93 protein-coding genes and 5 pseudogenes (1 of these 98 running past the window's edge) are annotated in these 104,325 nt (G+C 69.8%); 46 read left to right on the top strand and 52 right to left on the bottom strand.

Annotation, left to right across the window (positions count from 1 at the left end; all coding sequences use genetic code 11):
* Positions 1 to 705: 705 nt before the first annotated feature.
* The 5 genes from ACZ56V_RS32595 to ACZ56V_RS32575 all read right to left on the bottom strand — a co-directional run bounded on the left by ACZ56V_RS32595 (position 706) and on the right by ACZ56V_RS32575 (position 6,692).
* Positions 706 to 1,014 carry an SCO5918 family protein gene (locus ACZ56V_RS32595; RefSeq protein WP_468947250.1) on the bottom strand — a complete coding sequence of 103 codons (309 nt, stop codon included), beginning with the start codon at positions 1,012 to 1,014 and terminating at the stop codon, positions 706 to 708.
* Positions 1,015 to 1,063: 49 nt separating this feature from the next.
* A complete protein-coding gene (locus ACZ56V_RS32590; RefSeq protein ID WP_398909148.1) occupies positions 1,064 to 1,435 on the bottom strand; it encodes a CBS domain-containing protein in 372 nt (123 codons plus the stop codon).
* 76 nt (positions 1,436 to 1,511) lie between these two features.
* Positions 1,512 to 3,008: a DEAD/DEAH box helicase gene (locus tag ACZ56V_RS32585; protein ID WP_468947248.1), complete on the bottom strand. Its 1,497-nt coding sequence runs from the start codon at positions 3,006 to 3,008 to the stop codon at positions 1,512 to 1,514.
* A gap of 363 nt (positions 3,009 to 3,371) precedes the next feature.
* Complete coding sequence (locus tag ACZ56V_RS32580; protein ID WP_356361075.1) at positions 3,372 to 3,575, bottom strand: cold-shock protein; 204 nt, start codon at positions 3,573 to 3,575, stop codon at positions 3,372 to 3,374.
* A 450-nt stretch (positions 3,576 to 4,025) separates the two neighbouring features.
* A complete protein-coding gene (locus tag ACZ56V_RS32575; RefSeq protein ID WP_468947246.1) occupies positions 4,026 to 6,692 on the bottom strand; it encodes a cellulosome protein in 2,667 nt (888 codons plus the stop codon).
* A gap of 435 nt (positions 6,693 to 7,127) precedes the next feature.
* Here ACZ56V_RS32575 and ACZ56V_RS32570 point away from each other — a divergent pair, with 435 nt between their 5' ends.
* The 5 genes from ACZ56V_RS32570 to ACZ56V_RS32550 all read left to right on the top strand — a co-directional run bounded on the left by ACZ56V_RS32570 (position 7,128) and on the right by ACZ56V_RS32550 (position 13,256).
* On the top strand, positions 7,128 to 8,180 hold the full coding sequence (locus tag ACZ56V_RS32570; RefSeq protein ID WP_356361079.1) for a LacI family DNA-binding transcriptional regulator: 1,053 nt from the start codon (positions 7,128 to 7,130) through the stop codon (positions 8,178 to 8,180).
* Positions 8,181 to 8,315: 135 nt separating this feature from the next.
* Positions 8,316 to 9,557 carry a sugar ABC transporter substrate-binding protein gene (locus tag ACZ56V_RS32565; protein ID WP_468947244.1) on the top strand — a complete coding sequence of 414 codons (1,242 nt, stop codon included), beginning with the start codon at positions 8,316 to 8,318 and terminating at the stop codon, positions 9,555 to 9,557.
* Positions 9,558 to 9,578: 21 nt separating this feature from the next.
* A complete protein-coding gene (locus ACZ56V_RS32560) occupies positions 9,579 to 10,562 on the top strand; it encodes a carbohydrate ABC transporter permease (protein ID WP_398909157.1) in 984 nt (327 codons plus the stop codon).
* Entirely contained in the window at positions 10,559 to 11,404 is an 846-nt protein-coding gene (locus ACZ56V_RS32555; RefSeq protein ID WP_468947242.1) for a carbohydrate ABC transporter permease, read from the top strand. Before ACZ56V_RS32560 ends, ACZ56V_RS32555 begins: the two co-directional genes overlap by 4 nt.
* Positions 11,405 to 11,498: 94 nt before the next feature.
* Positions 11,499 to 13,256 carry an amylo-alpha-1,6-glucosidase gene (locus ACZ56V_RS32550; RefSeq protein WP_468947240.1) on the top strand — a complete coding sequence of 586 codons (1,758 nt, stop codon included), beginning with the start codon at positions 11,499 to 11,501 and terminating at the stop codon, positions 13,254 to 13,256.
* On the opposite strand, the gene ACZ56V_RS32545 is transcribed toward ACZ56V_RS32550, so the two are convergent.
* Genes ACZ56V_RS32545 through ACZ56V_RS32535 form a run of 3 tightly spaced genes read right to left on the bottom strand, consistent with a single transcriptional unit; the run spans position 13,211 to position 14,456 of the window.
* Entirely contained in the window at positions 13,211 to 13,546 is a 336-nt protein-coding gene (locus tag ACZ56V_RS32545; protein WP_468947238.1) for a DUF6328 family protein, read from the bottom strand. The two genes, ACZ56V_RS32550 and ACZ56V_RS32545, sit on opposite strands and share 46 nt — an antisense overlap.
* Positions 13,547 to 13,605: 59 nt before the next feature.
* Entirely contained in the window at positions 13,606 to 13,824 is a 219-nt protein-coding gene (locus tag ACZ56V_RS32540) for a hypothetical protein (protein ID WP_468947236.1), read from the bottom strand.
* Complete coding sequence (locus ACZ56V_RS32535) at positions 13,821 to 14,456, bottom strand: NAD(P)H-binding protein (RefSeq protein ID WP_468947234.1); 636 nt, start codon at positions 14,454 to 14,456, stop codon at positions 13,821 to 13,823. The genes ACZ56V_RS32540 and ACZ56V_RS32535 overlap by 4 nt, the downstream gene beginning before the upstream one ends.
* A 240-nt stretch (positions 14,457 to 14,696) precedes the next feature.
* Here ACZ56V_RS32535 and ACZ56V_RS32530 point away from each other — a divergent pair.
* Positions 14,697 to 15,779: pseudogene (locus tag ACZ56V_RS32530) on the top strand (silent information regulator protein Sir2); the annotation flags it as partial.
* A 573-nt stretch (positions 15,780 to 16,352) separates the two neighbouring features.
* On the opposite strand, the gene ACZ56V_RS32525 reads toward ACZ56V_RS32530, so the two are convergent.
* Complete coding sequence (locus tag ACZ56V_RS32525; RefSeq protein ID WP_468947232.1) at positions 16,353 to 16,979, bottom strand: ATP-binding protein; 627 nt, start codon at positions 16,977 to 16,979, stop codon at positions 16,353 to 16,355.
* A gap of 172 nt (positions 16,980 to 17,151) precedes the next feature.
* Here ACZ56V_RS32525 and ACZ56V_RS32520 point away from each other — a divergent pair, with 172 nt between their 5' ends.
* Positions 17,152 to 18,114, top strand: coding sequence for a hypothetical protein (locus ACZ56V_RS32520; protein ID WP_468947230.1), 963 nt, complete (start codon positions 17,152 to 17,154; stop codon positions 18,112 to 18,114).
* 102 nt (positions 18,115 to 18,216) lie between these two features.
* Here ACZ56V_RS32520 and ACZ56V_RS32515 read toward each other — a convergent pair whose 3' ends face one another.
* The 3 genes from ACZ56V_RS32515 to ACZ56V_RS32505 all read right to left on the bottom strand — a co-directional run bounded on the left by ACZ56V_RS32515 (position 18,217) and on the right by ACZ56V_RS32505 (position 21,723).
* Positions 18,217 to 19,248, bottom strand: coding sequence for a pentapeptide repeat-containing protein (locus tag ACZ56V_RS32515; protein WP_468947228.1), 1,032 nt, complete (start codon positions 19,246 to 19,248; stop codon positions 18,217 to 18,219).
* Between the two features lie 378 nt (positions 19,249 to 19,626).
* Complete coding sequence (locus ACZ56V_RS32510) at positions 19,627 to 20,184, bottom strand: hypothetical protein (protein ID WP_468947227.1); 558 nt, start codon at positions 20,182 to 20,184, stop codon at positions 19,627 to 19,629.
* Positions 20,185 to 20,460: 276 nt separating this feature from the next.
* Entirely contained in the window at positions 20,461 to 21,723 is a 1,263-nt protein-coding gene (locus tag ACZ56V_RS32505; RefSeq protein ID WP_468947225.1) for an FAD-dependent monooxygenase, read from the bottom strand.
* 436 nt (positions 21,724 to 22,159) lie between these two features.
* Between ACZ56V_RS32505 and ACZ56V_RS32500 the strand changes: the two genes are divergently transcribed.
* On the top strand, positions 22,160 to 23,731 hold the full coding sequence (locus tag ACZ56V_RS32500; protein ID WP_468947224.1) for an amidohydrolase family protein: 1,572 nt from the start codon (positions 22,160 to 22,162) through the stop codon (positions 23,729 to 23,731).
* Between the two features lie 313 nt (positions 23,732 to 24,044).
* Here ACZ56V_RS32500 and ACZ56V_RS32495 read toward each other — a convergent pair whose 3' ends face one another.
* The gene (locus tag ACZ56V_RS32495; RefSeq protein ID WP_468947222.1) at positions 24,045 to 25,379 is read right to left on the bottom strand and encodes an MFS transporter; all 1,335 of its coding nucleotides are present in this window, start codon (positions 25,377 to 25,379) and stop codon (positions 24,045 to 24,047) included.
* Between the two features lie 50 nt (positions 25,380 to 25,429).
* Here ACZ56V_RS32495 and ACZ56V_RS32490 point away from each other — a divergent pair, with 50 nt between their 5' ends.
* Positions 25,430 to 25,987 (top strand): TetR/AcrR family transcriptional regulator, encoded by a 558-nt coding sequence (locus ACZ56V_RS32490; RefSeq protein WP_398909174.1) that lies wholly within the window; start codon positions 25,430 to 25,432, stop codon positions 25,985 to 25,987.
* Between the two features lie 105 nt (positions 25,988 to 26,092).
* On the opposite strand, the gene ACZ56V_RS32485 is transcribed toward ACZ56V_RS32490, so the two are convergent.
* Positions 26,093 to 26,791, bottom strand: a complete 699-nt coding sequence (locus ACZ56V_RS32485; protein WP_398909411.1) for an alpha/beta hydrolase — start codon at positions 26,789 to 26,791, stop codon at positions 26,093 to 26,095.
* 80 nt (positions 26,792 to 26,871) lie between these two features.
* On the opposite strand from ACZ56V_RS32485, the gene ACZ56V_RS32480 reads away from it, so the two are divergent.
* The 6 genes from ACZ56V_RS32480 (at position 26,872) to ACZ56V_RS32455 (ending at position 32,899) form a co-directional block, all read left to right on the top strand.
* Complete coding sequence (locus ACZ56V_RS32480) at positions 26,872 to 27,480, top strand: TetR/AcrR family transcriptional regulator (protein ID WP_398909176.1); 609 nt, start codon at positions 26,872 to 26,874, stop codon at positions 27,478 to 27,480.
* A gap of 490 nt (positions 27,481 to 27,970) precedes the next feature.
* Positions 27,971 to 29,119, top strand: a complete 1,149-nt coding sequence (locus ACZ56V_RS32475; RefSeq protein WP_398909177.1) for a serine hydrolase domain-containing protein — start codon at positions 27,971 to 27,973, stop codon at positions 29,117 to 29,119.
* Between the two features lie 400 nt (positions 29,120 to 29,519).
* Complete coding sequence (locus ACZ56V_RS32470) at positions 29,520 to 30,806, top strand: MFS transporter (RefSeq protein WP_398909179.1); 1,287 nt, start codon at positions 29,520 to 29,522, stop codon at positions 30,804 to 30,806.
* 114 nt (positions 30,807 to 30,920) lie between these two features.
* Positions 30,921 to 31,427: a DinB family protein gene (locus tag ACZ56V_RS32465; RefSeq protein WP_398909181.1), complete on the top strand. Its 507-nt coding sequence runs from the start codon at positions 30,921 to 30,923 to the stop codon at positions 31,425 to 31,427.
* Between the two features lie 166 nt (positions 31,428 to 31,593).
* Positions 31,594 to 32,448, top strand: a complete 855-nt coding sequence (locus tag ACZ56V_RS32460; RefSeq protein WP_398909183.1) for an oxygenase MpaB family protein — start codon at positions 31,594 to 31,596, stop codon at positions 32,446 to 32,448.
* 262 nt (positions 32,449 to 32,710) lie between these two features.
* Positions 32,711 to 32,899, top strand: coding sequence for a hypothetical protein (locus tag ACZ56V_RS32455; RefSeq protein WP_398909185.1), 189 nt, complete (start codon positions 32,711 to 32,713; stop codon positions 32,897 to 32,899).
* Between the two features lie 277 nt (positions 32,900 to 33,176).
* Here ACZ56V_RS32455 and ACZ56V_RS32450 read toward each other — a convergent pair whose 3' ends face one another.
* From ACZ56V_RS32450 to ACZ56V_RS32420, 7 genes are all read right to left on the bottom strand, one after another.
* The gene (locus tag ACZ56V_RS32450) at positions 33,177 to 34,175 is read right to left on the bottom strand and encodes a nuclear transport factor 2 family protein (protein ID WP_468947218.1); all 999 of its coding nucleotides are present in this window, start codon (positions 34,173 to 34,175) and stop codon (positions 33,177 to 33,179) included.
* 82 nt (positions 34,176 to 34,257) lie between these two features.
* Positions 34,258 to 35,604, bottom strand: a complete 1,347-nt coding sequence (locus tag ACZ56V_RS32445; protein WP_467383799.1) for an MFS transporter — start codon at positions 35,602 to 35,604, stop codon at positions 34,258 to 34,260.
* A 97-nt stretch (positions 35,605 to 35,701) separates the two neighbouring features.
* A complete protein-coding gene (locus ACZ56V_RS32440; protein WP_468947217.1) occupies positions 35,702 to 36,511 on the bottom strand; it encodes an HpcH/HpaI aldolase family protein in 810 nt (269 codons plus the stop codon).
* Complete coding sequence (locus tag ACZ56V_RS32435) at positions 36,508 to 37,281, bottom strand: SDR family NAD(P)-dependent oxidoreductase (protein ID WP_467383797.1); 774 nt, start codon at positions 37,279 to 37,281, stop codon at positions 36,508 to 36,510. Before ACZ56V_RS32435 ends, ACZ56V_RS32440 begins: the two co-directional genes overlap by 4 nt.
* Complete coding sequence (gene hisD / locus ACZ56V_RS32430) at positions 37,278 to 38,588, bottom strand: histidinol dehydrogenase (RefSeq protein WP_398909194.1); 1,311 nt, start codon at positions 38,586 to 38,588, stop codon at positions 37,278 to 37,280. The genes ACZ56V_RS32435 and hisD (ACZ56V_RS32430) overlap by 4 nt, the downstream gene beginning before the upstream one ends.
* A gap of 57 nt (positions 38,589 to 38,645) precedes the next feature.
* Complete coding sequence (locus ACZ56V_RS32425; RefSeq protein ID WP_468947215.1) at positions 38,646 to 39,395, bottom strand: alpha/beta fold hydrolase; 750 nt, start codon at positions 39,393 to 39,395, stop codon at positions 38,646 to 38,648.
* Positions 39,395 to 40,531, bottom strand: a complete 1,137-nt coding sequence (locus tag ACZ56V_RS32420; protein WP_398909199.1) for a cupin domain-containing protein — start codon at positions 40,529 to 40,531, stop codon at positions 39,395 to 39,397. The genes ACZ56V_RS32425 and ACZ56V_RS32420 overlap by 1 nt, the downstream gene beginning before the upstream one ends.
* A gap of 225 nt (positions 40,532 to 40,756) precedes the next feature.
* On the opposite strand from ACZ56V_RS32420, the gene ACZ56V_RS32415 reads away from it, so the two are divergent.
* Positions 40,757 to 41,758: a LacI family DNA-binding transcriptional regulator gene (locus tag ACZ56V_RS32415; protein ID WP_468947213.1), complete on the top strand. Its 1,002-nt coding sequence runs from the start codon at positions 40,757 to 40,759 to the stop codon at positions 41,756 to 41,758.
* A 4-nt stretch (positions 41,759 to 41,762) separates the two neighbouring features.
* Here the strand turns inward: ACZ56V_RS32415 and ACZ56V_RS32410 are convergent, their stop codons facing one another.
* The 3 genes from ACZ56V_RS32410 to ACZ56V_RS32400 all read right to left on the bottom strand — a co-directional run bounded on the left by ACZ56V_RS32410 (position 41,763) and on the right by ACZ56V_RS32400 (position 45,720).
* The gene (locus ACZ56V_RS32410; protein ID WP_468947211.1) at positions 41,763 to 43,205 is read right to left on the bottom strand and encodes an amino acid permease; all 1,443 of its coding nucleotides are present in this window, start codon (positions 43,203 to 43,205) and stop codon (positions 41,763 to 41,765) included.
* 151 nt (positions 43,206 to 43,356) lie between these two features.
* Positions 43,357 to 44,718, bottom strand: coding sequence for a histidinol dehydrogenase (gene hisD, locus ACZ56V_RS32405; RefSeq protein WP_468947209.1), 1,362 nt, complete (start codon positions 44,716 to 44,718; stop codon positions 43,357 to 43,359).
* A gap of 90 nt (positions 44,719 to 44,808) precedes the next feature.
* A complete protein-coding gene (locus ACZ56V_RS32400) occupies positions 44,809 to 45,720 on the bottom strand; it encodes a LysR family transcriptional regulator (RefSeq protein WP_398909207.1) in 912 nt (303 codons plus the stop codon).
* Between the two features lie 226 nt (positions 45,721 to 45,946).
* Here ACZ56V_RS32400 and ACZ56V_RS32395 point away from each other — a divergent pair, with 226 nt between their 5' ends.
* Positions 45,947 to 46,825: a carbon-nitrogen hydrolase family protein gene (locus tag ACZ56V_RS32395; RefSeq protein ID WP_398909210.1), complete on the top strand. Its 879-nt coding sequence runs from the start codon at positions 45,947 to 45,949 to the stop codon at positions 46,823 to 46,825.
* Between the two features lie 54 nt (positions 46,826 to 46,879).
* Here ACZ56V_RS32395 and ACZ56V_RS32390 read toward each other — a convergent pair whose 3' ends face one another.
* Both ACZ56V_RS32390 and ACZ56V_RS32385 read right to left on the bottom strand, forming a co-directional pair.
* A complete protein-coding gene (locus ACZ56V_RS32390) occupies positions 46,880 to 48,097 on the bottom strand; it encodes a CoA transferase (protein WP_468947261.1) in 1,218 nt (405 codons plus the stop codon).
* Positions 48,098 to 48,400: 303 nt separating this feature from the next.
* Positions 48,401 to 49,093, bottom strand: a complete 693-nt coding sequence (locus ACZ56V_RS32385) for a helix-turn-helix domain-containing protein (RefSeq protein WP_468947207.1) — start codon at positions 49,091 to 49,093, stop codon at positions 48,401 to 48,403.
* Between the two features lie 155 nt (positions 49,094 to 49,248).
* On the opposite strand from ACZ56V_RS32385, the gene ACZ56V_RS32380 reads away from it, so the two are divergent.
* From ACZ56V_RS32380 to ACZ56V_RS32355, 6 genes are all read left to right on the top strand, one after another.
* A complete protein-coding gene (locus tag ACZ56V_RS32380; RefSeq protein WP_468947205.1) occupies positions 49,249 to 49,809 on the top strand; it encodes a Rossmann-fold NAD(P)-binding domain-containing protein in 561 nt (186 codons plus the stop codon).
* Between the two features lie 608 nt (positions 49,810 to 50,417).
* Positions 50,418 to 50,810, top strand: coding sequence for a hypothetical protein (locus tag ACZ56V_RS32375; RefSeq protein WP_468947204.1), 393 nt, complete (start codon positions 50,418 to 50,420; stop codon positions 50,808 to 50,810).
* 84 nt (positions 50,811 to 50,894) lie between these two features.
* Complete coding sequence (locus ACZ56V_RS32370) at positions 50,895 to 51,788, top strand: terpene synthase family protein (protein WP_468947202.1); 894 nt, start codon at positions 50,895 to 50,897, stop codon at positions 51,786 to 51,788.
* Between the two features lie 159 nt (positions 51,789 to 51,947).
* On the top strand, positions 51,948 to 53,474 hold the full coding sequence (locus tag ACZ56V_RS32365; protein WP_468947200.1) for a prenyltransferase/squalene oxidase repeat-containing protein: 1,527 nt from the start codon (positions 51,948 to 51,950) through the stop codon (positions 53,472 to 53,474).
* 357 nt (positions 53,475 to 53,831) lie between these two features.
* Positions 53,832 to 55,421 (top strand): wax ester/triacylglycerol synthase domain-containing protein, encoded by a 1,590-nt coding sequence (locus ACZ56V_RS32360; RefSeq protein WP_468947198.1) that lies wholly within the window; start codon positions 53,832 to 53,834, stop codon positions 55,419 to 55,421.
* Positions 55,422 to 55,572: 151 nt separating this feature from the next.
* Positions 55,573 to 56,610, top strand: a complete 1,038-nt coding sequence (locus tag ACZ56V_RS32355) for a beta-ketoacyl-ACP synthase III (RefSeq protein WP_468947197.1) — start codon at positions 55,573 to 55,575, stop codon at positions 56,608 to 56,610.
* Between the two features lie 61 nt (positions 56,611 to 56,671).
* Here ACZ56V_RS32355 and ACZ56V_RS32350 read toward each other — a convergent pair whose 3' ends face one another.
* The 5 genes from ACZ56V_RS32350 to ACZ56V_RS32330 all read right to left on the bottom strand — a co-directional run bounded on the left by ACZ56V_RS32350 (position 56,672) and on the right by ACZ56V_RS32330 (position 61,577).
* Positions 56,672 to 57,550 carry an alpha/beta fold hydrolase gene (locus ACZ56V_RS32350; RefSeq protein WP_467383777.1) on the bottom strand — a complete coding sequence of 293 codons (879 nt, stop codon included), beginning with the start codon at positions 57,548 to 57,550 and terminating at the stop codon, positions 56,672 to 56,674.
* Positions 57,551 to 57,721: 171 nt separating this feature from the next.
* Positions 57,722 to 58,300: a TetR/AcrR family transcriptional regulator gene (locus tag ACZ56V_RS32345; RefSeq protein ID WP_468947195.1), complete on the bottom strand. Its 579-nt coding sequence runs from the start codon at positions 58,298 to 58,300 to the stop codon at positions 57,722 to 57,724.
* Between the two features lie 98 nt (positions 58,301 to 58,398).
* The gene (locus ACZ56V_RS32340; protein ID WP_468947193.1) at positions 58,399 to 59,304 is read right to left on the bottom strand and encodes an SCO6745 family protein; all 906 of its coding nucleotides are present in this window, start codon (positions 59,302 to 59,304) and stop codon (positions 58,399 to 58,401) included.
* 58 nt (positions 59,305 to 59,362) lie between these two features.
* Positions 59,363 to 60,253 carry a fumarylacetoacetate hydrolase family protein gene (locus ACZ56V_RS32335; protein ID WP_468947192.1) on the bottom strand — a complete coding sequence of 297 codons (891 nt, stop codon included), beginning with the start codon at positions 60,251 to 60,253 and terminating at the stop codon, positions 59,363 to 59,365.
* Between the two features lie 214 nt (positions 60,254 to 60,467).
* Positions 60,468 to 61,577, bottom strand: coding sequence for an epoxide hydrolase family protein (locus tag ACZ56V_RS32330; RefSeq protein WP_468947190.1), 1,110 nt, complete (start codon positions 61,575 to 61,577; stop codon positions 60,468 to 60,470).
* 118 nt (positions 61,578 to 61,695) lie between these two features.
* On the opposite strand from ACZ56V_RS32330, the gene ACZ56V_RS32325 reads away from it, so the two are divergent.
* A complete protein-coding gene (locus tag ACZ56V_RS32325; protein WP_467383771.1) occupies positions 61,696 to 62,598 on the top strand; it encodes a LysR family transcriptional regulator in 903 nt (300 codons plus the stop codon).
* A 557-nt stretch (positions 62,599 to 63,155) separates the two neighbouring features.
* Here ACZ56V_RS32325 and ACZ56V_RS32320 read toward each other — a convergent pair.
* Positions 63,156 to 64,058 (bottom strand): alpha/beta hydrolase, encoded by a 903-nt coding sequence (locus ACZ56V_RS32320; RefSeq protein ID WP_467383767.1) that lies wholly within the window; start codon positions 64,056 to 64,058, stop codon positions 63,156 to 63,158.
* Between the two features lie 41 nt (positions 64,059 to 64,099).
* Here ACZ56V_RS32320 and ACZ56V_RS32315 point away from each other — a divergent pair, with 41 nt between their 5' ends.
* Entirely contained in the window at positions 64,100 to 64,573 is a 474-nt protein-coding gene (locus ACZ56V_RS32315; protein ID WP_467383764.1) for a MarR family winged helix-turn-helix transcriptional regulator, read from the top strand.
* 408 nt (positions 64,574 to 64,981) lie between these two features.
* Here the strand turns inward: ACZ56V_RS32315 and ACZ56V_RS32310 are convergent, their stop codons facing one another.
* The gene (locus ACZ56V_RS32310; protein ID WP_467383762.1) at positions 64,982 to 65,794 is read right to left on the bottom strand and encodes an HD domain-containing protein; all 813 of its coding nucleotides are present in this window, start codon (positions 65,792 to 65,794) and stop codon (positions 64,982 to 64,984) included.
* A 260-nt stretch (positions 65,795 to 66,054) separates the two neighbouring features.
* Positions 66,055 to 66,831 (bottom strand): alpha/beta fold hydrolase, encoded by a 777-nt coding sequence (locus tag ACZ56V_RS32305; RefSeq protein ID WP_468947187.1) that lies wholly within the window; start codon positions 66,829 to 66,831, stop codon positions 66,055 to 66,057.
* A 111-nt stretch (positions 66,832 to 66,942) separates the two neighbouring features.
* Between ACZ56V_RS32305 and ACZ56V_RS32300 the strand changes: the two genes are divergently transcribed.
* Positions 66,943 to 67,770 carry a helix-turn-helix domain-containing protein gene (locus ACZ56V_RS32300; RefSeq protein ID WP_398909242.1) on the top strand — a complete coding sequence of 276 codons (828 nt, stop codon included), beginning with the start codon at positions 66,943 to 66,945 and terminating at the stop codon, positions 67,768 to 67,770.
* 503 nt (positions 67,771 to 68,273) lie between these two features.
* Complete coding sequence (locus ACZ56V_RS32295; protein ID WP_468947185.1) at positions 68,274 to 68,423, top strand: hypothetical protein; 150 nt, start codon at positions 68,274 to 68,276, stop codon at positions 68,421 to 68,423.
* Between the two features lie 63 nt (positions 68,424 to 68,486).
* On the opposite strand, the gene ACZ56V_RS32290 is transcribed toward ACZ56V_RS32295, so the two are convergent.
* Positions 68,487 to 69,200, bottom strand: a complete 714-nt coding sequence (locus tag ACZ56V_RS32290) for a GntR family transcriptional regulator (protein ID WP_398909246.1) — start codon at positions 69,198 to 69,200, stop codon at positions 68,487 to 68,489.
* A gap of 90 nt (positions 69,201 to 69,290) precedes the next feature.
* Here ACZ56V_RS32290 and manD point away from each other — a divergent pair, with 90 nt between their 5' ends.
* From manD to ACZ56V_RS32265, 5 genes and pseudogenes are all read left to right on the top strand, one after another.
* Positions 69,291 to 70,499: a D-mannonate dehydratase ManD gene (gene manD / locus ACZ56V_RS32285; RefSeq protein WP_467383755.1), complete on the top strand. Its 1,209-nt coding sequence runs from the start codon at positions 69,291 to 69,293 to the stop codon at positions 70,497 to 70,499.
* A complete protein-coding gene (locus ACZ56V_RS32280) occupies positions 70,496 to 71,953 on the top strand; it encodes a mannitol dehydrogenase family protein (protein ID WP_468947183.1) in 1,458 nt (485 codons plus the stop codon). Before manD ends, ACZ56V_RS32280 begins: the two co-directional genes overlap by 4 nt.
* 91 nt (positions 71,954 to 72,044) lie before the next feature.
* Positions 72,045 to 73,439, top strand: a complete 1,395-nt coding sequence (locus ACZ56V_RS32275) for an MFS transporter (protein WP_468947181.1) — start codon at positions 72,045 to 72,047, stop codon at positions 73,437 to 73,439.
* On the top strand, positions 73,436 to 74,536 hold the full coding sequence (locus ACZ56V_RS32270; protein WP_468947180.1) for an L-idonate 5-dehydrogenase: 1,101 nt from the start codon (positions 73,436 to 73,438) through the stop codon (positions 74,534 to 74,536). Before ACZ56V_RS32275 ends, ACZ56V_RS32270 begins: the two co-directional genes overlap by 4 nt.
* A gap of 178 nt (positions 74,537 to 74,714) precedes the next feature.
* A pseudogene (locus ACZ56V_RS32265) lies at positions 74,715 to 74,957 on the top strand (IS630 family transposase); the annotation flags it as partial.
* A gap of 1 nt (position 74,958) precedes the next feature.
* Here ACZ56V_RS32265 and ACZ56V_RS32260 read toward each other — a convergent pair.
* Complete coding sequence (locus ACZ56V_RS32260) at positions 74,959 to 75,321, bottom strand: VOC family protein (RefSeq protein ID WP_467383830.1); 363 nt, start codon at positions 75,319 to 75,321, stop codon at positions 74,959 to 74,961.
* A 99-nt stretch (positions 75,322 to 75,420) separates the two neighbouring features.
* Between ACZ56V_RS32260 and ACZ56V_RS32255 the strand changes: the two are divergent.
* A pseudogene (locus ACZ56V_RS32255) lies at positions 75,421 to 75,691 on the top strand (IS5/IS1182 family transposase); the annotation flags it as partial.
* Positions 75,692 to 75,792: 101 nt separating this feature from the next.
* Here the strand turns inward: ACZ56V_RS32255 and ACZ56V_RS32250 are convergent.
* Positions 75,793 to 76,473 carry a nitroreductase gene (locus tag ACZ56V_RS32250; RefSeq protein ID WP_398909416.1) on the bottom strand — a complete coding sequence of 227 codons (681 nt, stop codon included), beginning with the start codon at positions 76,471 to 76,473 and terminating at the stop codon, positions 75,793 to 75,795.
* Positions 76,474 to 76,634: 161 nt separating this feature from the next.
* Between ACZ56V_RS32250 and ACZ56V_RS32245 the strand changes: the two genes are divergently transcribed.
* Positions 76,635 to 77,228 carry a TetR/AcrR family transcriptional regulator gene (locus ACZ56V_RS32245; protein ID WP_467383748.1) on the top strand — a complete coding sequence of 198 codons (594 nt, stop codon included), beginning with the start codon at positions 76,635 to 76,637 and terminating at the stop codon, positions 77,226 to 77,228.
* Between the two features lie 91 nt (positions 77,229 to 77,319).
* On the opposite strand, the gene ACZ56V_RS32240 is transcribed toward ACZ56V_RS32245, so the two are convergent.
* Positions 77,320 to 78,519, bottom strand: a complete 1,200-nt coding sequence (locus tag ACZ56V_RS32240) for a serine hydrolase domain-containing protein (protein ID WP_467383746.1) — start codon at positions 78,517 to 78,519, stop codon at positions 77,320 to 77,322.
* 277 nt (positions 78,520 to 78,796) lie between these two features.
* Here ACZ56V_RS32240 and ACZ56V_RS32235 point away from each other — a divergent pair.
* A pseudogene (locus ACZ56V_RS32235) lies at positions 78,797 to 78,913 on the top strand (IS5/IS1182 family transposase); the annotation flags it as partial.
* 6 nt (positions 78,914 to 78,919) lie between these two features.
* Positions 78,920 to 79,537 carry a hypothetical protein gene (locus ACZ56V_RS32230; protein WP_468947179.1) on the top strand — a complete coding sequence of 206 codons (618 nt, stop codon included), beginning with the start codon at positions 78,920 to 78,922 and terminating at the stop codon, positions 79,535 to 79,537.
* A 2-nt stretch (positions 79,538 to 79,539) separates the two neighbouring features.
* On the opposite strand, the gene ACZ56V_RS32225 is transcribed toward ACZ56V_RS32230, so the two are convergent.
* On the bottom strand, positions 79,540 to 80,463 hold the full coding sequence (locus ACZ56V_RS32225; protein ID WP_468947178.1) for an SDR family NAD(P)-dependent oxidoreductase: 924 nt from the start codon (positions 80,461 to 80,463) through the stop codon (positions 79,540 to 79,542).
* Positions 80,464 to 80,629: 166 nt separating this feature from the next.
* On the opposite strand from ACZ56V_RS32225, the gene ACZ56V_RS32220 reads away from it, so the two are divergent.
* Positions 80,630 to 81,496 (top strand): helix-turn-helix transcriptional regulator, encoded by an 867-nt coding sequence (locus ACZ56V_RS32220; RefSeq protein WP_468947177.1) that lies wholly within the window; start codon positions 80,630 to 80,632, stop codon positions 81,494 to 81,496.
* Positions 81,497 to 81,593: 97 nt separating this feature from the next.
* Here the strand turns inward: ACZ56V_RS32220 and ACZ56V_RS32215 are convergent, their stop codons facing one another.
* The 4 genes from ACZ56V_RS32215 to ACZ56V_RS32200 form a co-directional block, all read right to left on the bottom strand.
* Positions 81,594 to 81,893, bottom strand: a complete 300-nt coding sequence (locus ACZ56V_RS32215) for a DUF2461 family protein (protein ID WP_467383826.1) — start codon at positions 81,891 to 81,893, stop codon at positions 81,594 to 81,596.
* A 101-nt stretch (positions 81,894 to 81,994) separates the two neighbouring features.
* Positions 81,995 to 83,923: a pentapeptide repeat-containing protein gene (locus ACZ56V_RS32210; protein WP_468947176.1), complete on the bottom strand. Its 1,929-nt coding sequence runs from the start codon at positions 83,921 to 83,923 to the stop codon at positions 81,995 to 81,997.
* A gap of 13 nt (positions 83,924 to 83,936) precedes the next feature.
* Positions 83,937 to 85,319: an esterase/lipase family protein gene (locus ACZ56V_RS32205; protein ID WP_398909275.1), complete on the bottom strand. Its 1,383-nt coding sequence runs from the start codon at positions 85,317 to 85,319 to the stop codon at positions 83,937 to 83,939.
* Positions 85,316 to 89,833, bottom strand: a complete 4,518-nt coding sequence (locus tag ACZ56V_RS32200; RefSeq protein WP_468947173.1) for a peptidase C14 caspase catalytic subunit p20 — start codon at positions 89,831 to 89,833, stop codon at positions 85,316 to 85,318. The genes ACZ56V_RS32205 and ACZ56V_RS32200 overlap by 4 nt, the downstream gene beginning before the upstream one ends.
* 59 nt (positions 89,834 to 89,892) lie before the next feature.
* Between ACZ56V_RS32200 and ACZ56V_RS32195 the strand changes: the two genes are divergently transcribed.
* A complete protein-coding gene (locus ACZ56V_RS32195; protein ID WP_352176248.1) occupies positions 89,893 to 90,882 on the top strand; it encodes a translation initiation factor 2 in 990 nt (329 codons plus the stop codon).
* 225 nt (positions 90,883 to 91,107) lie between these two features.
* Here ACZ56V_RS32195 and ACZ56V_RS32190 read toward each other — a convergent pair.
* From ACZ56V_RS32190 to ACZ56V_RS32175, 4 genes and pseudogenes are all read right to left on the bottom strand, one after another.
* Positions 91,108 to 91,386 (bottom strand): annotated as a pseudogene (locus ACZ56V_RS32190) (SDR family NAD(P)-dependent oxidoreductase); the annotation flags it as partial.
* A gap of 10 nt (positions 91,387 to 91,396) precedes the next feature.
* The gene (locus ACZ56V_RS32185) at positions 91,397 to 91,618 is read right to left on the bottom strand and encodes an SDR family NAD(P)-dependent oxidoreductase (RefSeq protein WP_467383733.1); all 222 of its coding nucleotides are present in this window, start codon (positions 91,616 to 91,618) and stop codon (positions 91,397 to 91,399) included.
* On the bottom strand, positions 91,615 to 91,917 hold the full coding sequence (locus tag ACZ56V_RS32180) for a hypothetical protein (RefSeq protein WP_467383731.1): 303 nt from the start codon (positions 91,915 to 91,917) through the stop codon (positions 91,615 to 91,617). Before ACZ56V_RS32180 ends, ACZ56V_RS32185 begins: the two co-directional genes overlap by 4 nt.
* A gap of 244 nt (positions 91,918 to 92,161) precedes the next feature.
* Positions 92,162 to 92,389 (bottom strand): hypothetical protein, encoded by a 228-nt coding sequence (locus ACZ56V_RS32175; RefSeq protein WP_467383729.1) that lies wholly within the window; start codon positions 92,387 to 92,389, stop codon positions 92,162 to 92,164.
* A 306-nt stretch (positions 92,390 to 92,695) separates the two neighbouring features.
* Here ACZ56V_RS32175 and ACZ56V_RS32170 point away from each other — a divergent pair, with 306 nt between their 5' ends.
* Positions 92,696 to 93,577: an SCO2400 family protein gene (locus ACZ56V_RS32170; protein ID WP_468947259.1), complete on the top strand. Its 882-nt coding sequence runs from the start codon at positions 92,696 to 92,698 to the stop codon at positions 93,575 to 93,577.
* Positions 93,578 to 93,589: 12 nt separating this feature from the next.
* Here ACZ56V_RS32170 and ACZ56V_RS32165 read toward each other — a convergent pair whose 3' ends face one another.
* On the bottom strand, positions 93,590 to 94,567 hold the full coding sequence (locus ACZ56V_RS32165) for a helix-turn-helix domain-containing protein (protein WP_468947171.1): 978 nt from the start codon (positions 94,565 to 94,567) through the stop codon (positions 93,590 to 93,592).
* A gap of 140 nt (positions 94,568 to 94,707) precedes the next feature.
* On the opposite strand from ACZ56V_RS32165, the gene ACZ56V_RS32160 reads away from it, so the two are divergent.
* On the top strand, positions 94,708 to 95,433 hold the full coding sequence (locus tag ACZ56V_RS32160) for an SDR family NAD(P)-dependent oxidoreductase (protein WP_467383725.1): 726 nt from the start codon (positions 94,708 to 94,710) through the stop codon (positions 95,431 to 95,433).
* 196 nt (positions 95,434 to 95,629) lie between these two features.
* Here the strand turns inward: ACZ56V_RS32160 and ACZ56V_RS32155 are convergent, their stop codons facing one another.
* The gene (locus ACZ56V_RS32155) at positions 95,630 to 96,598 is read right to left on the bottom strand and encodes an AraC-like ligand-binding domain-containing protein (RefSeq protein WP_467383724.1); all 969 of its coding nucleotides are present in this window, start codon (positions 96,596 to 96,598) and stop codon (positions 95,630 to 95,632) included.
* Positions 96,599 to 97,086: 488 nt separating this feature from the next.
* Here ACZ56V_RS32155 and ACZ56V_RS32150 point away from each other — a divergent pair, with 488 nt between their 5' ends.
* Positions 97,087 to 97,851 carry a hypothetical protein gene (locus tag ACZ56V_RS32150; protein WP_468947169.1) on the top strand — a complete coding sequence of 255 codons (765 nt, stop codon included), beginning with the start codon at positions 97,087 to 97,089 and terminating at the stop codon, positions 97,849 to 97,851.
* Between the two features lie 78 nt (positions 97,852 to 97,929).
* Positions 97,930 to 98,373, top strand: a complete 444-nt coding sequence (locus ACZ56V_RS32145) for a peptidase inhibitor family I36 protein (RefSeq protein ID WP_467383721.1) — start codon at positions 97,930 to 97,932, stop codon at positions 98,371 to 98,373.
* 438 nt (positions 98,374 to 98,811) lie between these two features.
* Here ACZ56V_RS32145 and ACZ56V_RS32140 read toward each other — a convergent pair whose 3' ends face one another.
* Positions 98,812 to 99,195, bottom strand: a complete 384-nt coding sequence (locus tag ACZ56V_RS32140; RefSeq protein ID WP_467383719.1) for a winged helix-turn-helix transcriptional regulator — start codon at positions 99,193 to 99,195, stop codon at positions 98,812 to 98,814.
* 101 nt (positions 99,196 to 99,296) lie between these two features.
* Here ACZ56V_RS32140 and ACZ56V_RS32135 point away from each other — a divergent pair, with 101 nt between their 5' ends.
* From ACZ56V_RS32135 to ACZ56V_RS32125, 3 genes are all read left to right on the top strand, one after another.
* The gene (locus tag ACZ56V_RS32135) at positions 99,297 to 99,698 is read left to right on the top strand and encodes a RidA family protein (protein ID WP_468947167.1); all 402 of its coding nucleotides are present in this window, start codon (positions 99,297 to 99,299) and stop codon (positions 99,696 to 99,698) included.
* A 222-nt stretch (positions 99,699 to 99,920) separates the two neighbouring features.
* Complete coding sequence (locus ACZ56V_RS32130) at positions 99,921 to 100,346, top strand: MarR family winged helix-turn-helix transcriptional regulator (RefSeq protein WP_398909294.1); 426 nt, start codon at positions 99,921 to 99,923, stop codon at positions 100,344 to 100,346.
* Positions 100,347 to 100,444: 98 nt separating this feature from the next.
* Positions 100,445 to 101,335 carry an NmrA/HSCARG family protein gene (locus tag ACZ56V_RS32125; protein ID WP_468947165.1) on the top strand — a complete coding sequence of 297 codons (891 nt, stop codon included), beginning with the start codon at positions 100,445 to 100,447 and terminating at the stop codon, positions 101,333 to 101,335.
* Between the two features lie 635 nt (positions 101,336 to 101,970).
* On the opposite strand, the gene ACZ56V_RS32120 is transcribed toward ACZ56V_RS32125, so the two are convergent.
* Together ACZ56V_RS32120 and ACZ56V_RS32115 are read right to left on the bottom strand one after the other, a co-directional pair.
* Positions 101,971 to 102,510 carry an AAA family ATPase gene (locus tag ACZ56V_RS32120; RefSeq protein WP_468947258.1) on the bottom strand — a complete coding sequence of 180 codons (540 nt, stop codon included), beginning with the start codon at positions 102,508 to 102,510 and terminating at the stop codon, positions 101,971 to 101,973.
* Positions 102,511 to 102,899: 389 nt separating this feature from the next.
* Positions 102,900 to 103,997, bottom strand: coding sequence for a LacI family DNA-binding transcriptional regulator (locus ACZ56V_RS32115; protein WP_468947163.1), 1,098 nt, complete (start codon positions 103,995 to 103,997; stop codon positions 102,900 to 102,902).
* A gap of 232 nt (positions 103,998 to 104,229) precedes the next feature.
* On the opposite strand from ACZ56V_RS32115, the gene ACZ56V_RS32110 reads away from it, so the two are divergent.
* On the top strand, positions 104,230 to 104,325 hold the 5' portion of the coding sequence (locus tag ACZ56V_RS32110) for a sugar ABC transporter substrate-binding protein (RefSeq protein ID WP_467383709.1). It continues 1,206 nt past the right edge of the window; 96 of the gene's 1,302 nt are visible here — the first part of the coding sequence; the start codon lies at positions 104,230 to 104,232; the stop codon falls past the right edge of the window.

Below are 104,325 nucleotides of genomic sequence, written 5' to 3'. Positions count from 1 at the left end.
GGGGGCACGGAGGGGGGGGGGAGCTCTTTTTTTTGGGGGGGGTCGGGGAGGGCCCCGGCCCCCGCCCGCCCCCCGGGCCCCGAGCTTTCAACACCATCTGCCGACTGACATCAGCCGGCCTTCTTTGTCCGCTGCGATCCGCCTGGGAGGGCGGGGCTGCGGGGATCGCGGATGCGTGACCGGGGACCACCTTCCAATCCGGGGCCTGCGGTACCCGGGCGCTCTTACCCGGCCCGGGCGATCCTGATGGCGTTCGGCTCCTAACCTGTTTCGGTTGATCCGTCTTTACTGCGGTTGTGCGGTACTGCTGCGCGACCCCTGGGGTCGCTCGGCCCGGCAGCCAGTGGAGGAACCCACCATTTCCGGCTCCGCCACTCCGCTGCCGTGCCGCTCCTTCGACCTCTTGCACGGCAGTTCGTCTCTGCCGTGCCCATCGACTTCTGGGCTACGACGAGAACACTAGCCTCTGCCGACAGCAATGTCTACAGCGGTCACGACAGATTTACTCCATCTGCAGGGCCTGGAACTGTGTCTCCCTTATGCCTGGAAGAGGGCGACCGACCAGGCAGGGTGCTTTGGGGATAAGCGACCCAGGCGGACGGAGTGCCCGAGCGGAGAGTGCGGTCACGCAGTGAGGGCCCGACCGGCGCGCGCCGGTCGGGCCCTCACTGCTGTTCTGGTGTCAGCGCGCGCCTGTCGCGTCGGTCAGAGAGACAGGGGGGCGCCGAGCATCGTGGAAGCCCGCTGCAACGGACTGTCGATGGGGGCGGGTGCCGTCTCGGGCCAGGTGCGGCAGGTGAAGCCGAGCCCGGCCATGGCCCTCATGACCTCGCCGGCGCTGAAATCGCGGCGATCCTGACGGGTGATGACCTGGCCGACCTGCTTGACGGGGTAGTGGCGTCGTCCGATGATCACGGACTCGCCGGTGACCGGTTCGGGCTTGACGCCCTTCATCGATTCCAGCACGCCGCTCTTGGTCAGATCGAACGGGAAGCGGGCAATGACACAGCGCATGATGCCTCACAGGCAGGAGAGGAAACGGGACCGACCACCGTCCGGCGGTTCAGCGGGAGAGCGCGAGGACGCCCGGGACACCGCCGTGTTCGCCGACCACGGGCACGGGCCCGAGCCGCCCGAAGGACATGACGTCCCCGGCTTCGGCCCTCGTGGCCAAGGGTGAGACGAGCGGCTCGCTGCCGCTGCTGTCACCCAGACGGATCCGGTCGGTGTATCCGGAGCCGTTCCTCACGGCGGCCAGCCGGGCCCGGGTGACCAGGCCGACGCACCGGCCGTCCTCATCGCAGACGATCAGCCGCTCCGCACGCGCGGCGGCCATGACGGACAGCGCCACCTCGACGGTCATGTCGTACCAGAGGTGCGGCGCGGCTGCGTCCATGGCGTCGGCCACCGGGCTGTGCGCGGAACGAGCGCTCATGGAGCGAGTCTGCAACTGGACCATTGCCAAAGGGTGCCTCCTGGGAAGACGGGACGAATTCCTGACCACGACTGCTCTACGCGGCCGCACCTGCGGGGGACTGCGGTGCGGGGGAACGCCGGGGAGCCGAGGCGGGGCGGCGTCGGCCGCGTGAGGTGCCACCGCGCTTCTTGGGGCGCTCGGCCACCGGGGCGGTGATGACGACCGGGATGCCGGTCGGGGTCTGGGCTCCGGTGATCCGGCTGAGGGATTCGTCGCCCGAGCTGACCTGGGTGGTCTGCGGCATGATCCCGGCGTCCGACATGAGGCGGACCATGCCGCGTCGCTGGCTCGGTGTGACGAGCGTGACGACGCTGCCGGACTCACCGGCGCGGGCCGTGCGCCCGCCCCGGTGGAGGTAGTCCTTGTGGTCGGTCGGCGGGTCGACGTTGACGACGAGGTCGAGGTTGTCGACGTGGATGCCGCGGGCCGCGACGTTGGTGGCCACCAGCACGGTGACGTGTCCGGTCTTGAACTGCGCCAGGGTGCGGGTGCGCTGCGGCTGGGACTTGCCGCCGTGCAGGGCGGCGGCCCGCACTCCGCTGTTGAGCAGGTCCTGGGTCAGCCTGTCGACGGCGTGCTTGGTGTCCAGGAACATGATCACGCGGCCGTCGCGTGCGGCGATCTCGGTGGTGGCCGCGTGCTTGTCGGCGGCGTGGACGTGGAGTACGTGGTGCTCCATCGTCGTGACGGCGCCGGCCGAGGGGTCGACGGAGTGCACGACCGGATCGGTCAGGTAGCGCCGCACGAGCAGGTCGACGTTGCGGTCGAGGGTGGCGGAGAACAGCATGCGCTGGCCCTCGGGGCGGACCTGGTCGAGCAGCGCGGTGACCTGCGGCATGAAGCCCATGTCGGCCATCTGGTCGGCCTCGTCGAGGACGGTGATGGAGACCTGGTTCAACCGGCAGTCGCCGCGGTCGATGAGGTCCTTGAGGCGTCCCGGAGTGGCGACGACGACCTCGGCTCCACCGCGCAGCGCGCTCGCCTGCCTGCCGATCGACATCCCGCCCACCACCGTGGCCAGTCGCAGCTTGAGAGAGCGGGCGTACGGGGTGAGAGCGTCGGTGACCTGCTGCGCCAGTTCACGCGTCGGTACGAGGATCAGCCCCAGCGGCTGCCGGGGCTCGGCGCGCTGCCCGGCCGTACGACCGAGCAGGGCCAGGCCGAAGGCGAGCGTCTTGCCGGAACCGGTGCGCCCGCGGCCGAGGACATCGCGGCCGGCGAGGGAGTTCGGGAGGGTCGCGGCCTGGATCGGGAACGGTACGGTGACGCCGGCCGAGCCGAGCGCGGCCAGCAGCTCACCGGGCATGTCGAGATCGGCGAAGCCCTCCACGGCGGGCAGCGCGGGGGTGATCGTCCGAGGGGGAGCGAACTCTCCCTGGACGGCGGCGGGCCGACGGCCGTAACCGCCTGAACGGCTCGGACCGGCCGGTCGGCGCGCGGCCGACGAGCCGAAGCGGCTGCCACCCTTTCCGGAGTCGACACTGCCGTTACGGCTGCGGGCATAGCGGTCGTTCGTGCGTGTGCGGTTCATGCGGAACCTTCCTCGATACGGCACATATCAAGGAATTCCCGCACTATGAGCGGCACGGAGAATTGCAAGAAAGGGCCGGTGGGGTGGCGGCTTGCGATTGCGCGGATTTATCCGTCATCAGATTCGCAAGCACTTAAATAAGCTGAAATAGGTAGCGCGGCGCATGGGCTCAATACTTGAAGTATCCACTGCGCTGTGGCTGTGAAGGGGTGCGACTGCCCCCTGAAGAACGATCCGTGTGCGGTGCGGCCTACGGATTTCCTGCTTGTCTGCCGCAGGTGAAATCACTGCGGGAAACGCTTGTAGCTGGGGCCCGCACCCCGAGGGATGCGGGCCCCAGCTACAAGTACGCGATGCGCGGCGTCAGGCGAGAACGATGTTCTCGGCCGTCGGGCCCTTCTGGCCCTGCGCGATGTCGAAGTTCACCTTCTGGCCCTCCAGCAGTTCGCGGAAGCCCTGGGCGGCGATGTTCGAGTAGTGGGCGAACACGTCAGCGCCGCCACCCTCCTGCTCGATGAAGCCGAAGCCCTTTTCCGCGTTGAACCACTTCACGGTACCAGCAGCCATGTCATTTCTCCCTTGGGGCAGTGCGTCGGAGCCCGCACCGTGCGGACGCCGAGTCGCCGCGATGATCACCCCACCCGGAAAAGACCGGATATACACAAGCGTTTCCAGTGGGACAACGTCCGACCGGACAGCACTTGAATTTTCGGGAACCACAACTGCAACTGAGACCGACAGTAGCACGCCGCAGCGGCCGACGTGCGGTGGAAAATCCCTCTCTACTCATTTCGGCAAAGAATCTGCCAGCCTGTTCCGCTGAAATCTCAGCTCGCCGACGCAGATATTGGCATACCCGCGCGACGTCATACCAGTCGGCCCAGGGGCGTGCGTGCCGAGGTGGCGCTCGTACATTTCGTCATACATCGAGCCGGCCGGCCACCGCGCCGGCGAGTGAAGCCGAGGCGAGGCACCGTGGGACGTCTGTGCCTCGCCTCGGCCGCTATGGGGAGGGCGTTACCCGGCGGCCAGCGGTGTGACGGCGATCTGGTCGATCACCGGTGCGTACGGGGACCGTTGGTCGTACTGGTTGTAGGTGTCGCCGTCGAAGTCCGGCAGCTCTTCCGCCATGAAGGTCAGGCGGTTCCTGCCCTTGTCGAGGGTGACCGGGACGGTCAGTTCCCAGAAGTTGTTGAAGTGGAAGGTCGTCGGGAACAGAACACGGCGGGCCGGTCCGCCGTTGACGGAGAGGTCGGCGTGGCGGGCGACCGGGTCGGGGTTGTAGTGGGTGGCGGGTGCCTGTTCCGCGTTGGAGTAGCGGATGGTCAGCGCGTGCCGTCCGGCCTGGGCGGCGGTCACGTCGATGCTGAGGGCGTTGGCCTTTCCGGCGCCGATGTCTGTGACGGCCTTGCCGTTCGCCGCGAAGCTGTAGGCGGCGGTTGACTTGGCGGCACCGGTGAGGGTGCCGTCCTCGGCCTGGTGGACGGTCGGCTTGAGGGTTCCCCGCGACGGCATGACCCGCAGCCGGTCGAGGTTCAGCCGGCCAGACACACCGGTCAGGGTGATCTTGTTGATGCCGCCGGAGAGGAACAGCTTGACCGTGTCCGTGCCCTTCCTGGCGCCCCCGACCGGATGCGCGGGGAGCTTCTCACCGTTCAGCGCCAGGCTCGCCGACCCTCCGCCCAGATGGTCGACGGCGACGGTGGATTCACCGTCGGTGGGGGAGTGGACCCAGAAGGTCGTGGAGGCACCGTCGGCCAGGGGTACCGTGCCGGGGCCGGAGGTGCCGGAGCGGCTGTAAACGGGCCGGGTGCCGTCGAGCGCGGCGTACTCGGCCTCGTAGACGGCCGGCTGGGTGACGTTGCCGTCGCGCAGCCCGAGGTCGATCTTGTCGATGATCGCGTCGCCCTTGGTGACGCCGAGCTCGGGGTCCTGTGCGGCGAGGGTGATCCGGTGCTTGCCGGCGGTCAGCTTCACCGTCGTGTCGGTGTGCCCCCACACCACCCACTTGTAACCCAGCGGCAGCCGCAGCTCCTGCGAGTCCTTGCCGTCGACGCGCAGGAAGACGTTGGTCGGGCCCTGCTCCTTCACCAGGTCGTACTGGTTGAACGAGTTGGCGAAGACGCTCAGGTCGTACGTGCCGTCCTGCGGAACCTCGACGTCGAAGGCGAGGACGCCGTCGGAGCCGGTGCGCAGCCCGCCCACGTTGTAGGCGCCGGACGTGGCGAACTTGCCCACGTTCGAGGGCGTGCCCTCCGGGCCGTTCCTGGAGTAGCCCGCGCCGGTGTAGGTGGCGTTCTCCGCCTCGTACGTCTTGCGCCAGCTCACCGAGGGCGCGGCCGGCGCTCCGCCGCTGCCGCCGGGGGAGAGGATGACCTGGTACGCCGACATCTCGTTCATGTCCCGCATCGGCAGGGTCACCGTGCCGTCCGCGCCGACCTCGACCTTCCGGTCGGCCAGCCGCAGCGGCTGCGCGGAGTCGCCGACCTGTCCGGTCCAGGGGATCTCCTGCACGGTGGCGCGCACGGTCGTGCCGAACAGCCCGGGGTCGATGTTGCGGAAGACGACGTCCGCGTCGCCGCTCTTGCCTCCGAAGAGGGCCCGCGACTGCTTCTTGCCCTCGTCGAGCGTGGCCACGCCCTGGAGGGTGTACTGCGCGTTGGGGTGCGGGGCGGTCACCTGCACCGTGTGCCCGGACATCTGGCCGTAGGCGTTGAACAGCCACCACTGGCCATTGCCCTTGTTGGCCTCCACGGCCGAGTCGTTGAGATTGCCGTCGATGTTCCAGTACGCCAGGTCGGCGTCGATCTTCGACTCCTCGATGGCGGAGACCCACTGGACGACCTGGCCGGGCACCGACAGGTGGTAGTTGTGGCCGTACTCGTTGACGTTGATCGGCAGCGGGTCGACCCCGACCTCCTTCTCCCACCCCCGGTACCTGGCCACACTGGTGCGGACCGCGGCGGGCGAGGACAGCTCGTGCCAGGTCATCACGTCCGGCACGACGTCGTTGTCCTTCGCGTACTGGAGGAAGCCCTTGACCTGGCCGAAGAGCTGGGAGGTGTTGGGGCCCGCGATCCGCGCGTCCGGGTCGAGGCTCTTGATCAGGTGATGGACCTCCTTCCACGCGGCGAAGAACTGCCGGGGTTCGTCCAGCCAGGAGACCTTGTCGTAGCTCCAGTCGCCCGTGCCGAACATGTTCCCCTCGGGTTCGTTGAAGGGGACGTAGACGACGTGGTCCTTGTAGTCGCCCATGGTCATGACCTGGCGGACCTGCTTCTTGATCTTCTCCTTGAAGTCCGCGAGGCGCGCGGGACCGTCGGCGCCCGGCCACTGGTAGGGGAAGCCTCGGTAGATGTCCGTCATGTAGATGTAGACGTCCTTGCCGCCCGACTCCACGAAGGGCGGCAGTATCTCCAGCGCGTCGGCTCCCGGATGCTGCGGACCGTCCTGCGCCTTCGTGGAGACCGTGCGCAGACGCATGCCCTCGATGAGGTTGCGGCTCGGCACGCCGTCGCCGTAGACACCGTAGAGGGAGCCGGAGGCCCCGCCGTGGAAGGCGCCGGTGTCGGTGGCGAGGTCGATGACGAGCTGTTCCGGTGCCGCCGCCCGGGCCGTCCCGGTCGCGGGGCCGGCGAGCAGGGCGGCAAGGACCGCCACCGCCGCGGTAACGGCTTCCGTCATTCTTCTTCTTCGCACTGAGGTCTCCAGGAGGTCCGCGTGCTGGGTGGAGGGAAAGCGAATCGGTTCGACATGTCGACGGCCCACGAGAAGGCGCGCCTGTGGCCCGTAAGGGGGGCCCAGGGGTGTGTCGGGAGTGACGTCCGCTCGGCGCGGCACGGTGGGGGCACACGGGCTGCGAACCGGTTCGGGGGAAGCTAGCACCGGCTCGATCCGTCGGCAATGCCTCTGACACAGGGAACTGTGCGGCGGACAAAGGGCTATGGAAAGCACGAGATGTTCTGCGTGAAGCATTGACAGCGATGGGTGTGCTCCCTACCTTCCATTCAGCGAACCGGTTCGACAACCGGTCGTGATCACCATCCAGCCCCAGACCTTCGGACGACCGGTGGGTGCGCTCACCTCTTCCGTGCGAACCGGTTCGACAGAGGAGTTGCCGTGAACATCGGTGAAATCGCCAAGCGGGCCGGTGTCTCCCGGAGCACCGTGTCCTACGCGCTCAGTGGCAAGCGCGCCGTGTCCGAAGAGACCCGTCGGAAGATCCAGCGGGTCATCGACGAGCTGGGGTACCGGCCCAACGCGAGTGCCCGGGCCCTGGCCAACGGCCGCACCAGCACGATCGGCCTGGTGTTCCCGCCGGCCGGCAATCACTACACCGGGATGCAGCTCGATTTCATCGGCAGTGTGGTGGAGGCCGCCGCGGCGCACGACTACGACGTGCTGATGTCACCGAGCGGCGTGGACAGCGACCGCTCGTTCCAGCGCCTGCTGGGGGAGCGGCGGGTGGACGGCGCCATCCTGATGGAGATCAGGCTGGAGGACGACCGCGTCGATCACATGGTCGAGTTGGACTTCCCCTGCGTCGCCATCGGTCGTACGGCGCATCCGGAGGACGGCTGGTGGGTCGGCCTGGACCACACCAGGCTGGCGGAGGCGTGCGTCCATCATCTGGCGGACCTGGGCCACCGCACGATCGCTTTCGTCAACCGGCCGGAACAACTGCTGCGCACCGGATACGAGTCCGCGCACCGGGGGCTGGAAGGGTTCACCAAGGCCGCCGCCGAGCGCGGGCTCACCGTGCGGACGTACTGCTGCGGGGACGACGCGGCCTCCGGTCAGGCGTGCCTGGAGCGCATCCTGCACGACGACCCGGCCACCACGGCGCTGGTCACCCTCAACGAGGCGGCTCTCGGAGGCATCTACCGGGGTCTCGCCCGGGCGGGTCGCCATGTGCCGCGCGACTTCTCCGTCACCGGGGTGGTGGCCGGCCGATGGGCGGAGACGGTGACCCCGCAGCTCACCGCGGCGGACGTGCCGGCGGAGGAGATGGGCCGACGCGCCGTCGAACTGCTCATGGAACGCCTCGACCATCCTGGCGCGGCACCACGGCACCACCTCCTTGTGCCGCCGATCTCCCTGCGCTCCAGCACCGGACCCGCGGCCGGAGCGGTCCCGGCCGACGCCTCGGCCGGCCTCTCTCCGCGGTCCTGAAGAACGACACCGCTCCACGGACCACCTCCTCCTCCCGCAGCGTCCCGAACCGTTCCCCTCCGGCCGTGCGGACATGGCCTCGCACGCCCACACGGCGTCCCGAGCACACCTGTGCCAAGAACTAAGGAATCCGCAATGCGTAGAATCCCCAGGCGTCGCCTCACCGCGACAGTGGCCCTGTCGACCGTCGTCGCCGTCACCGGCACCGCCTGCTCCTCCGGCTCGGGCAGCACGAGCGCCGAGGGCGACAGCGGAACGTACACCGTCTGGGACCCCTACCCGCAGTTCGGCAAGGGGTCGGCCTGGGCGAAGCTGCTGGATGCCTGCGGCACCAAGGCCGGCGTGAAGATCAAGCGGACGGCCTTCGACACGAGCGACCTCTCCAACAAGGCGCTGCTGGCGGCGCAGCAGGACAACTCCGCGGACCTCCTCATCGTCGACAACCCGGTGGTGTCGACCCTGGCCGAAGCCGGCGTGCTCACCACGACCGACGAGAACAAGCTGGACACCTCCACGGTAGACGCCAACCTGCTCGCCGCCGGCCAGTCGGGCGGCAAGACGTACGGCACGCCGATCGGCGCCAACACCCTTGCCCTGTACTACAACAAGGACGTGCTGCAAAACGCCGGGGTGGACATCACCTCGGTCAAGGACTGGAAGTCGCTGACGGCGGCTCTCGAGAAGGTCGAGGCAGCCGGCAAGAAGGGCATCACCTTCTCGGCCATCGGCACCGAAGAGGGCAGCTTCCAGTTCCTGCCGTGGTTCTGGGGCTCCGGGGCGACACTGACCGAACTCGACTCCGAGCAGGCGGCCGACGCGCTGTCCCTGTGGAAGGACTGGCTGGAGAAGGGGTACGCGCCCAACTCGGTCATCAACAACACCCAGACGACCAGCTGGCAGGAGTTCGCGAGCGGCGACTACGCCTTCGCGGAGAACGGCACCTGGCAGCTCGCCAACGTCCAGAAGGCCGGCTTCGACTACGGCGTCCTGCCCATCCCCGCGTCCGCGGGAGGCAACGCCGCGGCCCCGACGGGCGGCGAGTTCGTCACCGTCCCGGCCCAGGGCGACACCGGCCGCTACACCACGTCGCGGAAGCTGGTCTCCTGCCTGACCAGCGCCGAGAACCTCAACACCACCGACGCGACCCTGTCGTACGTGGCACCGACGGGCGAAGTGCAGGACAAGCAGGTCGCGGCGAACGCCGAGCTGAAGCCCTGGGTCGACGCGGTGAAGGCGGCCAAGGGACGCACCAGCGACGACCTGGGCACGAAGTACCCGCGGATCTCCGAGCAGTTGTGGAAGGCCGTGCAGTCCGCCCTCAGCGGTGCGCAGTCACCGAAGGACGCGCTGGCCAAGGCCCAGTCCGCCGTCAAGTAGCCACGAAACCCCGGTCAGCAGATGACTCACACGACCCAGTTGCCGGACCGCCGGTCCGCGCGCGTCCGGAAGGGGGCGGCCGGCGTCACCCCGTCACCGGCTCCCGCGCGAACACGGCGTCGTCCGACGTCCCAGCAGTGGGCCGCCTGGGCCTTCCTGGCCCCGGTGACGCTCTACCTCGTCCTGTTCTACGCCTACCCGCTGTACCGCAACATCGACCTGAGCCTGCGCAACTACACGGTCCGTTCCTTCGTCCAGGGCAACGCGCCGTTCACGGGCCTGGAGAACTACCTCACCGTCTTCGACGACCCCGCCTTCACGCCGGCTCTGCTGCACACCGCGGTGTTCACCGTCGTGTGCCTGGTCTTCCAGTACGCCTTCGGACTGGCCCTCGCGATCTTCTTCAAGCAACACTTCCCCCTGTCGGCGACCCTGCGTGCCCTGTTCCTGGTGCCGTGGCTGCTGCCGCTCATCGTGTCGGCCTCCACCTGGTCGTGGATGCTCAACAGCGACTCCGGCATCGTCAACGCCGTCCTGCACGCCGTCGGCATCAACCCGGTGAACTGGCTCACCTCGCCCTCGTGGTCACTCACCTCGGTGATCATCGCCAACATCTGGATCGGCGTGCCGTTCAACCTCGTCGTCCTCTACAGCGGCCTCCAGTCGATCCCGGATTCGCTCTACGAGGCGGCCGCCCTGGACGGGGCGAACGCCTGGCAGCGCTTCTGGCACCTCACCTTGCCCCTGCTGCGACCGGTGTCCGCCATCACGCTGCTCCTCGGCCTGGTCTACACACTCAAGGTCTTCGACATCATCTGGATCATGACCAAGGGCGGGCCGGCGGATGCCTCCACCACCTTCGCCACCTGGTCCTACCAGCTCGGATTCGGCAACGCCCTGCCCGCCTTCGGGCCAGGGGCGGCGGTCGGAAACCTCCTCGTCGTGGCCGCCCTGGTGTTCGGCCTGATCTACCTGAAGGTCCAGCGAAAGCAGCACGTCTCATGACTACCGCGACCACACTCCGCCCGCGCGGGAGCCGGAGCCACTGGTGGAAGACGGCCACGGGCACCCTGCTCACGGCGGTCATGCTCTTCCCGGTCTACTGGATGCTCAACGTCTCCTTCACCCGGGACGAGGACATGCGCAAGAGCCCGCCCGGCCTGTTTCCCGTGCGGGGCACACTCGACGGCTACCGCAGGGTCCTCGACGAACAGCTGCCCTACCTCGCCACCAGCCTCGTCATCGGCCTGGGTACCGTCGTCCTGACCGTGGCCCTGGCCGCACCCGCCGGATACGCGCTGGCCAAGCTCCGCCCCCGCGGCGGCGGCATCCTCAACTTCGTCCTGCTGGCCGCCCAGATGATCCCCGGCATCATCATGGCGATGGGCTTCTACGCCATCTACCTCAACCTCGGCCTGCTCCAGTCCGTCCCCGGCCTGATCCTCGCGGACTCCACCCTGGCCGTCCCCTTCGCCGTGCTCATCTTCACGGCGTTCATGTCCGGCATCCCCGGCGAGCTGATCCAGGCCGCCACGATGGACGGCGCCGGAGCCCTGCGCACCTTCTGGTCCGTCGTCCTGCCGATGAGCCGCAACTCCGTCGTCACGGTGTCCCTGTTCGCCTTCCTGTGGTCCTGGTCCGACTTCGTCTTCGCCGGCACCCTCGTCAACGGCGGCGCCCACGAGCCCATCACCCTCGGCATCTACCACTACATCGGCAACAACAACCAGGAATGGAACGCCATCATGGCCACCGCCGTCGTGGCCTCACTGCCGGCCGCCGTCATCCTCGTCCTGGCACAGCGGTACGTCGCGGCCGGTGTCACCGCAGGAGCCGTCAAGGACTGACCTCCGCGGCAGCCCGTCCCTTTTCCTCGTCACGGCTCCACCGTCCCCTTGCCGGACGGCCGTTGCCTCCCGCCCGAGAATCGAGTCGCCCCTCATGACCGCCGCCCTCTCCGGCCCGGCTTTCTCCGTCCACGACATCCCGTTCAGCACCCGCGGATCCTGGTTCGGCATCTCGCCCGTGGTGGCGGAGAAAACGTACGCCGAGGACCTCCACCTCGTCTCCCACCAAACCGGCATGCACGCCGTCCTGAGCCTGACCCCCGTGAGCCCGGGGACGGGAACCCGCGCCGCAACACGCGTCGAGGCGACCCCGGACCTGCTCAGCTGGATCGGCCGGACGGGCCGCGTCGACCTCGCCTACGAGTCACCGGACACCCTTCGCCTGCGGGGAAACGGTCTGGGCATCCGCGTCTGCGCGGCGGCGCGGGCACTGACCCCGTTCAGCGGCACCTACTTCTACCAGGAGCCCCACGCCACCGCGTACGTGTTCACCTCGTACGAGACGGGGCGGCGCTACCGGATCACCGTCCTGTCCGGCGCAGTGGCCGGTACCACCGGCGCGCAGGCACTGGGCAGTGCCGACCGCGGTGTCACGATCGCGGCCGACGGCGGCGGGACCTGGGAGATCGCGGTCGAGGAGTACGAGACCGCACGCACCCCTTACAGCTCCTCGGTTGCCTTCGACCGGATCGTCGAGGCCGCACGCACCGCCTTCACGGACTTCACCGATGCCATCGCGCCGTGGCGTTCGCCCTCCACCCCCGCCGCGGAGCTCGCCGCCTATGTGCTGTGGTCCGCGACCGTCCGGCCGAGGGGCTTCGTCACCAGGCCCGCGGTGCTGATGTCCAAGCACTGGATGGACAAGGTGTGGAGCTGGGACCACTGCTTCAACGCTCTCGCCCTGGCCCCCGGACAACCGGAACTGGCCTGGGACCAGTTCTTCCTGCCCTTCGACCACCAGGACGAGAGCGGCGCCCTGCCGGACTCGGTCACCCATTCCGAAGTACTGCACAACTTCGTCAAGCCCCCCATCCACGGCTGGGCCTTCGGACATCTGCGCCGACGACTCCCCGCGCCACTCGAGAGGACGCGACTGACCGCGGCGTACGACCGCATCGCCCGCTGGACGGACTTCTGGCTCACGGCACGACGCGCCCCCGGTGCCGCCCTGCCCCACTACCAGCACGGCAACGACAGCGGCTGGGACAACGCCACCACCTTCGACGCCGAGCGCGTCGTCGTGACCGCCGACCTGGCCGCCTTCCTCGTCCTGCAGATGCGTGAACTGGCGCGAATTGCCGAAGAATTGGAGCTTACGGGTGACGCCCGGCGGTGGATGCGAACGGCCGACACGACGCAGGCGGCGATGTTCGGGGAACTGTGGACCGACGGCCGCTTCATCGCCCGTTCGCTCGCGGACGGCCGCCCTTTGGCCGGCACCAGCCTTCTGGACCTGATGCCCATCACGCTGGGCGAGTACTTGCCCGGGGACGTCGCAGCCGAACTCGCCGCAGGTCTCGGGGCGCACCTGACGCCACACGGCCTGGCCACCGAACAGCCCACCTCACCGCACTACGTCTCCGACGGCTACTGGCGTGGACCGATCTGGGCCCCGTCCACCGTGCTCGTCGAGGATGGCCTGCGCCGTGCCGGTCACCACCGTCTCGCGGACGAGGCCAGCGCACGATTCCGCGCCCTGTGCGAAACCTCCGGCTTTGCGGAGAACTTCGACGCCGTCACCGGCACGGGGCTGCGCGACCGGGCCTACACCTGGACCGCAAGCGGCTACCTGCTTCTCGCCGAAGCCTACGAACTCCGACGCACCGAGCCGTCGCAGGCGGTCACCGCCTGACGGACCACGCCGGCACCCGTTCGGCTGATGTGCCGGGCCTGGCCAGGGCTGCGGTCGGGGCTACGCTCGCGGACCGCGCGGCGCGCGGGACGACGGCGAAGCCACAGGGGGAGCACGTGCCACACCAGTGCGAACCAGACCATCACGCCGCCGACGAGCAGCTTCGCCATGAGGTCCGAAACCACGCCATGCAGGATCAGAAGCAGTGTGCACCCGACGGTCACGGCCATCAGGAGCATGCCGCCCATCATCATCCGGTGCGCCACCTGCACCCTTCGCGGACCATTCATCTGCCCGTTGAAGCTGTCCCCACGCCGGAGACACGGACGATGACCACGGGGAGCGGCGGTCAGCCGAGGTAGAAGTCCTTGCGGACGGCGACGAACTCCTCGACGGTCAGGGGTCGTTTCCCGGTGATGCGCTCGACATCGGTGGTCGCCCTGTCGTAGCGGTTCGCGCGGTGCAGCCGCGCCATGGTCGCGATGTGCTGCTCGGTGTGCCGCGGGAGGCCCGCGTTCGTGAGTACCTCTGTGCGCCACCGTCGCAGGGGGACGTTCAGGTAGGTCACTGTGCGGCCGAGTGCCTGGAGAACGCCTGGGCCACTGCGGTCATGTCGAGCGCCCGCGGTCCGGTCAGCTCGTACACCTTCCCGGTGTGCTCCCCGGGATCGCGCAGGATGGTCGCGACCACCTGGGCGACGTCGTAGGCGGCGACTGGTGAGGTACGCCCGGTCCCGAACGGCAATGCCGGCGTGCCGTTCTCGCGGATCGAGCGCGCCGCGAGGGTGGTGAACAGCAGATTGTCGAGGAACGTCGTCGGGCGCACATGCACCACGGGCAGGCCCGACCAGTCCAGCACCTGCTCCGCCAGCCAGTGCTGCCGCTGCTGGTGGGATTCCGCGGTGCTGGTGGCCGTCATCTGCGACACCGTCATCTGCGACATGTCCACCAGCAGGTCGAGTTCGCCGTGCGCCTTCGCGACCGTGGCCATGACGGTCGCCGCCAGCAGGTGGTCCGGGGACACGCTGAGTCCGAAGTACGTCCGGCGGACGCCGTCGAGCGCGGCCGCCACCGTTTCGGGGCGGGTCAGGTCCCCGGTGACGACCTCGGCGCCCAGGGCCCGCACCTCGGCCGCGCGGTCGTCCTCGCGGCGGACCAGCTTCGGTAAATGTTCATGTGGGTGACCGGTGGGCACGTACATGACTCTTGACTCACTCGGGACGTGCTCTCTACTCTCCCGATAGAGAGCGCTTTCTGTCTGTTGCTCCGAGGTGTTCCCCTCCGCGTAACAGTTCATGTCCGTACCCGTTCATCGCCCCCCACGTTTGGAGATCGAACGATGGAACTGAGACCTCTCGTTGCCTCTTTCGGCCTGCTCGCCGGCACTCTGGCCGCGGTGGCCTCCGGCACGACCGCGCAGGCGGCGGCGCAGGCCGCGACGACCGTCTACGTCGCACCGTCCGGGACCGCGGGCGCCGCCGGCACCCTGGCCGACCCGACGACGCTGGCCTCGGCGATCAGCCGGGTCGCCGCGGGTGGCACGATCTACCTGCGCGGCGGAACGTACGCGTACAGCCAGACCGTCACCGTGCCCCAAGGGCAGAACGGCACCGCATCCGCGCGTACCACCATCACCGCCTACGGGAGCGAGAAGCCGGTGCTCAACTTCGCCGCGCAGAGCGAGAGTTCGGCGAACCGCGGGCTGCAGGTGAACGGCTCGTACTGGCACGTCAAGGGCATCGTCGTCGAGCGCGCCGGGGACAACGGCATCTACGTCGGCGGCAGCAACAACGTCATCGAGCGCACCGTCACGCGCTTCAACCGCGACACCGGTCTGCAGCTCGGCCGGATCTCCTCCAGCACGCCCATGAGTCAGTGGCCATCGAACAACCTGATCGTGAGCGCCGAGTCGCACGACAACGCCGACTCCGACGGCGAGGACGCGGACGGGTTCGCCGCCAAACTCACCACGGGCACGGGCAACGTCTTCCGCTACGCCGTCTCCCACCACAACATCGACGACGGCTGGGACCTCTACACCAAGACCGACACCGGAGCGATCGGCCCGGTCACCATCGAGGACTCTCTCGCGTACAGCAACGGCACGCTCAGCGACGGCACCGTGAACACCAACGGCGACCGCAACGGCTACAAGCTGGGCGGCGACGACATCGCCGTCAACCACGTCGTACGCCGCAGCATCGCCTTCAAGAACGGCCACCACGGGTTCACGTACAACAGCAACCCGGGCTCCATGGCGATCTCCAGCAACTTGAGCGTCGACAACGCGGAGCGCAACTACTCGTTCGACAAGGGCACGTCGGTGTTCCGCTCCAACACTTCGTGCCGCTTCTCGGTGTCCGGCTCGAACGACAAGACCGTCGGGAGCGCGGACAGCTCCAACCAGTTCTGGACGGGCTCGAACGGCAGCCGCTGCTCCTCCTACAGCGGAGCCCTCGGCTGGTCGTTCGCCACGGACGGCAAGCTCGTCGTCACCCTCGGCGGCAAGGCCGTGACGCTGTAAGGCGCCCAACGGGCGGGCGTGCCCGGCGAACGGGGACCGCTGCGCACGCCACTGCCCCAGACGCATCACGGTGAGCTCCGCCGGGCGGGGCACCACGACCTCCGCCCGGCCGAGCAGCAGACCGTGACCGCCCGAAAACTCACCCAAGACACGATCTACGACGACCCAGCAACAGCAGGACCAGGACGATCGGAACTGTGCCTGCGTCCCTCCGGGCAGTGCCCACGCTCACGACACAGCCGGATGTCGTCTCGAAATGGGGGAGCCCTGGCCAGGAAGGTTCACGGCGAGCGTGACGGTGCCCGGGCACTGATCGAGGTCCTGCTGCTACGCCGGCACATTCCGCACAAGCACCTGGTCGCCGGGCTCGCGACCGCTCTTCGGCTGGCGCCGTGACTTCGGAGCGCTCGCCCTGGAGGTACGCAAGGCCGCACAAAGCGAGGACGAGCCTCCAGCCCCGCCTGCCCTGCCGCCTGAACCGGCCTGCGCGAACATGACGTTCCTGCACGAGTGGACGCGTGCGCACCTGCCTCCGGGCACCCGGCCGTTGCCCTCACACGAGACGTCGTCGCTCTACGTTCCGCGACGGTCCTCAATTTGGATGGAGAGGTGCTGCCATGACTGCACGCATCGCTCCAGGTTGTCGAGCATCGTGCTGTCGGCCTTTCGAAAGGGTTCGTCGGGGAGGAAGTGGACGGTGGTCCCGGTCGTGGAGTCATCCACGACCGGTTGCAGGTCAGTGGTGGGCACGCCGTGTTCGTATCGCTGCGTCCAGGAGCCGTTGATGCGGCGGTTGGTATGGACGAGCCAGGTGCTGAGAGCAGCGACGACGGACATGCCCCTGCGCGCGTGGGCGTCGGGGAGGGATGGGGCATCGGGGTGGTCGAAGAACCGGAGGTCCTTCGTTGCCATGACAGGCTTCTTCACGATGTGCCTGTGCTCGTCGCGGCGTGTGTCGGTGCCCCGTCCGTCGTCGGCAACGGCCACGGAGCCGTCTGGGAAGAGGGTGATCCAGCAGCGTCCGCCCTGGCCAGATGCGGCCTCGTCCGCCGCATAGGCGACAACTTCCAGGATCAGATGCAGTGTGCCGCCAGGAGCGAATGCGGCTGAATCCTGGCGGATGTGCGCAAGATGGTCGAGATCAACGGTGCTTGCCCAGTCGTGCGTGGTGTTGCGCCAGGAAGTCCTCGGTGTGTCCATCCATGAAGTATGCGGGGCATGGTAGGGACTGCCCGAGCAGCGCGGAATCCTCGCAATGACTTCATTTCTCACTTCCCACCTGGGCACGGTCGGTGATGGGCTACTGCGCGAACCCGTCACTGGGTTACGTGTGGGTGGGTGGCCGCTGTGGAAACGGGGGGAAGAGACGGGCATGAGCTCCGGAGAGACAGACGGTTTACACGAGGGGGAGCAGCGCCAGGATCCGCAGGAGTGGGCAAGCGGCAGCTCGGTGCCGCCGCGGTCGAGCGGACAAACGGGCGATGGCGGCGGTCAGGGTTCTACACGGGTGCAGGGCGATGCCGATGCGGGGGAGAACGGCCCCCAGCAAGAAGGCGGGTTTTGGCACAGGCAGAACAGGGCGCTCGAGATCGTCGGCACCGTTGTCACAGTGGCCGCTGGGTTGGCCGGACTGATCTTCCTCTTCTGGCCCGATGCACAGCCCACGCCTGACCCCGAGCCGCCGCCAGCGGTCGAACTGGTCGACTCGGACGTCGACCGGGAGCAGAACGTCGCTGCCGATGTGGTCTTCGACGGACAAGTCACCGAGCGGATTCGGGTACCTGCGTCCGTTGTCAGTGCAACGCTGAGGAACAGCGCGGACAATCCCGTTCTGATCACCCGCGCTGAAGTGAACCTTGCTTCCGCTACTGAGGTGTTCTGCCGCTACGGTGCCGGGCCGACTGACATCACAGCGCAGTACGACAACAAGATCCCGGCTGAAGCACAGGCGGGTGCCGTAGTCCCCCGGAAGATGAAGTACACCCTCCCGCCGCATGCCCAGGAGCGGGTTGCGTTCACGGTGGGGCCCGAGCGCTACGGAGAGGGGTCGATGCCCTGGATCTATACCTTCACGATTTCCCTGCACATGGACGACGGCTCCACGGTCACGGTGCCCGAGGTTACTTACCTGGCCCCGACCGACAAGGCCACGGCATTTCTCGCCATGGCAGAACAGGCCACGAATCCACAACAGCCCGGTGGTCCAGGGCTGATGGACCCTTCATGCATCTCCGACCAGGCCCGCTCTGTAGCGCGGCTGGTCAAATCCGCGCCACGCCCGTCGCCGGAACTACGGGAATTCAGCGCAGACCTGGCCCGCTCAGCCGCTCAGTGAGAGGAGCGCACCACGATGGGGTGGCAGGCACCCCCGGCAGGGCGGCTTGCTTGCGGGTTGCCGTTCTTGGCCGATGTCGGATTTCTGCCCGGACTGTGCGTCTTACGCAGTTGGCAGGGACCATCCTTCGGGCAGCATCAGGCCCGGGGGGAGCGGTTGTCCGTCGGCCGGAAGCAGGTGAATCGGCGCTCTTCCTGTGGCTCGTCGTAGATCGACCTGTCCACCGGTGAACTGTGCGTGCTGGAAGTCAACCCGGCCGTCGGTGAACTGAGCCTTGTGGAAGGTGATCTCGGCACCAGTGAACTGCGCGCCCCTGAAGTCGACCTGGCCGTCGGAGAACCGTGCGCCGTCGAAAAAGAGCTGTCCGCCAGAGAACTGCGTGGCGAGGAAGGAGACACTCGCGCCGGAGACCTGCGCGTCGATGAACGTGATTAGGCCGCCGGAAAAGGTCGAACTGGTGAAACTAACACCTCCACCGATGAACTGAGTATTGGTGAAGGACACACGGGCGCCGGAGAACCGCGTGTTGGCGAATGAGAAGTGGCCGTTGAAGACGGCGCCGGTGAAGGAAACCCAGCCACCGGTGAATTGCGCACCGTTCAAGGTCCCGCCGTCGAAGACGGCGTTGGTGAAGTCGAGGTCATGGCCTTGCCAGCAGCGGGAGTCGTCGGCAGGCAGGCTTAGATGATCTCCGATGAGGCGGATGATGGTGTGACGGACTTCTCGCAGAGACAGATAATCGTGGCGCAGCGCCGGGTCGTCGGAGTCGGGGCCGGGACCGGGCATGTAGGGAAGCCGAAGGTAGGCACAGAGGACGTCGATGCAGGTCTGGCGGAGTTCCTTGGTAGGGGCATCGTCAGCGAGTCCGGCCAGTGCGTGAACTCCACCTAGGCGGACGGCGGCTGAGGTGTCGCCGAGCTGGGAGACCGCGGCGGTGAACCGTTCAGTGTGCAGGCGTGTGGCTTCCCGCAGCGCGCCGTCCTCGTCGACGCGCTGTCGGCGGTAGGCGACTACCAGAGCTACGAGTGCGCCCGAGCCGGCGACCACTCCGAAGGAGAGTTTCACGAGGTCGACCAGAGTTTGTGAGGTCAGCTGAGTTTCGGCCTCTAGTTGGTGGACTCCCAGGAGTTCCACCAAGCTCCACAACACTCCGCCCGCCACAACGACAGCAGCCAGGAAAACCAGGGAAAGAACGCGTCCGACCGGCCACAACGGCAGCCCTCGCCGCCGTCGGGTACCCCTATCTGCCATAGCCGCGACTGTACGGAGCCCTGCCCCGTCTTTCCAGGTGCAGTGGAAGGGCTCGTTGCGCGAAGTCCGCGACGAGTCAAAGGGCGGCGTGGCTGGTCACCGGTTTTGCACCCGTCAGACTAGGGCCGCGGCGCCGGCAGTCCCGAGCGCCGTGCAAGCGCCCCGCACATACGAGGACGGAGGCACACGGACGTGTACGAGATCCGGCCGGGCGGCCCGATTTGCCATCGAAGTTGGACCCTTGAGGCGGATGCGGAAGGGCTATCCGGAGAGTTCAGTCCGCCACGTCCGTGGCCAGTTGCCGGACGGCGGCGGATCTCCCGCGATGCCGAGGTCACGCCGCGCGCTCTCGTAAAAGGCATCGCGTGCCACACTCGCGAGCCGATGGGCCTTGGTCCACATCTCGGCGTCGACAGGCCCCTCCCGTACGAGCAGCTCTATGGTCCAGATCATCTCGTGCCACTTCCGTGCCGCCGCGATCGTCGCCGCGTCCCCGACGAGCAGGACAGACTCCCACTCAGTAGCACGATGGGACTCCGCGTCGGCAAGCAAAGGCAGACCCTCGGCCGGCTGCAACGGATCGACCACATCCGCGAACCCGAGACCTGCACCGATGCGCTGGGCGACACGAAGCTGCGCCTTGAGGGCATTGGCATAACGACCGTACGTCTCGAAGCGCTTCTCGTCCCACCGCTCGTCCCACCGCTCGTCCCGCTGCCGCTTCCACTGTCGACGCTCGGTCAAGCTCTGCACGGCATACGAGCCGAGCGAACCGACCACGACGCCTATCAGAGCGGGCAACTGAGCCAAGAGAACCACAGTTTCTCCCTCGACCCGTTCCTTGATGCGGCACGCTCGTCGCTCCGCATCCAAGAGGCCGTACCCACCCAGGGGCCCGTCCCCACCTTCGTCAGGGGCATCTCTGGTCGGCGGTCCCTCGCGACCGAACTTCAATGGCACACGGTCGAAGTTCGGTGGCACAGAGCGGGTGGGTGAACGGAGACAGCAGGTGCGCGGCCGAGCGTTGTCAGCTTCCCGAGGTCGTCCGGCGATGCCCTGCCGAACCGTGGTCCCTCTCGACACGCTGGGTGACACCTACGGCTTGGCTGACGAGGTGATCGGCGATCCGGCCGGGGCTACGGAGTCCGGCACCTCCACGTAGTCGGGCAGCTCGATGCCGTTGATCGCGCGCCCGACCAGCTCGGCGAACCATTCGCTCGCGAAATCGGGGCGCGGCTCGGCATCCGGCCCGGGGACCTCGCGGCTGCGGGCGTTCAGTCGGCCGATCTCCTGGTTGGCCTCGACGAACGAGCGCATCCGCGCCTCGTAGCGGGCGAACCCGGTGTCGGGGTCCCACTCGGCGGCGGCCAGCTCTCCGGCCAGCAGGTACGCGCCGACCAGCGCCAGCCCGGTGCCCTGCCCGGACATCGGTGACGAGCTGAACGCCGCGTCCCCGAGCAGCCCCACCCGTCCGCTCGACCAGCGGTCCATCACCACCTGGGCGACCTGGTCGAGGTAGAAGTCCGGGGTGTCGTCCAGGTGCGCGAGGATGTCCGGGGCCAGCCAGCCCAGGCCCGCCATCCGCTCACGCAGCAGGCGCTTCTGGGCCGCGACGTCACGGTAGTCGACGTCGAGGTCAGCAGAGGCGGAGTAGAACATGGCCATCGCCCGAGTGGCGTCCTGGATGGGACGCAGGAGGGCTGAGCGCCCGGACTCCTGGTCCTGGTACTCGAGCAGCCAGCGGTCCAGCCCGAACTCGTTGGGCACACTGTAGAAGGCCAGCACGTGCCCGAGGTGGCGGAGGAACCGCTCATGCGGCCCGAAGACCATGGCTCGCAGCTCCGAGTGCAGCCCGTCGGCCCCGATCACCAGGTCGAAGCGCCGCCGGTCGCCGCCCGCGAAGACCACGTCGACCCCGTCCGCGTCCTGGGCGAGCTCGGCGATGCGGTCGCCGAAGATGTACTCGACGCCGTCGCGGGTGTGGTCGTAGAGCACCTGGGACAGGTCCCCGCGCAGGATCTCGATGTCCGCGATGAACCCGTCGCCACCGCCGTCGTCCGCGCGGAAGGTCTCCAGCACGTGCCCGTCCGCGTCCACGGTGTGCGCGCCGGCGGTGTCGGTGCACGCCGCCCGGACCGCCGCGTCCAGCCCCATGCGCCCGATGACCTCCTTGGCGACTCCGCGCGCGTCCACCGCCTGCCCGCCGGGACGCAGCTCGGGAGCCCGCTCCACCACGGTCACCTCGGCCCCCCGCCGGCACAGCCAGTGGGCCACGGCGGGCCCCGCGATGCTCGCCCCCGCCACCAACACCCTGGGACCGCTCACCCGCGTCCTCTGCTCGGAGTCGTCGACGCCCATCACTGCCTCCCTGTCCTTCCTCCTGTGCTGGAACGTTCCCAGCACAGGCCCACCGCTGTCGGTGAATCCGGGGTATGGACTACGGATCCGCACGAGACTCATCGGTACGGCCGAAACCGCATCCACGCTCCGGCGAACCCCCTGAACTCGGCATGCGCGCCCGTCGGGCATGATCATGAGCCCCGACCTCGGCAGACATCGATGAGAAACGCCAATTCCCAAGGTCAATCACGGGTGGGCGCGAGGCGGCGTGATCACTCCTTGGCTGGCACCGGTCCACGTCCGGAGCAGCCCCAGCGCCGGGGATGCCGCCGGTGGTCCCAGCAACACCCCCACATAGACCGTCTGGCCGCACTGTCCTATCGCCCCGTGTCCGCCAGAGTCGTGGGGGTCGGCGGACACGGCCGGCGGATTCGCAAGCAGGAGGGGAAACAGCATGTCCGAAGCGACAGTTGGGGCACAGCGCGGCATGGCCCGGCGAGGGTTCCTGGCCGGGACCGCGGCCGTGACGGGTACGGCACTGACGGGCACGGCGCGCGCGGCCGGGACGAGTGCCCAAAGCGGCGCCGGCACCGGCCCGTTGGCGCTCGCCCACGTCACCGTGATCGACGGATCGGGAGCACCCCCGGCCCCTGACATGACGGTCGTCGTCGAGAAGGGCCGCATCACCGGACTCGCCCCGAGCGCACGCACCCGGCTCCGCCCGGGCACCCGAACGGTCGACCTGACCGGCAAGTACCTGATCCCGGGACTGATCGAGGCGCACACCCACAGCGACGGCCCGGAGACAGTGGTCCCGGCGCTGTACGCCCTCACCGGCGTCACCACGGTCCGGGAGATGCGGGGCCAGCCGGTCCACCACGAGTGGCGGGAGAAGATCCGCAGCGGTGCGCTGCTCGGTCCCCGCTGGGTGGTCGGCAGCCCCATCGTGGACGGCACGCCCTCGCTGTGGGCGGCCGACGTGGGGCCAACCATCGAGGTCCGCGACGCGGCCGAGGCCCGGCGTGCCGTACGGCGGGTCAAGCGCGAGGGCGCGGACTTCGTCAAGGTGTACTCCCGCCTGTCCCGCGAGGCCTACTTCGCCATCGCGGACGAGGCCCGGCGCCAGGGCATCCCCCACCTCGGGCACTGCCCCGACACCGTAGGGATCGCGGAGGCGAGCGCCATCGGCCACCGCACCATCGAGCATCTGCACGCGCTGCTCCTGGCGACCTCACGGCACGAGAAGGAGATACGACGCCGCCTGGCCGCCGTACGGATCGACCCGCGCGACCCCAGCAGCCTGTCCCGCTACCACAGCTGGTTCCAGCAGGTGCATCCCCTTGAATGGCGGGCGGTGCAGGGCTACGACCGGGACCGGGCGGACGCTCTCTTCCGGAGTCTGGCGGCTGACGGGACAGCAGTCGTCCCCACGCTCAGCGTGCACCGCACGCTGGAGCTGCCCGACGAGGTTCCGTCCCGGGCCGACGAGTGGAAGTACCTGCCCGCCTGGCAGGTGGAGAGCTGGCCGGACCAACTGGCGGCCCTGACCGGTGGGCGCACCCCCGAGCAGGACCGGCAGATCCGCCGCATCTTCGAGCACCGGCTCCGGCTGGTGAGCGAACTGCACAGCACCGGTGTGCGGCTGGCGGCGGGCACCGACACCGGCACGGGATACCTCGTCCCGGGCTTCGCCCTCCACGACGAGCTGGCGCTGCTCGTGGCGGCCGGCCTCACCCCGGCCGAGGCCCTGCGCGCGGCCACGCGGGACGCGGCCCGCACCCTCGGCCTGCCCTCCGTCGGCACCGTGGCCCGCGGACAGGCTGCCGATCTGCTCGTCCTCGACGCCGACCCGCTGCGCGACATCCGCAACACCCGCCGCATCCACGGCGTGGTCGTCGACGGCAGGTGGATCCCGCCGCAGGAGCGCCGCCGGCTGCTCGCGGCGGTGGAAGCGGCCGCCGCACAGACCCCGCCGCCCGAGGAGGGGGCGACCATGACGGGCTGCGGCTGCGGCGGACACCCCTGACGGGCCTCCGGCGGCGCCCTCACCGGCAAGTGGTGTCAGCCGCAGCCCAGGAGACGCGCTGCCGCGGCACCTGCCCCTCGGGGCGCCTCAAAACAGGCCCACCGAAAGCCCCAAGGCGTCCGAGGGTTTGGTGACCCTGCTGATGCCGCGTCCGTACGCAGGAAGCGGCGTTCCTCGACCGGCCGGCGCGCGTGCCGCCAGCGGGCGGTGTGGGCGAGGTGTTCCCGGCGGCTGTCCAAGAATGCATCAGGCGCGCTCCTGACGGCGTCGACCTGCTGCTGGAAGCGGTCGGCGACGTGCGCCGGTCACGCGATCATCCCTCAGTGCGCTGCCGTGGCCGCTCGACGGCGAGTTCGACGGGGACGCCCCTCTCGGCTTTGCGGTGATGGGATGCGCGGGTACCGGCGGCCGGGGCCGCGAGGACGGCCGTGGCGACGAACACCAGGACCACGACCATCGCCGGACGCAGTCCGTAGTGATCGCCCAGGAAGCCGAGGGCCGGCGGCCCCACCAGGAACGCGACGTAGCCGATCGTCGCCACGAGGCCGACCCGGGCGGTCTCGTCGGACCCCGAGTCGCCCGCCGCCGACAGGGCCACCGGAAAGCCCAGGGACGCTCCCAGTCCCCAGAACAGGACGGCGGACGCGGCCACGACGGCGTTGTCGGAGAAGATGACCAGGCACAGCCCGATGGCACCGGAGACCGCGCTGGCCCGTACGACGGTCGCCCGGCTGTGACGGTTGAGGAAGAACGTGCCGCCGAAGCGGCCCAGGGTCATGGCAGCGGCGAACCCGACGAAGACGAGCGAGCCGACGGCGGCGTCGAGACCGTGGCCGTCGACCATGAGCAGCGGCAGCCAGTCGTTGGCGGCGCCCTCGGCGAGAGCCATGGCCAGGACGATGGCCCCGATCATCAGGAGCCGCCGGTCCTTCCACACCCGCGGGCCCGCGGGCCGCGGGGAGTCCGAAGCGGACACCGGGGCACGGACCCCGGTCCCGGCGGGGACGGCACCGATGGCGTACCCGAAGATCGCGGCCGTCACCGCGGCCACCGCCAGAAGGTGCCAGTGGGCGGGGAACGCCGCAGCGGTGGCCGCCATGCCGGCCAGGCCGCCGATGACGGTGCCCAGGCTGAAGCACCCGTGCAGCGTGGGCAGAACCGCCGTGCCGGTGATCCGTTCCACGTCGGCACCGTCCACGTTGATCGCCACCTCGCCCGACCCGACCCCCACGCCGAACAAGCACAGCCCCGTGGTGACCAGGGGCGCGGAGCCGAGGGCGCTGCCCGCGCCCACGACGACCACGCTCGCGATGACGAACAGGGTGGCCAGCGCCGTCACGGGTCTGGTCCCGAACCGCGACACGAAACGGCCGGAACAGAGGATGCCGGCCATCGAGCCGACGGACAGACCGAACAGCACCAGGCCCATCTGCCCCGTGGACACGCCCAGACGGTCACGGACGTCCGGGGTGCGCGTGATCCATGAGGACATGGCGATGCCGTTGAGGAAGAAGAAGAGGTACAGCGCCCGGCGGCGTCGGCGTACAGCACGGTCTGTCAAGGAAGGGCTCCGCCGGTGTTGGAGACAATGAGGGACGGGCAGGTGCCGATCCCGCGTCACCCACCGAGTATGAACAAATGTACACATCGGGTAGGCGACCGAGAAGACAAGCCGAGAAGACGAGGCGGACAACGACGATGACAGGCAGCACTCGTGGCCCCAACGACCCCCGGCGCCGCGAACGCATTCTCGACGCCGCTCTGGATGTCATCGCAGAGCACGGCGCCATCAAGGTGACCTTTCGCAGGATCGCGGAGGCGGCAGGCGTGCCGCTCGGGTCACTCACCTACTACTTCGACGACATGCAGCACCTGCTGACCGACGCCTTCACCCGGCTCGCGGAGACCGTCTCCACACGCTACGGCGCCCTTCTGGAGGCGGCGCAGACCCGCCAGGAGGCCGAGGAGGCGGTCGTCGAGATCATCTGCGGCAAGGTCTGGGGGACCGACCGCAACCTTCTGCTCAGCTACGAGCTCTACGCCTTCGCCACCCGCAATCCCGAGGTGCGCACCGTCATGCGCTCCTGGATGCAGGCCAGCCGGGACTCCCTGGCCAGGCACTTCGACCCGCTCACCGCACGGGCCCTGGACGCGCTGGTCGAGGGATTCTCCATCCACAACTCCGTCGACCCGCGGCCCACCGACCGCGAGGAGGTCGCCGCCGTCGTCCGTGCCGTCGTCGACAGGCACCACTGAACAGGATCGACCGGGCTGCTGTCAGGCCCCTGCGGCGGACACGTGCCGGGTCAGCTCGGCGACGTCGGGGTGCGTGGCGCCGCCTCGACCCGCCCGCTGTCCTGTTCAGAGCAGGCCGCTGATGATGTCGGCGACGGTCTGTGGCTGCGACAGGAACGGGTGGTGGCCCGCCTTCACCTCCACCACTTTGTCCGCGCGTCGGGAGAATTCGCGTTGCGCCGCCACCGAGGTGCCCCGGTCCTCCGTGCACACCATGTACGTCGTGGGCAGATCGTGCCACGCCGCCGCCCGTACGGGTTGGTGGGTGACGGCCAGCGTCTGCCGGACCAGAAGGTCCCCTGCGCGGCGGGCGATGTCCGGCGGACAGTCCTGGACGAACGTCTCGGCGAACAGTTCGGGCCGCACGCTGAACGTGCCGCCGTCGGGGTCAAAGTTCAGGAACGGTGGTGGCGTGTCGGCGGCGAACGTCGACAGCGATTCACCGGGCTCGGGCAGATAGCTCGAGACGAGAACCAGGTGACGCACCGTCTCCGCGCCCACCGCGGCCTCGGCCGCGACGATGCCGCCGTAGCTGTGCGCCACGATCGCTGTCGGCTCGTTCCCCTCGTTCACGACAGCGCGCAGCGCGGCGACATCCTCAGGCAGCCCGGGCCCCTGCGGTCCGGCCAACCGTTCACCTTCCCCGCAGCTGGGCAACGCAGGGGCGACGCTGTTGATGCCGCGCTCCTGCAGGGCCGCGGCGGCCCGGTGCCACCACCAGGAACCGTCACGCACGCACGCCCCGTGCACAAACACCACACGCATGTCTTCCTCCTCGATCCGGAATGTCCCGACCACTTCGATCAACGATAGACGTACCGGCAATTACGTGAAATCGTGTGGCCATGGGACGGCGCAAGCAGCCTGAGATCCGTGACCGCATCCTCGACGCCTGCGTCGACGAGGCACTCGCGCACGGACTGCCCGACCGCCTCGAGCCGTTCGCGGCGGCGTCCGGCACCTCGCCCCGGATGCTGATCTACCACTTCGGTACCCGGGACCAACTGCTCCGCGAAACGCTGGGACGAGCGAGGCGACGCCAGCGCGACTTCTTCGGCGAACTGCTCTCCCCAAGGCCCGGCGAACCCTACGTGAGTACGCTGCGACGAGCCTGGCAGGACATGACCGGCCCGACCGGCCGCCCTTATCTCCGTATGTTCGGCAGGCTCCGCGAGGATGCGGAACAGCATTTGTGGCCGGGCTTTCGTCGTGAGGCCACCACAGACTGGCTGAAACCGTTGGAGGACGGCATGCGAAGCATTGGCCGTCCCGAACTGGGCACCCTCGTACTCGCGGTCATCCGAGGTCTCATCATGGACATCGAGGCCACAGAGGATGTGTCGCGAGCCGATCAGGCCTTCGAGGACTTCCTGGCCACACTCACCCCCCTCACCACGCGGACGAAGCATCCCGGCCCGGACTCCAGCCGCATGGCGGGTACGAGGTTCGCCTGACCGTCATCGCAGCTGAACGGTTCGCCGGGTTGTGCCTGCGTTGTACGGTGCTCCTGCCGCGGCGGAGCCTCGCTGGGAGACGTCGGGCGTTCGCAGGGGCAGAACGCCGAGCCCGGAGCTGCCGGCGGCTTCGTCGTCTGTGAGTCGGCTGCCGCCGATGCCCTTCACTGAGTGCCGGTGGCGGTGACGTGCCGGGTGCTCGGGCTGGCCCGCCAGTCCTGCTATCGGCGGCCGGCCCGCCCGGTCAGCGACACCGAGTCGGCCGAGGCGTATCGGGCCACCGCGCTGTTCCCCGCGTATCCCGGCGATCCCGAGTTCGCTCACCGGTTCCCGCAGCGTGGGCTACTCCGTCGGCACCGGATGGAGTCGCCTCCGCCTTTCGAGCCGTTCTGTGACGCGGCTCGAGCCATTGGACCTCGCCACCGACCGATGATTCCTTGCCGCTGCGGGAGTCTGTCTTCCGACAGCAACCTCCTTGGAAGGCGTCCCCATGACCACCTTGCACGACGTGCTCGAAGCCCACATCGGTGCCGGAACGCTGCCCGGAGCCGTGGCGCTCGTAGCACGTGGCGACCAGGTGGAAGTGGTGGCCACCGGGTCGCAGGACGCCGAGGGCGACGCCCCGATGACCAGGGACTCCATCGTCCGGGTCGCCTCGATCACCAAGTCCGTCACCGCGGCCGCGGTACTGGTGCTCGTGGATGAGGGCCGAGTCGCACTGGACGATCCGGTCGGAACGTGGCTGCCGGAGCTGGAGGCCCCCATGGTCGTACGCAATCCGGCAAGCCCGGTGGACGACCTGGTACCGGCCGTCCGGCCCATCACCGTGTTCGACGTGCTGGCCTCCCAGGCCGGATACGGCTTCCCGTCCGACTTCACGCTGCCCGCGGTGCAGGAGTTGTTCACCGTGCAAAAGGACGGCCGGATTCCGAGCGCCTTCCCACCGGCGGACGAATGGATGGCGGCGCTCGGCAGTATTCCGATGCTCTACCAGCCGGGCGATGCCTGGCTGTACGACACCTGCTCCGTGCTGCAGGGGGTGCTGATCTCTCGGGTCACCGGGCAGTCGCTGCCGGAGTTCCTGGCGGAGCGGATCTTCGGGCCACTGGGCATGGTGGACACCGGTTTCGAGGTGCCGGCCGCCAAGAGGGGACGGTTCACCAGTTTCTACCGCTCCGGCGACGACGGCAGTCTGGAGCTCGCCGACGGCCCGGGTGGGGAGTGGAGCCGGCTGCCCGCGCTGCCGCTCGGCAACGGCGGGCTGGCCTCCACCGCCGACGACTGGTTGGCCTTCTGCCGGATGCTGCTGGCCGGCGGTCTGGCCGCCGACGGCAACCGGGTGCTGTCGGCCGACTCCGTCCACATGATGATGACCGACCACACGAACCCGGTTCAGCGCGACATCGGACGGCTGTTCCTGGAGGGCCAGGGTTGGGGCTTCGGCGGCTCGGTCGATATCGACCGGACCAACCCGTGGAACGTCCCGGGCCGTTACGGTTGGGTCGGCGGCACGGGCACAGCGGCGCACGTGGTCCCGGCAACGGGAGCGATCACGATCCTGCTGACCCAGGTGGCGGCGATGGGTCCGGCGCCGGCCCCGGTGATCAGAGAGTTCTGGCAGTACGCGGCCGGCGTCTGACACACCTCAGACCCATGACCTCGCTTGCCCCAGAGCGCGCGCCGAGCTGGTCGACCGCATCGTCTGCCTCTCCGCGTTCGCCCTCGCCGACCGCGCCCTGTACTGCCACTACCTCGGCGCCCCGGAGGAGTCCACCGCACGGGACAGGGTCTAGATCCCGACGATTCCGAGGCGCTGGACGTTGGCCATCACGGGCTAGGTTCTGCCCTTGGCTCCGGCCGCGTGCTGGCGGGTCCGGACAACTATGGAGTCCGCCGCAGGGATCACAGCCCTACGGGCGCTGTCCACGTCGCAGTCGGCAGAAGGACAACCGACAACCGACAGAGGACCGAGGAATGCCTCCTCCTCGCGTTCGCGGGAATGCCTGCCCAAGAGGCGCGATTCGGTGCATGATCGGCCGGTGACCGATGTTGAGGGAAGGCGCCCTTCCGTCTGGCACCATCGTGACTTCCTGCTGTTGTGGGGCAGCCAGACGGTCAGCGAGATGGGGTCGCAGATCACCGTTCTCGCACTGCCGTTGGTCGCCGTCGTGCTGTTGGACGCCTCGGCGTTCCAGGTCGGCCTGCTGGCGGCTGCGGAGACGAGCGCGTATCTGCTGGTGGCGCTGCCCGCCGGGGCCATCGTGGACCGGGTGCCCAAGCGCCGACTGATGATCGGGTGCGACCTCGCGCTGTTCCTGGTGATCGGCTCGGTGCCGCTGGCCCATGCCTTCGGGAAGCTGACCCTCGTCCAGCTCTTCGCCGTCGCTCTCGTCTCCAGCGTGTTCGCGGTGTTCTTCTCGGTGGCCTACCAGAGCTACCTGCCGGTACTGCTCGACCGTGACCAACTTCTGGACGGCAACAGCAAGCTCGCGGCCTCCCGGTCGGTCGCGCAGATCGCCGGGCCCAGTATGGGCGGAGGACTGGTGACGCTGATCGGTGCCGCTGGGGCGATGGCTGCCGACGCGATCTCCTTCGCGGCGTCGGCGGGCTCGTTGACGACGATCCGTAAGCGTGAGCCACGCCCCGCCCGGCCCGAGGCCGGCCGAAGGCCCGCACTACGCTCGCAGATCCGCGAGGGGCTCGCCTACGTCACCCGCGATCCCATACTCCGCAACTCCGTGGCGTTCAACGGCACAGCCAACTTCTTCGTGATCATGGTGGAGAGCCTCGGCCCGGTGTTCCTCATCCGGACGCTCCACCTGGAAGAAGGCCTGGTCGGGCTGCTGCTGGCGCTGGGTGCCGTCGGTGGAGTGGTCGGCGGCGTGACGGCCCGGTATCTGGCCCGTAAGGTCGGCTCGGCGCGGATCAGCTGGATCGCCATGACCCTGCTTTCGCTGCCCGGCCTGCTCATTCCGCTGGCCAGGCCCGGCTGGTGGGTTCTGCTGTTCGGCTTCGGCTGGATCTCGTGGACCTTCGCCTCGACCGTCGCGGGCGTCTCGTTGACCAGCTACCGCCAGGCCGTCTGTCCGCCGGACATGCTCGGCAGGGTCAGTGCCGCCGCCCGCTGGATCAACTGGGGCACTCTTCCGCTGGGTGGTGTCGTCGGTGGAGCCCTCGCCTCCGCCATCGGCGTGCGACGCACACTGTGGATCGCGGTGGCCGGCGGCTGCTGCGCGGGACTGTGGCTGTTCTTCTCACCCCTGCGCGGCCTGCGTGACATCCCGCTCGGAGAGCTCGGCCCCGCACCTGCGGGCGCGACGCCGTGACAGTACCCTGCCCGCCACCACGACGGGCGCGGACGCTGCCACCACTCACTTCCACAGGCAGGCCCGTCGACAAATAGCTCGACAGTGGCGCGGTGATCGGGGACGCTTCGCGCGATGACAAGAATCGACGACACCCCGCCCGCCTGGGACGATCGTACCCAGCTCACCACATTCCTCGACTACGCACGGGCAACCGCCCGCGCCAAGTGCGACGGCGTCTCCGCGGAGAACGCGCGCAAGTCGCTCCTGCCGGGGTCGCCACTGATGACCATGAGCGGACTGATCAACCACCTCCGCTGGGTCGAGTACTACTGGTTCCAGGTGATCTTTCTCGGCGAGGAAGACCGGGCCCCCATGACGGATGAGGATCCGGACCGCGAAATGCGGATCGCCGTCGACTTCCCGCTCACGCAATTGCTCGACGAGTACGCCGGACAAAGCGCCCGCTACCGCGAACTGGTCGCCGAAAACAACCTGGACAAGCGGGCCGAGGGAACCATCCGCAACGGCCTTCACGTCGATCTGCGCTGGATTCTCCTCCACCTCACAGAAGAGACGGCCCGCCACAACGGCCACCTGGACATCCTGCGCGAGATGCTCGACGGTGCGACCGGCGCCTAGGGGGAAGGCGTACCGCACGCGTCCGGAACCCTAGATCCAAGCGCGGAAGACCAGGCGTTCCAGGGACGACGGACCGCCCGAGAGCTCGCGGACGGAAGGTCTACTCCACCTGCGCACCGCCGGTCCTTTGCCCGAGCGGGATACTGGAGGCAGGACGGAGGCGGCCATGCTGACGGAGCTGCGCGGTCATGTGGGCAAGTCCCTGTTTGCCCGGGTGGCGGGCCCGGACGGTCCGGCCACCCGGGCTCGGATCCACGACACTCCGGGGCCTCGCTGGTTCGAGCCCGACCGCCCCATACGCACAGTTCACGGCGACGCCTCGATGTTCATCGGCGGGATCAGTGCTCTGCTGCTGCAGTCCCTGCACCCACTCGCCATGGCGGCTGTCGCCGCCCACTCCGGCTTCCGGGGCGACCCGTGGGGCCGATTGCAACGCACCAGCACGTTCCTCGCGGTCACCACGTACGGCACCGCCGACGACGCCCAGCAAGCGGTCGACGGCGTCCGTGGCATTCACGAGCGCATCCGCGGCAGGACCGCCGAGGGCCTGACCTATCACGCCGCCGATCCGCACCTGCTCGGCTGGGTCCATGCGGCCGAGACGGACAGCTTCCTCCGTGCTCATCAGAGGTACGGGGCCTGTCCACTCGAAGACTCCGCATACGACGCTTACGTAGCCGACACCGCCCGGGTCGCTGAGGCCCTGGGAGTGATCGACCCGCCCCGCGACCGTCGCAGCCTCTCCGAGCGCCTGTCCGTCTACCGGCCTGAACTTCGGGCCACCCCCGAGGCCAGGGCCGCCGCGCGCTTCCTGCTGCTGCAACCGCCGATTCCCCTCGTCGCACGGCCGTTCTACGCCGGGCTCGCAGCGAACGGTGTGGCCGTGCTCCCCCCATGGGCCCGGGACTTGTTGAAACTGCCACGCCTGCCGGTCGTCGAGGACCTGGCCGTGCGTCCTGTCGGCCGTGTACTGACAGGCGCGATCCGCTGGGCCATGACGGCGCCACCGCCAGGCACGTGACGAGCCCCGACCTCTGCCGGTCGCCACGGCTGCCGTGGTGGTGCGGGCGGGGGACCGGGAGACGTCACTGACCAGTCCACCGCCGAAGCGGCTGCCGCGCAGATCGAGGAGAGCTACGGTGGCTTCAGCCGCGTCGGTCTCGTGACGCGCCGCCGCCGGTTGCCTGGCCGACTATCACACCCTGCCCACTCTGCGTAGCGCCGCCGCCGGGCTGCCTCCACATGTGACCGAACTGCTCTGGGACCTGCGAGACGCTCGTTTCATGGACGTCGCGGGCCTCCACCTGCTCTTCGAGCCGCGGTCGCAAGAGGGCACGACACGCAAGACGACAGTGACGAACCTCGGACCCCAGCCGCTTCGGCTGCTGGTCCTCGCCGCCGAAGTGAACCCCGCCCTCGAACTCGCCGACCTGCTCCCCGACACACCCCACGACACCCTGCTCGACGACTGACCGCCTTTCCCGGTGAGCCGCACCGCTCGGAACGTGGTGCCGGCGCGTTACCGAGGCTGGATGCGGGGGGCCTCCTGGTCCGAAGCGACTGAACTCCGCGGACCGTGGCAGACGGTGTGTACCGGCTCCGGTGCTTCCGCGGCATCGCCACCGGGTACGACAGGACCGCCGCCTCCTACGAGGCGGCGGTCAGTCTCATGTCCGTTCGTGCTTCGGGTGGGAGTTGTTCGGGGAGAGGCCTCGCCGGGACCGCCGGCGGGGACCCGGTGCGTGTGGCTCAGTAGATGTTGGCATCGACCTCCGGGCCGTCTCCGCGGGCTGCGTTGATCTGAGCGCGCAGCGAGATCTCGTCGTACACCCGGAACTCCCGCACGATCCGCCCGTTCTGGATCAGGAACTGTGAGACGCCGAGCACGGTCACCGGCTGTCCCGTCAGAGCGCCGAAGGCTGGAGTTCCCCGGTAGGTGCCGTGCATGGTCCACAGGACGGCGACGCGCAGACCCGCGTACCTTTCGTTGTAGTTGGCCTGGACGTCCCGGACGGCGAACCGGGCATCCGGGAACGGGCCGACCATGGCCAGAAGGTCGGCCTGGTAGCGCTCGGGCCGGATGACGGTGCGATCGCCGATCGTGTGCAGGAACAGGTCCCGGTCCATGTAGTCGTGGACCTTGTTCAGGCGGCGCTTGGACCACACTTCCTCGACGAACTCCAGCACCATCTCGCACTCGGGACGGAACTGGTCGGGGCGCTCCCCGCTGTCACCCCGCAGGAGCACCTCCTTCGGCGCGTCTTCGGTCATCGACCCGGTGTATCCCTGGAAGCGCAGCCCGCGGGCCACTTCGTCCGGGTCGAGGCCCAGTTGCAGGCAGTCCGCGAGGTCGTCACGGACGACCCACTCCTCGACCATCCGGCCGCGCCGGTAGAGGCAGTTGGCGACGGTGCGCTTGCGTACGGGCACCAGGCGGCCGTCGACCAGGTGCTCGTCGGCGGAGAAGACCAGGTGCGAGCTGAGGAACGCGTCGTCGCCGCGTGCCTCCCATACGACGTCCTCGGCCTGCCCGATGTGACCGGGTACCGAGGCCATGCGCATCGTGCTGCCCTCGATCACGCCGTCGCGTCCGACGACCGTACCCAGGCTGGTGTGGACGATGGAGTCCGGTTCGTAGTTGTCGACGATGTGGTCGATGTCGCGGGCGACCCAGATGCGGTCGGTGACCTCACGGATGAAGTCGTCCGGGTCGGCGTACGGTTGGTAGGCGACGGGGTCGAGGGACATGGTGCTTCCTTCTCTGGATGTGCTGGTGGCGGATTGGGTCCGTGGCGCACGCTGCGGGTATACGTATGTGCGGTGCGGTCGTTCAGCGGGCGAACTTGTCGTCCCCCAGTCGACTTCGGTAGGTCTCCTTCATGAAGAAGGTGACGACGCCGAGTGCGAGCAGTGCGCCGACGGCGAGGTAGGCCCACACGGCGTAGATGGTGCCGAAGGTGTTCACGAGGAGGGCCGCGACGAACGGCGTGATGCCCATGAAGACGGAGAACGAGCTGTTGTAGGCGATGGCGCTCGCACTGAACCGCGTCCGTGTGGCGAAGAGTTCGGCCGCGCAGACCGTGACGATGCCGGTGAGGAAGAACTCCGGGACGATGTAGATGAGCTGGCTCGCGACGGCCGCGCCGAACGTTCCTGCCTCACCGACCTTGAAGGCCAGCGGGACCAGGACGAGACACGCGACGGCTCCGGCTATCAGCATGGGTTTGCGTCCGATGCGGTCGGAGAGAATGCCGGCCAGCGGCAGCATCGGGATCAGTACCGCGATGGAGATCGCGTTGGAGGCCAGCCCCATCCAGCGGGGAAGACCGAGCGTGCCACTCAGGTACTCCGGATAGAACGTGACCCAGGTGTAGGACAGGATGGCCAGCGTGATCGAGATGCCGCAGAAGACGAGGATCGGTCGCCACTGCGAGCGCAGCGCCTCCCGGATCGGCGCCTTCACCACGTCGGCGCCGTCCTCGGTCGCCCGGACGAACTCCGGAGTCTCCCCGATGTGCCGACGCAGCCACATCCCGACGAGGCTCAGCGGCAGGGCCAGGACGAACGGGATGCGCCAGCCCCACGACTCCAGGTCCGGCCCCTGGAAGACCCAGCTGGTCAGCGCGGCGGTACCGGCTCCCGCGAGGATGCCGACGAAGCAGCTGTTGGAGGCGTACGACGTGTAGTACGCGCGGCGCTTCGGCTCCGCCCACTCCACGACGAACGCCACCGCACCGACGTACTCGCCGCCCGAGACCATGCCCTGCACCACGCGCAGCAGCAGGAGGAGCAGCGGGGCGAGGGCGCCGACCGCCTGATAGGTGGGCAGCACCCCGATCAGCGCGGTCGTCACGCCCATGAAGACGATGGTGTAGAGCAGTGCCTTCTTGCGGCCCACCCGGTCGCCCCAGCGGCCCACCAGCGTTCCGCCCAGGGGACGGAACAGGCAGGCGATGGCGACGATCGCGTAGGTGCTGATGACCGCGACGCCCTCGTCGCTCGCGGGGAAGAACGACGACGCCATGATGGGAGCCATGTAGCCGTAGAGGCCGTAGTCGAACTGTTCTACGAAGTTACCGATGCTTCCCGCGCCGATGGCGCGGCGTATCGCCTTCCGTTTCTGCGCGGCGTCCTCGGGGACAGAGACGGCGGCGGTGGGTGGCGCTGCGGCGGACATGGCTTCTCCGATCGCGCGGATGAATGAGGTGAGCGGGTATGCATACGTATGAATAGCTGGGGACTGCGGTGAACGTTAAGGAGCGTCCGGGGTGACGTCAAGGGGTGTGCAGGGGGGCCGGAGCGAAGGGCTCCTCGGCCGGGTGGTCGGCCGTCGGTGACGCGAGGGAGCGGAAGGCGTCCATCAGGACAGCCGCCATGTTGAACAGGATCAGTTGTGCGCCCGACTCCTCGGCCCTCCGTGCCGCCGCCGTCGACGGCACGATGGTCATCACGGCCCGCCCCGCCGCACGCGCGGCCCGGTGGGCGCTCCCGGTGAGCCCGTCGATGACGTCCTGGCCGGGGAAGCCGCAGTCGGCCGCGAGGTCGGACGGCCCCACCAGGACGGCGTCCACGCCCTTCGTCGAGGTGATCTCCCGGGCCGCGGCACAGGCGCGCTCCGTCTCGATCATCACTACGACCAGGGTGTCCTCGCCCGCCGCCAGATGCTCCCGCGCCGTCGCGGTGCCGAACCGGCCCGCTCTGCTGTACGTGGCGAAGCCGCGCTGCCCCAGCGGGGGATAGTGGTCCGCCGCCACGGCCCGCCGGGCGTCCTCGACGCTGTCGACGTGGGGATGGACGACGCCCGCCGCCCCCAGGTCCAGACAGCGCAGGGCCAGGGCCGGCTCCGCCGTGCCGACGCGCACCAGGACCTCGACGCCCTGGGCCGCCGCGGCCGTCAGATGGTGCTGGAGCACGGTCGTGTCGGCCGGCCCGTGTTCGCAGTCCAGGACCACGTAGTCGAGTCCCGCGACCCCCGCCATCTCCACGAGCGTCTCCGAGGGCAGCCGCAGCAGAGCGCCGTACAGCCGCTCCCCGGCCGCGAGCCGCCGCTTCAGCGAGGGGCGGCGGGACACGGGCGACGTCATCGGGCCACCATCCCGGCCGACAGGTCGATGTCGGCCCCGCACAGCCCCGGCATCCGCAGCATCGCGGACACGGCGGACCCGACCTCCTCCTCGGTGACCATGCGCCCGAGCGCCGCGCGTGACACGAACGCGGCCTCCGCCTCGGCACTGCTGCCGCCCGTGCGCTCCGCCTCCAGGCGGAAGTTGCGCTCCATGCGAGGGCCCGACACCGGGCCGGGAGAGAGGGAGTTGACGGTTACCCCGAGCGGTCCGACCTCACCGGCGAGCGTCGTCGTGAGCCCGATGACGGCCATCTTCGACGCGCAGTACGGTGTGCGCCGCAGCAGCGGCCGTTTGCCGGAAACGGAGGCGACGTTGATGACGTCGCCGGCGCCGCGCCGGGTCATGGGGGGCAGGAACGCGCGGCACATGAGGAACATGCCGCGCACGTTGACGGCGAAGACCTCGTCCCACTCCTCGGGCGTGACGTCCGTCAGTGCCGCGACGGGCCCCGCGATCCCGGCGTTGTTGACCAGGATGGAGACCTCCTCGCCCGCGAGTTGCTCAGCGAGCGCCTCCACGTCACCGGGCCTGGAGACGTCACAGACCCGGTAGCCGGCGCCGGGGCCGAGCCGCGCGGCCGTCTCCTCGAGGGTGCGCTCGGTGCGGCCCGTGATCACCACGCGGGCCCCTTCCGACAGCAGGGACCTGGCGATGGCACTGCCCAGGCCGTTGCCGCCCCCGCTCACCAGCGCGGTGCGGCCGGCGAGGGGGGCCGTTGTGGTGGTCACGCGCCCGCCTCCTCGTTCCACGGCAGCGGGGCGCCGGCGTACTTGGCCGCGCGCACGTCACCCGAGCGGGCGTGTCCCTCGAACAGTTCGACGCGCGCGGCGCGCCCGCACACCTCACCGAGCAGTGCGGAGGAGGACGTGTCGGTGACCTCCTGGTACGTCACCGTCTTGAGGTACTTGCCGACCCACAGACCGCCCGTGTAGCGGGCCGCGCCCCGGGTGGGCAGGACGTGGTTGGTGCCGATGACCTTGTCGCCGTACGAGACGCACGTGCCCTCGCCGAGGAACAGCGCCCCGTAGTCGTGCATCCGGTCCAGTGCCTGGCGCGGGTTCTCGGTCAGGACCTCCACGTGCTCGCTGGCGTAGGAGTCGGCGACGGCGAACGCCTCGTCGAGCGAGTCCGCGACGACGATCTCGCCGTGGTCGCGCCAGGCCGGGCCGGCGAAGTCCTTGGTGGGCATCCCGGGCAGGAGGCGTGCGACGTGCCGTTCGACCTCGCGGCCCAGCTCCTCGGAGGTGGTGACGAGGACGGCGGGGGAGTCGGGCCCGTGCTCGGCCTGCGACAGCAGGTCCACGGCCACCACGAACGGGTCGGCGTGCTCGTCGGCGACGACCAGGATCTCGGTCGGGCCGGCGAAAAGGTCGATCCCGACCTCGCCGAACAGCTGCCGCTTGGCCTCGGCGACATAGGCGTTGCCCGGGCCCGCGATCATCGGCACCCGGCCGATGCTCTCCGTGCCGACGGCGAGCGCCGCGACGGCCTGCACCCCGCCCAGCAGGTAGATCTCGTCGGCGCCCGCGAGATGCATCGCGGCGACGGTCGCGGCCGGGATCTCGCCCCGGATCGGCGGGGTGCAGGCGGCCACCCGGGAGACCCCGGCCACCTTCGCCGTCACGATCGTCATGTGGGCGGAGGCGGTCAGCGGGTAGCGGCCGCCGGGCACGTACGCGCCCGCGCCGGAGACCGGCACGTGGCGGTGACCGAGGCGCACACCCGGCAGGGTCTCGATCTCGATGTCGTCCATCGAGTCGCGCTGGGCCTGGGCGAACGTCCGTACCTGCCGCTGCACGAAGCGGATGTCGTCCAGGACCGTCCCGGGCACGCCGGAGACGATCCGCGCGATGTCGTCCTGCGACAGCCGGAAGGACTCGGGACTCCAGTTGTCGAACTTCTCCGAGTACTGGCGGACGGCGTCGTCACCGCGTTCGCGGATGTCGTCGAGGATCGTGGCGACGCGCTCGGCGACGTCGGCGCGGGCGGCGCGGACCTGACCTGCGGAAACGGCGGACTTCAGATATCGGGGCATGGCGGCTCCTTCGTACGAGGGGAGGGAGGGACGGGGGTACGGGCGGCCGAGCGGGGCTCAGCTGACCCGTGCGGGACGGTGGCGGGCCTGCGCGGCCGTCACGAGGTCGCCGAGGATCGAGGTGAGCGCGCCGGGCCGCTCCCAGGGCAGCAGGTGCCCGGCGCCGGGCAGCTCGTGCAGCCGGGCGCCCGGGACGGCGCCGGCGATGGCCCGGTGGAAACCGGGTGGGCACAGGGCGTCCCGCGTGCCGCAGACCACGGCGGTGGGGCAGTGGGCGGTGCGCAGAGCGGCGAAGGCGTCCCGACGGGTGGCCTGGGCGGCGAGCTGGGCGCGTGCGGCACGCGGGCCGACCGCGCGCGCCATGCGCCGGTAGCGCTCCGCGAGGCGGGCCGGTGCCGGATCCTGGGCGAACATGCCCGGCAGGGTCCGCTCGACCACCGCGTCGAACCGGCCGTCGCGGGCCGACTCGTCCAGCGCGCGCCACGCCTCGTACTGCTCGGGACGCGGCGCCCCCGCGTTCGTCGAGACGAGACACAGCCCGGCGACGCGCCCGGGGGCACGGCGCAGCACCTCGAACCCGACGATGGCCCCGAGGCTGAGCCCGACCAGCACGAACCGGCCGGTCGTCACGGACAGCACGGTGTCGGCCAGCTCCCCGACGGACGGACCGGTGAGCTCGACGTGGTGCACCGGATGCCCGGCAGGGAAGTCGACGTCCGTCCACAGGCCCGCGTCGCACAGCATGCCCGGGACGACGACCAGGGGGAGCGGTCCGTCCGACGCGACGGGGGAGAGGGGGCTGGGCATCAGCGGCGCGCGGAGCGGGGCAGCAGCGCGTAGGGCGCGACGTACCCGTTGTGGTCGATTCCCAGACCGGCGTCGGCGGCGGCCTTGACGACCTCCTCGTCCCACTCCAGACGGACCCGGCCGTCACCGGAGTTGACCACGAGCAGATCGCCCCGGTCGTCGCCGACGTTGCGCAGGGTCCGCCAGGCGTCCTGCGGTACGGAGAGCATGTCGCGCGGGCCCAGCCGCACCGACACCGGATCCGTGCGGTTGAGGGTGATCTCCCACAGACCGTCCTTGACGATGAGGGTCTGCGTCTCGTGCTGGCGGTGCAGGGAGACGCCCTGGCCCGGGTCGGCCCGCAGCCAGGCGGCGTTGTGGCCGTGCGGGTTGAAGATCCGGGGCTCCTGGTGCGGGTCCTCCGTCATGCCGTACCCGATGACGCAGCTCAGGCGTGCGCCCGCGCCGGGCAGGGAGCTGTCGAGGAAGGGATGCTCGGACCAGACCAGCTCGTCCACCGCGGCCACCCGGCGTTTCATCTGCTCGGGGCTGTAGCGGCGCAGCCGGTCGATGTGTTCCTGGGCCATCGGCTGCACGAGTTCGCTGCCCTCAGGGATCTCGTCCCCGGCGACGGTGTCGACGAGCTGGTTGTCGGCGGTCAGGTACAGGCCGTGTCCCTCGGCCTCGCGCAGCACGGACGGGCCCCAGATGATGCCGCCGGTGTCGTCCATGCCGAGCACGGTGAACAGCCAGCCGTCGTCCGGGCCGGTGTTGGTGAATCCGCGGAAGATCCAGGTCGGGACGGACACGACGTCACCGGCGCGCAGCGGCAGCTCGCCCTCGGTGCCGTCGGCGCCCCAGCGCAGCAGGTACTCGCCCTCGGTGCAGACGAACACCTCGGCCGTGTAGTGCAGGTGGAGATTGTTGGTGATGCCGTGGGGCATGGCGGCGGCACCGATGTTGTAACCGTGCGGAAGGCGCAGATTGACGAACTGGCCGGCCGCCTGCGACACCCCCGGTCCGATCATCGCGTAGTTCTCCTTGCGGTCCGAGCCCGGCGTGCGGCAGTCGATGAACGCCTGGTTGCAGGAGACGAAGTCGCTGCGGCGGATCGTGCGCCGGTCCAGTTCGGTGGGGGATACGACGGCATCGGGCATGACGGCTCCTCTGGTCGATCGACGTATGAATACGTATGCATTTCCATGACAGGGGACCGCTGCGGGCAATGTCAAGAGGTGGGCGACAAAAGCTGGATCAGCTTCATGCTTGGGGGCGGACGGGTTCGCGCGTAGGACCCGCGCGCGCCTGCCGACAGATACATACGTATCCTGGGACGGAGGGTGCCGGGGCCGGCGCGCGGTGGGCGGCGAGAAGAGGGGTCGATGGCGATCACGAGTCACGACGTGGCGAGGCTGGCGGGCGTCTCCCAGCCGACGGTGTCCCGCGCCCTGCGGGACGACCCCAGGGTGTCGCCGGCGACGCGGGAGAAGGTCAGAGAGGCGGCACGGGCGCTCAACTATGTGCCGAGCGAGGTCGGCCGCTCCCTGTCCACCCGCTCCACCCGGCGGATCGGCGTCATCGTCACCGATCTGACGAACCCCTTCTACCCTCACGTCGTCGCGCCTCTGCACGACGAACTCGGGCGCCTGGGGTACCGGATGATGCTCCTGACCGAGCGGTCCGACGAGGCGGTCGCCCAGGAGAAGCTCCTCGACCAGTCGCTCGACGGCGTCGTCCTCGCGACGGCCACCACCGACTCCCGCCTCCCGGCCCGGCTGGACCGCCGCGACATTCCGTACGTCTTCCTCAACCGCGACACCGGCCGGGCCGGCGACTACGCCTCCGTCGTCGACAACGAGGGCGGCGGCCGCCTCGTCGCCCGCGAGCTCGCCGCCCTCGGGCACCGCCGTGTCGCCGGCATCTTCGGCGCCGCCAACACCACCACAGGGCGCGAACGGGAGCTCGGCTTCCGCCTGGCCCTCGCCGACGAGGGCATCGGCCTGCCCGAGGACCGGGTGGTGCGGGGACCCTTCGAGTACGAGACCGGGTACGACGCCCTGCCCTTCCTGCTGGGCGCGGCGCGGCGGCCCACCGCGGTGTTCTGCGGGAACGACGTGGTCGCGGTCGGTGTCCTCAACGCCGCCCGCGCCGCTGGACTGTCCGTACCCGGAGACCTCACCGTCATCGGCTTCGACGACCTCCCCATGGCCTCCTGGGAGGTGCTCCGCCTCACCACGGTCCGCCACGACCTGCCGGAGCTGGCCCGTCAGGCGGCCCGCCTGCTCGTCCGCCGCATCACGGGCCAGGCGGACCCCGCCGGGGAACGCCTGGTCCTGCCGACCGAGTTCGTGCCCCGGGGGACGCACGGGCCGCCGCCGGCGTGACCCGTCACCGCCGCACGGCATCGGCCGGCGAGGGAGCCGGGGCCGGATCGGCGTCGACGGGTGCCGGATCGGACGGCTGCGCACCGTGCCGCCGCTGGCGCAGCACTCCCACGCCGACCAGCACGGCGGCGAGTCCGAGCGACAGCCACAACTCGAGCCGGTGCTCCGGAAGAACCGCCATGAGGACCAGGACGCCCGCGATGAAGGCGACCGTCGCGAGGGTCAGGTACGGGAACCCCCACATCCGCACGTCGGACGGCCGGGGGCCCTTGCGCCGGGTCGCGTACTGCGTGAGCGCGATGACCAGATACATCATCAGGGCGATCGCGCCGCTGGAGGCGATGAGGTAGGTGAACACCTCCGGCAGCACGTAGTTGGCGATCACGGCGGCGATGCCGATGACGGTCGACGCGGCGACGGCGAACCGTGGCACCCCCGACGCGGAGGTGGCGGCGAACGCCGTCGGCGCGTCGCCGCGGCGGGCCAGCGAGAAGGCCATGCGCGACGCGGTGTAGATCGCCGAGTTCAGGCAGCTGCTGACGGCGACCACGAGGACGACGTCCATGATCCGCCCGGCCCCGGGGATGTTCATGCGGTCGAGCACCGCCTGGTACGAGCCGTCGGCGAGTGCGTCGGAGTCCCACGGCACGAGGCTCACGACGAAGAAGATCGACCCGATGTAGAAGAGGCCGAGCCGCCAGACCACGGCGCGCACGGCCTTCTTGATGTTCTTCCTCGGCTCCTCGGACTCCGCGGCGGCGATGGTGACGATCTCGCTGCCCTGGAAACTGAACATCGCGGTGAGCAGACCCGCGAGGACGGCCGTCCAGCCCTGCGGCGCGAACCCGCCGTCGCTCCAGAGGTGGCCGACTCCACGGGCGTCGCTGCCCGGCAGCAGTCCGAGGACCGCGAGCACGCCGAGAACGAGGAACGCCAAGATGGCGATGACCTTGAGAAACGCGAACCAGTACTCGAACTCGCCGTAGTTGCGTACCGCGAGAAGGTTGCTGCCGGCCAGGACGGCGATCAGCGCAAGGGCCGGTATCCAGCTGGGCAGAGCCACGAGACTGCCGATGACCTCGCCGGCGGCGATGGCCTCGATGGGGATGACGAGGACGTAGAACCACCAGTACAGCCAGCCGACGGAGAACCCCGCCCAGCGGCCCAGGGCGCGGTCGGCGTAGGTCGAGAACGAGCCGGTGTCGGGGCGCGCGACCGCCATCTCCCCGAGCATCTGCATGACCAGGACGACCAGAGCGGCGGCCAGGAGGAACGAGACCAGCACGGCGGGTCCGGCCGCCGCGACGGCGGTGGAGGAGCCGACGAAGAGTCCGGCCCCGATCACGCCGCCGATGGAGATCATGGTGATCTGGCGGCCCTTGAGCCCCTGCGTGAGGGCGGTGTTGCGCGCGCCCGGCGGGGAGGTGGACGGAGAGGGTTGCTGCATGGGAGACCTCGGGGACGTGGAGGGAGAGCGGAGTCCGGCCGCGGGGAGTGAGCCGTCAGGCGTACGACGCCCGGAGCGTCCGCGCCGCGGCAAGGGCGCTCCGGGCGTTCCGCGGTGTCGTCCGCGCGGCCGGTGTCCTACCGGCGACCGGTCACAGCTGCTCGCGAAGCGGTGCCGGAACGGAGTCGAACGCCGAGGACGTACGGCCGATCCGGTCGATGCGCAGCGTGGCCGTCGCTCCGTGGGCGGCGAGGCCCTCGAAGGCGGAGATGCGCTCGACGGCGGGCGCCAGCGCGGCCGTGCCCTCCTCGGCCGCCCTCTGGTAGGTGAGCGGCTTGAGGAAGCGGGCGACCGACAGGCCCGCGTTGTAGCGCGCGGTCTTGCCCGTCGGCAGGACGTGGTTCGTGCCGGCGATGCCCTTGTCGGAGTACGCCACGGTGGACCAGGGGCCGATGAACAGCGAACCGTAGTTGCTGAGGTTGCGCAGGTAGAAGTCGTCGTCCTCGGTGTGGACCTCCAGGTGCTCGGGGCCCAGGACGTCGGCGACGGCGACCGCGTCGTCCCGGTCCCGCACCACGATCACGGACCCGAAGTCCCGCCAGGCCGGCCCCGCGATGTCACGCGTCGCCAGATTCTCCAGCTGGCTCTCCACCTCGGCGGCCACCGCACGGCCCAGTTCCTCGGACGTGGTGATGAGGGCGGCGGGCGAGTTGGGGCCGTGCTCGGCCTGCCCGAGCAGGTCGGCCGCCACCCACACCGGGTCGGCACTGTCATCGGCGATCACCGCCACTTCGGACGGCCCCGCCAGCAGGTCGATGCCCACGCGTCCGAACAGCTGCCGCTTGGCCTCCGTGACGAAGGCGTTGCCCGCGCCGACCAGCATGTCGACCGGCGCCTCGCCGAGCAGGCCGAAGGCCATGGCACCCAGTGCCTGGACACCGCCGACGGCGAAGACCCGGTCGGCCCGGGACAGGTGGGCGCCGTACAGGACGGCGGGGTGGGCACCGTGCTCGCCGGACGGCGGCGTGCACGCCACGACCGTCGGCACACCGGCCGTCTTCGCCACGTTGACGGTCATGAAAGCGCTGGCCAGCAGCGGGAACCGGCCCGCCGGCAGGTACGCGCCCACCCGGGAGACGGGGACGTACCGCTGGCCGCAGTTCACCCCGGGGGCCAGCTCTATCTCGAAGTCGGTCAGGTGCTCGCGCTGCGCGGCGGCGAACCGGTGGGTGCGCTCGTACCCCATCTCCAGCGCGGTACGGACGTCCGGGGGCAGCGCGTCCCCGGACTTCTTCAGCTCGGCCTCACCGATCTCCAGGTCACCGGACCAGCCGTCCAGTTCCTCGGCGTAGGCGCGGACCGCGTCCAGGCCCCGGCGCTCGATCTCCCGCAGCATCTGCGAGACGCGCTCGACCACCTTGGGGTCGCGCTGGGCGGGCGGGCCGTCGACGGCGGGCTTCTTCAGCCACTGGAGAGGAGGGAGGGCCTGGGCTTCTTCGTGCGTGATCTGCATGCCCGGGACGCTATGCGGGACGGAGCCACAGGACTAGAGGGGCCTTTCCTGGACAAGCCACAGGGAAACCCTGTGGCAGGTCGGCGCCCCTCACACCCCGCGGCTCTGGCGCAGCTCCCGCAGGGTGTCCTCGGCCAGCCGGGCCAGTTCCCGGGTGGCACGCGACAACGGCCGGCCCCGGCGGCGGACGAGTGCGATCGTGTCGTAGAGCGGCTCGGCGAACGACGCGGTGTGCAGCCCGGACGGGAACGACGGGCTGCTGATGACGGCGCTGCTGGCGATCGTGTCACCGACGCCGACCGCGGCCAGCTTCACCGCCGCCTCGACGTGCTCCAGCTCGATGAGCGGGTCGATCCGGACACCGGCCAGCTGGGCCCGCTCGGCGAGCTGCCGCCGCGTCGGATCCTGCCACCCGTAGTGCGCGTCGTACAGCACCAGGGGCGCCCGGGTGAAGGCCTCGATGGTCACGGGCTCGCGCGTGCGCTCCGCCTCGGCACTGATGTAGAACACCTCGTCGCGCAGCAGCGGTGTGACCGACAGCCCCTCGTCGTCGATCGGCAGGACGACGAGCCCTGCCTCTATGCGCCCGGCCGCGACGGCGGCGGCAGTCTCCGCGGAGTTCTGGCCGACGAGCCGCACCCGGACCTTGGGGTAGCGGGCATGGAACATCTGGACGAGGTCGGCCAGCAGGTAGTAGTCGGCGTTGCGCAGGACGCCGAACGTCGCCGTACCACCGCCCAGCGAACCCAGCGAGTGCACGGCACGGACTCCGCTGTCCGCCGCGGCCAGCGCCTCCTGCGCGTATGGCAGCAGCTCCTGCCCAGCGGTCGTGAGGGTGAGCGTGCGGCTTCCGCGGACGAACAGCTCCGCGTCCAGTTCCGCCTCCAGGCGGCGGACCAGCTCTGAGGCCGAGGCCTGGGCGATGTCCATGGCCCCCGCCGCAGCGGTGAACGACCCGAGCCGTTCCGCCGTGACGAACGCCCTGAGCTGGTTGAGGGTCATGCCGCCCGCCCTTGCGTGGTGCAGGCGGGCGTAACGGGGGAGGAGCAGGTCGAAGGCATGCCGGAACCCTAACGGGGCCGACGGCCCGTGCCGCCTGCGACCACCGTCGTTCCGCAGGATTCTCCTGTGCGTCCCACAGGTTGTGGCGTTCTTGTCCTGCGTGCGGCCGGATGATTGGCTGCGACTCGTCCACTCCTCTACGCCACCCGACGCGGAAGGTGCCCCCATGCCCACCCCCTTGCCGCTCGGCCTCGTGCAGGCGGCCGCGTTCCACCACGGTGACGGCAACCTCGAAGGGTTCGCCGAGCAGGTGCGCAGCCTCACCCGCACCCATCCCGCCGTCCGGCTGTTCGTGTTTCCGGAACTTCACGTGTGCGGGCACCGGCCGGACGAGGACCCCGAGCAGGTCATGAACGACGCGGCGCAGAGACTCGACGGTCCCAGGGGCACGGTGCTGGCCGCCCTCGCCCGCGAACTGGAGGTGTGGCTCGTCCCCGGAAGCGTCTACGAACGCGGCGAGGACGGACGGATCTACAACACGGCCCCGGTGTACTCGCCCGAGGGGAAGCGGATCGCCGAGTACCGCAAGGTCTTTCCGTGGCGCCCCTACGAGACCACGGCGGCCGGCGACCGCTTCGTCGTCTTCGACATGGAGGAGCACGGGCGGGTGGGGCTGTCGATCTGCTACGACGCGTGGTTTCCGGAGACCACACGGCACCTGGCCTGGCAGGGCGCCGACCTCGTGCTGAACCTCGTACGCACACCGACCGTCGACCGCGCTCAGGAACTCGTCCTCGCCCGTGCGAACGCGATCGTCAACCAGGTCTTCATGGCCAGCGTGAACGCGGCACCCCCGGAAGGGGTCGGCCGCAGCGTCGTGGTGGACCCCGAAGGCCGGGTACGCGCCGAGGCGGGGGCCGAACCACAGATCGTCGTGACGGACGTTGTCGACCTCACCGAGACCCACCGGGTCCGACGGCACGGCACCGCGGGACTCACCCGCGTCTGGGACCCCTTCACCGACAACCAGCGGCCCATCGAACTCGCCCTCTACCAGGGCCGGATCGACCCCGTGCGGTGGCGCCACGGACTGCCGTCCCGATGACCGGGGGGGCGCCTCAGGCCTTCGCAACCGCTCGGCGGTGTCCCTCGTTCCCGGTCAGGCCCAGTTCGGCCGATCGGTACCCCACCGGGTCGGTCCACGGTTCCAGTTCGCGGGTACGCCTTCGTAGCGGACCGGGGGCAGCGCATGCCGCAGCAGGCCGTAGGGCGATTCGGTCTCGGTGAGCCAGGACCCGGGATCGTGGAGGTCGGCTTCGCCCTGGACGGGGGTGGGATGGATGTCGTGCAGCAGCCAGGAGGCCGTGCCCGCCAGGGAGAGGCGAAGGTGCCGCCTGCCACCGATGGTGTGCCGGTCGCTGAGTGCGCGTAGGACGGCGGCCGCGAGCAGATACCCGGTCCCGTGGTCCAGCGCCTGAGCGGGCAGTACGCCGGGGCGGCCGTCGGCCGTGGCCTCGATCGCGGCGATACCGGCACCGGCTTGGACGAGGCTGTCGAAGCCGCGCCGCTCGGCCCAGGGGCCCGACCAGCCCCAGGCGCACAGCTGAGCGACGATCAGGTCGGGACGCCGGGCCAGGAGCGCGGCGGGCGCCAGTCCGTGCTGGTCAAGGGCACCTGGGCGGTAGCCGGTCACCACGACGTCTGCCTGGCCGAGAAGGTCTTCGAAGGCATGCCGGTCGCCAGGGCGGGAGAGGTCCAGCAACGTGGATCGTTTCCCCATCCCGGTGTCGGCATGGGCATCCGCGTCCTCGAGGAGCCGGGGAGAGTCCACGCGCAGCACATCGGCGCCCAACAGCGCCAGGGTGCGGGTGGCGACGGGACCGGCGATGACCCGGGTCAGGTCCAGGACACGCACCCCTTGGGCCGGCCCGGACGCAGACGCCGGCAGCCGGGGGCCGCCCTGAGCCGGGTGCCGTCTCTCGACCAGCGCGGGTCCTGCCTCAGCGGGTGCGGAAGCCACGGCCACGGCCAGGCCGCCGGCCGCGTAGACGGTCTCCTGGATCTCCAGGGCCGGACGCGATGCCAGTTCCTTCGAGAGCGTGCCCACCAGGGCCCGGTCCTGCCCCGTGTCCACGATTCCCAGCGCGCTGAGCAACCGGGCACGATGATGCGGGTAGTTGGCGTGGGTGCGCACCCATCCGTCGGCTGCCCGCCAGAAACCGGACAGCGGTGCGAAGGACGACGGGGCTCTGCCGTCGATCCGCAGGTGGCGTTCACTGACGAATGCGGTGGCCACCGCCGCCTCGTTCACCCGCACCGCGGGAACCGGCACACGGTTGCGCAGCGACAGCAGTTCCGCTGCGGCCAGTGAGCACACCCCCACGCTGGCCCGCGCCAGTTCCCTCACCGGCAGACGTGACGGCAGGACGCCGCCCGCCCCCTCGAAGCGGACCCTTCGGACCAGTTGGGGCGGGCCCCCCAGGGCCGCCCAGGCGTGTGCGGTGGCCGCATCCTCGGTATACGTCATCCGCTCATTGTGCGGCGCAACGCAGGGACAGGCCGGAAAAGCGGCATCCGGCGTCGTCCGCCCGCTCTCAAGTCAGATGGCCATGGGCGCCCCTGAGCCCTCGCTGGCGGAGAGCCTTTCAGCCTGTCACCCGGTGTTCGGTACGCGGTTGCGTCACGTCGCGCACGGCGTCGCAGTGGGAAGGTGTCCTGCGCGGAAGGCAGTTGGCGACACCCCCATGAGCGCGTGGAAATCAGCGGCCATGTGGGACTGATCGTAGTAACCGGTGTCGACGGCAAGGCCCGCCCACTTCGCTGCGCCCGCCCCGGCCAGGACGGTGCGGACCCGCTGGATGCGGGTGAAGCGCTTGGGCGTCAGGCCGACCCGGTCGGTGAACAGGTCGCGCAGGTGGCGTTCGCTGACCGACAGCCGCTGGGCCAGTGCGGCGACCCGGTCACCGGTGGTGGACAGCGACTGGACGGCCTCGCGGAGCAGCGGGTCGCGCGGGTCCGCATCGTGGCGCAGACCTTCGAGCACGGCGTCCTCGATCCCCCGCAGGACCGAGTCGGTGCCGGACAGTTCGTTGAGTCGGCGTTCGAGGCGGGCGGCGCGGTCACCCCACAGTTCAGTGAGTGGTACGGCCTGGTCCCGCAGTTCCCTGACCGGGACACCGAACACCGATCTGGCCACACCGGGGCGCAGCCGAACCCTGATGCACATCGGCAGTTCCTTCCCCGGATGGTAGGAGGCGCGGCTGCGCGGCCCCACCACACGCAGGTCGCCGTCCCGCGGGCCGGTCCTGCGATAGACCAATGCGGTGGCGACGTCGGGCAGGTGCACCAGCGGCAGGAACCCGTCGGGCCGCAAGGCACGGAAGTGGTTCGGATCCTGGCCGAGCGGGGCGAACGGGTCCGGGCCATGACACGCAAGCCGGAAGGCGTGAGTCTGCCGGCCGAGGTCGTACGGGGCGACTTCGACGACCGTGATTCTCTCAACAACAAGGCATCGGGAGGGTGGTCAAGGTGTCGGCCATCGGCACCGGTGAAGGGACCGGACTCAGGACCAGTGCCTGGCACCTTCCCGGTGAACGCGCGCTGCGAGCGGGAGGCACGGCCTGGACGGTCCTTCGGCCGAGCAGCTTCGCCACCAACACCCTGCACTGGGCCGCCGACATCCGAGCAGGGCGGCCCGTCGTCAACCTGACCGGGAACGGCGCTCAGGGCGTGGTCGATCCCCGGGATGTGGCCGAGGTGGCGGTCGCAGCGCTGACCACGCATGGTCATGCGGGCAGGACCTACACATTGACCGGTCCTGAGTTGCTGAGCACACCCGACCAGGTAAAGATTTTGCGGCGGGTACTCGGCCGCCCGGTCGAGATCGTCGACGTGCCGCTGGAGGCGGCGAAGGAGCAGATGATCGCTGCCGGCAGGGACCGGGAATTCGCCGAGGGCGCGATACGTGGCCAGAGGTTCATCGCCGGGGGAGGAAACGCCCGGCTGACCGACGATGTGGCGGCCGTTCTCGGCCGCGGGCCCCGTACCTATGCGATCTGGGCCGCCGACCATCGGGCGGCGTTCGACTGACCGGTCATCTCAGCGTCTCCGACGCGTCGGCGTGCGCGGGGAGCCGGGGACGAGGGCCAAAGGCCGTCGCCGAGCTGTTCGGCACCCGGTGCCTCGGATACCTGTCCGGTCCCGGCGAATTGCTTGCGCGGCCTGTGGGCGGCTGCGTCGCTCAAAACCGCGGAGGTTCCCCGGATCCTGGATGAGGTCAGGAGGGAACCCGCACGCGCGGCCTTTTCAGCGAGACGGACCGACGTGCGGGTTCTTGTCGTCGCTCAGCAGGTGCGAACCGCGGTGAAGCCGCTGTCTCACGCCTTCAGGTGAACTTCAGGAGCGGAAACCTTCATGCGCCCGGTCTTGTCAGTGTTGTAGGCAATTCTAGCGGTCCTCCGACGGAAGGCTTGCCCATGCGGCGTCGTGCTGTGATTGCTACTGCCCTGGCTTCCCTGTCTGCCCTCGCCGTGTCCGCGGCTGCCGCTGCGGGACCTGTGATGCCTGTTGCCGGGACGGTCACATGGTGCCTGTCTTCTGCGGCGGCCCAGCATCTGGCGGACGACGGAGTCGTGGTGTCGGCCGGCGCTCCTGCTGTGCTCGACTCTTCGGGGCCGGCCCCGTGTGTGCAGTGGCCGATGAAGGGCAAGATCAGTCTCGACCTGACAGCGGGGTCCTGGACCGCGGGCGGCGGCATGACCTTCACCAGGGCCTCGGACGGCCGCAGTCTGCGCTTCACCGGGGCGCACGGTGACATGGCGCGGCGGTCGATGTCGGTGGACGCAGCCGTCGGAGATGAAACGCCGCAGCCTGTTGACCTCTCCACGTACGAGCTCGACATGACGAAGATGACGGTTACCATGCCGTCCTTGAACTCTCCTGGCTCGGTAGAGGGCGAGCCGTTCGACACGGTGCTCACGCAGGACGGTGCGGCGGTGTTCTCCCAGGCGTTCGGCACGTCGCCGGTTCCCACCGGGGACAGTTTGGCCACGCTCGCGGGCCGTGTCGATGTCGTGCCGGCTCTGGGCTGAGCCCGGATGCTGGGGGAGTCTGGCGTCGTATCTGGCCGTCGCGGCCTCCCGGGTGAAGCCCAGGCTGAGAAGGTCAGTGCAGCGGTGCTGGCGTGGGCACAGCATCTGGGACTGGTTGCCGGCGCTTTTGAGGAGAAGCGTCTGGTGGCCATGCGGCTGGGTGATTTCGCCGGCTCGACCGTGCCGGGGGCGAGCGCCGGCGATCTGGAACTGACGGCTCAGTGGGCGGCGTTCATCTGTCTGGTCGACGACCGGTTCGACCGCAGCCGGGACGGTGTCCATCCGCAGGACGTCGCGTCGCTGTTCAACCGGTTGCTGCAGGTGCTCACCGGCAGCGGCGCGGCAGGATCGGGCAGCGGAGTCGAGCGGGCCCTGGATGACCTGTGGCGGCGTACAGCTCCGCGGATGTCCAGTCGGTGGCGGGAGCGGTTTGTGGCCGACTACCGCGACTTCGCCCTGGCCACGCGTGAAGAGGCCACCGACCGCACAGGCCGGATCCGGCTGGGGCTCAGCGACTACGTCCTGCGGCGTCGAAGAACGATCACTGCCCTGCCCATGGCAGACATCCTGGAGTGCACCGCCGACGCCCCCTGGCCCGGTCTCTCCGGCGGGGAAGACCTCATGGTGGCCCTGCGTCTGGCCGCGGCCGACGTGGCCGGCTGGACCAATGACCTGGTCTCGGCCGAGGACGACCTGCGCGAGGACCGCGACAACCTGGTGACCGTGCTGGGCCGTGAACGCGGCTGCTCCCTGCCCTCGGCACGCGAGCAGGTCATCGGCATGCGAGATGACCGTGTCAGAGATTTCCACGCGCTTGCCGCCTCGTTGACGGCGATGGCCGCTCCCGGAACCGAGCGGGACAAGGTACGGCGCTACGTGGCGGCCCTCGGATCCTTTGTGACCGCGACGCTGCACTGGCTTGGCGTCACCCATCGCTTTGACGCCCATTGGTCGCCCGAGCGCCCTGGGCCCAGGTGACTGATCCCGTTCGCCCGGCCTCTCACCGATCCGCGCTCCCCCTGATTCCCGCTCTCAAGGACTGTCCAAGCGATGAGACCCCCTGCCACCGAGCAGTTCCCCCCGGCCTGGCCGTCGCAGCGCTTCCCAGCAGCGCTGCCGGCCGGACGCAGAAGCCTCATGGGACACCTACTGGACCGGGTGGAGGAGGACGGCGCCGTACGCGACGCCTGTCGAAGCCGGGTCCTTGAATCCGCGCTCGCCCTGGCACTGGCAGAGCGGTACGGGTCTGGCCACCGCAACGCATGTGAGCGCGTGGTGCGTTACCTGGAGCGCCACCGCGCCAACGGAGACCTGATGGACGCGGCCGTGGCCGCCACCGCCCTGGGCCGCAGTGCCGGGCACCCGTCGCATCACCAGGCCCTCGAGGACATCGTCGGCCGTGTCCCGGACTTCACCGGACCTCGCAAGCGCGCCTTGGTCCACGCCATCTTCACCATGCTGGGCGCAGCTGACGTCCAGGATGAGGTGGCCCCCGAGGCCTTCGACATGAGCGCGCTGCATCCCTGGGCTGCTGTGCAGGCCGTTGCCGTGAAAGCCATCCTGGGCAGGGCGGCAGGAAGGACACCGGTTGGTCGGGACGATGTCACCTTGCTGGTCTCCACCCAGCGCCCGGGAACGGTATGGGAGGGAAACCTCTTCATCCACCTGTCCGTTCTGCATGCCTTGGTCGATGTGCCCGGTATGGAGAGTGTCGTCGAGGCCGGCCTGCGCACCGCCCTCATGCACCAACGGGAGGACGGCGGCCTGCCCTTTGTCACAGGCACCGACACGTGGTGCACCGTGACGGCGGGCCTCGCTCTGAGCAGCGCCGGCGCACCGCGCGAGGTACTGCACCGCATTGCCAGGCACCTGGTGCAGGTGCAGCGCGCGGACGGCGGTTGGTCCTACACCGACCATGCTCAGCTCTCCGACACGGACTGCACCTCCGTCGCGGTCGAGTTCCTGCACGATCTGGACGCGGACGCATTCCGCGCCCCGATTCGGCGCGCCCTGGACGCCCTGATCGCGGTCCGCGGTGCCGACGGCGGATTTCCCACCTACGGACCAGGCACTCCCTCAGAGGCGTGCATGACCGCCGCTGCGATCAACGCGCTCGGCACCCAAGGCCGCCACCCTCACCTCGTCCAGGCTGCTCTCGGCTTTCTCGCCGACAGCCAGATGCCTGACGGCTCCTTTCCCCCCGGCTGGAGCAGCAGTCGTCTGCATACCCTCTTCAGGTCGTATCTCGCCGCTCGTCCCTACCTCCGGCAGTCCCCTCCGGCCGTCCCTGACATGTGCCGTCGGATCGCCGGGCTGGTGCACAGCGCACAGAACGCGGACGGCGGGTTCGGACAACAGAACGGCGCCCCGAGCGATGCCATCAGCACCGCCTATGCCCTGATCATTCTGGCGGGACAGGGCGACCTCGCTCCCGCTGTGCGTGCCACCGGTTACCTGCTCGCCCAGCAGCGTCGCGACGGCAGCATCATTTCCGTGCCTGACATGCTCGGCCCGCGTCCTTTCCCGTATCACGTCCCGTTGCTGACCGACGCGTTCGTCCTGCTTGCCCTCGGCCACCTCACCCGTCGCATCCGGCCGTCACGCCTCGTCATGCCGGGCCGCCGGCTCAGTACTGCGCAACCCACCGAAAGAACCACCCCGTGAACCCGTTCCGCCCCGACCCGGCCGTCCCTTCCCTGCCCGGGCCGCGTGTGCCTGGTAACGGGAGGTGCGGCGGGCACCGGGTGGCCCCTGACGCGCGCTTTGGCCACGGCCGGCACCCACGTGTACGTGTGCGACAACGCCCAAGCAGGCCTCGACCGAACCGCTGCTTGCGTCGGACATCGATCGGGCGGCTCACCGACTCAACGGGGGACGGATGCTCCTCGTGTCCGCAACGCCGCCCTCCCTGATCCTCACCACGATCCGCCGCCGCAGCGGCCAACCTCGTCAGACTCCTCTTCTCCCCACCGAACCACCACCGCGGAGAACCCTGTGACCGTTCCCCTTCGTCCTACCCCCATGGACCTGACCATGCACAGCATGGCCCAGGCCCATCCCTCGATCCCCCAGACGATCGGAGTGATGCTCCACCTGGAAGGGACCACTCCCGCCCTCGGCGAACTCCGCGCTCATGTCGCCTCCCACCTGGAGCACGGGCCGCGCCTGACCCACTACCTGCACGGCCCCGGACTCAAAGCCCGCTGGCACCGCGACCCAACTCCCGACCTGACCAGCCGCGTCCGCGAACAGCATCTGCCCTCGGGCGACGAGCACCTCGATACGGCCCTGACAGCTCTCATCGCGCACCCTTTGCCCGACGCAGGCCCTCTGTGGGACCTGTGTCTGGTATCCGGTTATGCACCGGACCGCTATGCCCTCTGCCTGCGAGCGCATCACAGCACCCAGGACGGTATGGGCCTGATCGGTACCTTGACCGCACTGTTCGGCACCGCACCCACGCCCAGCATGCAGCCCTCGCCCCGCGCAGGAGCCGGCGCCTACCTGGGCACTGTGCGCGGCATGCTTGCCGCAAGCGGCACCAACAACGTGTGGAACGACACCGCGCTGCCCCTCACGGGGGACCGTGACATCAGCTGGGCTCACGTCCCCACGCAGCGATTGCGGCAGGCCGCTACCGTCCGCGGCGGCGACACGAACGATGGTTTCCTGGCCGGCCTCAGCGGCGCCCTGCGCACGTGGACATCGCAATTCTGGCCCCGGGGCACCGGCGGGCCGTTGCCGGCTGTCACCATGGTCAATTTGCGCCGAGCGGCGGAACACGACCGACCCGGCAACTACTTCACCTTCGCGTCCATGCCCCTTCCCTGCCACGAGCCGACAGCTGAGAACCGCCTCGACCACGTCATCGCGGCCACGCGCACCACGAAGGACCCGATCCGCCAGAACGCCATGCGTTCCGTGATGGATCTCGTCCCCGCGCGCGCCTTTCAGGCCCTGGCCGCCCGGCTGACCACACCCGAACGGGCCATCATCACGACGTCCTACCTCGCCATCCACCGGCCCCTTCGCTACAAGCAGGACTCCGTCACCCGCATCCAGCCCTTCAACTGGCTCCCACGGAACCATCCGGCGTCGATCGTGGCCTGCAGCTACAACGGAACCACCAGCATCTGCTTCGTCACCGACGCCGCCCTCCCCGGAACGAACCAGTTGGCCGGCCTGTTCCGCGACGCGGTGGACGAACTTCCCCACCCTCACGACGACTCGCAGCTGCCGGACCAACCTCCCCACGCATCCGGAACGATTCCGGCACCCGCGCCCGACTGCGACACCACAGCCGTCATCGATCTCGGCCTCATCAAAGACATCCTGGTCCAGCAGGGAGGCCTGCCGGCCGCACCCATCACTGCCGGGGCCACTCAGGCACAAGCCGGCATCGACTCCCTGGCCATTGCACTGCTGTCCATGACGCTCGAGGACCGCATGGGCATCGTGATCACGGAACATGAACTGGCGAAGGCAGCCACCGTCGCCGATCTGGTCGACCTGGTGGCCCGACGGGCAGCGTCGCCCTCCGACCACGAAGGCCCGGGAGAGCAGGATCCCCACCCACAGGCAGATCGCTCCCACGCAGTACCTGAGGCGTAGTCCAGCCCCCTGCCCCTCGGTAAAAGCTCCGGTCGGCACCACCCGTGCCACGGGCCCGCAGCGGAATCACGCGAGTGACCAGTCAGCCCTGGTTCCCGAGGGCAACCTCCCTGACGGTGACGCCAATGAGCGACACAGAGAAAGCGAACCGTTGATCTTTGCTCGCAAAACCACGCCCCCGACGCCAGCGCCTGCCGCGCGACTGATCGGCCTGGGGTCCTACCTGCCCCCTCGGAAGCTGAGCAACGCCGACTTGGTCTCGCGCCTGGACACCACGGACGAATGGATCCGCACCCGGATCGGCATTGCCCAGCGGCACATCGCCGATCCGGCGACAGCCACCAGTGACCTGGCGGTAGAAGCAGGGCTACGGGCGATGAAATCGGCGGAGGTAGAACATGTCGACGCCGTGATCCTGGCCACCGCCACTCCGGACCATCACGTGCCCGGCACCGCACCGCTGGTAGCCCACCGACTCGGCCTGCACCACGTCCCCGCCTTCGACCTCGGTGCCGGCTGCTCGGGCTTCGTCTACGCAACAACCGTCGCAGCAGGACTGATCCAGGCGAGTAGCGCCGGCACCGTACTGGTCATCGGAGCAGAGAAGATGTCGGCCGTCATCGACCCCGACGACCGCTCCACCGCACCGATCTTCGGAGACGGAGCAGGCGCAGTCGTGCTCACAGCCGGACACGCTGACGAACCGGGAACTCTCGGACCAGCCGCCTGGGGCAGCGACGGTGAGCACGCGGACGCCATCTACATCCCCGACGGCGGCTCCCGCCGCCCCCCAGGCGCAACCGGCGACCTGAAGAACCGGTACGTACACATGGAAGGCAATGAAGTATTCCGTCACGCGGTACGCCGCGTCGCTCACGTGACTCGTGAATCAGCCGCCGCGGCTGGATGGTCCATCCAGGACATCGACAGACTGATCGTCCACCAGGCAAACGCACGGATCAGCGCAGCCGTGGCCAACGCTCTGGAAATCCCGCCACAGCGCGTACCGTCCAACATCACCCACGTCGGCAACACCTCCGCAGCCTCCATCCCGTTGCTCCTGAGCCACTCCGCGATCGACGGGCAACTGGAAGCCGGGCAACGAGTCCTCGTGGCCACTTTCGGTGCAGGCTTCACCTGGGCGGCCACCACTCTGCTGTGGCCCAGCGGCCTTCAGGCTCTCAACTGAGGGTCGAACGCGTTCGCGTGAAGGATCCCCTCAAGCAGCGTCGTCAGAAGAGGGTCGTCGGCTATCGGTGCGCTGCCAGGAACGGCAGGACTACCTCGGCCATCTCATCGGGTACTTCCTCCGCGAGATCGTGGCCGGCGTCGAAGACGTGTCCGGTGACGTGGTGGGCCACGAGCCGTGCCTGGGACTCGTTGCGCTCGCCGATGAAGGCGCAGCCGCCGAGCGCCAGGACGGGGATGTCGAGCTTCTTCCGCGCGGCCTGCCGGTTTTGTTCTGCGTCGGTGAGCATGGCCCGGTAGACGGCGAGCATCGCGCGGATGCCTCCGGGCATCGAGTAGCAGCGCACGTACTCCTCGATCGCGTCGGGGGTGGCGGTGTCGGGGTGGCTGCGTTCGTTCTTGATCATGTAGGTGATCAGTTCGCGCTCATGCCCGGCGATCAGCGTCTCGGGGATGTCGGGCTGGAAGTAGAAGCCCAGGTGCCACAGATGCATGCCGCTGGAGATGTTCTCGGGGGTGAGAGCGGTGTGGTCCTCGAAGCCGAAGCCGGGGAGCAGTGCCTCGGCGAAGACGAGGGAAGTGGCGTGATCGCGGTGGCGGGCGGCGAGCTGGTACCCGATCACTGCGCCCCAGTCTTCGCCGATCACGGCGTAGGTCTCGTGTCCCAGGCGGGCCATCAGTTCCGCGATGTCGTCGCTCATCGTCGCGGAGTCGTAGCCGTCCGCGGGGCGAGCGGAATCGCCGAGGCCGCGCAGGTCGGGCACGACGACGGTGTGGTGAGGCGTCAGCTTCGGGACCAGGTGACGCCAGTGGTAGCCGGTCTTGGGCACGCCGTGCAGCAGTACCACGGCTGGGCCGGCGCCGCCCGTCCGGTAGTGCAGGCTCGTTCCGTTGACGGCGGCACGGCCGGTGCGCAGGGGCGTCGTGGTGTGGTCGTACATCGTGACGTGGTGCTTCCTGTCTGGGGTGAGTGCTGTGGGTCGGTGGGGTGAGCAGGCGATTCGGACCGTCGGCGCCGAGAGGATGCCGTCGAGCCGGACTGCCACTCACTTTCTTGATCGTGTGTTACAGATTCAGGGCAGGGGAACGTCCGGCAGGAGCCGCCGGGATGCTCAGTCGAGAGCGGTCAGCGCGAGGTCTACGAGAGGTTCGAGGGCGGGTGCGTCCGGTGTGATCTTCGAAGAGACCAGCAGTCCGTTGAGGAAGGTCACCAGGAACGCGGCCACCGTGTGCGGGTCGTGCCGCGCCGCGATCTCCCCCCGCTCCATCGCGGCCCGCAGCACCTCGGTGAGCGCCTCCCGGCTCGCCTCCTGCATGTCCCGCACGGTGCGCCCGGTCGACGCGTCCTGAGGCAGCCGCTCACAGGCGGCGTTCACGGCCAGGCAGCCCTGGCCGCCGTTGTCGACGGCGATGCGGATCCGCTCCGTCAACAGCGTACGGACCGCCGCGCGGACGTCCGTCTCCTCCTCCAGGCTGCGCAGGGCGGCCGCCGCGAGGGTGGTGCGGTAGTGCTCCAGCGCCGCCCGGTACAGGCCCTCCTTGTCGCCGAACGCGGCGTACAGGGAGCCTTGCCCGATCCCCAGGTGATGGGTCAGATCGCGCACCGAGGTCGCCTCGTAGCCGCGCCGCCAGAACAGTTCCATGGCGCGGCTCACCGCCGCTTCGGTGTCGAACTCCCGGATCCTTGCCATGACCCCACCGTAACCTATCTGGATCGGTTGCTCAAGAAAGGAGGCTGCGGTCTGACCGAACTCGCGGTTCTTGGCCGAGTGCGTCCGGGCTGTCCGGACTACCTTGCGTTCCTCGGAGCGGCGGACTGGATGCCTCCCGTTTCCACGGGGAAGGGATACGTCCTGGCTGCGGTGAACGCCTCGTGGACCGGCATGATGAGCGAGGTGAGGCGACGGGTGTTCGCGTCGCCGATCGGTGTCCACAGCGCGGCACAGTGCTCGTCGGTCTCGGCCTCGATCTGCTCGCGGGCCGCGATGCCGGCATGGGTCGGGGAGCCGTCGGCGTTGAGCCAGCCTCGTGCGACGAGACGTGCCGTTGCCGCCGCCACCTCTTCGTCGTCCCACAGGCGGGTGGCACGCGCGATCGCTTCCGGGAAGTGACCTGTCGCGGTTTGCAGGACGTTGCAGTCACACGGTCCGATGCCGTTGGCGGCGAGAACGGTGAAATGCGCGTCGCCGCGCCACTCGCGCAGCACCGTGATCTGCTGCCACAGTGCGACGAGCGGATCGGCCGGCAGAGGGACCGAGGCGTTGGCGGCAGCCATCGTCTTTCCGGCGTAGTCGGCGCTCCCGACGACCGGATCGATCAGGGACCGTGCCTCGGTGATCTGGTCGGCGGTGAGGTTGACGTCGACGCGCCGCAATGCACGACCGGCGGCTGTGAAGCGGGCGGTCTGCCACTGCTCCGGCGACGCTGCAGCCCACACGTCTGCCATGGCCTGCACCGACCGTGGGCTGAAGCTGTAGAAGGCCGCCAGTGTGACCTGCCACGGAACTGGTCCCATCGGGGCCGACCGGAACGCGAAGTACGCCGGTGCGTATGCGGTCACGCCCAGTTTGGCGGCCTCTTTCGCTGCCTCGGGAATGAAGTAGATGAACAGGTGGGTCGCGTTGATGGTGAGACTGACCTCACGGACGGCGTTCAGGTCCGTGTCGGCGCGACCGAAGGTGTGGGTGAACCGCATCGCGGTGGTCTCCTGGCAAGTAGGAAGGAACGAAATCGTCTTTGGCGTGTCCGGCACTTCAGGACGGCTCCGGCGCGGTGATCCGTGCGGAGATCGCGCCGAGTCCCTGGACTTCGATCCGGACCGTGTTTCCCGGTACCAGATAGGCGCGATGGCCGGACAACTCCTGGATGCAGCCCGTGCCCACGGGGCCGCTGGCGAGGATGTCACCGGCTCGCAGCGTGGTGCCGCGCGACGCGTGCGCCAGCATCTCGCCGAACGACCAGTGGATCTCGTCCCAGCTGCCGCCGCCGTAATGCTCGTCGTCGACGTACCCGTCCATCCGCAGCGCATAGCCCTTGCCCGAGCGGTAGCGCTCCAGCTCGTCGGGGGTGACGAGGAACGGACCGAGGCTGGTCGAGGCGTCCTTGCTCTTGGACGGGCCGTACACGAACCCCATCTCGCCGGCGGAGATGTCGCGTGCGCTCCAGTCGCAGTAGACCAGGTAGCCGGCGATGTGCTGCTCCGCCGTGGCGGCGTCGAGGTTGGAGCAGTCCCCGGCGATCACCGCGGCGACCTCGACCTCGTAGTCCCACAACTGAGCGCCCGGGGCGATGGGAACATCGTCGTGCGGTCCCTTGACAGCTGCCGGGTTGGAGAAGTGGAAGATCGGATACTCGTACCAGACCGGGCTGACCGTGCCGTCGCCGACGGCTGCCTTACCCGCGTTGCTCACGTGACGTTCGAACGCGGCGAAGTCCCGGACCGCCGGGGGTGCCGGTATCGGCGCCAGCAGATCGGCTGCAGCCAGTTCGACGATCTCAGTCGGTTCCCTGGTCGCGGCGGCCTCCAGCCCGCCTTCGGCGCGCAGTAGCTCCAACAAGTCCGTGCCCACAGCGTGGATTTCGTTGTCGTGCACCCTGCCGCATCGCGTGGAGCCGTCGAGAGAGCGGTAGCTGACCCACTTCATCGGGCATGCACCTCCCGGGTGCGGCGGTGGAGCCGAGGTGCGTCGGGTTGGGAGCTCGTGGCGACGGCGCCGGCGGAGTCCTTCACGTACGAGGTGCCGGGACCGGCTTTGGCCCGGTCGGTCCCGACGGCCGCGACCCGATCCCCGCGCTCGAGGTGGATACGGGCGAGGCCGCGCCCAGTGCCATCTGTGCCCCATGTGACCACGACCGTTCTCACGCGGCCACCGCCCGCGCGAACTTGACGATCTCCTCCACGAACAGCTGCGGCTGCTCCAGAGCGGCGAAGTGGCCGCCCGCGGGGATGTCGTCGTTGAAGTAACGCAGGTCCTGATAGGCGCGTTCGGCCCAGACGCGTGGAGTACGCGTCAGTTCGTCCGGGAAGACGCTGACCCCGACGGGAAGGTCCAGTTCGCTCAAGGCGAGCGGCTGCCGGGCGTATTCCCAGTACAGGCGGGCGGAGGAAACACCGGTACCGGTGTACCAGTACAGGGAGATGTGGTCGAGGATCTCGTCGGTGGTGAGAGTGCCGGGCCGGGTCCAGTCGAGGAACTTCTCGTAGATCCAGGCGGCCTGCCCGGCTGGGGAGTCGGTCAGCGCGTAGCCGATGGTCTGCGGGCGGGTGCGCTGCAGAACGTGGTATCCGGAATGGACGGCGAAGAAGCGGCTGCCCTGCTGGAGTGCGGCCTTCTCCTCCGGGGTCGGTTCGTCGGCGACCGGTGGGGCGCCGAGGAACTCGGGGAAGTTGACGTGGATCGCGCGCAGGCCGGGCGTGCGCTGCGCCCCCATGCGGGTCGCGACGACACCGCCCCAGTCTCCTCCCTGAGCCATGTAGGAGTCATAGCCGAGGCGCCGCATGAGCACGCCGTACGCGCGGGCGATCCGGTCCGGGTCCCAGCCCGTCGAGGCGGGCTGGTCCGAGAAGCCGTAGCCGGGCATCGAGGGGACGACGAGGTGGAAGCCGTGCTCGGTGAGCGGAACGACGGTCTTGAGGAACTCCAGGAACGAGCCCGGCCATCCGTGCAGCAGCAACAGGGGCGTGGCGTCGGGGCGGGGCGACCGTACGTGCATGAAGTGGAGGCCGATGCCGTCGATCGTGGTGCGGAACTGACCCAGCTCGTTGAGCCGCCGTTCCAGAATGCGCCAGTCGTACTCGGTGGCCCAGTACTTCAGCAGCTCCTCGAGGCGCTCCCGCTGCACCCCCTGGCTGCTGTCCGGAGTCGTCTCCCGGCCCGCAAGGCGTACACGGTGGAGCCGGTCCTTCAGATCCTCCAGGGCGCTGTCCGGAATATCGATACGAAAGGGTGTCACGCTGTCCGATGTCATGGTCACCACGGTGCGGCCGGGACGAGCGGGCAGTCCAATGATTGTTCCGGTACACGTCATACGCTCTGTGTATAAGGCCAGGTAGAGTGACGGGGTGCCTGAACGCTTCCCTGCGCCTGTGGACCTCGACCTCCGGCTGGTGCAGTGCTTCACCGTGCTCGCCGAGCACCAGCACTTCGGCCGTGCCGCCGAGGCGCTGCACACCACCCAGCCGTCGCTGAGCCGGCAGATCCGCCGCCTCGAACAGCAAGTGGGCGTCCGCCTGCTCGACCGCACCACGCGCGGCACTCGGCTCAGCGAGGCGGGCGAGGTCTTCCTGCCGCACGCCAAGGGGCTTCTGCGTGCCGCGGCCGAGGCCATGGCCCGCACCCGGGCCGCGGCCCGACCCAGCAGCATCACTATCGGCTACAGCCAGGGCCTGGTCATCACGCCAGCCGTACGCGCCCTGCGTGACCGCCATCCCGACGCCGAGGTCCGCACTCGTCTGCTCGCCTGGAACGACTCGCGAGGCGCGCTGCTGGAGCACCGTGTCGACGCGGTGGTGACGCGCCTGCCGTTCGCCACCGACCGGCTGAGCGTCACCGTCCTCCACGACGAGGCGCGCGTACTGGTCGTGCCCCGAGACCACCGTCTGGCCGGTCAGGAGGCGGTCACCCTCGCCGACATCGCCGACGAGCCGATTCCCCACGTGCGTCAGTCCGACCCGTTGCTGAACGCCTACTGGCGGCTCGATCCCCGGCCCGACGGGCGGCCCGCGCCCGACGGTCCCCTGGTCGAAGCCCTCGAGGACAAGCATGAACTCATCGCTGGCGGGCAGGCCGTGGCCATCGGGCCGCCCCTCGACCACGCGACCGGCCTGCATCCCAGCCTCACCACCGTGCCGCTGTGCGGGGTCGAACCGAGCCAGGTCGTACTCGCCACCCGCACCGGTGACCGCAGCCGTCTGGTCACCGCCTTCCGTAAGCATGCCGAGGCTCTGCTCACCGGAGCCCCTGGGGCTGGGCCGGTACAAACGACCTGATCAGCAGCGGCTCCTTCCGCGTACACGAGTGATCGTGCCCGTGCCTGGTCTGCCGTCACGCCCTGACGAGGTCTGGCCATCACGGTCATGGCCATCCTCGACGCCGGCGACGTCGTCGCGGTCGACGCACTCACCTGTCCCGGCTTCAAGGTGCTCGCGCACAGCCTCCACCTCGATCTGGATCCCTTCCCGATCAGGATGTGCCCGGCAGCACGGTGTGCTGATCGTCGAAGACGCCTCGCACGCCTACTGGGTCGAGAACCCCACCGCCGCTGGTAGCGGCCGCGCGGGACATCACCCTCCACGTCTCGGAGTTGTCCAAGAGCGTGGCCACGGGATCCGTGACATCGAGGTCCAGGTCTTCCTTGTCCGCCCGGCCGAAACCGAACCGGACGATGGTCGGGTACCGCATCGGTTGGCGAGACGGCGGGGCCCGACGTGATCGGCACCGGCGGCATCGACGTCTTCCTCGGCCTGGGCGTCGGCAAGGGCGAACCCCGCCGATGACACGGCCGCGGTCTCGGAGTGATGCCCGTCGCACGGGTGCGACTGAGGTGTCAGCGGGTGGAGATGTGCTGGGTGAGGAAGAGAGCGGCGCGGTCGAGTGCCTGATCGGCTTCGTCGAGGGTGCCGCCGGCGAAGGCCTGGAAGACGTGGGGGGCGTCGGCGGTGACGTCGAGGATGACGTCGACTCCGGCGTCGCGTGCGCGCGCGGCGAGGCGTGTGGAATCGTCGAGAAGGATCTCGTTGGTGCCCACTTGGACGAGGAGCGGGGGGAACCCGGTCAGGTCGGCGAAGACGGCCGGACTGAGCAGGGGCTGCTCGGGGTCCTGGCCGGCGAGGTACATGGCCCCGGTGTGCATCACGGCCTCGCGGGTGAAGATCGGATCGATGCCGTCCTTGGTTGTCATGCTCTCCCCGGTCCGGGTGGCGTCCAGCCCCGGGGAGAAGGCCACGATCGCGGCGGGCAGCGGAAGCCCCGCGTCGCGGGCGGCCAGGGCGGTGGTGACCGAGTAGCCACCGCCGGCGGAGTCCCCGGCGAACGCGATGGCCGACGGGTCCAGGCCGCTGTCGAGGAGGGCGCGGTAAGCGCTCAGGTTGTCCTGCAGACCAGCCGGGAACGGGTGCTCGGGGGCCAGCCGGTAATCCACCGAGTACGAGTCGAACCCGGTCTTCGACACGAGCTGCGCGGTCAGCGACAGCGCGGTCTCGGGGGAGCCGAAGACGAAACCGCCACCGTGGAAGTACAGGATCGTGCCCGGGCGCGCGCCGTGGTCCGGTGTGACGTGCAGGGCGCGTCGGCCGCCGAGCGTGGACTCAGTGGTGCGGACGTCGTCCGGCACGATCATCGTGTCCATGAGCGCCCTGAACCCGGCGCGCAGTTCCTCGACGGAGCGCTGGCCCTCGGGTCGCGGCTGGCGGAGCATCGCGTCGACCTCGGCGAGCTGTTCCTTGCTCATCTGCTTCCTCCTGTGGAATGGCTTCCTCTACACTATATGCCATGGCATATAAATCGGATGGGGTCGCCGACCTCCAGGGGTTCTTCGCGGATCTGGTCCGCTGCGAGACGCGCCTGTACAACGCCCTGAACGACCGCCTGCGCGAGCGGCACGGGATCGTGACGTCACAGTTCGAGTTCCTGCGGTTCCTGCGCCAGCACCCGGGGGCCCGGGTGGCCGACCTCGCCGCGGAGTTCGCCATCGGCGTCGGCGCGACCAGCAAGAGTGCCGACCGCCTGGAGAAGCAGGGATGGATCGTCCGCCAGACCAACCCGGCGGACCGCAGGTCCTCGCTCCTGGCGCTGACCGACGACGGCTCACAGCTCCTCGATGCCGCCGAGACCACTTTCGCCGCGGGCCTGAGCGAGCTGGTCGCAGGCGCCCTCGACCAGTCCTCGACGGCAGCCGCCGCCCGGGCCCTCCGCCAACTGCGCTCCGCACTCGAACGCGACCGGGTCGGCACCCCCACCGGCTGAAAGCGCCGGCCCGGCCATCGGCTCGACGCCCGGTCGCGACAGAGGCGTGGCCGGCCGCACTGCCCTGCGAACACGACCAGGCCAGCGCCCATGGCGAGCCATGCCGAGATCAGGACCGGCGCCGCCAACCGAGGTCGGCGGAGGGGGCTGCCACCTGTTGTCGTAGAGCCGCGTTGGTCGCCTCGGGCGCCATCGCGGTACTGCGGGTGGTGGCGGAGAGCGACATATCGCCGACGGGTGACTCGGCAGCCGAGGAACGTGCATTCCTGGGGCGGCTGTTCGGCGACCTGGAGCCTTGGACCGTCGGCCGCGGGGCGGGAGCGGCCGCGGATGGCGCAGGGCAACTCGCAGTCGGACTATGAGCTGAGGCAGGTGCGGTACCGGAAGGTGGGAATCACGCGCGGATCGTCACTCCTCGAACGGCGTGGCGAACAGCATGTCCTCGACCGTGGGAACCGCGAAATCGGCGAGGTGACGACGGCCGACCTCGGCGAAGGGGTGCATCACCACCGACATTGGATTCATGCGGCAGATCGAGAGGATGGTGTTGACGGCGTTCTGCTTGAAATCCTCCCTGGGGAATGCGGTGAGTATGTCCTCCAGGGCGTCGGCCGGTATTTTCTGAAGGCCTTGCCCGGCGAAATCGACTGCGGATCCGACGGAGACCATGGCGATCTCCGGCCTTTTCCGGCTCGCTATGCTGCTGCTGGTATGCAGGGCGATGGCGTCCCAGACGACTGCAACCCGGTCCTCTGGCACACCCTGTTTCCTGAGGAACCTCTGCGCGGCGTCCGCACCCCCGACTTCGAAGCGTTCGCCCGGTACCTGATATGTCTCCAGCAACCCGAGGTCGTGCAGGACCGCAGCGACGAAGGCCAGTTCCCGGTCGTAGCGGATACCTCGGCGCTCGAAGAGCACAGCACTGTAGAGGTACGTCCGCATGACGTGGTTGAAAAGGGTCACGGAGGACGCGCTTCGTGCGAACCTCACGGTTTCCCGTGTCAGTTCGGTGTTGGGGATACGAATTCCCGCGACCGAGGCCGGCAGCGCGTGGTCCCGGGAAAGCGACCCACTGTCACCCTGTGCCGCAACGGCAGGGGGAGTGGAGATCGCGGTGGCGAGCAGGGACGCCGCGCCGACAGCGGCAATTCCCGTGCTGCTTCGAAGCACTGACCGCCGAGTGACGTCGCTTGCGGCATCGTGCTCGCTTTTTTCAGACATGTGAGTTGCCTTCTCTTCAGTGGTGCGGACATGAAGAGCCTATGGAGGGCAGGGGGAGTTCGACAGTGGGGCGAATGACAACGGCCGCCTGGTTAGTGCCAGATGACTCCGGGACCTTGGCGGCCGTCGGGTCGGGGACGGTGGTGCGGTGCCGGCGGTGCCCCTTCGAGCAACGTGAGAGGCGACCCCCGGCCGCGGTTGCACGGCAGGGTGTCCGGCTCGTGATCAGGGGGAGATCTGTCGTCAGGTCGCGCAGATGGTCAGGCTGCTGGTGCGAAGGCCGTGATGGCGTTGACGAGGTCGGCCGGAGCTTCCAGCGGGATCAGGTGACCGGTGGCGGGTATCACCGTGAACTCGGCCTGGGAGAGGTGGGGCACAAGGTTGTCGCGGAGCACGTCGACGGGTTCGACCTGGTCGTTCTCTCCGGCGACGACGAGGGCGGGAACGCTGATCATGCGGGTGTGCTCGGTGATGTCCTCCGCGATACCGCGGAGCGGCCATTCGGTGCGGCCGGCGTCGGTGCCGGCTCGTGAATCGGTCGCGATCTGCGCCTTGATCGACGCGGGCAGCTCGGTCGCGGTCAGGATGTGGTCCCGTGCCCCGGCTACGGACTCGTCGGAGTCGTAGGCGTGGGAAAGGGCTTCCTGGTACTCGGGCGTGATCTGTGCCGCGGGCTTCGCCGGGCCGGAGCCGACGAGGACGATGCCGCGCAGGCCGGCGGGCCGGGTTGCCGCGACCAGTTGCGCGACCTTGCCTCCCATCGAATGCCCGACGAGGACGTAGTCGGTGACGCCCGCGTCGGCGAGTACGGCGAGCGTGTCGTCGGCGAGCTGACCGAGCGTGTAGGGGCCGGGTAGACCGCTGGACCGGCTCCACCCTCGGAAGTCGATCGTGAGGACGTCACGACCCGGAAGGCGGTCGACGACGAGGTCCCACGTGCGGGCGGAACCGCCCCAGTAGTGCAGGAACACCAGGGTGGGTCCGGTTCCCGGCCGATGGTCGTAAACGGGCAGCAGCACCGGCTGCGTTGCAGTCATCGTGGCTCTCCTGATCACTGTTCTGGGCGGTTTGCCTAGGTGTCCATTGAATCTCCCGCCCCCGGGCGAGGCATCGGTGTGACTGGTCTCCTGATGGTGGAAACTGGACAGGTGACCGTGATCCGACAGATGGCTTACCAGCCCGCAGAGCGCCGTGCCGCCACGGTCGAGACAATGACGTTCGGCCGCCTTCGCGATCTGAACGACGGTGGCACGCAGCGTGCCGACTTCCACGTCCTCGCCGTCGTCGACGCCGGGCACGGCTCCGTCACGGTGGACTTCCTCCGGCACCCTCTCGAGGAGCGGTCCGCGGTGTGGATCCCTCCCGGCGCGGTGCACCGATGGGATGACATCGCAGACGTGACGGGACACCTCGTGCTGTTCGTGCCGACTGCTCCGGTCACCCACGCCACCCGTGAACTCGTCGCGTCCCCGGACTTGGCCGCGCAATGGAGCATTCCTGACGCCGACCGGCCGTTCGTCGACGCCGCACGCGACCACCTCCTCCTTGAGGCATCCGCCCCACCGGGGGACATCTCGGGGGAGCTGCCCGGCATCCTGCTCTCCGCGCTGATCGCCCGGCTCCGGCCACCGCACGCGCAAGCACGGATCTCGCATCCGGTGTTCCGTTTGTTCCGATCCAGCGTCGAAGCGCACTTCCGGGAACACCACGACGCCGGCTACTACGCCCGTGCGCTGGGATACGCGCCCCGCACCCTTTCGCGAGCGGTTCAGCAGGTCAGTGGACGCACGGCAAAGGGGTACATCGTCGACCGGATCGTCCTGGAAGCCAAACGGCTCCTCGCGCACGACCGCCTCACCGCGGCCCGCTGCGCCAACGTGCTCGGCTTCTCCGACGCGTCCAACTTCTCAGTGTTCTTCCGGAAGGCGACAGGCATGAGTCCAGGCGCGTGGCAGGCGACGCTGGCCGTCACATGAGCAGGCGCACTGATGAAGGGCGCACTTGCACTGGCGTTCCCGGTGCGGGACTGCGTCTTTTGGTTCCCTTCTTCGGGGCAGAGCCCAGGTGGCCGGGGTGTGAGGCCGTTTCGAAGGCGGGTCGATGTCGTCGAGGCTTCTGAGCTCTATTCGTCGAGTCCGGCGCAGATGGTGGCAGTCCGGCACTGCGGCGCTTCCACGACTTCGGCTTCGCCTCGGTGGACGGCGGTCAGCGAGTCACCGCCGCGCCATCAGGTGTCGCGAGGCCGGGCGGCATCCGGCCCGGTCTCGAGCCCGTCCAGTTCGAGATCGACGGACCAGGAGGGCAATGATCCCGAAGATCGAGGAGCTTGACGGCGATGAGGCCCCGACGGTCTCGTGCCGGGCGGGGGAGAGGCGAGGGGGTGGAGCGTCGTCGGCGGGGAGCGCGACGCGTCAGGGGTTCATGGGCGCCGTAGTCGACGGCGGCGGGTTGATGCGGCCGGGCGTTCATGGTGCAGCGCGTGGAACAGGAACCGGTCGACAAGGTCGGCCTCCTCAGGGAGCTGTCGCCGGACGCCCAGGGCCGGGAGCGGGCCTGGTTCGACAGCGGAGCGACCGGCTTCTTCGCGGCCGCCCTCGACAAGGCCGTGGCTCCGCGGGCACGGCCGTAGCCGCCATGAGGGTGCGTCTCCATGCGAGGCGATGCGATGCGGTGGCGGTCGGCTGGTTGGGTCTCACTCCCACACGACCACGCTGCGCCGTACGGGCACTGTCGCAGGGCCGGAGGCGAAGAGTTCCGGGGAGCGGCTGCGGATGCGCTCGATGTCGTCGAAGACGGCGCGAAGGTGATCGCGCATGCGGCTGCGTGCCCTGGGAATGTCGCCGGCCGTGATCGCGGCGAAGATCTCGTGATGCTGGTCGGCGAAGACGGTGGGGGACTCGTGGCCGTGCAGGCCGAGCCGGCGGGCCCGGTCGAGGTGGCCCTTGGCGGCGGCGACGGTGGCCCAGGCATTGCCGTGACCGCTCAGCCGCATCAGATCGCGGTGGAAGGCCTCGTCCAGGGCGAAGAACTCCTCGCGGTCGAGACCGGTGCGTCGCTGGCACTCCAGGTTGTTCCGCAGTTCCTCGACCGTCTCGGTGTCGAGCTGCTCGGGAAGGTCCTCCAGGGAGGCGAGTTCCACCGCTTCCCGCAGGAACTGTGCGTCGGCGACCTGGGCGGCGTCGACGCGCGAGACGAACGACCCGATCTTCGGGAAGACCTGTACGAGTCCCTCCTGGGCGAGGAGGATCAGGCTCTCCCGCACGGGGGTGCGGCTGACGCCCAGTGAGGCGGCCAGCTCGTTCTCCGACAGGGCGGCGCCCGGGGCGAGTTCCAGGGTCAGGACCATCTGGCGCAGCTTGAGATAGATGTCGCGCCGACTGGTCCGCCGCCCGTTCGATTGAGCCATGCGCACATCCTACGTACTGGACGAAGGGTCTTGCTCCTCTGTGCGACAGATGCTTGTATACAAGTACTGCACGACAGGATGGAGCCGTAAGTGAGCAAGATCGAGCGGGCCGAGGTGCTCGTCTCCTCTCCCGGTCGCACGTTCGTCACGCTGCGCATCACCACCACCGACGGAGTCACCGGACTCGGAGACGCCACGCTCAACGGGAGGGAGCTGGCCGTCGCCAGTTACCTCCGGGACCACGTGGCCCCTCTGCTCATCGGCCGCGACCCCGCCCGCATCGAGGACATGTGGCAGTACCTCTACAAGGGCGCCTACTGGCGCCGCGGCCCGGTGACGATGACCGCGCTCTCGGCCGTCGACACCGCGCTGTGGGACATCAAGGGCAAAGTCGCGGGCCTGCCCGTGTACCAGCTCCTCGGTGGCCGTTCCCGCGACGGCGTGTTGGTCTACTCGCACGCCAGCGGCACCGACGTGCCCTCCCTCCTCGACGACGTCGAACGCCACCTGGAACTGGGCTACCGGGCGGTGCGGGCCCAGGCCGCGGTTCCCGACGTCGGCGGCACGTACGGGGTGCGCAAGGGCAGGATCTACGAGCCGGCCGCGACCGACCTGCCCGAGGAGCAGCCCTGGGACACCGACGCCTACCTCGGCTTCGCGCCGGGATACCTGGAGGCGGTCCGGGAGCGGTTCGGGTTCGGCTTCCACCTGCTGCACGACGTGCACCACCGGCTGACGCCGATGGAGGCCGCCCGCTTCGGCCGAAGCGTCGAGAGCTGCCGGCTGTTCTGGATGGAGGACCCGACCCCGGCGGAGAACCAGGAGGCGTTCCGGCTCATCCGCGAACACACCACCACACCGATCGCGGTCGGCGAGGTGATGAACTCCATCTGGGACGTGCAGCACCTCATCACCGGGCAGCTCATCGACTACGTACGCACCACCGTCGCGCACGCGGGCGGCATCACCCACCTGCGGCGGATCTTCGATCTGGCGGCGCTGTACCACATCCGCACCGGCTCGCACGGCGCCACCGACCTCTCACCCGTCAGCATGGCCGCCGCCGTGCACCTCGACGTCACCGTGCCGAATTTCGGCATCCAGGAGTACATGGGCCACGCGGAAGAGACCTCCGAGGTGTTCCGCTCCGGCGTCACCTTCGCCGACGGGTACCTCAACCCCTCCGACGAGCCCGGCCTCGGCGTGGAGTACGACGACAGGGCCGCCGAGCGCTTCCCCTACCAACGTCGCTATCTCCCCGTGGCGCGCCGTCTCGACGGTTCGGTGCACGACTGGTGAGCACCGCACCCGCCCTTCCCCGCCTGGACCGCCGCGCGCTGCCGCGACTGGCGGCCGGCCTCCGGCCCGCCGTCGACCCGGCGGGACTGCGCCCACGCATCGTGCACTTCGGGCTCGGCGCCTTCCACCGGGCTCACCAGGCCCTCTACACGCAGAACGCCGCCGCCCTCTCCGGCGAACCCTGGGGCATCACCGCCGTCGCGCCCCGCTCGACCGCCACCGTGCGCGCCCTGCGGAAACAGGACTGTCTGTACTCGGTCGTCGAGCGCCACCCCGAAGGCCACGCCTGCCGCGTCGTCGGGTCCGTCGTCGGCGCCCTGTCGATGGGCCCCGACGCCGAAGCCGTCGACGCGCTGCTCACCGACCCCGAGGTGAGCGTGGTGACCCTCACGGTGACCGAGAAGGGCTACCACCGGTCGGCCGCGACGGGCGGCCTGGACACGGCGGCGGCACCCGTCGCCGCGGACCTGGCCGCCCCGCCCGGCGCGCCGCTCACCACCGTGGTGGGACGCCTCGCTTCGGGCCTGGCTCTGCGGATGCGGTCCGACGCGGCCCCCGTCACCGTCGTCTCCTGCGACAACATGGCGGGCAACGGCGTCGTACTGGCCCGCGTCGTACGCGAATTCGTCCACGCCTCGGCCTGGCCGGACCGCGAGACCGTGCTGGCCCGGCTGGACGAGGCGGTGACCTTCCCGTCGACCGTCGTCGACCGGATCGTGCCCGCGACCAGCGACGACGACCGGTCGGCCGCCCGCACCGCGCTGGGCCTCGACGACGGCCTGACCGTGGCCGGCGAGCCCTACCGCAGCTGGGTCCTGGAGGACTCCTTTGGCGCGGCCCGGCCACCCTGGGAGCACGACGGCGCCCTCTTCGTACCGGACGTCGGCCCGTACCAGCTCACCAAGTTGCGGCTGCTCAACGGCTCCCACTCGGCCCTGGCCCATCTGGGCCTCGCCACTGGACACGCCACCGTCGCCGACGCCATGGCGACGGACTGGGGCGAACGGCTCGTCCGCGCGCTGTGCGCCGAGGTCGCGCCCACCCTGCCGGCCGGAGGCCCCGACCCCGAGGCGTACGCCGGTGATCTCGTCGTCCGCTTCCGCAACCCCACGATGCACCACCAGCTGCGGCAGATCGGCTCCGACGCTTCCCTGAAGATCACCGAGCGCTGGCTGCCCGCCCTGCGCGAGCTGCGCGCGAGCGGCACGGACACACCGGTCCTGGCCCTCGCCCTCGCCGCCTGGGCGCACGGCACCCGGCCCGGCGCCCCCGACCGGTCGGACCCCGCGACCGAGGCCCTCGCCTCCTGCTGGAACGCGGGCGGCCCCGCGGCCGGGACGGTGAGCGCGCTGCTGCGCACCGTCGGCGCGGCGGATCTCGCCGACGACACGGTCCTCATTGCGGCCGTCGCCGACCGGTTGCCCGCACTGCGCGCGGGCCGCGTCGAGATCTGACCCTTCCCGCCGCACCCCCACCTTTCCGCCCCCCCGTGCAACCCCACCCCCTGCACCCACCCGTTCCCGTCCCCGAACAACGGAGTTCACGATGAAGGACAGCGCCGTCGCCGCGGAGCAGACGCGCCCCGCGGAGCGCACCACGGGCGACCTGGCCAGAGCCGCCGTCTCGGGCTGGCTGGGCACGGCCATGGAATTCATGGACTTCCAGCTCTACTCGCTGGCCGCCGCGATCGTCTTCAACAAGCTCTTCTTCCCCGACGTCAGCCCCGCGATCGGACTGATCGCCGCGATGGCCACCTACGGCGTCGGCTACGTCGCCCGGCTCGCCGGCGCGGTGTACTTCGGACGCATGGGCGACCGGCTCGGCCGCAAGAAGGTCCTCTACATCACCGTGCTCCTGATGGGCGCCTCGACCACCCTGATCGGCGTCCTGCCCACCTACGGCACGATCGGCATCATGGCACCGATCCTGCTGGTCGCGCTGCGGCTGGCCCAGGGTTTCGGCGCGGGCGCCGAGATCGCCGGCGCGACGGTGCTCCTCGCCGAGTACGCGCCCGCCAAGCGCCGGGGCCTGATCTCCTCGCTGGTGTCGCTCGGCACCAACTCCGGAACCCTGGCCGCCTCCGGCTTGTGGGCCGTCCTGCTCGCCGTACTCACCGAGGACCAACTCCTGTCCTGGGGCTGGCGGCTGCCGTTCCTGCTCAGCTTCGCCATGATGCTGTTCGCCGTCTGGCTGCGCCGCGGCCTGAAGGAGAGCCCCGTCTTCGAGGAACGGGCCGACGTCGTGGACGGTGTGGCGCTGGACCGCGACGAGGTGGAGGCGGCCATCACCGACTCCGCTGAGCAGCAGGACAGCGTACTGGCAGCCGGCGTGCGGCAGCGCAAGGGCAAGGCGTTCTTCCTCGCCCTGGCGCTCCGCTTCGGCCAGGCCGGCAACTCCGGACTGATCCAGACCTTCCTCGTCGGCTACATCGCCACCAATCTCGCCGTCGACCGGTCCGTACCCACGGACGCGATCGTGTACGGCTCGCTCGTGGGCTTCGCCACCGTGCCGTTCATCGGTCTGCTCGGCGACCGCGTCGGCCGCCGCGTGCTCTACCTGGTCGTCTCGGCGCTGACCATGGTCCTCGCCTTCCCGGTGATGCTGCTGATCACCTCCGGCATGACGCCGGGCGTGATGATCGGCATGGTGCTCGGCCTCAACGTCGGCGTGCTCGGGCTGTTCTCGCTGGAGAGCGTGACGATGGCCGAACTCTTCGGCTCCCGCACCCGGTTCACTCAGCTCGCCCTCGCCAAGGAGATCGGCGGCATCCTCGCCACCGCGATAGGCCCCGTCCTCGCCGCCACCCTCACGGCCGTCACCGGGAGCTGGTGGCCCATCGCCGCCATGCTCATCGTCTACTCACTGATCACGTTCGTCGGCGCGTACCTGGCGCCCGAAACCCGCGGACGCGACCTGGTCCGCCTGGAGGACGCCGTATGACCACCGCCACCGAGGGCCACGGAGCCCCCGCCGCCGGCAAGCGCACCATGCGTGCCCTGGTGGTGCACGGCCCCGGCGACGTCCGTGTGGACGAACGGCCACTGCCGGTACCCGGACCCGGCGAGGTCCTGCTGGCCCTGGAATGGGGCGGGATCTGCGGATCCGACATCGCCTACTGGAGGCACGGCGCATCCGGCACAGCCGCGCTCAGCCATCCACTGGTCCTCGGGCACGAGGTGGCGGGCCGCATCGCCGCGCTCGGCCCGGGCGTCACCGGGCTCGCCGAAGGCCAGCCGACGACCGTCCACCCGGCCCGGCCGGTCGGCGACGGCGTACTGCCCCAACGGATCGCGGGCCGCACCAACCTCTACCCCCACGTCCGCTACTTCGGCTCGGCAGCCTTCACCCCCCACACCGACGGCGGGTTCAGCGAATACCGCACGGTCGACGCCGACCAGGTACGGCCGCTGCCGGACGGAGTGGACACCGAGCGGGGCGCGCTGGCGGAGCCGCTGGCCGTGGCCCTGCACGCCGTCGGCCGGGCCCCGTCCCTGCACGGCCGGACCGTCCTGGTCAACGGTGCCGGACCGATCGGCTCCCTGGTGGTGGCCGCCGCCAAACACCGCGGCGCGGACACCGTGATCGCCGCCGACCTGTCAGCGGACGCGCTCGCCGTCGCCCGGGCGATGGGAGCCGACGAGACCCGCGACCTCGCGCGCGGCGAGACGCTGCCCGAGGACGTAGAGGTGGTGTTCGAGGCGTCCGGCGCCCCGGCGGCGCTCGGCGCGGTGCTGCGGGCCACCGCCCGCGGCGGCACCCTCGTCCAGGTCGGCAACCTGCCCGGCAGCGCGGTCACCGCCGTCCTCGGCGACCTGGTCACCCGCGAGATCACCTGGACGGGGTCGTACCGCTTCGTGGAGGAGATCGACGACGCGCTGCTCGCCCTGCGCGACGGCGTGGACGTCACACCGCTGATCACCCACCGGTTCCCACTGGACCGGGCGGCCGAGGCCCTGTCGGTCGCCGCCGACCCGGCCGCCGGGAGCAGCAAAGTGCTGCTGCGCCTGTCCGACAGATGGGATCCGGCTGGCATCTAGGACACCGCAGTTGTGGCCGTGGCGGCGGCAGGGCGGCATTCAGGATGCGCGGCGGGCGCCCGAGGCGGGGGCGATGATGCCGGGGCCGAACTTGTCGCGTACCCGGTCCACGGCGGCCTCGGCGACGAGCCGGGCCTCACGGACCTGGTCCAGGCTGATCTGCTGGGCCACCGGGGGCAGGAGGGTCGGCACCTGGGCGGCGACGCGAACAACGCTGAGACCGCCTGCCCCCGACGAACTCTCCTGGCGCAACCGGATCGGGGCCCCGTTCACTGCCCTGCGCTACTTCACCCTCGACGGTGCCCACCACGCCGACCACAAGGAGCAGGGCAGCATGATCCGTCGCTACATCATCTGGCTGAACCGCCGGGCCGACGACCGGCGCCTGCGCGGCGTCGTCGACCGGGCGAACGTCGCCTGATCTACTCGTCGTCGCGGCACAGGCAGAAAGGATGGCCGGCCGGGTCGAAGAGCACCCGGACGTTCTCCCGTGGTTGGAACTCCGCGATGGTGGCGCCCAGGGCCACCGCCTCGGCGACCGCCGAGTCCAGGTCGCCGACCTGGAAGTCGAAGTGCATCATGGGGCGCTGATCACCGTCGGCCGGTGGCCACACCGGAGCCCGATAGCCCTCCGCCTGTTGGAAAACGAAGAACGGTCCTTGCGGTGAGGCAGCCACAATGGCTGTTCCCGGCTCTTCGTGCCCGACCTGCCAATCGAGGAGTTCGGCGTAGAACTTCGCCAAACCGCTGGGGTCCGGCGCTTCGAGCGTGGTGCCCCACCACATGCCGCCTGTTCGAGATCGCATGCTTGAGCCTATCCGAGCCCCCCACACACACGCCGTCGGCACCGGAGCGAGCCACCCCGCGCACCACGACAGGGCGAACGTTGCCTGATGCGGCGTAGTGGCGAGGGGTGCGGGTGGGGTAGTCCGTGGCGGCTTCCTTTGGCCGAGCGGGTGCTGCTGGTGGCCGTCGCGCTCGAGCCGGCCCGGACCGTCACCGATGCCGCCGACCGCTTGTGGATCGTGGACGGGACTCTCGTCCCGGTCCGCGACCGCAGGGTCGGCGCGTCCTCCCGCAACTACCGGTTCTCGGCGAACGCGCAGGTCGTCGGACGCGGAGACACGTCTGGTGCGGCAACAGCCGGCCAAGGGGCGCGGGGAAGCTGCTCGGGCCCCGGCGCGGTCGGCCGCCCGTCTTCGACAAGGACGACTACGAGGAACGAGTGGCCGTGACCAGTACCTTCGCGGCCGGCTCTAGATGTGGAATGTGGTGGTTGTCTCCAGTGCCGCCCGGCCGGTCGTGACCCGGTTTACCGGCGCGTTCTCATCGGCGTAACCGAAAGAGATCCCCACGAGCAGCTTCCCCTCGTCCACGCCGAGTTGGCCGCGGACGGTGTCGGCGTAGAAGCTGAGCAGGCCCTGCGGGCAACTGGCCACGCCATAGGCGGTCATGGCCAGCAGCAGCGTCTGCAGGTAGGCGCCGGCGTCGGCGGCCAGTCGCGGCCCGCCGTCGCCGGTGACGAACAGGAACGCGGCATGGGGCGCCCCGTAGAAGCCCAGGCTCTCCGCGTCGTAGGCCGCGCGGGCCGTGTGGTCCTCCGGGCCGATGCCCAGCGCTCCGTACAGATCGGCGCCGAAGGCGGCCCGCCGCTCCTGGTGGACGGGTGCGTACATGTCCTCGGAGTACGGGTAGTCGGCCGTGACACGTCGCTCGGCATGAGCCGTTCGCAGGGCGTCGGCCAGACGGTCTCGCCGCGCGCCGCCGACCACCTCCACCCGCCACGGCTGTGCGTTGGAGTTGGACGGCGCGGCGCCGGCCAGGGAGAAGATCCCGCGCAGGGTGTCCTCGGGCACCGGGTCGGGACGGAAGGCGCGAGTCGCGTGGCGCCCGCGGATCAACTGCTCGGCGTACTCCCACGCTCGTGTCCCGCCCATCCGTGTTCCGCCGGCGGGCGCCTCGCTCGTGCGTGTCCGGGTGAAGACCGGTCCGCTCATGGAATTCTCCTTTGATCCATCGAAGTAAACGGGCGCGTTTACATGAAACCCCACTATAGCCAGCCGCCCCGCCGAAGTAAACGAGAACGTATACTTGCGTCATGACCACGGTGACGACGGCGTCTCGACGGCAGGGGCGCGGAGGGCGGGAGCGCATCCTGGCCGCCGCAGCCGGACTGTTCGCAGTCCAGGGGATCAACGCGACCGGCATGGAGCAGATCGCCGAGCGGGCGCCGGTGTCCAAGCGCACCCTCTACGCGCACTTCAGGACCAAGGACGAGCTGGTCCTCGCCCACCTCAAGGACCTCGCCTCGACGGGGCGCACGCTGGAGGGCGCGCTGGCACGGCAGGACATCCATCCCAGGGAGCGAATCCTCGCACTGTTCGACCCGCTCCCGGCCGGCACGGATCCGGTTCGCGGATGCCCGTTCATCGATGCCGCCGTGGAGTTTCCTGACCCGCAGAACGCGGTCCACTCCTATGCCCGCGAACGGAAACTGCTGATGGTACGCATGGTCGCCGACCTGGTGACGGAACTGGGCTGCCGCGAGCCCTCCGTCCTCGCCGAGCAACTCGTGACCCTCGCGGACGGCGCCGCCAGCCGCGCCATGGTGCTGGGCGACCCCAACTACGGTCGGCACGCGCGGACAGCGGCGGAGATCCTCCTGGACAGCGCGCTGCCGACCACGATGTGACCGGTCGCCGGGTTGCCCGGTGTGCCTAGCGCCTGATGCGAAAGATCCCGTCGCTCGGCCGAGAGAAAGGCTCACGCAGCTGGCTCCGGGGCTACCGGTGCCGTGGGAGAGCGTGTGCCTTCTGCGCCGTAAGAGTCCTGTAGACGGTACCGGCGAGGTCGGGCAGCGTATCCCCTTCGCCGACGGCGCTGTTGACAGCAAGGGCGATGATCATGCCAGTCTTCGGGAAGTACATGTGCAGCACCCGGTTTCCATAAGTGGCCCCCTCATAGGCCCAGACCGTCCCGGTCACAGGGTGGGCGAGTTTCACGACACCGAGCCCGAAACCGATGGGATCGTCGGCCGTGACGGTCTTGATGGGCTTACTCGTCTTCGCCGAGACCAGGGACTCCAGCTCGCGCTGCTGCGCCGAGGGCAGCAGTCGACCGCTGTACAGTGCCCTGTCCCAAGCCGACATGTCTTTCAGTGAACTCACCAGGCCACCCGCCCCCTGCGCCCAGGACAGGCGGAGCCGAGGAAGTGGCTTGTTGAGATGCTTCGGCAGGACGGAATGGGTGGAGTACGGCGTCGGCATGCGCGAGGCCGTGTCCGGAGGGCAGTCCGGGGGGAGGCAGGTGTCGTTCATTCCGAGAGGTTCGATGATGCGCTCGGTGAGCCGCTCATGGTAAGTGTCGTGCGACGCTCGTTCGACAATCATCTGCGCGAGGAGGTAGTTCGTATTCGAGTACTCGTACGTCGCGGGGCCCAGTGGCAGGCCCTCCACATAGGACATCAGGCGATCCAGCGTGAAGCGCGTGGACGGATTGGCGTCGAAATCCTTCAGGAACGCATTCTGCTCGGTGTAGCTGGGGATGCCGCTGGTCATCGACAGCAGTTGCTTGATGGTGACATCGCGCCACGCCGGATACTGTGGAAGCCATTTTGCCAGCTTGTCCCGTATGGACAGCTTCCCTTCAGCCTCCAGTTGAAGCAGCAGCACGGACGTGAACGCCTTGGTGTTGCTGCCTATCTGCCACAGCGCCCTGCTGTTCACCGGCCGACCACCGCCGTAGCGGAACGTCCCCGCATCGACTGAGATATCAGGTCGCTGATCGCCATAGGTCACCCGAAGGGAGACCGCTGAGAAATGATCCTTAGCGCCCTGAGCGGCCAGATATTTCTCGAGGTCACTTCGCAGTGACGCGGTGGCACTGCGAACGGATGGCTCCACCACTGCGTGCGCGACGGCCGGTCCACCTCCCGACACCATCATCCCGGAAACAATCGCCGCGGTGACCGTCGTCAGGGCCACGAGGCGCTTCCCTTGCTGACCACCCCGCCGACGAAGCCTGTACCTCATTGTCGCCATTCCTCCATCGAATCGAACAGAACTGGGAACGACGATCACGCTACGCAGTGGGGGCACGGCAAGTAATGGGGGTAACCCCCGCTCGGTCGGGGCGCTGGCCCCCTGAGTGAGGCCAAGTACAGCTTCGAAGGCAGCAATCCGTCCGTCGGAAGAGGAGAGACCGCGACGGTCATTGACTCGTCACTGAGGAGCGACAACAAGCTGGAGCCCCTGCTCCGGGCTGGGAAGAAGTCCGAACAACCGCCGGTACACCAAGAGGCAGCTGATAGACGGCATACGCTGGCGCCCCCGCGCCGGTGCTCCGTGTTGGGACGTGTCCGAGCGGTACGGCCCATGGGGGACGGTGTACGGACTGTTCCGCCGTTGGCAGCGAGAAAGCACCTGGCACCGCATCTTCGAGCAACCGCGAGCCCGGGCCGATGCCGAGGGACTGATCATCTGGGACGTCTCGGTGAACTCCACCATCGCCCGCACCCACCAGCATGCGGCCGGTGCCGGTGATCTGTTCACCGAGCCGGACGACCACGGTCTCGGACGCTATGCGGGGGAGTGCGGAATCAATCGCCTCAAGCGCCACCGCGCGGTGGCGACGAGGTATGTCGAGCTCGCCGTCCGCCGTGAGGCGACCGTGCTGGTGGCGGCCGGCAACCGATCCCGTGGGTCTGGCGGGTCGTCGTCGGTAGTGGCTGCGGCGGATTGTGGCCTGGCGCTTTCGGCGCCAGTTGGAATACTGCGCAGTCTGCCTGGGGACGGTGCGTGTAAAGCAGGGAGTAGGCAGCCGGACATCGCCCTCGTACCCGCCGACGACCGGCGCTGCACACTCCGCGACGACCTCGTCACCATCCCCGTCGAGGGAGTCGAGCCCTGCCAGGTGGTGGTCGCCACCCGCTTCGGCTACGCCAACCCGCTCGTTGCCCACTTCCGTGAATCCGCGAAGAACTTCCTCGTCCGCGAAGCCTGAGTTCAGGCGGCGTACGCAGCGGTGAACCGTTCGGCGGCGTCCCAGAGCTCGCCCTCGCGCCGGGGGTCATAGGACTCCTCGGACGACCGGGCCGCACGGGCGCGGTCCACGTAGGACCCGCTCGGTGTGCTGGTCGTGCCGAGCACGACGTCGGCGAGGTAGCGGCCGGCGGCACCGCGGCCGGTCGCGAACGGGGTGAGGGCCATGAGCGGCAGGATGCGGCGCATCGCGAACCGGGCGACGGGCCCCGCGTTACGGGCGAGGCCGGTGCCGGGGACGAACCCCGGGTTGTAGGCGACGGCGTCGATCCCGGCCGGCAGCCGGCGCGCGTACTCGTGAACCAGGTAGATCGCGGCCAGTTTGCTCGTGGAGTACGCGGTACGCCCGGCTGCCGCGGTGTCCGGCTTGGGGAAGGCGCCCGGACGGGCCAGGACGTCCGGGGACTTCCATGCCGGACCGGGCACCATGCCCATGTTGTGCTTGAAGTCGCCGAAATGGGTGTCGCTGGCGGTGATCACGATCCGGGCGGGAGTCACGAACCGGTCCTGGAGCAGGCGGACGAACAGGTGGTTGGCGAGCACATTGATCGCGAAGGTCGACTCGAACCCGTCGGGCCCCTCGGTCAGCGCGTTCGTGTACTGCATGCCCGCGTTGCCCACGAAGCCGCGCAGCGGAGGCAGATCACCAAGCTCCAGCCGCTCACGGATCTCGGCGGCGGCCGACTTGACGCTCTCGAGCGAGCCGAGGTCCGCCGGAACGTGCGAGACCGTGTGCCCGCCCTCGCTCAGCTCCGCGGCCAGGCGTGCGCCCTGGGACCCGCGTACGACGACGAGGAGGTGCACGCCTGGTGACCGGCGCAGGACGTGCTCGGCGGCGATGCGGCCGATGCCGCGGCTCGCGCCCGTCATCACGACGGTGTGCTGCATGGGAGGCCCTGCCTTCTTGCTCGGGGTGCGAACTGGTCGGACGATGGGCGCCCGGCGGGGCGCGTCACCACGTTCGCCGCCGGGGCCGCCGCCAACCAGTGCCCGCCCTGTCACTAGGACTGGCAGTACCCAGGCTCGCCCGGGGCCGAGCGGCGAGAATGGACCCATGGCTGCCTCCCGCTCCGACTTCGGTGCACTCCTGCGCGCCTGGCGCGACCGCCTCTCACCGGCCGACGCCGGCCTCACCGCGACGGCCGGCCGCCGCGCCCCCGGACTGCGCCGCGAGGAGCTCGCGCAGCTCGCCGGGCTCTCGGTCGACTACGTCCTGCGCCTGGAGCAGACGCGCGCGAAGAACCCCTCGGCCCAGGTCGTCGGCGCCCTCTCCCGCGCCCTTCAGCTCTCCCGGGCCGAGCGCGACCAGTTGTACCGCAGCGCCGGGCTTCTTCCACCGCAGGACGGCACGGTCAGCACCCATGTGCCCCCGGGCATCCAGCGGCTCGCCGCGCGCCTGGGCGACATCCCGATCGGGGTGTTCACCGCCGACTGGACCCTGGTGTGGTGGAACACCATGTGGAGCGCCCTGCACGGCGACCCCACCGTCCTGCCGCCGGCCGAACGGAACCTCGCACGCGCCCTTTTCGGCGACGGCGCGGCTCACGCCGCCCTGCGTCCCGTTCAGTCCGAGCGCGGACAGGACGCCTTCGGGGCGTCCATCGTCGCCGACGTCAAGGACAGTGCCTCCCGCTACCCGGCCGACGCCCGGCTCGCCCGGCTTGTGCACGACCTGCGGGACCAGTCCGCCGTCTTCGCTCAGCACTGGGCCACGCGGACATCGGCCGCCCAGCACACCACCGACCGCAAGACGATCCGGCATCCAGAGGTCGGCGACATCCTGCTCGACTGCGACGTCCTGATCGTTCCGGGCGCGGACCTGCGCATGGTCACCTACACGGCAGCGACCGGCAGCAGCGACGCGGGAAAGCTCGACCTCCTGCGCGTCACCGGCGGCCGCACCGCCACCGCACGCCCCTGACACCCGCACCGCCCGGGCCTTCTCGCAGGTCACCGTCGTCATCCCTGCCCGCAGCTCGCGCGGGAGTGGCCGGAGGGTCGGCGCGCGGTGGTGGGGCTCAGGGGGCGACGTGGTCGGTCAGCCAGGTGAGCAGTGGTCCGAGTTCCTCGTGCGTGGCCAGCACACGGTCGACGACCTCCGGCGTCCGCAGCCGTTCGTCGCAGCCGAGGTACCGCACGGCGAGCAGCGATCGATGGCGCAACAACGTCGTTCGAGGATGGTCGGCGGGATACTCCCGGGGCACGCGCTTCAGCACGTCCCCGCTGATCTCGAACCCCTTGCCGCGTAGTTCGGCAACGACATCGCCCAATACGGAACCACTTGCCTCGGCGGCGACCGCCGCCCTGAACCGGCTGATCTGATCGGAGCCGGCGTACCGGCCACCTGGCTCTGTGCACCGTCCGAGGCCCGGTGAAGGTCAGGCCACCCTCCGAAGAGTGGGGCACGGCCACTGCCGCATCAGCGCTTCACGCGGCTGCGTACGGCGAGGACGGCGAGACCGAGGAGGGCCGGTTCGACGAGGCGGGCGGTCATCTCGACGTATGTTCCGGTGGTGGTCAGGTCCTGTCCGGAGGCCCGGAAGATCACCGAGTTGGCCACCACTCTCAGGGACTTCTCGAAGCGGCCGGCCGACAGGCGCTGTGCGTAGGGTCCTTCCGGGTTGGCGGGTGTCGGTTTCCTGGTGGTCAGGGTGATGCGCCGGCCGTCGGTGGTGCCGGTACTGACGGGGTCGGGGTCGGTCTGCGGCAGTCCCCACAGCATCATCGTCAGGACGGTGGCCGTCATCGCCAGGACCAGCCAGGCCAAGGCACGCGTGGCGCGCAGGCCGTATCCGGACAGGACCCAGTACAGCCCCAGCAGTGTCCGTTCGCCGCGGGATGTCGTGGTGTCGTGGCGGCGCATCTCCATTTCACCGTAGTAGAAGTCGGCTGCGCCCGGCTCGTTGCGACTGTCCTCGAGTGCCTTGCGGAGCTGGCGGTAGACCGGCGCGAGCGTGGCGGGTTCATGGGGGTCGGTGTCGGGTGGCGCGGGTGTCCAGCCGCGCCAGTGGCGTTCTTCGGCGAGGGTCTGGCGGCGCATCCAGCGCAGTCCGTCGGGTGGTTGCGGCAGGAGGCAGCGGCCTTCGAGGCGCAGCTGGTCGAGGTGGACCGTTCCCACGAAGAGGCAGTCGGTGAGGTCGGTGTCGGCCAGTACCAGGTGCGCGGCGTCCACGCCCCTGACGGAGGTGATCCGCACGGGGAGGTCGGTGAGCAGCTCGGGTTCGGCGATCACCTCGCCGTGCGGGGAGACGAACGGGCGGGGCCGGTCGGCGACGGTCACGGGGAATTCCGTCACGGCGTCGCTCAGGTCCACCGCGGCGTGCCGCAGCCGCAGCGCGGCGGTGGACGCCCACCGTGTCTGCCGGCAGCGGACCTCCCGCGCGGCGGCCTCCAGCGTCAGCGCGGTCTCGAACACGGCGTGGGAGAAGTCCACCGTTCCCGGGCAGACCAGCGGGCCGATCCGGGCGGTGCGCCGGAACACCGTCCGACGGAAATCCACGCCGGCCTCCAGCCGTGCCCCGGTGAACGTCAGGTCACCGCCGATCGCTGCCCCTTCGAACGTGGCTTCGGCGGCGAAGTGTGCTTCGGTGAACGGCATGTCGCCGCCGATCTCCGCCCCGTTGAAGCAGGCCCTGCTCCCGTGGAATTGCGTACCGTCGAAGCAGGCGCGGCCGGCGATCCGGACCGTCTCGAAGTTGGCGCCTTCCTCGAAGACCGCACCGTCGAAGGCGGCCTCTCCGTTGACGACCGCCCCGTTGAAGGAGGCGATACCGCGTACCCGGACTCCGGAGAAGTAGGCGGCCCCGCAGGTCACGCCTCTGAACATCGCGGTGCCGCCGACTTCGCGGACGCAGAACCGGAGTGCGCCCGTGATCCGGGCCTGGTAGAACCAGGCGTCACCGCCCACGTCGGTGTCGTCGAGCCACACGTCTTTTGCGACCTGGGCTGCGGCGAGGCGGAAATCGCCTGCGGTGCGCACTTCGCGGGCGTACAGACCCCCGTCGAAGGCGGCCGAGGCGAAGGAGCAGGAGCCGTCGAAGTCGACGGCCTCGAGTTCGGCGTCCCCGGTGAACCGCGTCTCTTCGAAGGCGGCTTTCCCCACCCGTGCCCGCCCGCTCGCCGGGTCTCTGAGGGGTGCGAGGAGTGCGTCGAGCAGGCTCTGGGTGAAGGGGGTGCCGCGGTGGTCGAGGTCGGCGCCGGGGGCCAGTGAGGCCAGGTGGGCGGCCCGTTCGGCGCTGTCCAGGTGTGCCAGGCAGGCCGTGTAGGGGGCCACCAGGTGTCCCCGGCAGTGTCCCCCGGCGTCCAGGTGTCCGCACTGCGGCCACGCGGGGGTGTCGGTTGCGGTCATCCCAGCTCCCGTCTCATACCGCCAGGACCGTCACGTCTGTGCGGTCGTGGCCCTTGGGCCGGTCGACCAGTGCCTCGACGACCCAGCGTCCGGGGGCGGCCTCCAGTTCCGCGCGGTAGCGGTCGGTCTCGTACGGGCGGAAGACGAGGGGCTGTCTGCCGGGGCGGCCCGAACGCCACATGAAGGTCCGCAGGTTGCGCCGCAGCAGGTCGTGCCCCAGGACTTCGATCACGAACGGGCGGTCGGCGGCGACGGGGTCCCGTGGCAGGTGCAGCACGATGCCCTCCTCACCGGCGAGTGTGCCGCCGGGCGGGCGTCCCGCACGGATCGCGAGCATCGCGTCCCGCAGTGCCGGGCCGCCGGCCAGGTCCGTGTTGCGCATGCCGGTCCACAGCATGGGGGACGTGCCGGTCCAGCCCGCGACGGCCGACGGGCGCGGTACGGTCCCGTCGCCGGGCCCCGGCAGGCTGCCGGTGATCCGCGCCCCGTCGCAGGAGAGTACGAGCGCTTCGGGGCTCGGGAAGCCGACGCTGCCGAGGCAGTGCACGGTGTAGGGGAGGGGGCCGGCGCGCCGGTGTGCGTCGCATGCCGAGCGGAACTCCTCCTGGAAGGCCAGTGCCTGGCGGATCGCGTCGCCCGGCAGTCCGGGGACCGGGTAGCGGCTGTCGGTGATCCACCGTTCGCGCGTCTTTCCCTCAACCCGCACGGCGGGGTATCCCACCGGCAGCATCTCGGCGACCGCCGGCAGGTTGACCGCCCAGTCGCGCAGTGTCTCGTTCAGCCGCGCGGCCACGTCCGTTCCGGAGCCCGCGGCTGCGGGGACCGCGTGGCCGGCCAGCAGCCGGGCGGCCTGGACCAGCCCCTGCTGCGGGGTGCCTAGGGTGACCAGGGTCCGGGCGGTCTCCCGGCCGCCCTCGCACTCCAGGTAGTGCCGCCCGATCAGACCGCCCGTCGCATGACAGACCAGAATGACACGCGGATCGTCGGGCCGGTCCGGGTAGTACGCGTCGGCCTCGGCACGCCACCGGTCGAGTTCCCGCGCGACCCTTGTCTTCAGCTGCCGTGCCACCAGCCGGTTCGACAGCCGCCAGTCGTAAGTGAACGGCACGAACTGCGCGTCGGGCGGGTCGCCGAGGGCGGTACGGATATCGGGATAGCCCATGCAGGACAGCAGCCCGGGCACGGAGTCCGGGACCTGCAGCAGCGTGTCGGCGTCGAGACGGAAGGGGGCCTCGGGCGGTTCATCCCCCAGCCCCGGGGGGAGGGCCACCTCGGTGAGTGCCGCGGCCGCCGAGCCGATCAGCTGCTCACCGCACCGCGCCCAGACGTCCCGGCCGTCCCGGCACAACCGTGTGCCCAGGAACCCCGGCACGAAGACCACCAGATCGTGTCTCATGCACCCTCTCCCCGTCTCCCGGTGCCGAAGAACGCATGCGGCAGCCGGATCAGATCGCAACGGTCCTCTCCCTGCAACGCCACCACCACACCCTCCGGGTCCAGCGCGGTACGGACGGCGTGCACGCCGTACCCGCGCGGAGCAATCCCCGGCCCGTCCAGCCATTGCCGGGACCAGAGGTCCCATGCGCGGGACACCGTCTCCGGCATGCACAGCAGCAGCACCGGCCGCTCCACGGGCCCGGCGAACACCAACGACCTCACGTCGGGGAAGTCCCCCGGCAGCCGCTCCGGAGGGTGGACGCTCTCGTCGCCGGAACAGTCCTTGACATACACGCTGCCGTGATCCGCCCAGGCCAGCACGGGCATCGAGGCGTCGTCCTCGTCGTCGTACAGCTCCCCGAGGGCGACGCAGGAGGGGCCGGCCGGGAGCAGGACGCGCTGCTCGACGCCCCGCGCGCCCTCGGTCCAGACCCGCAGCTGGTCACTGAGGTCAGCGGCCATCCAGTGCGTACCGTCCCGCAGGACCCGCGTGTCGATCCCGCAGAACCCGCGGTCGGCCCGGATCTCCCGCACCGCGATGCCGGCGGACGAGACATCGGCAGGCACCTGGTGGCGTACCAGCCGCCGGCCGTCGGCCACGCTCAGCCGCAGCGTGCCCGCGTCGGGTCCGGTGGCCAGGCTCAGCGCGCGGGCCGGCTGGCCGGCATCCCCGCCCAGCGGGATGTCCCGGTGGGTGATCAGTGCCAGGCCGTCGTCCAGACGCCACAGCCGTACGGACCGGCCGGCCGCGGCGGCCACCGTCCAGCCGTCCGCCGCCCGCACCGCGGCCACCGCCGTCACCGTGTGCCCGTCGTGGGCCAGTTCCGTAGCAGCGAGGGCGGCAGGATCTTCCTGCCGCGGCCGGGAGACCCTGATCCGGTCGTGCCAGGCCCGGCACAGCAACGGCGGACCGTCCGGCACGCCGGCCAGGGCGAGGACCGGACGCTCGTTGCTCGGCCGCCGCTGGATGCCGTAGCCGGCCTCCAGCGCGGGCATCACGTCCACCACCCGGATGTACGGGCCGTCGGCGACCGCGAGCAGTCCCTGGCCGCCCGGATCGAACGCCATGGCGCCGTCCCTGGGGGCGTTCAGAGCGAGCGTGGCCTCACGCCCGGGCCGCCCGGCGGACCAGATCCGGACGGCCACCTCCTCGTATCCGGCGAGCAGCAGCTCATCGCCGTACCGTCCGAAGGCCAGGCCGCGCGCGTCGGAAGGGTAGGCGGCCACCTCCGTCACGACCGGTTCGGGGCCGGGCCCGGCCTCGCACCGCCAGAGGCGCACAGCGGTCCCGTCGGCCACGGCCAGGAACCCCTGCCGGGACGAGAGGGCGAACGCCGCGGCGGCCATCGCGGGCGCGGCCAGCCTCACGCCGGGAGCGGTCAGGCAGGCGCGCAGACCGTCGATCCCGTTGCGGGTGCGGTCCACCTCGAACAGCTCCACCCGCTCGGCACCCGCTGTCAGGACGAACATCCGCCCGCCCAGGGTGAGGGCCGCGAGCTGCCGCACATCAGCCGTACGGACCTCCTTCAGCCGGGTGTCCAGGTGCGTGCCGCCCTGCCAGGACCACACCCACACCCGGTCCCCGTCGGCGGCCAGGGCCACGCCCTGCCCCTCCACCTCGGCCACCGACAGGGCGCGCACACTGCCGCCCCACCGGTACTCCCGGTCGGGCGCCCGGGCACCCGCCCGCCAGAAGTACACGGCCTGATCGTCCCGGGCGACGGTGACCCAGCGGGCTCCCGCGGCCACCTCCCGCACCTCGCTCAGCGGGCGCCCACGCTCCCCGCCCGCCCGGGGCAGCCGACGGGTCAGCAGCCGGGCGCCCGACTCGGGGTGCAGGACCTGGATCTCGCCCCGGCCACCGGCGGCCAGGGTGTCCGCGTAGGCCGCCCCCGCCGCCCCGGGTTCGGCGCGCCAGCTCAGCGCCCGCGCACCGCCCGAGGGCGCCGCACGCCGCCATTCCGGGGGAGCCGGCGGGACATCGCTCCAGTACTCCTGCCAGGGCAGGAAGCCGCCGTCGCCGCGCAGCGCCCGGTACGACGCCTCGCGGTGGCTGATGAAGGCGGTGGCGCTGAGCAGCGCCTTGCGCTCCAGCAGGACCGATGCCGGCAACGGGCCGGACGCGCGGGGGAACGAGCCCGCGACCCTGCCGTACAGCGCGGCCCCGTCGCAGTCCCGGGCCAGGCCCGCCGCGAGCGGCAGCATGACATCGGGGTTCGTACGCAGCAGGAAGTCCACGTCCCCGAACAGCTCCCGCAGCGCGTCCGGTCCCACCTGGGCGGCGTGCGCGCCCAGGTATTCGAGGGTGTACTCGTCGGCTTCGCTCCAGCCGCCGCGGGCGCGGGCGCGGGTGTGCAGCGCGTCGAGCACCCTGCGGTGTGCCTCCCAGGAGGTCAGCCCGGCGTCGGAGAGGAAGAACTCGCGGTAACTCGGATGGGCCAGCTGATGACGGATCCGCCCGGCCGCCTGCCGCGAGCCGACCTTCTGGGTGGCGACGATGCCGCCGTCCGCGCTCCGGCAGACCTGCCCCAGGTCCTCCAGCGTCAGCTCCGGGGAACCGGCCTCGCGCAGCGCGTTGGCGAGCGTCAGCCACGCCTCGTCCGGCGGCAGCCCGGGGCCCTGGACCACTGCCAGCGCCCGCAGCGCCTCGTGGGCCCGCCGCGCGCCCGGCTGCTCGCTCAGATGGCGCGTCTCCTCGGCCAGACGGGCGCGCAGGTCCACGCCGCCGTCCCGCAGCCACGCCAGCAGTTCGGCCTCGGCGGCGACCGTGGCCCGCCGGGCAAGTCCCTCCGCGGCCAGCCGGGCCACCAGGAACGAGCCGTGACTGCGTGCCGCGACGGTCTGCGCCGTCCAGTCGCGGTCCTCCTGGCGCGCATCTCCCCGGTACGGGGACTGCGCGGTGTCCAGCACGGACAGCACCATGGCGGCGATACTCGCGCGCGCCTCCTCGTCGTCCCCCAGGACCACGGGTTCGATGCTGAGCTCCAGGGTGTCCAGGAGCGACTCCTCCCCAGCGGGCGCGGTGGCACGCCGGCGGGGCTGCGACCGGGTGCCGACGACCACCCGGACACCGGGCGTGTTCGCCAGAGGGCTCAGGACGTGGCGGGCGATCGCGTGCGCCTGGTCCGGGAGGGCCTCGTCGAGCGCGTCGAAGAGCAGGTTCACCGAACCCGCCCGCCCGACCAGCTCCTCGAACGCCGCGGTGAACCTCTCCGACGTCACCGGCTCCTCCGGCAGCGGCGGCGCCCCGTCGATGTCCGCCAGCACCTCCCGCAGATGCGTGGCCAGCGAATGGGCCGACTGCCCCCGGCAGCTCAGCGCCGCGTGAATGCTCCCCGCCCGGGGCAACGCCGCCGGGCTCAGGTCCGGGCCGAGCGCCTCCCGCCAGCTCGGCAGGGAGGTGAGGGCCAGCCGGCCGAGCAGCGTGGTCTTCCCCGTACCCGCCAGGCCCGTCACCGCCAGCAGCCCCCTGGGATGGGTGTCCATCCAGCGCACGATCCGGCTCTGCGCTTCCCACCGGCCCGCGAAGTGGCGGCCGAGATGGCTGTTCTCCTCGAGAACGAACTGCTCCGCCTCGATCCAGGGCTTCCGCCGCGTCAGCACGGCCGGCGTGTACACCGGCCGGTCGGACTGATGGTAATGGGGATTGTCGAGGAAGTTGTTGGGAAGCGCCCTCACCTCCCGGCAGTCCGGCCGCTGCGCGGGTTCGTCCAGACCGTCGTCGGCGGCCCGCGCGTCCACGGCATGGCACAGATACGGCAGTGGCAGATACAGCGCGGACGGCTCGAACGGGCGGGCCTGGTCGTCCGCCACGAAGTCCGGCTTCGCCAGGGCTTCCTCCAGCCACGTCACCCAGCGGCCCGCCGACACCTGTGCGTCCGCCCCCGAGGTGCCGATGACGGCGAAGCCCTTCCGCCGGCTCTGCCGTGCCTGGACCACCGCGAAGTCCCGCTCCAGCTCCACGGCGTGCCGCACCGCCTCGCCCAGGGAGTTGTAGCTCTGAGAGGAACAGGCATCGATGATCAGCAGGGTGTCCGTCTCGTGCTCCGGCCGCAGCAGGAACCCCACCAGCTCGAGCAGGGACACGGCCCGGGCGGGGTCGAACTCGCCCGACTGCCAAGAGTCGGCGCAGGCGAGGAAGTAGCCCTCGTCGCCGCGCTGGACGCCGTGCCCCGTCCAGTAGAGGATCTTCCGCTGGGCGCCGTCGGACAGGAACTCCTCCAGCCCGGCCCACAGCTGCCGCCGGTCCGCCCCGCCCCGGTCGGCCCGGAGGGTCCTGCCGAACCCCAGTCTCTCCCGCGCCGTCTGCGTGAAGCGGTCACGGACCTCGGCCAGCTGCGGCCGGCCCAGCCTCTGCCGCTCCGCCTCGTCCGGATGGAGATACTCCGCCACGGCGACCGTGCCCACCAGGGAAGAAGAACGCCGCTCAGCCTTCAGCAACGTCAGCCGGCTGTCCGTGCCGCTTCGTACCATGAGATCGACAGCACCCCCCGAAAGTGTCCACCACAGCCTATTTACCAGTGGAGTTGACGATGCGAGACCGATTCACCGTGGTTGGCCGGGCGACAGGCTGTCATCTCTTCGAAGGAGACGGCACCCGGCCCGTCGACGAGGAGAACATCCACGTCAAGTACACCCCCAAACGTGTGCAGTTCCCCGAGGAGATCGCCGCCTGGCGGCGCTCCATCGAAACGGAGGAGGAACGCAAGGAAGCCGGCGGGCTGCCCCACCGCTGGAACAACGCGCGCTTCGCGGTCGAGCGGGTCGTGGTCACCCGTACCCATCTGGCCGAGGACCCCGTCGTCTCCCTCACCCTGCGGGACGCCGACTACTTCGACTTCCTCACCACCTCGCTCAACCTCGACCGACGCCAGAAGAACGGCCTCACACTGCGCCAGCAGTACCTGGAAGGCAGCGACCCGGCCGACGCGCCCTCCTGGATGAACTGCAGCTTCGGCATCAACGTGGCCCTGGAAACCGGCAAGGACGGCAAGATGCTGTTCTCCCGGCGCAGCGCCCAGGTGGCCGGGCCCAACAGCGCACGGTGGAACTCCTCGGCCAACGAGGGCCTGGCCCAGCAGCACGACCTGCCCCGGGACGGCAGCCCGGTCAGCCTGCACGCGGTGGCGCGCCGTGCCCTCTTCGAGGAGCTGGCCGTGCACGACGGCGACAACACCCAAGTGGAACTCCTCGGATTCGGGCTCGACGTGATCAACCACCAGTGGGCCGCGTTCTTCCGCGCGGTGACGCCCGAGCTCGACGAGCCGACACTGCGCCTGCGCTGGACACGTGGCGTCACCGACAAGTGGGAACACGACCGGTTCGAGTTCGTGGACGCCCGCCCGGAGTCGGTGCTCGGTTTCATCGCCGACGAGCCGGAGGAGCGGTGGACACCCTGCGCCCCGGCCCTCTTCTACCTCGCCCTGGTGCGCGGCGCCGTCGAGCGCGCCGGCGGGAACCCGGCCGCCCGGTTCGCCGTGGAGCGGGCCGAGCAGAGGGTCATGGCGGAACGCGGTCTGTGACTCGGAGGAGGCGACCTGGCGCTGGAGCGCGGCGCGGGCGGTCTGCTTCTTGAACTGGCCTTCGTAGCCGGTGTATCCGGCGTTGCGCATGGTGTCGGTGACCCACGTCGCGAACGCCTGGTAATTCCAGGGGCGCGGCAGGCGCGTCTGCAAGAGGTGGGTGCCGGTGACGGTGACGTAGGAGGCGTCCGGCGAGCACAGCCACACTGCCGCGGCTGCGATCTCCCCGGGGTCCGCCGGCCTGCGCAGCGGGGTCACGACCGCCTGCTCCTCGGCGATCTGCGCGCCGGCCGACGCGACGACACCCTCGAACATGGTGGTCCTCGTCAGCGCCGGGCACAGTGCGTTCACGCGGATGTTGTCCGGCCCCTAGTCGACAGCGGCCACCTTGGACAGGCCGACGACGCCGTGCTTGCCGGCCATGTACGCGGGAGCGCCGGGGATCGCGTACAGGCCGCCGTTGGAAGCGACGTTGACGATCGCCCCGCCGCCCTGCTGCTTCATGCGACGTGAATCACGGCCACCGCACGGAGAACTCATCGCCGATGTCGACGGCCACGGCCCCTGCCCGGCCGCCCTCTTCCTCGATCAGGCCCACGGTCTGGCGGGCGCTGTCCTCGTCCAGGTCGAGCACAGCGACGGCGGCCCCGTTCCGGGCGAACTCGAGGGCAGCGGCGCGCCCGATTCCGCTGCCCGCGCCGGTGACCAGACCGGCCTTGCCGGCGTCACCGGTCACGCCAGCGGCTCGTGGTTGACCCAGACCGCCTTGTACGGGTGGCGGCTCTGCCAGCGCCTGATCAGGTCGACGGCCCCGGGCATGGTGAAGGTCGCGTTCAGGGCGTCGACATCGGCCAGGCGCAGCTGCAGGACGGCGCTGGCGACGGCCACCGGGGCGTGATCGTCGCCCGGGACGCGGATGTGGTGCCGGGCGGCGAACGACTCGACCAGACCGGACTCCGTCACGAGCTGCTCGAACTCCCCGAGGTACTGGTCCAGTTCACTCGCGGGAATCGGATTGTCGAACGCTACGATCATCGTGTGGTGAATCATGCCTCCAGAGAACAGGCATTTCTCACGCCCGTCCAAGATCTATCCGTTCTCGTTCCATGCCTGGTAGGAATGGAGTGCACTCCGGTCGCGCCGCGGCCGCCTGACGGTCGCGCAGCCGGCCCTGTCCCAGGCGATCCGGCGCCCGGAATCCCGGCTCGGAGTGCCTGAAGGCCGAAAACCGTGTCCCGATCCTGCAGGCGGACCACCGGCTCGTGTTGGCCTTCAATCCCTACGCTGCTGTACCGGGCCCGGCTTCCCGCGGGTCCCCGCTCGGTCGCGTCAGCCCCTCGTCCACGGGCAGGCGCCGGGCCGGCTCCGTCTGGTCCAACTCGTAGTGGTGCCGGCATTCCTCGCACCGCACCCCGTCCACCAGTACGCCGGTCTCCTCGGTCTCCCCGTTGGGGCAGTCCGAACCGTCCCCGCGCCCCGTACATGCCTGCACTCGCGCATCCGCCATACCGTTGAGCGTGCGCCGGGCCCGGACAGGCCGGGGAGTGGGCGTACAGGGGCGCACAGGCGTACAACACCGGTTGCATCACCCCAACACCCGCGATCTCGGAGCCGGGGCCACCGGCGTTGTGGCCCCCTTCCTTCATGCCCATGGAATCGTCGCAGGAGCGTCACACGGGCTGCGCACAGCCTTGCGAAAGTCCCGTTAGCGTGACTGGCTGCTCGATCCCCGTGTGAATCCCGCGTATTGCAGCCAGGCCGTGGCCCAGGTGAGCCGACGGTGCAGTGGAACAGGAAGACCGGTAGACCGCAGATGGATTACTGCTCCTCATGTCGTCGGCACCTCAACGGCGCCCTGGTGTGCCCCGGGTGCGGCGCCTACGCCCCGGACATCGACCCGCACGCCGGCGGAGATACCGGGGTCATAGGTGACACAAGTGAGACAGGTGGCATCGGTGACGCCGCAGGCGCGGGGCCGCGCGCCGCCTGGCCCTCGCCCGCCATCGAGCCCGCCCTCGCCCCCGTGTCCGCGCCCGTCCCTCGTATCGGCACTGGTGCCGCGGACATCGATGTCGCGGACGGACCGCCCACACGGCAGACGGGGCGGGCGGCCCGTCGCCGCCAGCTGGCTCGCTGGAAGAAGAACAAGCGCCGCGCAGTCCTCGCGAGCGCAGTCGCCATCGTCGGCGGCGGTCTGACCGTCGCCTCGGTGGACCGGCACTCCGAGCACCGGGCCGAGGCCGCCACCGCCTCGGACAACCGGACCCCGTCCGTCTCGCCGGAGCGGACCCCCGGGCAGGGGCCCCCGACGACCACCGCACCGACCGCCCCGGAGCGGGCACAGGGGCGGGTGCCCGTCTCAGGCCCGGCGCAGCCGCAGTCGCGCCCGTCGACGGACAGTGCCGAGCCGCAGCAGCCCGTAGGGTCCCGGCACCGTTCGACGGCCACGACCCCGCCGCAGAGCGACGACACCACCCCTTCCGGGACCACCGACGTCCCGACGACCGCACGGCCGCGGCCGAACACCACCGCCCCCGCCTCCGGCGACACGCCCCCGGAGGACACGAGCCCCGCGACGCGGCAGCCGCCGGCCACCTCCGCACCCGGCGACGGCAGCGAGGAAGCGCCCCGGACACCACCCGCGGCGGAACCGTCGTCGCCGCAGCTCTGTCTGCTGGTGGTATGCCTCGGCTGACCCGGGGCGTCCCTACCGTGGGCGGGTGGCGGCGCCGGCCCCGCACAGCTGCGTGGCATCCGTTTCACGAGCAGCGGTCGCGGCGTAGTCGGTCGGGGTCCGGCCGTAGTACGTGCGGAAGGCGCGGGCGAAGTGGCCGCTGTCGGCGAACTGCCAGCGGGCGGCTATCTCCGTGACGGTCATGCGCCGGTGCGGTGCGACGAGCGCGCGGCATGCCTCCTCGAGGCGTCGGCGCCGGATGTAGGTGCTCAGCGGTCGGCCTTCCCTGGCGAAAGCCCGTTGGAGGGTGCGCGGGGAGACGTTCAGCTCCCGGGCGAGAGCCGAGGGGGACAGGGCGGGGTCGGTGAGCCGGCGGTCGGCCAGTTCCCGCGCGGCTTGGGCCAGGGCCGGAGCCAACAGGGGCTCCACGTCGTCCAGGCCGCCCCCGGCGGCGGCCCGGGCCAACTCGGCCAGGGTGCCGCGGGCGGCGTCGACCCCGGCCGGCCCGAGACGGTCCAGCATCCGGCCCACCATGGCGGCGTGCGCCGTCAGCAGCCGCACCTCGGCGGTGTCGCCCGGACCGGAGGCCGGCCCGCCCCGTCCGGACCGCACCTCTGCGGCGGGCAGGACGAGTACCTGCACGACAGTGTGTGGCGCCGCGGAGAAGTGGGACAGCCTGCCCCTCTGTACCAGCAGGCGACCGGCCGGTGCCGTGTGCTCGGCACCTCCCGGTTCCTCGAACCGCCAGGTCCCCCGGTGGACGATCCACAGGCGTACGTGATCGTCGGCCCCGACCCGTCGGCCCGCCGTCCGCAGGGCGGCCGCGGTCTCGAAGCGGTTGAACATCATGTCCCGCACCCGGAACCCGCGGGACCGCGCCGAGAAGTCGGACACGGTGGTCCGGCGGAAGGGCGCCAGCGCGAAGGTGTCGCCCATCCGGCTCCGCCACTCGTGTGCGAAGTCGCTGAAGGCGTTCGCGCCGCTCACGTCTGCCGAGAAAGTGCCGCTCATCGTTGTCGCGAATCTCCCGTTCGGGCTGACGCGCCGGTCCGAGGCGCCGAGACCACACGCTTCCTACCGTTGTTCCGGCATGCATCGAAGATCCGACATCCGCGGTTCGGAAGTCGATACAAGGATAACGAGGTGGGGAATTGAGGACGCTCGCGATCGTGGGCGCAGGCCCGCAACTGGGGCGCGCGATCGGCCGGCGGTTCGCCGCCGAGGGGGTCGACGTGGCGCTGATCGCCCGCAGCCGTACGACGCTGCAGGCGGTGGCCGACGACCTGTCCGACATGGGCGTGCGGGCCGAGGCGTTTCCCGCCGACGTGACCGACCGTCCCGCTCTGCACGCGGCGCTCACCGCCGCCGAGGAGCGGCTGGGACCGATCGACATACTCGAGTACTCGCCCGCGCCGTCCCCGGCCGACCTGCGCCGGGCACCGCTGGTCGAGGCCACGAAGGTCACCGTCGACTCGGTTCTGGCCCAGCTGGACCTCTATCTGCTCGGGGGCGTGGCGGCGGTGCAGCACGTCCTGCCCGGCATGCTGGAGCGCGGCACGGGAACGATTCTGATCAGCAGCGGGGCGGGGTCGGGGCCGGTGATCGCCCCGCACGTGGCGAACGTCCAGATCGCCACCGGCGGGATGCGCAACTGGATCCTCAACCTGCACGCGGCGCTGTCCGGCACCGGCGTCTACGCCGCGCACGTGGCGATCGCCGCCTTCATCGGCCAGGGGGGCCACGACTCCCAGCCGCAGACGATCGCCGACGCCTATTGGCGGCTGCACACCGGACGCACCGAAGCCGAGCTGGTCATCCAGGATCTGCCGGACGACTACCTGGAACAGGGTTTGGCGGACAAGTTCGTCGAGCCCTGATTGGCCGGCGGCTGCACGGGAGTTTCTTCGCGAGGGTGAACCCGACCGAAGAAGGCGAACGTACCGCCAGTGGTCACGCCGCCGTAGCGGGGCCGGAGCATGGGGCCGGGCAGCACGCGGCATGGGCGCCGAACCGCGAGGTGGGTGCGACTGGACCGTCCGCGGCCGGACTGGCGGAACGACCGCAGGGGCACCCTCACGTGCGGAAGCGGCCGCGGTTCTGCTCGCGCCAGGCACGGGGCGAGATGCCGTACGTCCGTTTGAACACCTTGCTGAAGTGGGTCGCGTCCACGAAGCCCCAACGTCGTCCTACCGCCGCGATGGTCCGCAGCCGCCCGTCCGGACCGGCCAACTCCCGCCTGCATTCGGCCAGGCGGCGCGTGCGGATCCAGTCTCCGAGACTGATTCCCGACCGGGACAGCACAGTGTAGAGATGACGTACCGAGATGTCGTGTGCGGCGGCGATCCATGCCGCCGACAGTTCGGGGTCCGCCAGATGCTCCTGGACGAAATGAGTGATCCGCAGACTGAGGCTGGCCTCCATCGGCGCTCTGGCCAGGTCGGAGCTGCCCCGCTGTGTGGTCAGGAGGGCGCGGAGCAGTTCGATGCTGGGTTCCGCGACGGCGTCGGCGTGCGCACCCTGATGCAGATCGTCGCTGAGGGCCAGTTGGGAGAAATAGGTGAAGGCGAGGCGCGCGACGGGATTGTCGGCTCCCAGGGCGACCGTGGTGCTGTCCCGTAACAACCGGTCGGGGAGCGCGAGCGCGGCACGTGGGAAACGCAAGAAGTGGTGGTCGACCCCCTCGTCGAAGAGGAGGGTGTAGGGAGCGATCGATTCGTAGACGGCGAGTTCGCCCGGCCGCAGCACGCACTCGCGACCGTTCTGTGCCACCAGGCTGGTGCCCGACACCTGAAGGCCGAGGAAGACGGCTGGCTCCTCATCCTCCCGGGCCAGCTGCTCCGTCCGACGGATCGTGACCGCGGTCGCCCGCGCCGAACAGATCCGCAGGGGCCCCACGGCGCCGAGTCCTATGCGGACGGCGATGTCCGCAGCCGCAGGTCGGTGGTCGATGTCGACTGCCACCACGGATTCCCACACCGCGTTCCGGACCACTTCCTCCCGGTCCCGCGGCGGGACGTACGCCGTGTCAAGGACCGGGCTCATGCGACAGCCCTCCGCCTGTTCCGGTCACAGAGCCGGCCTGGCAGCCCTCAGCCCGTTGCCGCACACGTGCCCCCTCGCCGCGTCGGGTTCCTGACATCAGTGTGTCGAAGGCCCGCCAGGTCGTGCAACGACTTCAACGGCCACACGCGCGGCCGGATCTCGCTGCTGCGGCGCTCCCGCGATGCGGCGCACAACTGACCAAGTTCCCTGCACGGATGACACATTCCGAGTCCCGTGATGACCCTAAGGTCCATGGGCAGGACCGGATGAATCGCTCGTCGAAGGCGGCTCGGAAGCCGCGTCAGCCGTAGGGAGCGCATCACATGAGGCGGACATTCTCCTTATCCGTCGCCGTCATGGCGGCTGCCTGCATCACGGCGGGCTGTGGCGCGGGACAGGAGGGCACGGCCAACCCGGCAGCACCATCGCAGGGGGACATGGTGTCGATTTCGGACAGTGAGCTCCGGAACCTGACCGTACCCGAGGAGATGGAAATCGAGTACGCCGAGTACGCACTCGTCAAGGAATGCATGGAGAACGAGGGATTCCCGTACTGGGTGGGTCCGGTGGCGAGTGCCGACGCCCGGAAAGCGGGGCGCTACGTGATCGACGACATCACGTGGGCGAGGAAGTACGGCTACGGCCGCCCCTTCGACGAGGCGGCCGAGAAGGAGCGCGGTGAGCACCCCAACGTCCGGTACCCGAACGCGCTCCCGAGGAAGGACCGCATCCGCTACAACACGGCCCTCAACGGCGACTACGACGACGTCCTGAGCGTGGACCTGCCGGCCGGAGGCTCCATCGAGACCCCTCGTGCGGGCTGCTGGGCCGCAGCCCGTACCCGCCTCTACGGAGACCTCGCGGCCTGGTTCAAGGCGAAGAAGACCGTCACGAGCCTCACTCCGCTCTACGTCCCACGTATCCTCGCCGACGAGCGGATGAAAAAGACGGTCGGCGCGTGGTCGCACTGCATGAAGGAGGCCGGCCGGCCGTTCTCCTCGCCGGACGAGATCCGCGAGAAACGCGCCGCGAACACCGAAGGAATGAGCTCGCGGCGGGCCCAGTCCTACGAGGTCGATCTGGCGGTGGCCGAGGCCACGTGTGCCGTAAGGACGAATCTCGGAAAGACCGCGCGCCGACTCGAGCGTGAGTACCGGTCCCCCCTGCTGAAGAAATACGCCAAGGAGAACGCCGCCTACCAGCGCATGGGGCTGGCCGCCCTCTCCCGAGCCCGGGATCTCACCGGCGAGTGACGCACAGGTGTCCGCGGCACAGCGGCCGCGGATGAACGAACACCCGACACACACCGACACATGAAGGAGCACCACCTCATGCGTAAGGCTTTCGCTGCCCTCACGACCGTCGCCGTGGCATCCCTGGGCGCCCTCGTCCCCGCGACCTCCGCCCAGGCGGCGGATTGCTCCGACGCCATGGCCGGCGCGTACTCCGGTTACATGTACGCCTACGACAGCACCAACTGCAACGGCCACCTCGGCCACGCGTCCGGCGACGACTCCAACTGGGGTGACTCCGCGCTGAGCTTCCAGGGGGGCGACACCAACAAGGCCTCGTCGATCCTGAACAACGGCAACAGCTACGAGGTCAAGTTCTACAACGGCACCGGCTACAGCGGTGGGCACATCTGCCTCAGTCGGTCCGAGGGCTGGGCGTCCAACCTGTCCGACGACGACTACAACACCGGCGCCTCAGCAAACAACAGCATCAGCAGCCACGCGTGGGCCAGTGCCTCCAACTGCTCCAAGTGGGCGGTGTGACGACAGCGGCGCGGGGAGACCGACCGCGCTTCCCGCAGGCCTGAGCCGGCGCGGCCCGCCGGCCTGTTCACCGCGGGCCGCAGTGTGCCACCGGCCGGGCCCCGGAGCCGGGCCGGTGGCACATTGCGGCCCGGTGGTGTTGCTTTGCTTCCCGGCCGGACGAGGGCCACGCGACACCGGAGATACGGCGGACCGCATGCCCCGGATGACGGCTGTGCCCAGGCGCAGCACGTCCACGGCAGTCCCCGCTCGCGGTCCGGCACCTTCTTCGCCGGGGCCCGGCCGGTCGTGGTCGAGCCTGTGAGATGTCTGTTTCTGAACCTGCGCCACAGGATGGCTCGGCAGCCCGATCAGGCGAAGCGTCGGGCACTTTGGTGTCCACCAACGTGTGATCGATCAAGGAATCACGCAACGCGCGAAGGTGCCGCTGCATGCCCGTCAGGCGTCGAAACGGCCGCGCGCCTTCTCGATGTGACCGAGGTGCTGGTGGGTCCAGCCGCATATGGCGTCGACCGCGGTCAGCAGGGCCCGGCCCGGCTCGGTGAGGGTGTACTCGACTCGCGGCGGCACGGTGGGGTACACCTTCCGGTCGACCAGGCCGTTGCGCTCCAGCATGCGCAGGTTCTGGGTGAGCATCTTGTGGCTGACGCCCTCGACCTCGTTCCGCAGCTCGCTGAAGCGCAGGGTGTGCTCGCCGAGCGCCTCGATGATCAGGAGCGCCCACTTGTTGGCGACGTCCGAGAAGATCTCCCGCGCCAGGGAGTCCGCGCGCCGCAGGTCAGCGTCCTCGGGCAGGCCCTTGAGCAGTTGCTTGGTCACCATCAGGTTCCTCAGTCACCGAAAAGTGCGTTCTTCCAGGTCAGCCGTCACTCTCCTACAGTTTCCGAGTAACTGCAAGAGAGCAGATCGAAAGGGAGAATACCGTGGCAACCGTTGATTCCTTCACCTTTGACGTGCCGGCCGAGAGCGACTTCGGCTACTCACAGGCGGTCAGGTCCGGCGAGCTGATCCACGTCTCCGGACAGCTCTCCTTCGACGAGGCCGGCGAGTTCCTGCACGCCGGCGACTTCGCCGCTCAGCTCAAGCAGACCTACGCCAACATGGACAAAGTCCTGGACCACTACGGCGCCACCCGGAACCAGGTCGTCTCACAGACCCTCTACGTGGTGAACCTGCGGCAGAACGCCGCGGCGACGGCGGAGGGCAACCTGCGGTACTTCGGTGACCACCGCCCGGCCAGCACGGTCTTGGGCATCACTGACCTGACCCTGCCCGGCCAGGTCATCGAAATCAGCTTCGTCATCGACACGAAACTGCCCGCCTGAGGCATTTCCCTCGCAGGTCTTGCGCACCGTCCGCCGGGCAACTCGGTCAGCAGCAGTTGGCCCCCGTGCCCGGGCGTGGCCAGCCAGGAGGCTGCCGGCGGTACTGTCATCACCCGCATTGTGGGACGAATGCCAATGGCCGAGCACAGAAGGCCGGTCAGTGCGAACTGCCGGCCCGCGACGAGTAGGCTGATCATTCGACATCGGACCGGGGAGGTCGGCGTGGATTATGGCGACAAGCTCTTCTGGCTCTCGGTGGTGATTCAGCGCAAGTACGCGCAGGTCTGCGCCGAGTTCGACCTGACCCCTTCGCAGGCCACGCTGCTCTGTGCAGTCAGGAACGAGCCGCGGCAGATGGCTGACCTCGCCGCGGCGTTGGGTATGACCAAGAACGCATTGAGCCAGCTGGTCGATCGCACCGCGCGGCGCGAATTGGTCGGCCGGGAAAGCTCGGCGCAGGACCGACGGGTCGTCATGCTCAGTGCGACGCCCACGGGGAAGGTGCTCGGTGAGGCCGTTTACGCCGAGGTCGCCAAGCGCCTGCCCGAGATCGCGGCGAACCTCGACGCCGACGACCAGCGCGACTTCGAGCGCGTGGCCACCGCCATCGTGGAAACCTCGGACCTCTCTCCGCCCGCCTCGAACTAGACCAGCACACCGTGAGTCCACGCTACCCCCACACCTTGACGATGTTCATGCCGTGAACTAGTTTCGTTCACGGCATGAACTACTGAAGGGTGGCAGCGATGAGCACACAGCTGACCGGCACGATCGCAGTCTTCGGCGCGACGGGGCAACAGGGCGGGGCGGTGGTCGACGCGCTGCTGGACCACAGGGCGCGGGTGCGGGCTTTGGTCCGCAACCCGCAGTCCGACCGGGCTCAGGCGCTGGCCGCCCGCGGCGTCGAGCTGGCGGCCATCCGGGTCGACGACCCGGCGTCGCTGGCCGCCGCGCTGGCGACGGTCGAGGGGTTCTACTTCATGACCCCGGAGGCGAACAGCCTCGAAGAGGTCGAGGCGGAGATCCGCGTCGGTACCGCGCTCGTCGACGCGGCGGTCGAGGCGGGCGTACCGCACGTCGTGTTCAACTCGGTCTTCGGAGCGGACCGGGAGTCGGGTGTGCCGCACCACGACTCGAAGCACTCGATCGAGGAGCACCTGAGGAAGTCCGGCCTCAGGGCCACGATGGTTCGCGCGACCGCCTTCATGGAGAACTTCGCGAGCGTGATGGCACCGAGCCTGGAGCATGGGGAGATCGTGCTGAGGTTGCCGCTGCCGGAGGACGTCGGCCTGAAGATGGTCTCGGTCAGGGACATCGGCCGGGTCGCCGCCGCGCTCCTGCTCGACACCGCGGAGGCGCCCGGCGGAGTCGTCGAGCTCGTCGGCGACGAGCTGACGGGCCCTCAGATCGCTGCGGCGTTCGGCGCGCGCGCCGGGCTCCCGGCACGGTACGAGGTCCTCCCGTTGAGCGTGCTTCCCAACGATCTCGACAGGGCGATGTTCCGTGAGTTCGCGAAGGCGGCGGAATACCCTTCGGACCTCGCGGTGGTGCGCTCGATCGAGCCGGCCATCCTGGACCTGGTCGAGTGGATCCGAGCCACCGGCTGGACCGCGCCCGCAAACGGGGCTGTTTCCTGAGCTTCCGGCCGCGATGAACGCCCCGATCGTGCCCACGGTCTCGGCGCTCTGGGCACGGCGACGCATCCGCCAACGGTTGAAGTGATCACGAGGCTCCCGGGGCGTGCCCGGGGCCGACACCGGCACACTGGTTGTCGAGAGGCCGCCGGTCGACGGCGAGGTAAATCTCCGGTAGGGGTGGCCCGGTGTGGCGCCCCCAGTATCAGGGGCGCGATCACCACGGGCACGGAGACCGCCAGTCTCCCCGGGGTGGAGGGGTGTCCGTGGTGTTCGGCGGCGTCCAGAGCCTCCCCAGGCCGACGCGGCGAAGACCACGTAGTGGCCATACGCCAGACCAAGGGTGGCATCAGCCCGGTCGCTCATCACGTCTTCCTTCCGCCTTCGGTCGGCGCCACTGACCGACCCCCCGTCATTCTTGCTCGGCCGGGGCGCAACGGCACAGCTCAGGCGCCGAGCGGCCGGTCCGCCCAGCTTGCTGGGTAAATGTGGCCGTCGGGGCCCGGCCGCCGGCCGAGACGTCTTCGATGTCCAGGCGTCTGTTCGAGGAGAAGTCTCCGGCTCCGCCCACGCGGCAAGGTCACGGTTGGTGCCGTCGTGGACATGGTGGCCTCACCGGTCAGTGTGGCGAAGAAGGCTCACTGAGGTTCTCGGCGACCTTCTGATGGGCTCTCTCGGCTCACGATGCGAGCCATGGCGAGGTCAGCGAAGATCTGATCCACGGTTTGGTGGGGTGTCTGGTCCGACGTGTCCAGCCAGAGCCCGCGGAGCGGGGTGTCTCGGCGTAGCGCGTCGTCCAGGATGTCGACCGTCCAGGGGCCGCCGTAGCCGTTCTTGTGGCGGCCGGCCTCACGCGCTGCGACTGCTTCGGGGCGGAGGGCAAGGACGACGAGATACAGGGGCCTCGCGGTCACGGCGTCAAGGTAGGCATCCAGGTGCTCGCCGAGAACGACGTCTTGGACGACGACGGTCCAACCCGCCTGCGCGTACAGGTCTGCGACCGCAGCGGATGCCTGGTAGCGCAGTCGCAGCTGAGCCGTTGCCTCGACGGTCGGCTGGGGCGTGAACTCTTCGCGACCGGACACGATCATCCGCCGGAAGCTGTCGCCGCGCAGGTGCACGGAGCGGGGGAGCCGCTCGGCCAGCAGTTGGGCGACTGTGGACTTCCCTGACGCCATGGCTCCGGTGACGAGCACAACTGCGGAACTGAGCTCCTGCACTGTTTGGCCCCTGTCGTGGTGCACCTGAATCAGAACTACCGTGAAGCCCCTGGTAGGACATGTCTCACCACAAGATCATGTAGGTAACCGCCAGAGCTTTCACGTTGATCACCCATGTTGCCACGCTCGATGCCCCCGCCAGGTCGTGGACTACCTGGCCCGTGCACCTGCATGAGCGTAGTGGCGTCCTTGCCGCCCAGGCCCCCTTGAGCGCACCAAGCCGATCGCCGCGCGGGCGGAGTCGACGCCGTCCGCCCCGGCCAGCCGCAGCTGCGGGGCGATGAAACCGCGCGTAGCGGGTGCGTGCCGCCTCGGGCACCCCTGCCGGGGAGCGAGAGGCGACGAGCTCACGCCGACGGGGGAGCGGTGCTGGCCCGGACGATGAATTCCACGGACGGCAGCTGGACCGGCTGGAACTCCTTGCCTTCGGTCAGTGCGACCAGCGTTCGTGCGGAGGCGTGGCCCCAGGACAGGACGTCCTGACGGGCCGTGGTCAGAGGGGGTGAGATGCAGTCGGCCAGCGGGATGTCGTCGAAGCCGACGACCGACAGGTCCTCCGGGACCCGCAGGCCGCGGCTGGTTGCGGCGGTGATCCCGGCGATGGCCATCAGGTCGTTGGCGTAGACGATCGCCGTCGGTGGTTCGTCCTGGTCCAGCAGCCGGTGGGTGGCCTGGGCGCCGGACGCGCCGGTGAAGTCGGCTTTGGCGGGCGGGAGTTCGGGCAGGCCGGCCTCTGCGAGAGCCTCGCTCCACGCGATGCGCCTGCTCTCGGTGTGGACGTACCCCTCGGCGCCGCAGACATGGCCGATGCGCCGGTGCCCGAGCGACCGCAGATGCCTGACCGCCTGGCGGATGCCGCTGCCGTCGTCGACGCTGATGGACGGGATGCCGGTGCCCTCCTGGGGTGGACCGACGATGAGTGCCGGGATGTCCAGCTCCGTCATGAGCGCGGGGCGTGGGTCGTCGACCCGCAGGTCGGTCAGGAAGACGCCGTCGACCCGGCCGTCCCCGGCCAGCCGTTCGTAGGCCCGCCGTTCGGACTCCGCGTCGGGGACGACCTGGAGCACGAGTGCGTAGCCGAGCGGGGCGAGTCCGGTTTCGATGCCCGCCACGAACTGCGGGAAGAACGGGTCGGTGCTCAGCAGTTCAGGCGGCCTGCGGATCACCAGCCCCAGGGTCTGCCACCGCCTGGTGGACAGGGCGCGAGCGCCGGCGTTGGGCTGCCAGCCCAGGTCGTCCATGGCGGCGCGGACCCGGCGGCGCGCCTGCGGGCTGACCCCGGGGCGGTCGTTGACGACGAAGGAGACGGTCGCCTTGGAGACCTGGGCCAGCGCGGCCACGTCGCCGATCGTGGGGCGGCGGGCCCGGGTCGGCCGCGGCGGGGGCGGGGCCTCGCCGGTGCTGTCCGCCGCCGGTTCGCCCGACGGGCCCTTCTGTTGCGTCATGCCGCCTCGCTTCTCCTCGTCGACGACTTCCCACGCGGACCCGCCGGATGGACGAGTTTATGTCGGCCCGGTGACAGAACGATTCGGTGCCATCCCTTGACCGTCTCATACTAAACCGGTTTGATGAGCCCGTCACCCCGCAACGATCTTTCCGGCGGGGCAGGTCCGCAGCGCCGACGCAGAGGGTCCGCTCCGGGCCCTCGACCATCCGCAGGGAAGGGAGTTGGGCGCTATGAGGCGTCATCATTCGCGCGTTACGGTGCTGGCGACCGCCGCGGTGGTCGCGCTGCCGCTGTCGGCCTGCGGCTCGGGCGGCGACAGCGGTGGT

It is taken from the genome of Streptomyces sp. NPDC034099, from assembly GCF_055575415.1.
The sequence above is the reverse complement of the archived record's forward strand: the minus strand, read 5'-3'. Positions and strand labels throughout refer to the sequence as shown.

What these genes read in the sequence shown, in the direction of transcription:
- ACZ56V_RS32340 (WP_468947193.1), bottom strand. Translation starts at nt 59,304, where the DNA reads ATGCGGTTCACCCACACCTTCGGTCGCGCCGACACGGACCTGAACGCC.
- ACZ56V_RS32445 (WP_467383799.1), bottom strand. Translation starts at nt 35,604, where the DNA reads ATGTCCGCCGCAGCGCCACCCACCGCCGCCGTCTCTGTCCCCGAGGAC.
- ACZ56V_RS32495 (WP_468947222.1), bottom strand. Translation starts at nt 25,379, where the DNA reads ATGTGTACATTTGTTCATACTCGGTGGGTGACGCGGGATCGGCACCTG.
- ACZ56V_RS32535 (WP_468947234.1), bottom strand. Translation starts at nt 14,456, where the DNA reads ATGTACGTGCCCACCGGTCACCCACATGAACATTTACCGAAGCTGGTC.
- ACZ56V_RS32460 (WP_398909183.1), top strand. Translation starts at nt 31,594, where the DNA reads ATGCTGACGGAGCTGCGCGGTCATGTGGGCAAGTCCCTGTTTGCCCGG.
- ACZ56V_RS32330 (WP_468947190.1), bottom strand. Translation starts at nt 61,577, where the DNA reads ATGACATCGGACAGCGTGACACCCTTTCGTATCGATATTCCGGACAGC.
- ACZ56V_RS32155 (WP_467383724.1), bottom strand. Translation starts at nt 96,598, where the DNA reads ATGAGCCCGGTCCTTGACACGGCGTACGTCCCGCCGCGGGACCGGGAG.
- ACZ56V_RS32150 (WP_468947169.1), top strand. Translation starts at nt 97,087, where the DNA reads ATGGAAATCGAGTACGCCGAGTACGCACTCGTCAAGGAATGCATGGAG.
- ACZ56V_RS32545 (WP_468947238.1), bottom strand. Translation starts at nt 13,546, where the DNA reads ATGAATGGTCCGCGAAGGGTGCAGGTGGCGCACCGGATGATGATGGGC.
- ACZ56V_RS32595 (WP_468947250.1), bottom strand. Translation starts at nt 1,014, where the DNA reads ATGCGCTGTGTCATTGCCCGCTTCCCGTTCGATCTGACCAAGAGCGGC.
- hisD (WP_468947209.1), bottom strand. Translation starts at nt 44,718, where the DNA reads ATGCAGATCACGCACGAAGAAGCCCAGGCCCTCCCTCCTCTCCAGTGG.
- ACZ56V_RS32115 (WP_468947163.1), bottom strand. Translation starts at nt 103,997, where the DNA reads ATGACGCAACAGAAGGGCCCGTCGGGCGAACCGGCGGCGGACAGCACC.
- ACZ56V_RS32165 (WP_468947171.1), bottom strand. Translation starts at nt 94,567, where the DNA reads ATGAGCGGCACTTTCTCGGCAGACGTGAGCGGCGCGAACGCCTTCAGC.
- ACZ56V_RS32210 (WP_468947176.1), bottom strand. Translation starts at nt 83,923, where the DNA reads ATGACCGCAACCGACACCCCCGCGTGGCCGCAGTGCGGACACCTGGAC.
- ACZ56V_RS32175 (WP_467383729.1), bottom strand. Translation starts at nt 92,389, where the DNA reads ATGGCGGATGCGCGAGTGCAGGCATGTACGGGGCGCGGGGACGGTTCG.
- ACZ56V_RS32485 (WP_398909411.1), bottom strand. Translation starts at nt 26,791, where the DNA reads ATGCGTGTGGTGTTTGTGCACGGGGCGTGCGTGCGTGACGGTTCCTGG.
- ACZ56V_RS32360 (WP_468947198.1), top strand. Translation starts at nt 53,832, where the DNA reads ATGGACCTGACCATGCACAGCATGGCCCAGGCCCATCCCTCGATCCCC.
- ACZ56V_RS32205 (WP_398909275.1), bottom strand. Translation starts at nt 85,319, where the DNA reads ATGAGACACGATCTGGTGGTCTTCGTGCCGGGGTTCCTGGGCACACGG.
- ACZ56V_RS32290 (WP_398909246.1), bottom strand. Translation starts at nt 69,200, where the DNA reads ATGGCTCAATCGAACGGGCGGCGGACCAGTCGGCGCGACATCTATCTC.
- ACZ56V_RS32580 (WP_356361075.1), bottom strand. Translation starts at nt 3,575, where the DNA reads ATGGCTGCTGGTACCGTGAAGTGGTTCAACGCGGAAAAGGGCTTCGGC.
- ACZ56V_RS32500 (WP_468947224.1), top strand. Translation starts at nt 22,160, where the DNA reads ATGTCCGAAGCGACAGTTGGGGCACAGCGCGGCATGGCCCGGCGAGGG.
- ACZ56V_RS32555 (WP_468947242.1), top strand. Translation starts at nt 10,559, where the DNA reads ATGACTACCGCGACCACACTCCGCCCGCGCGGGAGCCGGAGCCACTGG.
- ACZ56V_RS32195 (WP_352176248.1), top strand. Translation starts at nt 89,893, where the DNA reads ATGCGAGACCGATTCACCGTGGTTGGCCGGGCGACAGGCTGTCATCTC.
- ACZ56V_RS32590 (WP_398909148.1), bottom strand. Translation starts at nt 1,435, where the DNA reads ATGAGCGCTCGTTCCGCGCACAGCCCGGTGGCCGACGCCATGGACGCA.
- ACZ56V_RS32270 (WP_468947180.1), top strand. Translation starts at nt 73,436, where the DNA reads ATGACCACCGCCACCGAGGGCCACGGAGCCCCCGCCGCCGGCAAGCGC.
- ACZ56V_RS32465 (WP_398909181.1), top strand. Translation starts at nt 30,921, where the DNA reads ATGACAAGAATCGACGACACCCCGCCCGCCTGGGACGATCGTACCCAG.
- ACZ56V_RS32220 (WP_468947177.1), top strand. Translation starts at nt 80,630, where the DNA reads ATGGCTGCCTCCCGCTCCGACTTCGGTGCACTCCTGCGCGCCTGGCGC.
- ACZ56V_RS32250 (WP_398909416.1), bottom strand. Translation starts at nt 76,473, where the DNA reads ATGGGCGGGACACGAGCGTGGGAGTACGCCGAGCAGTTGATCCGCGGG.
- ACZ56V_RS32525 (WP_468947232.1), bottom strand. Translation starts at nt 16,979, where the DNA reads ATGGACACACCGAGGACTTCCTGGCGCAACACCACGCACGACTGGGCA.
- ACZ56V_RS32315 (WP_467383764.1), top strand. Translation starts at nt 64,100, where the DNA reads ATGGCATATAAATCGGATGGGGTCGCCGACCTCCAGGGGTTCTTCGCG.
- ACZ56V_RS32120 (WP_468947258.1), bottom strand. Translation starts at nt 102,510, where the DNA reads ATGGCGTCAGGGAAGTCCACAGTCGCCCAACTGCTGGCCGAGCGGCTC.
- ACZ56V_RS32260 (WP_467383830.1), bottom strand. Translation starts at nt 75,321, where the DNA reads ATGTGGTGGGGCACCACGCTCGAAGCGCCGGACCCCAGCGGTTTGGCG.
- ACZ56V_RS32275 (WP_468947181.1), top strand. Translation starts at nt 72,045, where the DNA reads ATGAAGGACAGCGCCGTCGCCGCGGAGCAGACGCGCCCCGCGGAGCGC.
- ACZ56V_RS32550 (WP_468947240.1), top strand. Translation starts at nt 11,499, where the DNA reads ATGACCGCCGCCCTCTCCGGCCCGGCTTTCTCCGTCCACGACATCCCG.
- ACZ56V_RS32395 (WP_398909210.1), top strand. Translation starts at nt 45,947, where the DNA reads ATGCCCACCCCCTTGCCGCTCGGCCTCGTGCAGGCGGCCGCGTTCCAC.
- ACZ56V_RS32520 (WP_468947230.1), top strand. Translation starts at nt 17,152, where the DNA reads ATGAGCTCCGGAGAGACAGACGGTTTACACGAGGGGGAGCAGCGCCAG.
- ACZ56V_RS32440 (WP_468947217.1), bottom strand. Translation starts at nt 36,511, where the DNA reads ATGACGTCGCCCGTGTCCCGCCGCCCCTCGCTGAAGCGGCGGCTCGCG.
- ACZ56V_RS32245 (WP_467383748.1), top strand. Translation starts at nt 76,635, where the DNA reads ATGACCACGGTGACGACGGCGTCTCGACGGCAGGGGCGCGGAGGGCGG.
- ACZ56V_RS32490 (WP_398909174.1), top strand. Translation starts at nt 25,430, where the DNA reads ATGACAGGCAGCACTCGTGGCCCCAACGACCCCCGGCGCCGCGAACGC.
- ACZ56V_RS32505 (WP_468947225.1), bottom strand. Translation starts at nt 21,723, where the DNA reads ATGGGCGTCGACGACTCCGAGCAGAGGACGCGGGTGAGCGGTCCCAGG.
- ACZ56V_RS32225 (WP_468947178.1), bottom strand. Translation starts at nt 80,463, where the DNA reads ATGCAGCACACCGTCGTGATGACGGGCGCGAGCCGCGGCATCGGCCGC.
- ACZ56V_RS32180 (WP_467383731.1), bottom strand. Translation starts at nt 91,917, where the DNA reads ATGATCGTAGCGTTCGACAATCCGATTCCCGCGAGTGAACTGGACCAG.
- ACZ56V_RS32375 (WP_468947204.1), top strand. Translation starts at nt 50,418, where the DNA reads ATGAAGGGCAAGATCAGTCTCGACCTGACAGCGGGGTCCTGGACCGCG.
- ACZ56V_RS32410 (WP_468947211.1), bottom strand. Translation starts at nt 43,205, where the DNA reads ATGCAGCAACCCTCTCCGTCCACCTCCCCGCCGGGCGCGCGCAACACC.
- ACZ56V_RS32320 (WP_467383767.1), bottom strand. Translation starts at nt 64,058, where the DNA reads ATGAGCAAGGAACAGCTCGCCGAGGTCGACGCGATGCTCCGCCAGCCG.
- ACZ56V_RS32450 (WP_468947218.1), bottom strand. Translation starts at nt 34,175, where the DNA reads ATGTCCCTCGACCCCGTCGCCTACCAACCGTACGCCGACCCGGACGAC.
- ACZ56V_RS32400 (WP_398909207.1), bottom strand. Translation starts at nt 45,720, where the DNA reads ATGACCCTCAACCAGCTCAGGGCGTTCGTCACGGCGGAACGGCTCGGG.
- ACZ56V_RS32140 (WP_467383719.1), bottom strand. Translation starts at nt 99,195, where the DNA reads ATGGTGACCAAGCAACTGCTCAAGGGCCTGCCCGAGGACGCTGACCTG.
- ACZ56V_RS32335 (WP_468947192.1), bottom strand. Translation starts at nt 60,253, where the DNA reads ATGAAGTGGGTCAGCTACCGCTCTCTCGACGGCTCCACGCGATGCGGC.
- ACZ56V_RS32145 (WP_467383721.1), top strand. Translation starts at nt 97,930, where the DNA reads ATGCGTAAGGCTTTCGCTGCCCTCACGACCGTCGCCGTGGCATCCCTG.
- ACZ56V_RS32565 (WP_468947244.1), top strand. Translation starts at nt 8,316, where the DNA reads ATGCGTAGAATCCCCAGGCGTCGCCTCACCGCGACAGTGGCCCTGTCG.
- ACZ56V_RS32425 (WP_468947215.1), bottom strand. Translation starts at nt 39,395, where the DNA reads ATGCCCAGCCCCCTCTCCCCCGTCGCGTCGGACGGACCGCTCCCCCTG.
- ACZ56V_RS32305 (WP_468947187.1), bottom strand. Translation starts at nt 66,831, where the DNA reads ATGACTGCAACGCAGCCGGTGCTGCTGCCCGTTTACGACCATCGGCCG.
- ACZ56V_RS32310 (WP_467383762.1), bottom strand. Translation starts at nt 65,794, where the DNA reads ATGTCTGAAAAAAGCGAGCACGATGCCGCAAGCGACGTCACTCGGCGG.
- ACZ56V_RS32170 (WP_468947259.1), top strand. Translation starts at nt 92,696, where the DNA reads ATGGATTACTGCTCCTCATGTCGTCGGCACCTCAACGGCGCCCTGGTG.
- ACZ56V_RS32365 (WP_468947200.1), top strand. Translation starts at nt 51,948, where the DNA reads ATGGGACACCTACTGGACCGGGTGGAGGAGGACGGCGCCGTACGCGAC.
- ACZ56V_RS32200 (WP_468947173.1), bottom strand. Translation starts at nt 89,833, where the DNA reads ATGGTACGAAGCGGCACGGACAGCCGGCTGACGTTGCTGAAGGCTGAG.
- ACZ56V_RS32455 (WP_398909185.1), top strand. Translation starts at nt 32,711, where the DNA reads ATGGACGTCGCGGGCCTCCACCTGCTCTTCGAGCCGCGGTCGCAAGAG.
- ACZ56V_RS32575 (WP_468947246.1), bottom strand. Translation starts at nt 6,692, where the DNA reads ATGACGGAAGCCGTTACCGCGGCGGTGGCGGTCCTTGCCGCCCTGCTC.
- ACZ56V_RS32415 (WP_468947213.1), top strand. Translation starts at nt 40,757, where the DNA reads ATGGCGATCACGAGTCACGACGTGGCGAGGCTGGCGGGCGTCTCCCAG.
- ACZ56V_RS32125 (WP_468947165.1), top strand. Translation starts at nt 100,445, where the DNA reads ATGAGCACACAGCTGACCGGCACGATCGCAGTCTTCGGCGCGACGGGG.
- ACZ56V_RS32475 (WP_398909177.1), top strand. Translation starts at nt 27,971, where the DNA reads ATGACCACCTTGCACGACGTGCTCGAAGCCCACATCGGTGCCGGAACG.
- hisD (WP_398909194.1), bottom strand. Translation starts at nt 38,588, where the DNA reads ATGCCCCGATATCTGAAGTCCGCCGTTTCCGCAGGTCAGGTCCGCGCC.
- ACZ56V_RS32350 (WP_467383777.1), bottom strand. Translation starts at nt 57,550, where the DNA reads ATGTACGACCACACCACGACGCCCCTGCGCACCGGCCGTGCCGCCGTC.
- ACZ56V_RS32345 (WP_468947195.1), bottom strand. Translation starts at nt 58,300, where the DNA reads ATGGCAAGGATCCGGGAGTTCGACACCGAAGCGGCGGTGAGCCGCGCC.
- ACZ56V_RS32560 (WP_398909157.1), top strand. Translation starts at nt 9,579, where the DNA reads ATGACTCACACGACCCAGTTGCCGGACCGCCGGTCCGCGCGCGTCCGG.
- ACZ56V_RS32585 (WP_468947248.1), bottom strand. Translation starts at nt 3,008, where the DNA reads ATGAACCGCACACGCACGAACGACCGCTATGCCCGCAGCCGTAACGGC.
- ACZ56V_RS32480 (WP_398909176.1), top strand. Translation starts at nt 26,872, where the DNA reads ATGGGACGGCGCAAGCAGCCTGAGATCCGTGACCGCATCCTCGACGCC.
- ACZ56V_RS32420 (WP_398909199.1), bottom strand. Translation starts at nt 40,531, where the DNA reads ATGCCCGATGCCGTCGTATCCCCCACCGAACTGGACCGGCGCACGATC.